At 45.6% G+C, this 112,140-nt stretch carries 106 protein-coding genes (1 of these 106 cut by a window edge); 62 read left to right on the forward strand and 44 right to left on the reverse strand.

Going from position 1 to position 112,140, the window contains the following annotated elements; genetic code table 11:
- Positions 1-350, reverse strand: partial view of a hypothetical protein gene (locus tag R7E00_RS10520; RefSeq protein WP_005379193.1) — the 5' portion only. It extends 49 nt beyond the left edge of the window; 350 of the gene's 399 nt are visible here — the first part of the coding sequence; the start codon lies at positions 348-350; the stop codon falls past the left edge of the window.
- A gap of 148 nt (positions 351-498) precedes the next feature.
- A complete protein-coding gene (locus R7E00_RS10525) occupies positions 499-936 on the reverse strand; it encodes a DUF2383 domain-containing protein (protein WP_005379194.1) in 438 nt (145 codons plus the stop codon).
- 360 nt (positions 937-1,296) lie between these two features.
- Here R7E00_RS10525 and R7E00_RS10530 point away from each other — a divergent pair, with 360 nt between their 5' ends.
- The 4 genes from R7E00_RS10530 to R7E00_RS10545 are packed head-to-tail and all read left to right on the forward strand — an operon-like array spanning position 1,297 to position 3,538.
- A complete protein-coding gene (locus tag R7E00_RS10530; protein WP_005379196.1) occupies positions 1,297-1,545 on the forward strand; it encodes a hypothetical protein in 249 nt (82 codons plus the stop codon).
- A 48-nt stretch (positions 1,546-1,593) separates the two neighbouring features.
- Positions 1,594-2,106, forward strand: coding sequence for a hypothetical protein (locus R7E00_RS10535; protein WP_136976610.1), 513 nt, complete (start codon positions 1,594-1,596; stop codon positions 2,104-2,106).
- Complete coding sequence (locus tag R7E00_RS10540) at positions 2,096-2,422, forward strand: hypothetical protein (RefSeq protein WP_136976611.1); 327 nt, start codon at positions 2,096-2,098, stop codon at positions 2,420-2,422. The genes R7E00_RS10535 and R7E00_RS10540 overlap by 11 nt, the downstream gene beginning before the upstream one ends.
- 45 nt (positions 2,423-2,467) lie before the next feature.
- Positions 2,468-3,538 carry an AI-2E family transporter gene (locus R7E00_RS10545; protein WP_005379202.1) on the forward strand — a complete coding sequence of 357 codons (1,071 nt, stop codon included), beginning with the start codon at positions 2,468-2,470 and terminating at the stop codon, positions 3,536-3,538.
- An 18-nt stretch (positions 3,539-3,556) separates the two neighbouring features.
- Here the strand turns inward: R7E00_RS10545 and R7E00_RS10550 are convergent, their stop codons facing one another.
- Positions 3,557-6,004 carry an EAL domain-containing protein gene (locus R7E00_RS10550; RefSeq protein ID WP_136976612.1) on the reverse strand — a complete coding sequence of 816 codons (2,448 nt, stop codon included), beginning with the start codon at positions 6,002-6,004 and terminating at the stop codon, positions 3,557-3,559.
- A gap of 195 nt (positions 6,005-6,199) precedes the next feature.
- Entirely contained in the window at positions 6,200-7,105 is a 906-nt protein-coding gene (locus R7E00_RS10555) for a DMT family transporter (RefSeq protein WP_005379208.1), read from the reverse strand.
- 168 nt (positions 7,106-7,273) lie between these two features.
- Here R7E00_RS10555 and rmuC point away from each other — a divergent pair, with 168 nt between their 5' ends.
- The 7 genes from rmuC (at position 7,274) to tatC (ending at position 13,462) form a co-directional block, all read left to right on the forward strand.
- Positions 7,274-8,806, forward strand: coding sequence for a DNA recombination protein RmuC (rmuC, locus tag R7E00_RS10560; protein WP_136976613.1), 1,533 nt, complete (start codon positions 7,274-7,276; stop codon positions 8,804-8,806).
- A 77-nt stretch (positions 8,807-8,883) separates the two neighbouring features.
- The gene (gene ubiE / locus R7E00_RS10565; RefSeq protein WP_005379210.1) at positions 8,884-9,663 is read left to right on the forward strand and encodes a bifunctional demethylmenaquinone methyltransferase/2-methoxy-6-polyprenyl-1,4-benzoquinol methylase UbiE; all 780 of its coding nucleotides are present in this window, start codon (positions 8,884-8,886) and stop codon (positions 9,661-9,663) included.
- 11 nt (positions 9,664-9,674) lie between these two features.
- Entirely contained in the window at positions 9,675-10,310 is a 636-nt protein-coding gene (locus R7E00_RS10570; RefSeq protein WP_005379213.1) for an SCP2 domain-containing protein, read from the forward strand.
- Positions 10,307-11,941: a ubiquinone biosynthesis regulatory protein kinase UbiB gene (gene ubiB, locus R7E00_RS10575; RefSeq protein ID WP_262606309.1), complete on the forward strand. Its 1,635-nt coding sequence runs from the start codon at positions 10,307-10,309 to the stop codon at positions 11,939-11,941. Before R7E00_RS10570 ends, ubiB begins: the two co-directional genes overlap by 4 nt.
- Positions 11,942-11,993: 52 nt before the next feature.
- Complete coding sequence (gene tatA, locus R7E00_RS10580; RefSeq protein ID WP_005382958.1) at positions 11,994-12,239, forward strand: Sec-independent protein translocase subunit TatA; 246 nt, start codon at positions 11,994-11,996, stop codon at positions 12,237-12,239.
- A 3-nt stretch (positions 12,240-12,242) separates the two neighbouring features.
- Positions 12,243-12,641, forward strand: coding sequence for a Sec-independent protein translocase protein TatB (gene tatB, locus R7E00_RS10585; protein WP_005382959.1), 399 nt, complete (start codon positions 12,243-12,245; stop codon positions 12,639-12,641).
- Between the two features lie 68 nt (positions 12,642-12,709).
- Positions 12,710-13,462, forward strand: a complete 753-nt coding sequence (tatC, locus tag R7E00_RS10590; protein ID WP_005379234.1) for a twin-arginine translocase subunit TatC — start codon at positions 12,710-12,712, stop codon at positions 13,460-13,462.
- Positions 13,463-13,921: 459 nt separating this feature from the next.
- Here the strand turns inward: tatC and R7E00_RS10595 are convergent, their stop codons facing one another.
- Entirely contained in the window at positions 13,922-14,683 is a 762-nt protein-coding gene (locus R7E00_RS10595) for a TatD family hydrolase (protein WP_262606308.1), read from the reverse strand.
- Between the two features lie 184 nt (positions 14,684-14,867).
- Between R7E00_RS10595 and hemB the strand changes: the two genes are divergently transcribed.
- The 3 genes from hemB (at position 14,868) to polA (ending at position 19,897) form a co-directional block, all read left to right on the forward strand.
- A complete protein-coding gene (gene hemB, locus R7E00_RS10600) occupies positions 14,868-15,929 on the forward strand; it encodes a porphobilinogen synthase (protein WP_031777176.1) in 1,062 nt (353 codons plus the stop codon).
- A 127-nt stretch (positions 15,930-16,056) separates the two neighbouring features.
- Complete coding sequence (locus tag R7E00_RS10605; RefSeq protein ID WP_005379245.1) at positions 16,057-16,491, forward strand: GNAT family N-acetyltransferase; 435 nt, start codon at positions 16,057-16,059, stop codon at positions 16,489-16,491.
- A gap of 619 nt (positions 16,492-17,110) precedes the next feature.
- Positions 17,111-19,897, forward strand: a complete 2,787-nt coding sequence (polA, locus tag R7E00_RS10610; protein WP_005379246.1) for a DNA polymerase I — start codon at positions 17,111-17,113, stop codon at positions 19,895-19,897.
- Positions 19,898-20,644: 747 nt separating this feature from the next.
- Here the strand turns inward: polA and yihA are convergent.
- A complete protein-coding gene (yihA, locus tag R7E00_RS10615) occupies positions 20,645-21,304 on the reverse strand; it encodes a ribosome biogenesis GTP-binding protein YihA/YsxC (protein ID WP_017635019.1) in 660 nt (219 codons plus the stop codon).
- A gap of 159 nt (positions 21,305-21,463) precedes the next feature.
- On the opposite strand from yihA, the gene R7E00_RS10620 reads away from it, so the two are divergent.
- From R7E00_RS10620 to hemN, 5 genes are all read left to right on the forward strand, one after another.
- Positions 21,464-22,081 (forward strand): c-type cytochrome, encoded by a 618-nt coding sequence (locus R7E00_RS10620; RefSeq protein ID WP_005379248.1) that lies wholly within the window; start codon positions 21,464-21,466, stop codon positions 22,079-22,081.
- A gap of 837 nt (positions 22,082-22,918) precedes the next feature.
- A complete protein-coding gene (locus R7E00_RS10625; protein WP_005379250.1) occupies positions 22,919-23,557 on the forward strand; it encodes a class I SAM-dependent methyltransferase in 639 nt (212 codons plus the stop codon).
- Entirely contained in the window at positions 23,557-24,099 is a 543-nt protein-coding gene (gene yihI / locus R7E00_RS10630; protein ID WP_025768295.1) for a Der GTPase-activating protein YihI, read from the forward strand. The genes R7E00_RS10625 and yihI overlap by 1 nt, the downstream gene beginning before the upstream one ends.
- A 7-nt stretch (positions 24,100-24,106) precedes the next feature.
- A complete protein-coding gene (locus R7E00_RS10635; RefSeq protein WP_005379254.1) occupies positions 24,107-24,595 on the forward strand; it encodes a DUF2489 domain-containing protein in 489 nt (162 codons plus the stop codon).
- 184 nt (positions 24,596-24,779) lie between these two features.
- Entirely contained in the window at positions 24,780-26,171 is a 1,392-nt protein-coding gene (gene hemN / locus R7E00_RS10640; RefSeq protein WP_025768296.1) for an oxygen-independent coproporphyrinogen III oxidase, read from the forward strand.
- Positions 26,172-26,240: 69 nt separating this feature from the next.
- Here hemN and add read toward each other — a convergent pair whose 3' ends face one another.
- From add to glnA, 6 genes are all read right to left on the reverse strand, one after another.
- A complete protein-coding gene (add, locus tag R7E00_RS10645) occupies positions 26,241-27,245 on the reverse strand; it encodes an adenosine deaminase (protein WP_005382965.1) in 1,005 nt (334 codons plus the stop codon).
- A gap of 146 nt (positions 27,246-27,391) precedes the next feature.
- A complete protein-coding gene (locus R7E00_RS10650) occupies positions 27,392-29,938 on the reverse strand; it encodes an EAL domain-containing protein (RefSeq protein ID WP_054579550.1) in 2,547 nt (848 codons plus the stop codon).
- Between the two features lie 102 nt (positions 29,939-30,040).
- Positions 30,041-31,444, reverse strand: a complete 1,404-nt coding sequence (gene glnG, locus R7E00_RS10655; RefSeq protein ID WP_005379267.1) for a nitrogen regulation protein NR(I) — start codon at positions 31,442-31,444, stop codon at positions 30,041-30,043.
- Between the two features lie 57 nt (positions 31,445-31,501).
- Entirely contained in the window at positions 31,502-32,548 is a 1,047-nt protein-coding gene (glnL, locus tag R7E00_RS10660) for a nitrogen regulation protein NR(II) (RefSeq protein ID WP_017821940.1), read from the reverse strand.
- Between the two features lie 132 nt (positions 32,549-32,680).
- Entirely contained in the window at positions 32,681-33,262 is a 582-nt protein-coding gene (locus tag R7E00_RS10665) for a DUF4124 domain-containing protein (protein WP_042522597.1), read from the reverse strand.
- A gap of 195 nt (positions 33,263-33,457) precedes the next feature.
- Complete coding sequence (glnA, locus tag R7E00_RS10670; protein WP_005379275.1) at positions 33,458-34,867, reverse strand: glutamate--ammonia ligase; 1,410 nt, start codon at positions 34,865-34,867, stop codon at positions 33,458-33,460.
- Positions 34,868-35,397: 530 nt separating this feature from the next.
- Here glnA and typA point away from each other — a divergent pair.
- Positions 35,398-37,227 carry a translational GTPase TypA gene (gene typA, locus R7E00_RS10675; RefSeq protein WP_005379276.1) on the forward strand — a complete coding sequence of 610 codons (1,830 nt, stop codon included), beginning with the start codon at positions 35,398-35,400 and terminating at the stop codon, positions 37,225-37,227.
- A gap of 72 nt (positions 37,228-37,299) precedes the next feature.
- Positions 37,300-37,842, forward strand: a complete 543-nt coding sequence (locus tag R7E00_RS10680; protein WP_262606307.1) for an AAA family ATPase — start codon at positions 37,300-37,302, stop codon at positions 37,840-37,842.
- A gap of 31 nt (positions 37,843-37,873) precedes the next feature.
- Here the strand turns inward: R7E00_RS10680 and R7E00_RS10685 are convergent, their stop codons facing one another.
- A complete protein-coding gene (locus tag R7E00_RS10685; protein WP_005382972.1) occupies positions 37,874-38,515 on the reverse strand; it encodes a DUF2959 domain-containing protein in 642 nt (213 codons plus the stop codon).
- A gap of 34 nt (positions 38,516-38,549) precedes the next feature.
- On the opposite strand from R7E00_RS10685, the gene R7E00_RS10690 reads away from it, so the two are divergent.
- The 3 genes from R7E00_RS10690 to R7E00_RS10700 all read left to right on the forward strand — a co-directional run bounded on the left by R7E00_RS10690 (position 38,550) and on the right by R7E00_RS10700 (position 40,924).
- Positions 38,550-39,494, forward strand: coding sequence for a virulence factor BrkB family protein (locus R7E00_RS10690; protein WP_005379281.1), 945 nt, complete (start codon positions 38,550-38,552; stop codon positions 39,492-39,494).
- On the forward strand, positions 39,466-39,900 hold the full coding sequence (gene dtd / locus R7E00_RS10695) for a D-aminoacyl-tRNA deacylase (protein WP_005379282.1): 435 nt from the start codon (positions 39,466-39,468) through the stop codon (positions 39,898-39,900). The genes R7E00_RS10690 and dtd overlap by 29 nt, the downstream gene beginning before the upstream one ends.
- Positions 39,901-40,006: 106 nt before the next feature.
- On the forward strand, positions 40,007-40,924 hold the full coding sequence (locus R7E00_RS10700; RefSeq protein WP_005379283.1) for a bifunctional GNAT family N-acetyltransferase/hotdog fold thioesterase: 918 nt from the start codon (positions 40,007-40,009) through the stop codon (positions 40,922-40,924).
- Here R7E00_RS10700 and R7E00_RS10705 read toward each other — a convergent pair.
- The 4 genes from R7E00_RS10705 to hslR all read right to left on the reverse strand — a co-directional run bounded on the left by R7E00_RS10705 (position 40,910) and on the right by hslR (position 46,479).
- A complete protein-coding gene (locus R7E00_RS10705) occupies positions 40,910-43,030 on the reverse strand; it encodes an AsmA family protein (protein WP_262606306.1) in 2,121 nt (706 codons plus the stop codon). The two genes, R7E00_RS10700 and R7E00_RS10705, sit on opposite strands and share 15 nt — an antisense overlap.
- 190 nt (positions 43,031-43,220) lie before the next feature.
- The gene (gene pckA / locus R7E00_RS10710) at positions 43,221-44,849 is read right to left on the reverse strand and encodes a phosphoenolpyruvate carboxykinase (ATP) (protein WP_005379288.1); all 1,629 of its coding nucleotides are present in this window, start codon (positions 44,847-44,849) and stop codon (positions 43,221-43,223) included.
- A 336-nt stretch (positions 44,850-45,185) separates the two neighbouring features.
- On the reverse strand, positions 45,186-46,061 hold the full coding sequence (gene hslO, locus R7E00_RS10715) for an Hsp33 family molecular chaperone HslO (RefSeq protein ID WP_031780788.1): 876 nt from the start codon (positions 46,059-46,061) through the stop codon (positions 45,186-45,188).
- Between the two features lie 31 nt (positions 46,062-46,092).
- Positions 46,093-46,479 (reverse strand): ribosome-associated heat shock protein Hsp15, encoded by a 387-nt coding sequence (gene hslR / locus R7E00_RS10720; protein ID WP_005379292.1) that lies wholly within the window; start codon positions 46,477-46,479, stop codon positions 46,093-46,095.
- A gap of 253 nt (positions 46,480-46,732) precedes the next feature.
- On the opposite strand from hslR, the gene gspC reads away from it, so the two are divergent.
- The 12 genes from gspC to R7E00_RS10780 are packed head-to-tail and all read left to right on the forward strand — an operon-like array spanning position 46,733 to position 58,041.
- Complete coding sequence (gspC, locus tag R7E00_RS10725) at positions 46,733-47,659, forward strand: type II secretion system protein GspC (RefSeq protein ID WP_005379294.1); 927 nt, start codon at positions 46,733-46,735, stop codon at positions 47,657-47,659.
- Positions 47,660-47,695: 36 nt separating this feature from the next.
- Positions 47,696-49,714: a type II secretion system secretin GspD gene (gene gspD / locus R7E00_RS10730; protein WP_005379295.1), complete on the forward strand. Its 2,019-nt coding sequence runs from the start codon at positions 47,696-47,698 to the stop codon at positions 49,712-49,714.
- Positions 49,714-51,216, forward strand: a complete 1,503-nt coding sequence (gene gspE / locus R7E00_RS10735; protein WP_005379296.1) for a type II secretion system ATPase GspE — start codon at positions 49,714-49,716, stop codon at positions 51,214-51,216. The genes gspD and gspE overlap by 1 nt, the downstream gene beginning before the upstream one ends.
- On the forward strand, positions 51,216-52,433 hold the full coding sequence (gspF, locus tag R7E00_RS10740) for a type II secretion system inner membrane protein GspF (RefSeq protein WP_005382993.1): 1,218 nt from the start codon (positions 51,216-51,218) through the stop codon (positions 52,431-52,433). The genes gspE and gspF overlap by 1 nt, the downstream gene beginning before the upstream one ends.
- 59 nt (positions 52,434-52,492) lie before the next feature.
- On the forward strand, positions 52,493-52,936 hold the full coding sequence (gspG, locus tag R7E00_RS10745) for a type II secretion system major pseudopilin GspG (protein ID WP_005379298.1): 444 nt from the start codon (positions 52,493-52,495) through the stop codon (positions 52,934-52,936).
- A gap of 29 nt (positions 52,937-52,965) precedes the next feature.
- Positions 52,966-53,565 (forward strand): prepilin-type N-terminal cleavage/methylation domain-containing protein, encoded by a 600-nt coding sequence (locus R7E00_RS10750; protein WP_017635010.1) that lies wholly within the window; start codon positions 52,966-52,968, stop codon positions 53,563-53,565.
- Entirely contained in the window at positions 53,552-53,941 is a 390-nt protein-coding gene (gene gspI / locus R7E00_RS10755; protein ID WP_017635009.1) for a type II secretion system minor pseudopilin GspI, read from the forward strand. Before R7E00_RS10750 ends, gspI begins: the two co-directional genes overlap by 14 nt.
- The gene (gene gspJ, locus R7E00_RS10760) at positions 53,928-54,605 is read left to right on the forward strand and encodes a type II secretion system minor pseudopilin GspJ (RefSeq protein WP_005382998.1); all 678 of its coding nucleotides are present in this window, start codon (positions 53,928-53,930) and stop codon (positions 54,603-54,605) included. The genes gspI and gspJ overlap by 14 nt, the downstream gene beginning before the upstream one ends.
- On the forward strand, positions 54,598-55,608 hold the full coding sequence (gene gspK, locus R7E00_RS10765) for a type II secretion system minor pseudopilin GspK (RefSeq protein WP_005379302.1): 1,011 nt from the start codon (positions 54,598-54,600) through the stop codon (positions 55,606-55,608). The genes gspJ and gspK overlap by 8 nt, the downstream gene beginning before the upstream one ends.
- Positions 55,577-56,779, forward strand: coding sequence for a type II secretion system protein GspL (gene gspL / locus R7E00_RS10770; RefSeq protein ID WP_033905912.1), 1,203 nt, complete (start codon positions 55,577-55,579; stop codon positions 56,777-56,779). Before gspK ends, gspL begins: the two co-directional genes overlap by 32 nt.
- Positions 56,780-56,786: 7 nt before the next feature.
- A complete protein-coding gene (locus R7E00_RS10775; protein WP_005383002.1) occupies positions 56,787-57,278 on the forward strand; it encodes a type II secretion system protein M in 492 nt (163 codons plus the stop codon).
- Position 57,279: 1 nt separating this feature from the next.
- Positions 57,280-58,041, forward strand: coding sequence for a type II secretion system protein N (locus tag R7E00_RS10780; RefSeq protein ID WP_033905913.1), 762 nt, complete (start codon positions 57,280-57,282; stop codon positions 58,039-58,041).
- A 302-nt stretch (positions 58,042-58,343) separates the two neighbouring features.
- On the opposite strand, the gene cysQ is transcribed toward R7E00_RS10780, so the two are convergent.
- The 4 genes from cysQ to R7E00_RS10800 form a co-directional block, all read right to left on the reverse strand.
- The gene (cysQ, locus tag R7E00_RS10785; protein WP_005379308.1) at positions 58,344-59,171 is read right to left on the reverse strand and encodes a 3'(2'),5'-bisphosphate nucleotidase CysQ; all 828 of its coding nucleotides are present in this window, start codon (positions 59,169-59,171) and stop codon (positions 58,344-58,346) included.
- 44 nt (positions 59,172-59,215) lie between these two features.
- Entirely contained in the window at positions 59,216-59,785 is a 570-nt protein-coding gene (gene nudE / locus R7E00_RS10790; RefSeq protein ID WP_005379309.1) for an ADP compounds hydrolase NudE, read from the reverse strand.
- 176 nt (positions 59,786-59,961) lie between these two features.
- Positions 59,962-60,546: a Fe-S biogenesis protein NfuA gene (nfuA, locus tag R7E00_RS10795; RefSeq protein ID WP_005379313.1), complete on the reverse strand. Its 585-nt coding sequence runs from the start codon at positions 60,544-60,546 to the stop codon at positions 59,962-59,964.
- Positions 60,547-60,643: 97 nt separating this feature from the next.
- A complete protein-coding gene (locus R7E00_RS10800; RefSeq protein WP_054729114.1) occupies positions 60,644-61,369 on the reverse strand; it encodes an amidophosphoribosyltransferase in 726 nt (241 codons plus the stop codon).
- Between the two features lie 84 nt (positions 61,370-61,453).
- Between R7E00_RS10800 and bioH the strand changes: the two genes are divergently transcribed.
- Complete coding sequence (gene bioH, locus R7E00_RS10805; RefSeq protein ID WP_182015998.1) at positions 61,454-62,221, forward strand: pimeloyl-ACP methyl ester esterase BioH; 768 nt, start codon at positions 61,454-61,456, stop codon at positions 62,219-62,221.
- Positions 62,222-62,345: 124 nt separating this feature from the next.
- Entirely contained in the window at positions 62,346-62,810 is a 465-nt protein-coding gene (locus R7E00_RS10810) for a hypothetical protein (RefSeq protein WP_005379316.1), read from the forward strand.
- Between the two features lie 104 nt (positions 62,811-62,914).
- Here the strand turns inward: R7E00_RS10810 and R7E00_RS10815 are convergent, their stop codons facing one another.
- A complete protein-coding gene (locus R7E00_RS10815; protein ID WP_258645030.1) occupies positions 62,915-65,236 on the reverse strand; it encodes a Tex family protein in 2,322 nt (773 codons plus the stop codon).
- 229 nt (positions 65,237-65,465) lie between these two features.
- On the opposite strand from R7E00_RS10815, the gene R7E00_RS10820 reads away from it, so the two are divergent.
- From R7E00_RS10820 to envZ, 5 genes are all read left to right on the forward strand, one after another.
- Positions 65,466-67,346, forward strand: coding sequence for an ATP-dependent zinc protease (locus R7E00_RS10820; protein WP_086013892.1), 1,881 nt, complete (start codon positions 65,466-65,468; stop codon positions 67,344-67,346).
- A 117-nt stretch (positions 67,347-67,463) separates the two neighbouring features.
- The gene (gene greB / locus R7E00_RS10825) at positions 67,464-67,955 is read left to right on the forward strand and encodes a transcription elongation factor GreB (RefSeq protein WP_005379321.1); all 492 of its coding nucleotides are present in this window, start codon (positions 67,464-67,466) and stop codon (positions 67,953-67,955) included.
- A 105-nt stretch (positions 67,956-68,060) separates the two neighbouring features.
- Positions 68,061-68,456 carry a DUF1090 domain-containing protein gene (locus tag R7E00_RS10830; RefSeq protein ID WP_005379332.1) on the forward strand — a complete coding sequence of 132 codons (396 nt, stop codon included), beginning with the start codon at positions 68,061-68,063 and terminating at the stop codon, positions 68,454-68,456.
- A gap of 129 nt (positions 68,457-68,585) precedes the next feature.
- On the forward strand, positions 68,586-69,305 hold the full coding sequence (ompR, locus tag R7E00_RS10835) for a two-component system response regulator OmpR (protein ID WP_005379333.1): 720 nt from the start codon (positions 68,586-68,588) through the stop codon (positions 69,303-69,305).
- A gap of 102 nt (positions 69,306-69,407) precedes the next feature.
- Positions 69,408-70,700: a two-component system sensor histidine kinase EnvZ gene (gene envZ / locus R7E00_RS10840; RefSeq protein ID WP_017820700.1), complete on the forward strand. Its 1,293-nt coding sequence runs from the start codon at positions 69,408-69,410 to the stop codon at positions 70,698-70,700.
- A gap of 71 nt (positions 70,701-70,771) precedes the next feature.
- On the opposite strand, the gene R7E00_RS10845 is transcribed toward envZ, so the two are convergent.
- The 13 genes from R7E00_RS10845 to R7E00_RS10905 form a co-directional block, all read right to left on the reverse strand.
- Positions 70,772-72,160 (reverse strand): uracil-xanthine permease family protein, encoded by a 1,389-nt coding sequence (locus tag R7E00_RS10845; RefSeq protein WP_005379335.1) that lies wholly within the window; start codon positions 72,158-72,160, stop codon positions 70,772-70,774.
- 227 nt (positions 72,161-72,387) lie between these two features.
- Complete coding sequence (recG, locus tag R7E00_RS10850; RefSeq protein ID WP_258671890.1) at positions 72,388-74,469, reverse strand: ATP-dependent DNA helicase RecG; 2,082 nt, start codon at positions 74,467-74,469, stop codon at positions 72,388-72,390.
- Positions 74,470-74,722: 253 nt separating this feature from the next.
- Positions 74,723-75,406: a tRNA (guanosine(18)-2'-O)-methyltransferase TrmH gene (gene trmH, locus R7E00_RS10855; protein ID WP_017635001.1), complete on the reverse strand. Its 684-nt coding sequence runs from the start codon at positions 75,404-75,406 to the stop codon at positions 74,723-74,725.
- 52 nt (positions 75,407-75,458) lie between these two features.
- Complete coding sequence (gene spoT / locus R7E00_RS10860) at positions 75,459-77,579, reverse strand: bifunctional GTP diphosphokinase/guanosine-3',5'-bis pyrophosphate 3'-pyrophosphohydrolase (RefSeq protein ID WP_005379340.1); 2,121 nt, start codon at positions 77,577-77,579, stop codon at positions 75,459-75,461.
- Between the two features lie 39 nt (positions 77,580-77,618).
- Positions 77,619-77,891 carry a DNA-directed RNA polymerase subunit omega gene (rpoZ, locus tag R7E00_RS10865; RefSeq protein WP_005379346.1) on the reverse strand — a complete coding sequence of 91 codons (273 nt, stop codon included), beginning with the start codon at positions 77,889-77,891 and terminating at the stop codon, positions 77,619-77,621.
- Between the two features lie 181 nt (positions 77,892-78,072).
- Entirely contained in the window at positions 78,073-78,696 is a 624-nt protein-coding gene (gene gmk, locus R7E00_RS10870) for a guanylate kinase (protein WP_005379347.1), read from the reverse strand.
- 448 nt (positions 78,697-79,144) lie between these two features.
- Positions 79,145-80,368, reverse strand: a complete 1,224-nt coding sequence (locus R7E00_RS10875; RefSeq protein WP_054579406.1) for a tetratricopeptide repeat protein — start codon at positions 80,366-80,368, stop codon at positions 79,145-79,147.
- A gap of 9 nt (positions 80,369-80,377) precedes the next feature.
- Positions 80,378-81,010 carry an energy transducer TonB gene (locus R7E00_RS10880; RefSeq protein WP_005379353.1) on the reverse strand — a complete coding sequence of 211 codons (633 nt, stop codon included), beginning with the start codon at positions 81,008-81,010 and terminating at the stop codon, positions 80,378-80,380.
- 4 nt (positions 81,011-81,014) lie between these two features.
- Positions 81,015-81,422, reverse strand: coding sequence for an ExbD/TolR family protein (locus R7E00_RS10885; RefSeq protein ID WP_005379359.1), 408 nt, complete (start codon positions 81,420-81,422; stop codon positions 81,015-81,017).
- A gap of 25 nt (positions 81,423-81,447) precedes the next feature.
- A complete protein-coding gene (locus R7E00_RS10890) occupies positions 81,448-81,975 on the reverse strand; it encodes a MotA/TolQ/ExbB proton channel family protein (RefSeq protein WP_005379363.1) in 528 nt (175 codons plus the stop codon).
- A gap of 9 nt (positions 81,976-81,984) precedes the next feature.
- The gene (locus R7E00_RS10895) at positions 81,985-83,346 is read right to left on the reverse strand and encodes a MotA/TolQ/ExbB proton channel family protein (RefSeq protein WP_182038434.1); all 1,362 of its coding nucleotides are present in this window, start codon (positions 83,344-83,346) and stop codon (positions 81,985-81,987) included.
- Between the two features lie 3 nt (positions 83,347-83,349).
- Positions 83,350-84,114 (reverse strand): DUF3450 domain-containing protein, encoded by a 765-nt coding sequence (locus R7E00_RS10900; RefSeq protein WP_064353525.1) that lies wholly within the window; start codon positions 84,112-84,114, stop codon positions 83,350-83,352.
- Between the two features lie 65 nt (positions 84,115-84,179).
- Positions 84,180-86,780: a TonB-dependent receptor plug domain-containing protein gene (locus R7E00_RS10905; RefSeq protein ID WP_017634998.1), complete on the reverse strand. Its 2,601-nt coding sequence runs from the start codon at positions 86,778-86,780 to the stop codon at positions 84,180-84,182.
- Positions 86,781-87,600: 820 nt separating this feature from the next.
- On the opposite strand from R7E00_RS10905, the gene R7E00_RS10910 reads away from it, so the two are divergent.
- From R7E00_RS10910 to R7E00_RS10935, 6 genes are all read left to right on the forward strand, one after another.
- Positions 87,601-88,626, forward strand: a complete 1,026-nt coding sequence (locus R7E00_RS10910) for an ABC transporter permease subunit (RefSeq protein ID WP_005384771.1) — start codon at positions 87,601-87,603, stop codon at positions 88,624-88,626.
- 1 nt (position 88,627) lies between these two features.
- Positions 88,628-89,671 carry an ABC transporter permease gene (locus R7E00_RS10915; RefSeq protein WP_005379369.1) on the forward strand — a complete coding sequence of 348 codons (1,044 nt, stop codon included), beginning with the start codon at positions 88,628-88,630 and terminating at the stop codon, positions 89,669-89,671.
- 37 nt (positions 89,672-89,708) lie between these two features.
- Positions 89,709-91,535, forward strand: a complete 1,827-nt coding sequence (locus R7E00_RS10920) for an extracellular solute-binding protein (RefSeq protein WP_005384774.1) — start codon at positions 89,709-89,711, stop codon at positions 91,533-91,535.
- A 9-nt stretch (positions 91,536-91,544) separates the two neighbouring features.
- Positions 91,545-92,402, forward strand: a complete 858-nt coding sequence (locus R7E00_RS10925) for an ABC transporter ATP-binding protein (protein ID WP_005379371.1) — start codon at positions 91,545-91,547, stop codon at positions 92,400-92,402.
- 35 nt (positions 92,403-92,437) lie between these two features.
- A complete protein-coding gene (locus R7E00_RS10930; RefSeq protein WP_005379372.1) occupies positions 92,438-93,277 on the forward strand; it encodes an ABC transporter ATP-binding protein in 840 nt (279 codons plus the stop codon).
- 168 nt (positions 93,278-93,445) lie between these two features.
- Positions 93,446-93,871, forward strand: a complete 426-nt coding sequence (locus tag R7E00_RS10935) for a phosphate-starvation-inducible protein PsiE (protein ID WP_158173570.1) — start codon at positions 93,446-93,448, stop codon at positions 93,869-93,871.
- 55 nt (positions 93,872-93,926) lie between these two features.
- Here the strand turns inward: R7E00_RS10935 and R7E00_RS10940 are convergent, their stop codons facing one another.
- Positions 93,927-94,793: a YicC/YloC family endoribonuclease gene (locus R7E00_RS10940; protein ID WP_158173571.1), complete on the reverse strand. Its 867-nt coding sequence runs from the start codon at positions 94,791-94,793 to the stop codon at positions 93,927-93,929.
- 184 nt (positions 94,794-94,977) lie between these two features.
- Here R7E00_RS10940 and rph point away from each other — a divergent pair, with 184 nt between their 5' ends.
- Both rph and pyrE read left to right on the forward strand, forming a co-directional pair.
- Positions 94,978-95,694, forward strand: a complete 717-nt coding sequence (gene rph, locus R7E00_RS10945) for a ribonuclease PH (RefSeq protein WP_262606305.1) — start codon at positions 94,978-94,980, stop codon at positions 95,692-95,694.
- Positions 95,695-95,798: 104 nt separating this feature from the next.
- The gene (gene pyrE / locus R7E00_RS10950) at positions 95,799-96,440 is read left to right on the forward strand and encodes an orotate phosphoribosyltransferase (protein ID WP_005379384.1); all 642 of its coding nucleotides are present in this window, start codon (positions 95,799-95,801) and stop codon (positions 96,438-96,440) included.
- An 84-nt stretch (positions 96,441-96,524) separates the two neighbouring features.
- On the opposite strand, the gene R7E00_RS10955 is transcribed toward pyrE, so the two are convergent.
- The 3 genes from R7E00_RS10955 to coaBC all read right to left on the reverse strand — a co-directional run bounded on the left by R7E00_RS10955 (position 96,525) and on the right by coaBC (position 99,443).
- A complete protein-coding gene (locus R7E00_RS10955; RefSeq protein WP_033905948.1) occupies positions 96,525-97,475 on the reverse strand; it encodes a Kdo(2)-lipid IV(A) acyltransferase in 951 nt (316 codons plus the stop codon).
- A gap of 6 nt (positions 97,476-97,481) precedes the next feature.
- Positions 97,482-98,072, reverse strand: a complete 591-nt coding sequence (slmA, locus tag R7E00_RS10960; protein ID WP_005379386.1) for a nucleoid occlusion factor SlmA — start codon at positions 98,070-98,072, stop codon at positions 97,482-97,484.
- 171 nt (positions 98,073-98,243) lie between these two features.
- Positions 98,244-99,443 (reverse strand): bifunctional phosphopantothenoylcysteine decarboxylase/phosphopantothenate--cysteine ligase CoaBC, encoded by a 1,200-nt coding sequence (coaBC, locus tag R7E00_RS10965; RefSeq protein WP_017820705.1) that lies wholly within the window; start codon positions 99,441-99,443, stop codon positions 98,244-98,246.
- Positions 99,444-99,636: 193 nt separating this feature from the next.
- Between coaBC and R7E00_RS10970 the strand changes: the two genes are divergently transcribed.
- The 7 genes from R7E00_RS10970 to R7E00_RS11000 all read left to right on the forward strand — a co-directional run bounded on the left by R7E00_RS10970 (position 99,637) and on the right by R7E00_RS11000 (position 105,294).
- Positions 99,637-101,310, forward strand: a complete 1,674-nt coding sequence (locus tag R7E00_RS10970; protein WP_017820706.1) for a methyl-accepting chemotaxis protein — start codon at positions 99,637-99,639, stop codon at positions 101,308-101,310.
- Between the two features lie 114 nt (positions 101,311-101,424).
- The gene (gene radC / locus R7E00_RS10975; protein WP_017820707.1) at positions 101,425-102,099 is read left to right on the forward strand and encodes a RadC family protein; all 675 of its coding nucleotides are present in this window, start codon (positions 101,425-101,427) and stop codon (positions 102,097-102,099) included.
- Between the two features lie 302 nt (positions 102,100-102,401).
- A complete protein-coding gene (gene rpmB, locus R7E00_RS10980; RefSeq protein WP_005384783.1) occupies positions 102,402-102,638 on the forward strand; it encodes a 50S ribosomal protein L28 in 237 nt (78 codons plus the stop codon).
- Between the two features lie 13 nt (positions 102,639-102,651).
- A complete protein-coding gene (rpmG, locus tag R7E00_RS10985) occupies positions 102,652-102,822 on the forward strand; it encodes a 50S ribosomal protein L33 (RefSeq protein WP_004410866.1) in 171 nt (56 codons plus the stop codon).
- A gap of 275 nt (positions 102,823-103,097) precedes the next feature.
- Positions 103,098-103,574 (forward strand): hypothetical protein, encoded by a 477-nt coding sequence (locus R7E00_RS10990; protein WP_085569736.1) that lies wholly within the window; start codon positions 103,098-103,100, stop codon positions 103,572-103,574.
- 102 nt (positions 103,575-103,676) lie between these two features.
- A complete protein-coding gene (mutM, locus tag R7E00_RS10995) occupies positions 103,677-104,486 on the forward strand; it encodes a bifunctional DNA-formamidopyrimidine glycosylase/DNA-(apurinic or apyrimidinic site) lyase (protein ID WP_053349744.1) in 810 nt (269 codons plus the stop codon).
- A 109-nt stretch (positions 104,487-104,595) separates the two neighbouring features.
- Positions 104,596-105,294, forward strand: coding sequence for a glycosyltransferase family 25 protein (locus R7E00_RS11000; protein WP_017449080.1), 699 nt, complete (start codon positions 104,596-104,598; stop codon positions 105,292-105,294).
- A gap of 24 nt (positions 105,295-105,318) precedes the next feature.
- Here R7E00_RS11000 and R7E00_RS11005 read toward each other — a convergent pair whose 3' ends face one another.
- Genes R7E00_RS11005 through R7E00_RS11025 form a run of 5 tightly spaced genes read right to left on the reverse strand, consistent with a single transcriptional unit; the run spans position 105,319 to position 109,396 of the window.
- Positions 105,319-106,263: a glycosyl transferase family 90 gene (locus R7E00_RS11005; protein ID WP_213961940.1), complete on the reverse strand. Its 945-nt coding sequence runs from the start codon at positions 106,261-106,263 to the stop codon at positions 105,319-105,321.
- The gene (coaD, locus tag R7E00_RS11010; RefSeq protein ID WP_017449082.1) at positions 106,260-106,745 is read right to left on the reverse strand and encodes a pantetheine-phosphate adenylyltransferase; all 486 of its coding nucleotides are present in this window, start codon (positions 106,743-106,745) and stop codon (positions 106,260-106,262) included. Before coaD ends, R7E00_RS11005 begins: the two co-directional genes overlap by 4 nt.
- Positions 106,738-107,541, reverse strand: a complete 804-nt coding sequence (locus R7E00_RS11015) for a glycosyltransferase family 2 protein (RefSeq protein WP_054574192.1) — start codon at positions 107,539-107,541, stop codon at positions 106,738-106,740. The genes coaD and R7E00_RS11015 overlap by 8 nt, the downstream gene beginning before the upstream one ends.
- Positions 107,538-108,305, reverse strand: coding sequence for a glycosyltransferase family 2 protein (locus tag R7E00_RS11020; protein ID WP_054574294.1), 768 nt, complete (start codon positions 108,303-108,305; stop codon positions 107,538-107,540). Before R7E00_RS11020 ends, R7E00_RS11015 begins: the two co-directional genes overlap by 4 nt.
- A gap of 35 nt (positions 108,306-108,340) precedes the next feature.
- Positions 108,341-109,396 carry a glycosyltransferase family 9 protein gene (locus R7E00_RS11025; RefSeq protein WP_054574193.1) on the reverse strand — a complete coding sequence of 352 codons (1,056 nt, stop codon included), beginning with the start codon at positions 109,394-109,396 and terminating at the stop codon, positions 108,341-108,343.
- A gap of 107 nt (positions 109,397-109,503) precedes the next feature.
- On the opposite strand from R7E00_RS11025, the gene R7E00_RS11030 reads away from it, so the two are divergent.
- The 4 genes from R7E00_RS11030 to R7E00_RS11045 all read left to right on the forward strand — a co-directional run.
- Positions 109,504-109,911 carry a diacylglycerol kinase gene (locus R7E00_RS11030; protein ID WP_005395798.1) on the forward strand — a complete coding sequence of 136 codons (408 nt, stop codon included), beginning with the start codon at positions 109,504-109,506 and terminating at the stop codon, positions 109,909-109,911.
- An 11-nt stretch (positions 109,912-109,922) separates the two neighbouring features.
- Positions 109,923-110,633 (forward strand): 3-deoxy-D-manno-octulosonic acid kinase, encoded by a 711-nt coding sequence (locus R7E00_RS11035; RefSeq protein WP_005379425.1) that lies wholly within the window; start codon positions 109,923-109,925, stop codon positions 110,631-110,633.
- 144 nt (positions 110,634-110,777) lie between these two features.
- A complete protein-coding gene (gene rfbB / locus R7E00_RS11040; protein ID WP_017634983.1) occupies positions 110,778-111,842 on the forward strand; it encodes a dTDP-glucose 4,6-dehydratase in 1,065 nt (354 codons plus the stop codon).
- Positions 111,842-112,140, forward strand: a 299-nt coding sequence (locus tag R7E00_RS11045; RefSeq protein ID WP_276464448.1) for a sugar phosphate nucleotidyltransferase, incomplete at its 3' end; no start/stop codon positions are given. The genes rfbB and R7E00_RS11045, both read left to right, overlap by 1 nt.

Consider the following 112,140-nt stretch of genomic DNA (forward strand, 5'->3'; position numbering starts at 1 on the left):
AAAGCAGCTAACCAATAAGAAACAAGTGCGGTTAAGTTGGTGTCGTCAATGGCTCTAAGCAGGGCTTTTAAATCATCTAACAGTAATTTATTCATAAAATGCATTTCTTTGTAATTGCCTAACTCGGCAACGCCGTATTCGGTGGCATTTTCTGCAATGAATTGTTCACCATCTTGATCGAAGAACAGCTTCGCCATCTTTTTGATCATCACTTTTTCTATTTTCACGAATCGATATGCCGCTCTTGCGAGTGTCATATGTGATTGCGGGTTAACGAGAGGCAAACACGTTTGGCGATGGTGTGTCATTTTTACGAGTAGCTCCCTTACTCGATTGTTATCCAATGTCATAGTGACCTCTTTATTTATGACTATTGTCGTGGGACATTTCTCGTGATGGTTATGTTAATGCGCCTGTGGGCTTGTCAGAAATGGCCAAAGCAAGTTGGCCATTTCTTTGATCAATACCGAGCTTTATTGCAAAGGCGACCACCAAGTTTTAGCTAATAAGGCTGATGCTGCTGAGTTTTTCTTTGCAGCTTTTTATATCGCTACGAACTTTCAGCAGAACCGAGTTATCCGCCTGCTCTGGGTGGGAAGTAATCAAATTCTCAATCTCTTTGAGTACCTTGCTTTCGACACCTTCAAGCTGTTCTAAATACATAGACTCTTTGTCAGAGGACACTTCCTTCATCACGTCGCTGTAGACCTCACGCGCCTTGATGGTGTAGGAAACCGGAGTGTCGTCGGCAGATTCTTCATTGTTACTTGCTAGAGAGTAGGGAGTGAGCTCAATGACTGCACGCTCACGTACTCTGAGCAGTTCTACCAACACATTATTCAAAGAAGTGTTGTCGATGTTCTCGATGGCCTTGTTGTAAATTTCATTTCCGCTTTCGATAAGCTCAATGATTGAGGCGATGTTTTCATTTTTCATATGCCACTCCTTATTTACTGGTGATAGGGGTGTTTGAGCGTATGGAATACAAACACGATGTTCATCTTCAATTGCAGGTTGTATGCCAATGAACTTTAAGTCTTATTAATCAGTGACTTAATATCTTGTTTTGCAATAACTTGCTAACAGTCGGTAAGGCGCTAAGAAAAAATTACAAGAATGGCGGGGAAAGCCTGGAAAGAATTACACGTACAGATACGGCTTTTTATCGAAATAAAAATAAAATCAATAAAAAACAATAATTTAAAATTCTGGCATGGATATGGCTTTGTAGGGAGTAAGTGAGGTCAAACATTGTTTCACTTGATTCACTATTCAACTCATTAATGGAGGCTAGTTATGGCTACTACAAAAGAAAGCACAGTAAAACCTCAAGAGCAGTTAGAAGAAGCATATCACTTAGCGGAACAAGCCACGACGGAAGCCGTTGGCGCGATGAAAGACCAAGCCAAAGAGAAGCTGGATGTCGGTGCGCAGCAAGTTCAGCAGGCGACTAAGTCGGCAGAAAATGTAATCAAGGAGCGCCCATTGCTGAGCATAGGCTGCGCCTTCCTTGCTGGTTGGGCGGTTTCGAAGCTGATCAAATAATAGTGGTCACCAAGGATTAAGCCACACAACAGAAAGGCGAGGCTTCACATGAATAACTCAGGGCAAGTTACCAATCAGCAATCAGGCTCGGCGGCTTCAGACAGCGGCCGAGCCCCTGATGGGGCAGAAGAACAGGATATCCAACAAACCATTAATGGTTTGAGCAGCATTCTTGCGCAATTGGACCAACTGACGACATCGCTAAAAGCATGGTCAGGTTCAACGTTGGATTTGTTCCTCTTGGAGATGAAAGTTAACGTGTCCGCAGTGCGTCAGATTTTGCTGTGTACCGTTGTTTTTACCCTATTGTTGGTATTGTTCGTATTCAGTTTGTGCCTTGCCTCTGGGGTGGTGGCTTATCAGTTAACTGCCAACGTGTATGTTGCCGTGGGTGTATTTATCACATCATTAGGCTTGGCATTATTTGCTTTAGCCTGGTGGCAGAAGCGTTTAGTTGGATTTCTTGGATTCAAAAATACGACAGAACAATTACAGGAGGGGTGGGATGCGCTCGCTACAAAAGCTCAATCGAGCCATGCGGATCAAGCGGATGGAAGGTAAAGCGTCTCTAGAGCAATGCTGTTTGTCGATGGAAATGTTCACGTTTACCACCAAGAAGTTTGTGAGAGAAAACCCTTGGACGACATTAGGCATTAGTGCTGTCGTTGCCGTTACCGCTGCAAAAGCAGGTCGATTGTCTCGACTGACTTCTTCTATTTCGTCAATGGGGCTATTGGTTAGCAGCGTGTCTGATATTACCGATTCGCTCACAAAGCCGGTCGCGGCAGCTTCTCTGGATGAGTCAGATGCGGAGCAAAATGGAAATGCAGCAACACAAATAAGCAACGCTGCGACGACAGAGGGCGAACCACTCTAATAGCGGATTTCACCGCAAAATTTTCTTACCGATTCTGAGCTTATTATGACAGCGAAATTGAACATTCCTGCCAACACTGCGATTGGTGCAACGCTTCTCGTCCTGTTACTCGTCCCAGGGCTGTATTTTGCCAAGCCAATATTGTTACCTATTGTGCTTAGCACCTTTATTTCTCTGCTGTGCAGCCCTTTCATTAATTATCTTGAAGACAAAGGTTTACCACGTGCTATTACCGTCGTGTTGACGCTGTCATTCCTCGTTGGCGCCTCAATTATTGGTCTTGCCGCCATGTCGGAGCCCGCCAAGCAATGGTGGTCTGAGCTGCCCAGTATCGTGAAAAATGTGTCGCAAGAAGTGAGTGAAGTGACTAAAGCTTCGGCTGATCACCTTAATACTCCATTGAATATCGCCAACGATATGAGCATGGATGAGGTCGGGAACAACACCGTATTTTCTTTGGTAAAAACGCTCGCGACCACTACGCCGACGATTTTGACACAAGCGATGATCGTGCTGTTTATGGTTTACTTTATGCTCAATCATGGACGAAGCTTATTTCGAAAGTCAGTGTCTTACCTACATGGGTTCGCCAAACAGCGCCAAGCGATTGAGTTGGTCAAAGCGCTACAGAAAGACCTATCTCGATACATTGGCACCATCACTTTAGTGAATGCGGGGCTGGGGTTGAGTGTTGGGGCCGTGTTTTTTGTTCTAGGCCTTGAAGATCCATTTCTATGGGGCGCATTTGCAGGCGTGATGAATTTTGCGCCGTACCTCGGCCCTGTCATATCCATGGTGAGCTTTGGCTTTGTTGCTTATCTTCAGTTGGAGTCGGTCAGTTTTATGCTGACGGTGGTGTCTATCTATTTACTGCTCAATTTGATTGAAAGTCAGTTTGTTACACCAACACTATTGGGGAAAAGGTTTAACTTAAACCCGTTAGTGATTTTTGTTTGGCTTGTTTTTTGGGGCTGGCTTTGGGGCGGAATGGGACTATTGATCGGTGTGCCGTTGCTGGTTTGTATCAATATTTTGGTTGATCGTCTAGAGCTATGCCAATCAACCCAAAATCAAGCAAAACAAATCACCTCCGCGGACGTGGCACCGCGAGAGTGACTTGAGGATCAAGCTGGTTCAACGAAACAGTTTTTCAGCGCTCACTGGCTGACTAAACAAATATCCCTGACCATAAATACAGCCTTTTTCGAATAAATAATCGGCTTGTTCCCGAGTTTCTATCCCTTCCGCGACGACTTTCAACGACAGCGTTTTTCCCATGGCAATAATGGCATTCACAATCGCGTTGCTGTCGCTATTACTTGGGACATCACTGACAAATGAGCGGTCAATTTTCAGTTTGTTGATTGGCAAACCTTTCAAGTAAGACAAAGACGAATAGCCAGTTCCAAAGTCATCCAGAGAAATCTCAATACCCAGTTCTCGTAATTGATTTAACGATGCAATGGCTTGTTGAGGGTCGATCAGTAAAAAGCTCTCTGTGATCTCCAAATCTAACCGTTGGGCAGGGTATCCGGTGTTATCGAGGATAGTACTTAATCGCTGAATGAAATTTGACTGCTGAAGCTGCAACGCAGAAACATTGACGGCGATTTTGCCAAACTCGATGCCTTGGTCCAGCCAAGCATTACCTTGCAAACAAGCTTGTTGTAACACCCACTCACCAATGCTTTGAATCAGCCCTGTTTTTTCTGCAATTGGAATAAAGTCTGCTGGTGGTACAAGGCCAAACTCTGGATGCTGCCAGCGTAATAAAGCTTCCACGCCGACAATCGTATTTTGTTCCAAGTTGTATTGCGGTTGGAACTCTAACCGGAGTTGTTGTTTTTCTATTGCTTGATGCAAAGCGGATTGAATGCGTACATGGGATACGGATTTATCGGTCAAATCCGGTGAGTAAAACGCGTAGCCGTTGCGTCCATTTTTCTTCGCTAAGTACATCGCAGTGTCTGCGTTTTTCAGTAAGGTTTCACTGTCTTGACCGTCTCTTGGGTACAAGGCAATACCAATACTGGTCGAGACACGAAGTGAGTCGTGATTTGCTAAGTCGAATGGTTGCTGGAATACGCTTAGAATATCGCCGACGGTTTCCAGTAAGGCAACATCACTATGGATGTCTGGCAAAATAATCACAAATTCATCGCCGCCAATACGAGCCACATGCGCATTGAGGTGAAGCACATCTTGCAGACGAATCGCTAACTTAGACAGCAATTGGTCACCACAGAAGTGGCCCATGCTATCGTTGATGTGTTTGAAATGGTCGATATCTAAGAATAGGGTGGCAAACGTCTGCTGGTTTTTGTGTCCGGTTTCGATGTGTTGTTCGAGTAAGCTGAGTAAATGGGTGCGATTAGGTAGATTGGTTAATGGATCGTAAAAAGCCATGCGCTGCAGCTTTTCTTCGTGTGCCTTACGCACAGAGATATCTTCAAACACACAAATGTAGTTAATAAGGTGGTTTTTATCGTCCATTACGGCGCTAATGGTCGCTAATTGCGGATAAATGCTGCCATCTTTCTTTCTGTTGATGAATTCGCCTTTCCATTGGCCTTTGTTTTCGAGTTGATGCCACAACTGTTGATAGAAACCTTGATCATGATGGCCTGAGCGCAGAATTCGTGGGTTTTTTCCTATCACCTCTTCAGAGCGGTAACCTGTAATTTGGGTAAAAGCCGTGTTTACATCAATGATGTTGGCATTGCGGTCTGTAATGACCATGCCTTCTTGCGAATTGTTGAAAATTTGGGACGCTAAGGAGAGCTGCGTTTCTACCATTTTTCGGCGGGTGATGTTACGTGTCATCCCCAGAATGCCGATTAAGTTTCCCGCATGATCACGGACAGGAGACTTAATGGTTTCTAGCCAAGTGGGGTTATTGTTTTCATCAATTTGACGGCATTCTTCAACAATATTTTGCGTGCCCGTGGCTACCACCAATTTATCGGCATCAATGAATTTTTCCGCACGTTCATGGCTAAACAGAGCAAAATCGTCTTTTCCAATGATTTCACTGTTGGTTTTTTGCCACGCATTTTCTACGCTTCGGTTGGTCATCGAATAAAGACCATCCATGCCTTTTATCCATACGTGGTCTTCAAGGCAGTCGATAAACTCTTGTAGTGTTGGTGTTGGCTTTATTTCCGCGCTTTGATGTCGCGTTTGTTCTTGCTGACAGTGCAAGTTGATATCAAAGCTGATCCGCCCCGCCATTGCGCTTAGCCATGCCGAAACAACCGTCGATTGATCATTAGGGTGAGTCAATGTCAGTACGGCAAGCAATTCGCCATTAGGTAGCCAAATCGGTCCTATGCTCAAGGTTTGCTCTTCAAAGGGGGTATGGCTAACTGTAAAATCTGTCGGCGTAAAGTGATCGACAACTTGCGTTATCACATCGACGATAGCACGATGATTTTGGGTTGAGGTGGACACCTCAGTCGATAGCCACCGCTGAGTATCGCTCAGAGTATAAAGCTGTCCCTGAGCTTGAGTTACATCACAGCATTGTCGCAGAGCGTGTTGCCAGTCTGCCATCAAAGGCGAAGGAATAGCGAAGCGAAACATAATTAATAACGAGTCCTAAATCGCCCAAAGGTAATTATATTAGAATCTAGCGTAAGCTATTGGGCTTTGTGAGTATCGTATCCAACGCGTAGCTAAATCCTAGCAGCGTAAAGTGCTTTCTATCATTAAAATGTTATCTATATCTCTTTTTTATCCAACTTATTGCATCGTTTTTTTAGGGCTTTTGATAGGTGATTAAGAAGCGTTTACCGCTTTGGTTTTCTTGCCCCATGAGACTTGCTGAATGACTAAGCCACTGATGATCAATACCAGGCCAATCAAGGTTGAAGGATGAATTTCTTCGCCGATGATGGTAGCTAACAACATGAGTGAGATAAATGGAGAAGCAAAGATCAGATTACTGATACGCGCGGTGTTTTGCGTTGATTTGAGTGCGCTCAGCCACAAAACGAAAGTGATCCCCATTTCAAACAGTCCGACATACGTCACCGCTGCCCAGCCTTTAGCTGAGATCATCTGCCAGTCAGCACCTTCATAAAGACTTAAACCAATGGCGAATGGAATAGCGACCAAAAAGCCGAGCAGAACGCCAACCACAGGGTCGGCCTTATTTTTGGTATTTAAAATCCAGTAACCGGCCCACAGCAGTGTTGATAGCAGCGCAAGGCCAACACCCAACGGGCTCTCAAATTCCATGCCTAAAAGATTGCCTTGCGTGGCAATCACTATCACACCGACATAACTAAAACCGCAAGCCAGCCAGTCCTTACCACGGATCTTTTGTCCTAAGAAAACAGCGGCCATTAGCGTTAAGGTGATGGCCCAGCTGTAGTTGATCGCTTGAGCCTGAGATGCGGGCAGCAAGTCATATGCTTTGAACAGAATAACGTAATACGCCAAAGGGTTAATCAACCCAAGCAGTAGGTAATACCAAGGGTTTGAGAAAAATGTAGCGCTTAACTGGCCCAATTTGCCTTGCACACCACAGATTACTGTTAGCGCAATCGCAGAGACGATACTGGCTATGCATAGCATTTGAATCGGCGTAAATTCTGCCAACGTGAGTTTAAATGCGGTTGCAACGGTAGACCAAAGTAATACTGCTGAGAGCCCAAATCCTAGGGCGCGACGCTCGTTCATGATGCCTCTGCGTGATGATGTGCCGCTCGGTTTGGATAATTTGAGCGGAAGAAAGAATATTATAGGAAGGCCTAGTGTATGCGAGGATTTTTCATCCAACAAACTGGACATTTATCCAGTGTCTAAATACCATTGTTATAGATACAAAACACAGGCTAACTCGCTATTATGCAATGGATTCTTGAGTACCAATCTCTCATTCTCTCTTCTCTTTGTGCTGCCACGCTTAGTGGTGTCGCTGCCGGTTGGTGGGTGAAACAGCGTTTTATCACCCAAACTCAGCTTCTCGAGCAACAACTTTTTTCAGAAAAACAGCTTCATCAACAGCAACTTGAACAGGTCAAGCAAAGCCTTGCCGATGCTCAGCAAGAGTTGGATGAGTTAGATGATGAGCGCGATAAAGCCGCGTTTGAAGTGCGTCAAACGCACGGAAAGCTGATGGCAGCTATGGAAAAACTGCGTTACTTCGAGGCCGTAAAGCAAGAGCGCCAGCAATATTTTGATGAGCTTGGTCAAATGCGTGAACACAAATCACGTCTAGAAACGCAGCTGCGTGAACAGCAAGCTCGCCATGAGCAAATTAACCAAGCTAATGCCGAAAAACTGCAAATTTTAGAACAAGCGGAAGCACGCTTGAAACAACAATTTGAGCACTTGGCAAATCAACTGTTTGAAGAAAAAACCGCGAAGGTCGATTTGCAAAACCGTCAGAGTTTAGAAGGCTTGTTGTCACCGCTTAGAGAACAGTTAGAAGGGTTCAAAAAGCACGTTAATGACAGCTTTAGCCAAGAAGCTAAAGAGCGCCATACCTTAGTGCATGAGCTGAAAAACCTGCAACGTTTGAACGAGCAAATGACGCGCGAAGCGGTTAATTTGACCCAAGCGTTGAAAGGGGACAACAAACAGCAAGGTAACTGGGGCGAAGTGGTGCTCGCTAGGGTACTTGCCGAATCTGGCTTGCGTGAAGGGCACGAATATCAGACTCAGGTGAACTTACAAAATGAAGCAGGCAAGCGTTACCAACCTGATGTCATTGTGCATCTCCCACAAAACAAACAAGTGGTTGTGGATTCTAAAATGGCGCTGGTTGCCTATGAGCGCTACTTCAACGCCGAAACTGATGCTGAGCGCGATCAGGCTTTGAATGCGCACTTAGCTGCTCTACGTGCACATATCAAAGGGTTAAGCATGAAGGACTACCACAAACTCAAAGGTATTCAGAGTTTGGACTATGTACTTATGTTTATTCCGGTTGAGCCGGCGTTCCAAGTCGCGATTCAAGCCGATCCGAGCTTGATTAAATACGCGATGGAGCAAAACATCATTTTGGTGAGCCCAACAACGTTGCTGGTGGCACTGCGCACCATTGATAATCTATGGCGCAATGAACGCCAAAATGAAAACGCCAAAATGATTGCGCAGCGTGCGACAAAACTCTACGACAAATTACGATTGTTTGTAGACGACATGGAGGGGCTCGGCGGTGCGCTGGATAAGGCGAATCAAAGCTATCAAGGTGCGATGAACAAGCTTGCCACAGGGCGCGGAAATGTGATTCGCCAAGCCGAAAGCTTTAAACACTTGGGAGTTGAAATTAAACGACCGATTTCTTCCGACCTCGCGCAGTTAGCGCAGAGTGATGCATTTTCAGAAAATGACCCGTTAGTAGAAAGACATCCGGCTGAGGATAAAGTAAACTAATCGCCCGCAGTGCAGTGGGCGATTTTATTTGTCAACAAACGCCCCGTAGAGGAAAGCGCTGCCTAAGAGGAATTAGAATGACGGACACAAGTTTGCAATCCAATACAGCGTTAGAGAATGAAACCACTCACTTTGGTTTCTCTACAGTGGCAAAAGACGAAAAAGTGACTAAGGTTGCCGAAGTATTCCACTCCGTGGCAACAAAATACGACATCATGAATGACCTGATGTCAGGTGGTATTCACCGCCTTTGGAAGCGCTTCACTATCGATTGTAGTGGCGCTCGCCCTGGCCAACGTATTCTTGACCTAGGTGGTGGTACGGGGGATTTGACGGCGAAATTCTCGCGCATTGTTGGCGATGAAGGCCATGTCATCCTTGCCGATATCAATAACTCAATGCTTAACGTTGGTCGCGATAAACTGCGTGATAACGGTATTGTGGGTAACGTGCATTACGTTCAAGCCAACGCAGAAGAACTGCCGTTCCCAGATGATTATTTTGATGTCATCACCATCAGTTTTTGTTTGCGTAATGTGACTGACAAAGACAAAGCGCTTCGTTCAATGTTCCGCGTACTGAAGCCAGGCGGCCGCCTATTGGTGTTGGAATTTTCAAAACCAGTGCTAGAGCCGTTATCTAAAGTATACGATGCATATTCATTCCACTTGTTGCCGAGAATCGGTGAGCTAGTTGCGAATGACTCAGAGAGTTACCGCTACCTAGCGGAGTCAATCCGTATGCATCCAGACCAAGAAACGCTGGAAGGCATGATGCAAGACGCAGGTTTTGAAAACACCAAATACTACAACTTAACTGGTGGTATTGTGGCTTTGCATCGCGGTTATAAATTCTAAGGGTTAACGGCATGCCATTTGAACCACTTATCACCGCTGTGATTGAAACGTCACTGAATACACTGATCAAAGACGACCCTGCATTGGGCCGTCGTTTAGCGCGTCTAAAAGGTCAAGTTATTCAAGTTCACCTGAAAGAGATCAATAAAACACTGACATTCGTTTTTAGTCAGCAAATTGATGTGCTTGGTCATTACGAAGGGCAGCCTAACTGCTATCTATCGCTCAACTTGAGTGTGTTACCAGAGCTGCGCGATCAGGCCAACATCACTCGTCTTATTAAACAAGATAAACTTGAACTCGAAGGCGATATTCAATTGGCGCAGAAATTCTCTCAGTTGATGGTGGATTGCAAACCAGATGTTGAAGAGTGGTTGTCTCGCGTGACTGGCGATGTCGCCGCACATACCTTTGTGCAAGGTTCAAAAAACATCGGCAACTTTCTTGCGTCTCAAGCAGAAAAACACCAGCGTCATCTGGCGCAAGTAGTGACTGAAGAATGGAAACTGGCTCCCGCTCCGTTAGAAGTGGCCTATTTCTGTGACCAAGTTGATGAGGTTCGCAGCCAGGCTTCTCGCATTGAAGCTCGTTTAACGGCTTTGCTGAATAAGCTGGATGCAGATAAGCCCGCATTGGAGAAACCATGACGCCAGCAGAACTAAAGCGCTTATACCACATCGCCAAAGTACAACTGGAATACGGCTTAGATGAGCTGCTTCCCGATCACCAACTGACCAAAGCGCCGCTTTTACTGCGCAAAAGCTTGTTTTGGATTAAGAACAAGCACCCAGAAAAACCACTCGGTGAACGTCTGCGTTTAGCACTGCAAGAGCTGGGGCCGGTTTGGATTAAGTTCGGTCAGATGATGTCGACGCGCCGTGACTTATTTCCTCCGCATATCGCTGATCCCCTAGCTTTACTTCAAGACCAAGTCGCGCCTTTTGATGGCGAGTTGGCAAAAAAGCAGATGGAGCAAGCATTAGGTGGTCCGTTAGAAAAATGGTTTACCGAGTTTGATATCAAACCACTGGCGTCTGCGTCGATTGCTCAGGTACATACTGCGCGCATAAAAGACACTAACCAAGAAGTGGTATTAAAGGTGATCCGCCCAGATATTCGCCCAGTCATTGATTCAGATCTAAAACTGATGCACCGAATGGCGCGTATAGTCGCCGGAGCGATGCCTGAAGCACGTCGTTTAAAACCAGTTGAAGTCGTGCGTGAATACGAGAAAACCCTGCTTGATGAACTCGACTTGCGACGTGAGGCGGCGAATGCCATTCAGTTGCGCCGCAACTTTGAAGGCAGCGAAGAATTATATGTTCCTGAAGTTTTTCCCGACTTCAGTAATGAAACTGTCATGGTTTCTGAGCGAATATATGGCATTCAAGTCTCTGATATTGAAGGCTTGAAAGCAAATGGTACCAATATGAAATTGCTCGCGGAACGCGGTGTGAGTGTGTTCTTCACTCAGGTGTTCCGAGACAGCTTTTTTCATGCCGATATGCATCCGGGTAATGTGTTCGTCAAACCCGAACATCCAGAGAACCCAATGTGGATAGGGCTAGATTGCGGAATCGTTGGTACACTTAATAGCGAAGACAAGCGTTATCTGGCGGAAAACTTCCTGGCGTTTTTCAATCGTGACTACCGCCGAGTGGCGGAGTTACATGTGGATTCAGGGTGGGTGCCTGCGGATACCAATGTCGATGAGTTTGAGTTCGCGATTCGCATTGTGTGTGAGCCTATTTTTGCTAAGCCATTGTGCGAAATCTCCTTTGGTCATGTGTTGTTGAATTTGTTCAACACGGCACGTCGATTCAATATGGAGGTTCAGCCACAACTTGTACTGTTGCAAAAAACGCTGTTGTACGTGGAAGGGCTTGGTAGGCAGCTATATCCTCAACTTGATTTGTGGGAGACCGCAAAACCATTCCTTGAAGAATGGATGATGAATCAAGTTGGGCCGCAAGCTTTGGTGAATGCAATTAAAGATCGTGCACCATTTTGGGCGGAGAAGTTACCGGAACTGCCAGAGCTGCTTTACGATAGCCTGAAACAAGGTAAAGCGATGAACCAACGCATGGATCAGCTTTACCAAGGGTATCGTCAGAGCAAGCGCCAGCAGGCGACAGGAAAGTTTTTATTTGGCGTTGGCGCCACTTTAGTCGTATGCTCGGCAATATTGGTGAACAATGCTTTTGAGCAGCTTTCGTTGGCCAGCGGTATCGCAGGTGTCACATTTTGGCTGCTTAGTTGGCGAGCTTATCGTCAATAGACGTTAAACTCTTGAAATATTTTTGTTTATTTAAAGACCCGAGGTAAAGAGAATGGGTGGTATCAGTGTTTGGCAACTTCTAATCATTGCTGTAATTGTTGTATTGCTATTCGGAACTAAGAAACTACGCGGTATCGGTGGCGATCTGGGTGGTGCCGTTAAGGGCTTCAAAAAAGCGATGAGCGAAGATGAACCTGCGAAAAATGACAAAGACGCAGACTTCGAACCAAAAAGTCTAGAAGAGCAGCAGAAAAAAGAAGCTGCTCCTGAAACGAAAAAAGACAAAGAGCAGGCGTAAAACGTGTTTGATATCGGTTTTTGGGAACTGGTATTAATATCTGTTGTTGGTCTGGTCGTTCTTGGGCCGGAGCGTTTGCCTCATGCTATTCGCAGCGTGTCTCGCTTTATCGGTGCCGCTAAGAGTATGGCAAATAGCGTCAAAGACGAATTGTCACACGAGCTGAAAGTCCAAGAGCTGCAAGAAAACTTGCGCAAAGCAGAACAAATGGGGATGGATGATTTGTCCCCTGAGTTGAAATCTTCAGTCGAAGAATTGAAGAAGGCAGCGCAATCTGTAAATCGTCCTTACGCAAAGAACACCGATTCAGAGGCTGAGCCTGTAAAAACAGAGCCAGCAGCAGAAAAGGTAGAGAAAGCGGAAGAGAGCAAGGTTACAGCGGCAGATAAGAAAGCCGAATAGTCTCATTAGGAGGAGCTACTAGTGATTGGTAGCTCCTTTTTGATCTGGTTTTTAATAAGAGGTTTGCCATGTCTACCGTCGAGCAGACACAACCTTTAATTAGTCATTTGTTGGAGCTTCGCAACCGACTACTGCGCTCAATTTTGGCAGTGTTGGTGGTGTTTGTCGGACTAATTTATTTCTCTAACCACATTTACGAGTTTGTTTCCGCACCTTTAGTAGAGCGTCTACCTGAAGGCGCAACCATGATTGCTACGGATGTGGCTTCACCCTTTTTCACGCCACTGAAGTTGACGTTAATCGCTTCGGTATTTATTGCGGTGCCGTTTATCTTGTATCAAGTGTGGGCATTTGTAGCGCCAGGTTTGTACAAGCATGAACGTCGATTGATCATGCCACTGCTGTTCTCGAGTTCGCTATTGTTCTACTGTGGAGTGGCATTTGCCTACTTCGTGGTATTTCCATTGGTGTTTGGCTTCTTTACCGCCATCTCTCTTGGTGGAGTAGAGTTTGCAACTGATATCTCGAGTTATCTCGACTTTGTGCTGGCGCTATTTATGGCGTTTGGTATCGCATTCGAGGTGCCTGTTGCGATTATTTTGTTGTGTTGGACTGGGGCCACTACACCAGAAGATTTAAGACAGAAACGTCCTTATATTATAGTGGCTGCGTTTGTCGTAGGTATGGTGTTAACGCCACCAGACATGATCTCGCAAACCTTACTCGCTATTCCGATGTGTTTACTGTTTGAAGTCGGTTTGTTCTTCGCGCGTTTTTATACTCGTCGAAGCGAAGAAGTAGAAGCGGAAACCGAAGAATAAGGCTAATCTAGATGTGAAAAGCGGCTCAATTGAGCCGCTTTTTTTTGCGGTTGGTTTTTTCTTGGGCTAATTACTTAACTTTCATGACGTAACCACATTTTGTGCATACGTATACTTCCTTGATGCCCAGCAGCTTTTGAAAAAAACTGCGCGGTACGCGTTGTAAGTAAGCACCATGTGTACACACTTCAACTTTCATATTCATGCTGTTTTACATTTGTGCTAATTAATTGGCGTAAATCAGTATAGAAAAATAATGTGTCGAGTTGTCGACAGTTTTGCAAAGCGGACGAAGTAAAGTGACGATATGAGAAGTAAGTAGAGTTGCTAGTTAATTATTATGTTTATCAATAATTTTGTATGGATTGTTCTACTATTTCAACGGGTTGAATCGTTCATTCAATAGTTTAGGTGATAAAAAAGCGACGTTGATTTCGTCGCCTTTTCAATTCTCGTGAATTAAATATTAAACAGCTTTTTGGCATTCTCAGTCGTTATGGCATCGATGGTTGCGATGTCGACATCACGCAAGTCGGCAACACGTTGTGCAACGAGAGAAGTGTAGGCTGGTTCATTACGTTTACCACGGTGTGGCACAGGCGCTAAATATGGACAGTCGGTTTCTAAAATGACCCACTGCATATCCAAATGTGGAATGACTTTATCCATCCCGCCATTCTTAAAGGTCGATACGCCACCCAAGCCTAAGTGGAAGCCTAGCTCATTGATTGCTTGCGCTTCTTCTAAGCTGCCTCCAAAACAGTGGAATACACCACGCAGACGACCATCTTGCTCTTGTCTTAGCAAAGTGAGTGTTTCTTCAATCGAATCACGAGTGTGGATAACGACTGGTAAGTCCATCTCTTTTGCCCAGTTAAGTTGAGCTACGAACGCCATTTCTTGCTCAGCACGATAGGTTTTATCCCAATACAGGTCGATACCGATTTCGCCCACCGCAATAAACTTGTGTTTCTCAAACCAACCGCGGATGATCTCCAACGTTTGTTCAACATTGCTGTCCACATAACAAGGGTGGAGTCCCATCATTGAGTGGCACACGTCAGGATATGCCGCTTCGGTTTGTAGCATGGGCTCAATAGAGTCCAGATCGATGTTTGGCAACAGGATTTTATTAATGCCTTGCGTTAAGGCGCGTTGTACTACTTCATTGCGGTCGTTATCAAATTCGCTGGCATAGATGTGCGCGTGGGTATCGATCATCGTTACTCTCTGTGCTTCATAGTTGGTTTCGTATTCGAAGTATACTTGAGTGTGAGTGCTGGGTCATTTTCAGTTTTTTTCATTACCTTTTTCCAGATTGTCACTCGCAACATGCATCAAGAGTGATATGATTTTGTTCACCAGATGATTTGATCATCATAACCGTCCAGACAAGGAGAAAATGGTGTCTGTATCAATTCAAGGTCCATTCCCTGCACGCCGTATGCGTCGTTTACGTAAGCACGATTTTAGTCGTCGTTTGATGGCTGAGAACCAACTTTCTGTTAATGATCTGATTTACCCAATGTTCATTCTTATGGGTAAAGATCGTCGTGAGAGCGTGGAGTCCATGCCGGGTGTAGAGCGTTTGTCGATTGATTTAATGCTAGAAGAAGCACAATACCTTGCAAATCTAGGCGTTCCAGCAATCGCGCTTTTCCCTGTCGTAAACCAAGACGCTAAAAGCTTATGTGCTACTGAAGCCTACAACCCAGAAGGTTTGGTTCAGCGAGCAGTACGAGCGCTTAAAGAACACATTCCTCAAATTGGTGTAATCACAGACGTGGCACTCGACCCATTCACGACACATGGCCAAGACGGCATCATCGATGAAGATGGCTACGTAATGAATGATGAAACCACAGAAGTATTGGTTAAGCAGGCTTTGTCTCATGCAGAAGCGGGTGCTGACGTAGTCGCGCCTTCAGACATGATGGATGGCCGAATTGGTAAGATCCGCGAAGCATTAGAAAACGCGGGCTACATTCATACTCAAATCATGGCTTACTCGGCTAAGTACGCATCGAACTACTACGGACCATTCCGTGATGCGGTTGGCTCTTCTTCAAATCTAAAAGGCGGCAACAAGAAAAACTACCAAATGGACCCAGCAAACATTGATGAAGCGATTCACGAAGTGGCGCTAGACATCAACGAAGGTGCGGACATGGTGATGGTTAAACCTGGTATGCCATACTTAGATGTAGTTCGCCGAGTAAAAACTGAACTTCAAGTACCGACATTTGCTTATCAAGTCTCTGGCGAGTACGCGATGCATAAAGCGGCGATCATGAATGGCTGGCTCAAAGAGCGTGAAATTGTGATGGAATCACTATTGTGCTTCAAACGTGCAGGTGCAGATGGCATCTTAACGTACTTTGCGAAAGACGTTGCTGAGTGGTTGGCAGAAGAGAATGCACAAACTGCTCAACACCTAAATCGTACTCCGGAAGCGACAGAAGAGTAATTATCGCTCAGTGAGAAATACCAGACCAACAAGAGTTGTTCGTCTGTATATACCCAAGTAACCTCAGGCGGATTACAACAGTAACAATCCAAGGTGCTTGGGTATTTTTATTTTGGAGAAGAGAACAATGACAATGCTGATTCGTGAAGGCACATTGGAAGAAGCACTTCAAGTTGTGGCGCGTGTTACCGAGTTTTCGAAAGGAGAAACGGTAGACTCCATGACTCAACGTTTAGAAGAGAAAAACAGTTTAATCCTCGTTGCAGAAAAAAATGGCACGATTGTCGGCTTCAAAATAGGTTACGAATTAGAGGATGGTGTTTTCTATAGCTGGTTAGGTGGTGTTGTCCCTGAAGCTCGAAATGAAGGTGTGGCACAGCTGCTTTTGGAAGCTCAAGAGGATTGGGTGGCAGAACAAGGCTACAACACATTAAAAGTGAAATCTCGAAACCAGTTTCCGGCTATGCTTCGCTTGTTATTGAGAAATGGCTATATCATTGAAAAGTTTGAAGAAAAAGTAAATCTTCGAGAATCTCGAGTGCATTTCATTAAAGCAATGTGAAAATAAATGAGATTTTTTCTCATTTAACTGTTGACTACGAAATGAGAATCATTATTATTAAACCTGTCTTAGGTAATGAGGAAAGTTCACAAGGACGTTGAGTGACTTATTAACAGAAGTTAATTAACTGAAAGTTGAGAAGTGATGAAACATTTTTCCGAGAACTTGCACGAATTCTTTTTGACACGACATTGCTCACATTGCTTCCAGTGTAATTTATAGCTTCTTGGTTAAGCTGCTCTATTTACAGAATTTGCTTTACCACTTCTGCTAGGCGACCCCATTCGGGTCGCTTTTTTCTTTTCTACGATTTCTATTTGACGTCACTATTAATATCTTTTCCACATGCGATGATCATTTTAGGATCGTTGATCTTCTCGCCGTTATGCGAATTTATTATTATAAATCAATGATTTGAGTTGGTGTTTTCTTGTGTTTTTTGTTATTGGATAACCAGTGGATAATTTCTATAAACAGAGTTATCCACAGGAGGTGGTGTTTTCGTGAATAAAGTCGGAAAAATTTACGCGACCTAGATCGAGCGAACAAGATAGATTCGGATCAGCAGTCATGGCATCCTAGGCAGATCTCTCAAGTACTGAATTGGATACAGACAATTATGGCAAGTATTCCTGAAAATCCGTTGATCCTTATCGACGGCTCTTCTTACCTATATCGCGCTTTTCACGCCTACCCGGGCACCATGAGCAATGGTGAAATTCCAACTAATGCCGTTTACGGCGTCGTGAACATGTTACGCAGCATGATGCGTCAGTTTGCGTCTGAGCGCATCGCGGTGGTTTTCGATGCAAAGGGAAAAACCTTTCGTGATGATATGTATGCAGAATACAAAGCGAATCGTCCGCCAATGCCGGATGACCTGCGTTGTCAAATTGAACCATTACACAATGTTATTCGTGCAATGGGTTTGCCGCTGATCTGTGTTCCTGGCGTCGAGGCGGATGACGTCATCGGTACGTTAGCATACCAAGCATCACAAAAGGGCATGCCTGTATTGATCAGTACTGGTGATAAAGACATGGCGCAGCTAGTGGATGATAACATTACCTTGATCAACACCATGACGAACGTCGTAATGGATCGTGAAGGTGTGGTTGAAAAGTTTGGCATTCCACCTGAGTTGATCATCGACTACTTAGCACTGATGGGCGATAAAGTAGATAACATTCCTGGTGTACCGGGTGTCGGTGATAAAACCGCGACCGCACTACTGCAAGGTATTGGTGGTCTGACGAAGTTGTATGAAAACCTCGATGATATTGCAGGGCTTGGTTTCCGTGGTTCTAAAACCATGGCGAAAAAGCTCATCGACAACAAAGAAAATGCCATGCTTTCGTATGAGCTCGCGACCATCAAATTGGATGTTGAGCTTGAGGAAACGCCAGAATCATTGCTGAAAGCGGAACCAAATAAAGACGAATTAGTGAAGCTGTATGGCCAACTGACGTTTAAATCTTGGTTGAATGAACTACTTGAAGGCGGTTCTGGATCTGTGGAGGCTGTAGAGCTTGCAGGATCTTCACAAGCTTCTTCTTCTCAAGCCGAGATGGAAACTTCTGCGGTAACAATCGATCGCAGCCAATATGAAACAATTCTGGATAAAGAAACCTTCAATGCTTGGCTAGATAAACTTCAAACGGCTGAGCTGTTTGCATTTGATACGGAGACCGATAACCTAGATTACATGCTAGCGAATCTAGTTGGTTTGTCATTCGCTGTCGATGAAGGTATTGCGGCTTATGTGCCAGTTGCACATGACTATTTAGATGCGCCTGAACAGCTTGATCGTGATTGGGTACTAGAACAGCTGAAGCCAATTCTTGAAGATGCAGCGAAAGCAAAAGTCGGTCAAAACTTAAAGTATGATGCGTCTGTACTCGCTCGTTACGACATTGAGCTAAAAGGTATCAAGCACGACACGATGTTGGAATCGTATATCTACAACAGTGTCGGCGGTAAACACGATATGGACAGCTTGGCGCTTCGCTTCCTACAGCACAGCTGCATTTCTTTTGAGCAAATTGCAGGTAAAGGCAAAAATCAGCTTACGTTTAACCAAATCGAACTGGAACAAGCATCGCCATACGCGGCAGAAGATGCGGATGTGACCCTTCGTCTGCACAATCGCTTGTTTGCTAATATCGAGCAGGATGAAAGCCTGAAGACAGTTTACGAAGAGATTGAAATGCCGTTGGTGCCAGTTCTTTCGCGCATTGAACGCACTGGGGTCTTTATCGATGAAATGAAGCTGAGTGCGCAGTCGGTCGAGATTACCGCTCGCCTTGATGAGCTTGAAAAGAAAGCGTACGAAATTGCAGAGCAAGAGTTTAACATGAACTCGCCAAAGCAATTACAAGCCATCCTATTTGAAAAAATGGGTTTACCGGTTGTGAAGAAAACGCCATCAGGCACACCATCGACGAATGAAGAAGTTCTGCAAGAACTCGCACTAGACTACCCACTACCAAAACTGATTTTGGAATACCGTGGTCTGGCGAAGCTAAAATCAACTTACACCGACAAACTGCCGAAGATGATCAACCCATCAACGGGTCGCGTGCATACTTCTTACCACCAAGCAGTGACCGCAACGGGTCGTCTATCTTCTACTGATCCGAACTTACAGAACATTCCAATTCGTAACGAAGCTGGCCGTCGTATTCGTCAAGCGTTTGTCGCGCCATCAGGGCATAAAATCTTAGCGGTCGACTACTCGCAAATCGAACTTCGCATCATGGCGCACCTTTCTGGTGACCAAGCGTTATTGGATGCATTCCGTGATGGCAAAGATATCCACGCGGCAACCGCAGCAGAAATCATGGGTGTTTCTATTGAAGACGTTTCAAGTGAGCAACGTCGTCGTGCGAAAGCGGTTAATTTCGGTCTTATTTACGGCATGAGTGCGTTTGGTTTGGCGAAGCAATTAGGCATTCCTCGTGGTGAGGCTCAAGCGTACATGGATACATACTTTGAACGTTACCCAGGCGTGATGCAGTACATGGAAGACACACGCAGCACAGCAGCAGATAAAGGGTATGTTGAAACGATTTTTGGTCGACGTTTGCATTTGCCAGAAATCAAATCGCGCAACGGGATGCGTCGTAAAGCTGCTGAACGTGCGGCAATCAACGCACCAATGCAAGGTACGGCAGCGGACATCATTAAGAAAGCGATGCTGTTGGTTGATCAGTGGATTCAGGAAGAAGGCAATGGTCGTGTGAAGTTATTAATGCAAGTACACGATGAATTGGTCTTTGAAGTTGAAGAGTCATCATTGTCCGAAATTGAAAGTAAAGTACAGAAATTGATGGAATCTGCAGCAGAGCTAAAAGTACCGTTGGTTGCAGAAGCAGGTCACGGTGATAACTGGGATCAAGCTCATTAGTCACTTTTAGACCAAAATAACCAATTAATTATGAGCCAGCGCACAAACGCTGGCTTTTTTTTGAGATTAAAAAAGCTAGCGCAAAGTTAACTTTGATGTTGCTTAATAAAAATTTCATGAAAAAAAACTACAAAAATTCTTTGCAATTCTGACCAATTGTTGTACATTAATACTCGTAGGGTACAGAGGTAAGATGTTCTATCTTTCAGACCTTTTGTTTCACGTTATTGGATTAGGCTGATTCAGCCGCCCCAGTCAGTTTTTGACTGGGGCGTTTTTTATTGGGCGAAAGAAAATTATTCTTTTAGATCAGTAGCTTAAAGTAAGCCTTTAAAAACCTTCTTTTTTGACCTTTCTAAGTCACTGCAAAATCTCGATTTTTCCTTCAAATTTATTGCGTTATTCATCCTGTAAATTTACGCCAGTCACACTATTATTTTTTCTTGAAAGAAACTAAGTTACATCTTTTTGAAGCTTTGCTTGGCTTAACTGTCTGAATTGTAATGCTATTGGGTGTTTTGGGAGTGAATGTTTGGTGATAAACAGGAAACAAGAGCGCTTTTTAACCTATTGAAATCGAATCTCAGTTCAGCAATGCTTCGTCACATAACAATAATTACCAATTTTTCTCTCCCGTTATCCCTGCCAGGAAGGCGGGGATTTTTATTGCCTGTTATTTAGTTCAGATAAACAAAAGCCCCACCAAATGGCAGGGCCGTGTCGAAGAAATTTAACAAATATTGTTAATTATTCTTCATCGCTCGCTGGTATCTCTTGTTCGTCTTCTTCTATCAGGTGTGCTAGTGCTGGTGCAAACCAGGTATCCAGTTTTGCACGTAGCTGATCGACACCTAATCCTTTCAGTGAAGAGAACACATCAACAGAAACGTCACCACCGAAAGTTTCTACTTGCTTACGAACTTTCAGTAGAGTTTGTTTGCGTGCACCACTTTTTAGTTTATCTGCTTTGGTTAGCAAAACTTGCACAGGAATGTGGCTATCGATGGCCCAGAAAATCATTTGTTGGTCGAGATCTTTCATTGGATGACGAATGTCCATTAGAACCACTAAGCCTTTTAGGCACTCGCGTTTCTGTAGGTATTCACCCAAAGATTTCTGCCATTTGTTTTTCATCTCTACCGGTACTTGAGCAAAACCGTATCCAGGTAGATCGACAATGTGACAACCTTCTTCTACTTTGAAAAGGTTGATTAATTGCGTACGACCAGGTGTCTTTGATGTCTTGGCTAAGCTTTTTTGATTAGTTAGACGGTTAAGTGCACTCGATTTACCAGCGTTTGAGCGTCCTGCAAACGCAATTTCGACACCTTCGTCTTCCGGCAGGTGACGAATATCGGGTGCGCTGGTGATGAAATGCGTATTTTGGTAATGAATTTTTACGCTCACTGTTAACTCCATCTCGACTTTGTGTAGTCGATTGATTACTTTTTTGTGAAAATGTGTAAAATAACCGTGCTCGGCATAAGGTCGCCTATTGTACCATGAGTGTACGCGGTATGTTCACATTCCGTGGTACTGGAAGCTTGATAATTATAATGGAATGTCATGAAGAAATTAGCGCTAATTTTGAGTCTTTTAGCCAGTTGCTCAGTATGGGCCCAAGGTAATATTGAGGCTGGTAAAGCAAAATCACAAACCTGTGTCGCCTGTCACGGAGCAGATGGCAACAGTGCAATAACAACGTACCCGAAACTCGCAGGCCAACACGCTAAGTATCTTGAGAAGCAGTTAAAAGAACTTAAGCTAGGCATGACAAGTGGTGGTAAACAAGGTCGTTACGATCCTGTAATGAGTGGTATGGCAATGCCACTGAGCGATGAAGATATCGCAGACCTATCTGCTTACTACGCTTCGCTACCAGTTTCAGAAAACTCAACACCTGAAGATGTAGTAGCAAAAGGCAAAACGCTTTATACCGCTGGTGATGCCGAGCGTGGCCTAACCGCATGTATTGCATGTCATGGTCCTCGTGGCAATGGTACTGAGCTTTCAGGTTTCCCGAAAATTTCTGGTCAGCATGCTGACTACATCAAAGCTCAGCTAGAAAAATTCCGTGATGGCGACCGTGGTAATGATATGAATGCCATGATGCGCGACATCGCGAAGAAAATGACAGACGAAGATATCGAAGTGCTGTCTAAATACGTTGGCGGTCTGCACTAATATACCTAAATCGCTCAAGATCCTGCATCTTGAGCTGGTTGGGTAGATGTCCCTACATCGTTCGAGCAACTTGTACAAAAATGCCCTAGTGAATCCACTAGGGCATTTTTGTTCGTGACAGATATCACAGTCGAGTTTGGATGCAAAAGCGATAGTTGGCTCGGCAGTTTGTGAGACATCTGCCATACTTGATGTTGACTTTTTCTTGTTAGTGTTTTTAAGTTTTTGATTAAATGATAATTTTGATTTTTTAGAAAAATAGGCGGATTTTTTTTCAACCCATTACTTGTGAGTATAACGGGATGGCGTAAAGTAGAAGTCGTTCACAGGGGGTGAATGTAAGGATTTAAGACCACGGTTTAGGTCTCCAAGGATGTAGCTCGGATGCTTGGTGATTTAGAAAGGGATTTAGATAGGTAGGGAGCCTATCAGATAAGGATGGTCATCTCGTCTGACGGTTAAGACAGTGAAACGGATCAGGCACAGGAAGTTGCTCAGTAGACAGGAAGTAAACGGATAGCCAAAATTCATCAGGAAGATGAAAAACAACTCTTTTTGGCAGGGAAAGCTCTAAAAACAAAGGGATCATTGGTGCACCAAATGTGTGCAACACAGTTTCGCCAATTGATGGCACTTAGAAAGCGACAGTCTGACTGTCGCTTTTTTTATATCCGTTGACTTGCTCAGTCGTAACTTGAATTGATATTACTGCACTTATTTAGCTTTATAGGTTGTAAACAAAGTTTTTTAACAAAAATTGCTGAAAAAATACTCAACAACACTCCAATCCGAGTTCACTTTCTGGTATGTTTCGCATCCCTGTTTGAGGAAGTCAGCATGCATACCTGTCCTTTATGCCAAAATCAGCGCACTCACCATTATTTTGAAGATAAGCGTCGTGAATATCTTCAATGTGAGCAGTGCAGCTTGGTATTCGTAAATCCAGACCAACGTTTGGATGCGGAAAGCGAAAAAGCTCACTATGATTTGCATGAGAACAACCCCGATGATTTGGGTTACCGACGCTTTTTGTCGCGTATTGCTGACCCGATCACAGAGCGAATTTCTCCACAATCAAATGGTATTGACTTTGGTTGTGGTCCTGGCCCAACGCTCTCCTTGATGCTGGAAGAGGCGGGGCACAACATGGCGTTGTACGATCTCTACTACCACCCTGATACGTCGGTTTTAGAAAAAACGTACGACTTCATGACAGCAACAGAGGTGATAGAGCACCTCTACCACCCAGATTTGGTGTGGAAGCAATGGTTGAATTTAGTTAAGCCAGGGGGCTGGATAGGCCTGATGACGAAAATGGTCATCGACGTGGAGGCTTTCAAATCATGGCATTATAAGAACGATCTCACTCACGTAGTGTTCTTTAGTCGTGACACGTTCCAGTTCCTAGCAGAGCGGGATAAGCTCGAACTCGAATTTATTGGTAATGATGTAATTTTACTGAGGAAACCCCAGTAATGAGCCGTAGTAAAAAATCTAGAAAACCGGGTGCCGCTGGTGCACCTGAGTTTGTTGTAACTCGTAACCGTACAGAATCTGATGTGGAAGGCCGCTTACGCAAGCGTGCTAAAAAGCGTAAAGGTCTGAAAACGGGTAACCGTAACTCAGAAGTTAACGAGCAGAAAAAGCAAGCTGCTGCACAAAATCGCGACCCGCGCTTAGGCAGCAAAAAGAAAATACCTCTGATTGTTGAACCTGCGAAGAAAATGACGAAGCAAGAGCGTCGTTTGTCGGCAGAGCAAGAACTAGAGATGCTAGAAAATGACGCGCAATTGAACGTGTTGCTAGACCGTATTGAAGCGGGTGAAAACCTGGGCACAGGTCTACAGAAATTCGTCGATGAGAAACTCGATCGCATTGAGAAGCTAATGGACCAACTAGGCTTGTTGGAACCTGAAGAAGAGGAAGATTTCACTGCACCTGCTAAGAAAAGCACGCGCAACGATGATGACTTGCTGGCAGATTTCGACGACATTAATTTCGACGACTATAAAGGATAATTAAGCTATGAATGTAACCTTATTAGCTATTGCTGGTGTTGTGATTATCATCGCACTCGCTTCTTATGCAGGTTACCTTCTGCTTCAATTGAAAAAGCAAAAGGAATTGCAGCTGAAGCATCAAAAATTGGCGATAGACAAACGTAACGCCAACATTTTTGAGAATGTGCATACCTTGTGTCAGGCGGGCATTCAAGGCCAGTGCGATTTATCTGAAATCAGTATCCGTGTGTATAACATCATGGATTATGTACAAGGTGAAGACCGCGTTGATTTCGATAAAACGTACCCTGCGATTTCTGAGCTTTACCACATCGTGAAAGATATGGCGCGTGGCGAAGAACGCCAACAACTTGCCAAGAAAGAGCGTATGCAACAGAACTTGACGCGTCATAAAGCGGAAAGCCGCCTCACTGATGCGATTATTGAGGAGCTCAAAGTGTTGCAGAAAAACGTCCAGCCACTGAATAATCAAATCAATATTCAGATGATTTAAGCGCGACCTCCAATAGTCTCCTTATGGCTAATGGGGGTATCGTGATCACGCTAGCACTTCTTTAGTTTTATACTTAAAAAGCCAGTCGGCGTTGCCACGCTTGTCATCGTCGTATGGCAAAATAGCGGCTCTGAATATCGGGTGACGGCTTTCGTTGCCCTAGCATTTAACGGAAAGTACCACCATGTCGAATCAACACACTGAATCGAAACAGCAAATCGTCTGGGATCAAGCGGTATTGGATAAGTACAACTATTCCGGGCCTCGTTATACGTCGTACCCAACGGCGCTGGAGTTTCATGAAGCGTTCACCATTTCTGATTATGATATGGCATGCACTCAATACCCAGAACGCCCATTATCGCTGTACGTACACATTCCGTTCTGTCACAAGCTTTGTTACTACTGTGGATGTAATAAAGTCATTACGCGCCACTCGCACAAAGCGGATGAATACCTCGACGTGCTTGAACACGAAATTCGTCAACGTGCTGCATTACTTGTGGGTCGCACCGTGACGCAATTGCATTTTGGTGGTGGTACACCGACGTTTCTCTCTGAAAAGCAAATCACGCGTGTAATGAGCCTGCTACGCCAAGAGTTTACTTTTAGTAGCGATGCTGAAATCAGTATCGAGGTTGACCCGCGTGAAATCGAGCTGACCATGCTGGATCATCTGCGTAGTGAAGGCTTCAATCGCTTGAGCATCGGTGTGCAGGACTTCAACAAAGAAGTGCAAAAACTGGTGAATCGTGAGCAAGATGAAGAGTTCATCGTTGCGATGGTTGCGCGCGCAAAAGAGTTAGGCTTTCGTTCGACGAACCTAGATTTGATTTACGGTTTACCGAAGCAGACCAAAGAATCTTTTGCCAAGACTCTAGAACAAGTGCTAGAGATGCAGCCGGGCCGTCTATCCGTGTTTAACTACGCGCACATGCCACAGCTATTTGCAGCGCAGCGTAAGATTAAAGACGAAGACCTGCCAAAAGCAGAGGAGAAGATGGCGATTCTGCAAGACACCATCGCGACACTGACTGGTGCTGGCTACCAATTTATCGGTATGGACCACTTTGCTTTGCCGGACGATGAACTTGCTGTTGCCCAGCGCGAAGGTATTTTGCATCGCAATTTCCAAGGCTACACCACACAAGGTGAATGTGACTTGGTTGGCTTTGGTGTTTCTGCAATCTCGATGATCGGCGATGCGTACGCGCAAAACCAGAAAGAGCTGAAGAAATACTACGCTCAAGTCAACGAACTTCGTCACGCTCTATGGAAAGGGGTCTCGCTGGACTCTGATGATTTGCTCCGTCGCGAAGTGATTAAGCAGCTGATTTGTAACTTCAAGTTAGACAAGAAAGCCATTGAGTCTGAGTTTAAAGTGAGGTTTGAACAGTACTTTAAAGAAGATTTGCAGCTACTTCAGACCTTTATTAACGATGAGCTGGTGGAAGTGGATGATAATGAAATTCGTGTGACGCTGCGAGGTCGTTTGTTGATCCGTAATATTTGTATGAGCTTCGATAAATACCTACGAGCAAAGGCACGTCAGCAACAGTTCTCTCGTGTTATTTAATCAGAGATACAGATTCAAGATATAAAAAATGCCAGCAGATGCTGGCATTTTTTTATGTTTTCGCTGGATTTAAGCGCGATCTTTTACTTTTTCTCTCAGTTCCGATTTTTCTGCTTCTGAAAGGAACGCAATCTCAAGGCCATTGATTTGCGCTTGGCGAATCTGGTCTTGGCTCAGGCCAGCGGCTGGTGCCGCTACTTCGTATTCGTATGGCAGTTCGATGCCTTCAACCGCTGGATCGTCAGTGTTCAAACACGCAAGAACGCCATGCTCTAGGAACTGCTTGAGAGGGTGGTTTTCTAGCGTTTCTACCGTACTTGTTTGGTAGTTTGACGTCAGGCAAGATTCAATACCAATGCGGTTTTCTGCTAGGTAATCCATCAGTTTTGGATCGTGAATCGCTTTTACGCCGTGACCGATACGAGTTGCGCCCAGCTCATTGATTGCTTGCCACATGCTCTCTGCACCTGCTGCTTCACCAGCATGGACCGTTACCCCAAGGCCAGCATCGCGTACTTGCTTGAAGTGAGACACAAAGCGATCACCCGGTTGGCCTAGCTCGTCACCCGCAAGGTCAACGGCAACGATGTGATCTTTCTGGCTCAGAATGCCGTCCAGTTCTTGTTGACATGCGTCAGTACCAAATGTACGACTCATGATACCGATCAGGTTGGCTTTCACGCCAAAATCGCGCATACCCGCTTGCACACCGTCCACGACGGCTTCAACAACCCCCGCTACTGGTAGTTTGTGTTTCATCGCCATGTAGTAAGGAGAGAAACGCAGCTCTGCGTAATCGATTTGTGCGTTTAGCGCGTCTTCTACGTTTTCGTACGCGACACGACGACACGCATCTAGATCGCCCAGTACAGCAACACCCCAGTCGAGCTTAGAAAGGAAAGCAACAAGAGAGGGTTCCGCTTCGACAATTTGAACGTGAGGAGTGAGAGACTCAATATCGTACGCTGGTAGGGCAATGCCAAACTTTTGGCCTAGCTCAAGAATCGTTTTAGTACGAATGTTACCGTCGAGGTGACGGTGCAAATCAGTAAGAGGAAGGTTCTTCGTTATCATTTTGTCGATCCGATAGTTATGAACTGGAACAGGGCCCAAACATCATCTGTGACAATACATGGGTAAGATTTGCAGTTAAGTATAAATAACAGTTGGGTAGATTGTCAGTAGAGGATGACTAGGAAATCAACGATTCTCGCTCTTTTCTACTTCATGTTCACCAAATGTGTTGGCCATTCTTCTAGTGGCATAGGGCGGCTGTAGTAGAAGCCTTGCACCTGATTACAGCCTAAAGAGCGCAGTAATTGTGCTTGATTGCTATCCTCGACACCTTCCGCGACGACATTAGTTTTGAGACCTGCTGTGATATTGATGACGGCAGCGACGACTGAACTGTTTAAGTTTTCTTGTGTGAGTTGATTGATGAAGGTGCGATCAATCTTCAAGCAGGTAAACGGCAGAGAGTGGAGGTAACCCAGTGATGAGTAGCCGGTGCCAAAGTCATCTATCGCGATACCAATACCCATTTCACGCAGTTTAGTCATATTTTCTAGTGTGGTCGGTGCGCTATCAATGATACGTGATTCTGTGATCTCTAGTGTGAGGTTACTTGCTGGTAATTTCGTGATATCCAATACGCTTATCACCGTATCAACAAAACTTGGGCAAGATAGTTGATTAACGGAGATATTCACATGCAGTTGGAAGTCCGACGGCCACTGTTTGCTTTCGATCGCTTGGTAAGTGTCGCGACAAGCTTGTAACAGAATCTGTTGGCCGATGGCTTTGATCATGCCGCTTTCTTCCGCGATTGGGATAAAATCTAATGGTGACACCATACCTGAGTCGCTATGCCAACGCGCAAGTGCTTCGGCGCCACACACTGTGCCACTGACGAGATCCACAATCGGTTGGTAATGAGGAATAAACTCTCGGTTTTCAATGCCAGTTTGGATCTTGGTCAGCATTTGCGTACGAAACTTTGAAGCGCTCGCTAGTTCTGGGCTGTAGTGACAAACACCAGTCAGTGAGTCTTGTTTAGCGTAACTTAATGCGATGCTGGCGTTGCGTAACCATAAAGGCATGGTTTCGTTTGGCTGGGTTTGTACAATACCAAGTGAAATCTTCATCACTACATTCTCGCCTTCCACCATAAATGGGGTGGAAAAGAGTTGCTGTAATCGACGCTCGGTTTGTTTAATTTTGGTTTCCGTGTCGACATTTGAGAGAAACACCGCGAACTCATCACCACCAATCCGAGCCAATAATGCGTTGTCACGAAACTGCTGTTTTAGCCTTTCAGCGATGCTGACCAACAACTGGTCGCCGTTGTGATGACCCACACTGTCGTTGATATCTCTAAATTTGTTGATACCAAGTAAAAATAAACTGCCGTGACAAAGATGAGACTGATTTTCACAGATTTCGACCAAACCCTGACGGCTATATAAGCGTGTTAGAGAGTCATAAACTAACTGTTCACGCAATGCTTTGAATGAAGCTCTTAGATTGTTCGCCATTTCATTAAAAGCATGAACCAGTACGGTTGTCTCATACACATAACCAGGCTTTGGCATGCCGCTATCCCAATCCCCATTTGCCAGGTGCTGAGCGGCGGCGGCCGTCGCGTTAATTGGTCTGGTAACTCGGTTGAAAATGATCCAACTGATGGCGATCCCAAATAGGCTTACAATAATGCCAACGAGCCAACTCTCTTGCTGGCTTTTTGGTAACAGGCCGAGAAGCTCGGACTCCGAAATGGAGGTGCCAATAAACCATGTTAAGCCATCTTGGTCTCGATACGGGGTTAGCCGACTGAAAATACGTTGTCCATCATGTTCAAATGAAAAAGTATAAGGTTGCTTGGTGTTGTTGAGATCGAAAGACCGGACGCGGCTCGCACTGATTTTGATGATCGGGTCTGCGTTTTCAGCGGCAAGCAAACGCTGCCCTTTATCCGAAAATTTTGTGCCCCATGAGATGACGCTTCCCGGGCCTGAGTGAGCGATTAAACGATGATCTGGGTCCATGATGTAGACCGACGCTTTAGTGTTGTATTTTAACTCGCGCAGGAATTCGTTGAATGTATTGATACGAATGTCTGTCACCAAAACACCAGCAAATTGGTCGTGTTTGTACACCGGCGTCATGGCTGATAGCGTAATATCCTGGCGTTCATCAGCGTTGGTATAAATTTCAGACCAAGTGGCGTTTTGGCTCTCTGCAACGGGCTTATACCATGGGCGAGTGCGAGGATCGTATTGGGAGATAACCGTTCGAATGTTGTTACTCACATGGTTGGTTCCATAAATAACCAGATCACCATCGGTGTGGCGATCTTGCACCATTAAGGTGTAATCGTCGGAAAGTTCGCGGCGAAAGCCTGCAAAGTCGCCGTTTTCTGAACCAAATGCGATTACATCCAACTGCGGTATCGATTGGTAAAGATTTTTGAATGCACTTAGCAGGTAGTTTTGAATGTCTGAGGTATCGTGAGGGCGATAAAGGTTGTGATAGCTGACGTTGTGCGCGAGAGCCATAACCGCAGTAAAAGGCTTACGTAGATAGCTATTGAGGTGGTCGTGGACACTTTCGGTTAACACGGAAAGTTGCTTGTCACTGATATCCGTGACCACTTCTTCGTAACTTTGTTTTTGGACGTAGACAATGACACCGATCGCCAGTAAGAAGATCATGACAAATGGAATCAGAACAGCAGTACGCAGTGTAATTTGAGTCGTAGCAGTAGACATCGCCTAATCACATAGATGGTGGTGCGCCACAATTGTACTGATGTTTTTATTAATATCGAGTGACAAACGACGCTCGTTGTTAACGCACCACGTAAGTGATTGTCAGTACAATTCTTTTAATTTTCTGGTGAGTGTATTTCGCCCCCAGCCTAATACTTTAGCGGCATCTTGCTTATGACCTTTAGTGTGCTCTAAGGCTGCTTCTAATAAAATGCGTTCAAATTCTGGTAAAGCGTAAGAAAGTAGTTCTTTATCTCCTGCTGCGAGTGAATGCCGTGCCCAATCCGCCAATTGTTCTTGCCAACTACCATGTGCAGAGTCTGAAATGGATTTTTTCTCTTCTAGTAGTTCGCTTGGCAAGTCATTTGGTAACACCTCGCTACCACTGGCCATAACGGTTAACCAACGGCAAATATTCTCTAATTGACGCACGTTGCCAGGCCAATCAAGGCGGTTAAGAATCTCTACAGTCGACGGGTGGAGAGTTTTTGTTTCCACACCAAGCTCATCAGCCGCACGGATGAGAAAATGCTGTGTAAGCTTTTCAATGTCTTGCTTACGCTCACGCAGTGCCGGGATCTGAACGCGAATCACGTTTAAGCGATGAAATAGGTCCTCACGAAAGTCACCTTCGTGCACCAGCTTTTCTAAGTTCTGGTGTGTTGCCGCGACAATTCGTACATCGACACTGATCGGAGAGTGACCGCCCACTCGATAAAACTGCCCGTCAGCTAGAACGCGTAGTAAACGAGTTTGAATGTCCAATGGCATGTCGCCGATTTCGTCTAAAAATAGAGTGCCGCCATTGGCTTGTTCGAATCGTCCTTGACGAACATTGTTTGCCCCCGTAAACGCGCCTTTTTCGTGGCCAAACAGTTCTGATTCAATCAAGTCTTTGGGAATCGCCGCCATATTGAGCGCAATGAAAGGTTTGTTAGCACGTGGACTGTGACGGTGCAGTGCATGAGCAACGAGTTCTTTACCCGTGCCCGATTCACCGTTAATCAAGACTGAAATAGAGGAGCGAGAAAGACGACCAATGGCGCGAAACACCTCTTGCATCGCTGGTGCTTCACCGATAATTTCAGGCGTTTCTGCTGGAATGTCTTCTGGAGAGAGCTGCTCGCGTTTGTTTTCGTGGCTGTGTGCAATGGCTCGTTCAACCAGAGTTAAAGTTTCATCAATATCAAAAGGTTTTGGTAAATATTCAAAAGCACCTTTTTGGTACGCATTCACTGCCGCATCTAAATCTGAATGCGCGGTCATGATAATCACGGGAAGGTCTGGGTAATCGCGCTGTACTTGCTTTAGTAGCTCCAACCCATCAATACCTGGCATGCGAATGTCTGATACTAGAACATCCGGCACTTCGCGTTCGAGCGCCATTAACACGCTTTCTCCATCGGCATAGGTTTCACATTTGATGTTGGCAGAGGAGAGCGTTTTCTCCATTACCCAGCGAATTGAACTGTCGTCATCAACGACCCAAACATATCCTTTACTCATGTAGTAATCCTTGCAGCAAACCGAAAAACTGACGCGACTTGAAGTCCATTAGCGCACTCAGATCGGCAGATAAATAGTAAATGTTGTGTGACCAGGCCAGCTTTCTACGTCTATTTTTCCATTGTGCTGGTCGATCAAATTTTGCGAAATAGATAGCCCTAATCCAGTTCCTCCCTCGCGGCCACTGACCATGGGATAGAACAGCGTGTCTTGTAGTTCCGGTGGAATACCTGGGCCGTTGTCTGTGATTTCGACACGAGCAGCGAGTTTACAGCGTTTGCCGTGAATATTGGCTTGATGCACCGTTCTGGTGCGAATGGTTATTTTCCCGTGTTCTTGATGGCTAAGAATTTGTGCGGCGTTGCTGACGATATTAAGCATTGCCTGCTCGATTTGGTCTGTATCCATCAAAATCTCTGGCAAGCTTGGGTCATAATCTCGTTCAATGATGATTGAGCGTTGTGACTCTAATTCAACCAGTTGGCGAACCTTTTCAAGAATTTGGTGCAGATTCTCTTGTGTCTTCTTACCTGGCTTTTGCGGTCCTAGTAATCGATCCACGAGCGCCCTTAAACGGTCTGCTTGCTCAATGATGATGTGTGTATATTCGGTGAGAGAGGGCTCTGGCAGCATTTTTTCTAGCAATTGCGCCGCACCGCGTAAGCCGCCAAGCGGATTTTTAATCTCATGTGCAAGCCCTCGGACTAACAGCTTCGCTGCTTGTTGTTGGGCGTGTTGGTTCAGTTCTTGAGAGAGTCGGCGCTGCTGATCAATTTTGCGCATCTCGACCAGAAGCATTAACTGCTTTTGCCAAGTGATAGGGCTAACCGTCACCTCTAGCATTAAAGGGCGGCCATCAACAACGAAAGTGACGTCACTGTCGGTGATGCTTTGGCCACTTTGCAACGGTTGAGTGAGCAGCGCGAGATCCAGCGACGCATGCTGAATCAATTGAGAAAGTGATTGTTCAATAATTCGTTTGGCGCTTTGAGAAAACAGCAATTCGGCAGCCGGATTGGCATAACGGATGGCCAATCCATCATCAAGAATCAGCGTTGCTGTCACCATATTGTTGAGAATGGCACTAGGAAGACTGGTATCCACATTACGTCCTTGTTTTGCTTTAAGATTGTGCGATGCACAATAATGGTGCAATTGAACGTTAAGTATGGCGAATAAATCTTAGAAGAAAAAGTGAAAAGCATCGCTGTGATGTGATTTTTTTCACCAGATATTCTATTTTGCCCCTTTTACGGTCGGCTTAACACTTGCTCTATGTAAATGCACCGTTATAGGGCTAGTAGATGCAATAAGCTTGCCGCTTCTTTTCGCGTGCACAGCAAGTGTGTGAGTGCCTCGGTCAATATTGTTTAACTGCCACACTATATGGTTTTGTGGTGCACCATAAGGTTTTCCATCGAGTAACAATTGCAATTGCTCACCGATACCAAGCTTGCGATTGGTTTCTAATTGAATATTGATGATGCCTCGATTGCTGCGGATGGTCTCGTTGTGCTTGGGAGTCAGCATCGAGAGTTGTAATGGGAGAGGCTGATCGGTTGTTTTCTCTGGCTTGTTTTGTGATGCAGTAGATGGCGTAGTCTGAGGTGCGAGCGATTCAGTACTTTCTACCTCAGGAGCTGGTGCGCTGGCTTCAAGGTTTGGCAGTGCGATCGCTTTTGCTCCTTTGTTTGGCGTATCACTAAAGTGAACCACGCCATTTTCATCTACCCACGTATACGCGACCTGCGCGAAGGCGATAGAGGCGATTAACAATCCGCTGAGTGCACACAGTGATGGAATAAGCTGAACTTTCATTGCTCACCTTCTCTTGTTCGATGATTTCACGTTTCAATGGCTTAGCTCTTTGACCTGTAAGGAAAAATTCTAAGTGTATTTTTATTATCCTCTCATGTTAAACGTCGAAGCTTGACTGGCGAATACAAAAAAGGCCCGCCTGCGAGGCGAGCCTAATATTTTATTGCTGTGTTTACATTTTACACAGTGTCGACCTTACACAGAGTAGTAAAGTTCGAACTCAACAGGGTGAGTTGTCATGTTCACACGCTCTACGTCCTGAGACTTAAGGTCGATGTATGAATCGATGAAGTCGTCAGAGAATACGCCGCCCGCTGTTAAGAACTCACGATCAGCATCTAGCTCTGCTAGCGCGTCTTTTAGTGAGTATGCAACAGTTGGGATTTCTGCTGCTTCTTCAGCTGGAAGATCGTAAAGGTCTTTATCCATCGCTTCGCCTGGGTGGATCTTATTCTTGATACCGTCAAGACCAGCCATAAGCATTGCTGCGAAACATAGGTATGGGTTCGCCGCTGGGTCACCGAAACGAACTTCGATACGACGTGCTTTCGGGCTTGGTACCACTGGGATACGGATTGAAGCAGAGCGGTTACGCGCTGAGTAAGCTAGCATTACTGGTGCTTCGAAGCCTGGTACAAGACGTTTGTACGAGTTGGTTGATGGGTTAGCGAATGCGTTGATTGCACGAGCGTGTTTGATGATACCACCGATGTAGTAAAGCGCCATTTCAGATAGACCGCCGTACTTGTCACCAGCAAATAGGTTTACGCCATCTTTTGCTAGAGACTGGTGAACGTGCATACCGCTGCCGTTGTCGCCAACAAGTGGTTTAGGCATAAACGTCGCTGTTTTACCAAACGCGTGAGCAACGTTGTGTACAACGTACTTGTAGATTTGGATTTCGTCAGCTTTGGTTGTTAGCGTGTTGAAACGAGTTGCGATTTCGTTTTGACCCGCCGTTGCCACTTCGTGGTGGTGCGCTTCAACAACAAGACCCATTTCTTCCATTACTAGACACATAGCAGAACGGATGTCTTGAGATGAATCTACTGGAGCTACTGGGAAGTAACCACCTTTAACGCCTGGACGGTGACCTTTGTTACCTTCTTCGTAGTCAGAACCTGTGTTCCATGCCGCTTCTACGTCGTCGATTTTGAAGAAAGAGCCTGACATGTCTGTCGAGAACTTCACGTCATCAAATAGGAAGAATTCTGGCTCAGGACCGATAAGTACAGTATCTGCAACACCAGTAGAACGCATGAAGTCTTCAGCGCGTTTTGCGATAGAGCGTGGGTCACGGTCGTAGCCTTGCATTGTTGCAGGCTCTAAGATGTCACAACGGATATTTAGTGTTGCGTCTTCCGTGAATGGGTCAAGCACAGCAGAAGATGCGTCAGGCATCATTACCATGTCTGATTCGTTGATACCTTTCCAGCCAGCAACTGATGAACCATCGAACATTTTACCTTCTTCGAAGAAGTCTGCGTCGATTTGGTGAGCAGGGATCGAAATGTGCTGCTCTTTACCTTTTGTATCAGTGAAGCGTAGGTCAACAAACTTAACTTCGTTTTCTTGGATCAGCGATAGAACGTTTTCTACTGACATCTTGGATAACCTCCAGTGTTAATAAGCGGTAAAAGCTCGATTTATGAATTATTCATGAAACCTGGCATTGATTAATCAATTTGACTTTTCATTAATCGATGCTGTTTTAACTAAAGCCAAAACCGTGCCAAAAAAAATATTCCATTAATTTCAAGCAATTGTGTTTTTGAATGCTAGTTTGGTGCAGTTGCTTGCACCAAAATGATCTTTGATTGCACTATTATGGTGCTAAAAATCATTGTTGCACCATAATGTGACAGGTACATTGCGTATTCAGCCCAGTTTTTGAGCAAGAGTCAATTTGAATTATGCATCGATTAGAATAAAGTTGCGTTTAATCAATTCGTTCTGAGGAAGAAAATGGGCATTAAGCGTAAAAATCGCAGAAATGCTCGGGAGTAGATCACATATTTCTAGGCTTTTTGCTAAAATCTGGTACATTATGGCCGTTTTTTTAATCAGCAAATGTCGCCAGAGAGCACCCGTTCTCAGCGTGGGGGCATTTCATCTATCTAAGTGAATCAATATCCATGGCTACTCCACAGATTGATAAATTAAGAAATATCGCGATCATCGCGCACGTTGACCACGGTAAAACCACGTTGGTTGACAAGCTGCTACAACAATCAGGCACGCTTGAGTCTCGCGGTGAAGCTGAAGAGCGAGTCATGGACTCGAACGACATCGAGAAAGAGCGCGGTATTACCATTCTTGCTAAAAACACAGCAATCGACTGGAACGATTACCGTATCAACATCGTAGATACTCCGGGACACGCGGACTTCGGTGGTGAAGTTGAGCGTATCATGTCGATGGTAGACTCTGTACTACTTATCGTTGACGCAGTTGATGGTCCAATGCCTCAAACGCGTTTCGTAACACAAAAAGCGTTTGCTCACGGTCTAAAACCAATCGTTGTAATCAACAAGATTGACCGCCCTGGCGCACGTCCTGATTGGGTTATGGACCAAGTGTTCGACCTGTTCGACAACCTAGGTGCAACTGATGACCAGCTAGACTTTAAAGTAGTTTACGCATCAGCACTTAACGGTTGGGCTTCTCTAGAAGAAGGCGAAACTGGCGAGAACATGGAACCACTATTCCAAACTATCGTTGATGTTGTTGACGCGCCAAATGTTGACCTTGATGGTCCACTACAGATGCAAGTTTCTCAGCTAGACTACAGCTCTTACGTTGGTGTTATCGGCGTGGCTCGCGTAACTCGTGGTAGCGTTAAACCAAACCAGCAGGTAACCATTATTGGTGCTGATGGTAAAACTCGCAACGGTAAAGTGGGTACAGTAATGGGCTACCTTGGCCTAGAGCGTCACGAAGTTGAACAAGCTAACGCGGGTGATATCATCGCAATCACTGGTCTTGGCGAGCTGAAAATTTCTGACACTATCTGTGCACAAAACGCAGTAGAAGCATTACCACCATTGTCTGTTGATGAACCAACAGTAACAATGACGTTCCAAGTAAACACGTCTCCATTCGCGGGTAAAGAAGGTAAGTTCGTAACGTCACGTAACATCCTTGAGCGTCTTGAGAAGGAACTGGTACACAACGTTGCACTACGCGTTGAGCAAACAGACGATCCAGATAAATTCCGCGTATCAGGTCGTGGTGAACTTCACCTTTCTATCCTGATCGAAAACATGCGTCGTGAAGGCTTCGAGCTTGCGGTATCTCGTCCAGAAGTAATCATCAAAGAAGAAGATGGTCAGTTGATGGAACCGTTCGAAACGGTAACTATCGACGTAATGGAAGAGCACCAAGGCGGCATCATGGAGAACATTGGCCTACGTAAAGGTGAGCTGAAAGACATGTCTCCAGACGGTAAAGGTCGTGTGCGTATGGACTTCGTTATGCCATCACGTGGTCTGATCGGTTTCCAAACGGAATTCATGACACTGACTTCAGGTTCAGGTCTTCTTTACCATACGTTTGATCACTACGGCCCTCACAAAGGCGGTAACATCGGTCAACGTGTAAACGGTGTACTAATCGCGAACGCGATGGGTAAAGCGCTAACTAACGCACTGTTCAACCTTCAAGAGCGTGGTCGTCTATTTATCGGTCACGGTGTTGAAGTTTACGAAGGTATGGTTATCGGTATTCACAGCCGTGACAACGACCTAACGGTAAACGCACTGAAAGGTAAGCAGCTAACCAACGTTCGTGCATCAGGTACCGATGACGCACAGGTTCTTACTCCGCCAATCAAGATGACTCTTGAGCAAGCACTAGAATTCATCGATGACGACGAGCTAGTAGAAGTAACGCCTGAAAGCATCCGTATCCGTAAGAAGTTCCTAACGGAAAGCGACCGTAAGCGTGCTTCTCGTGGCGCGAAATAATTTTCGTTAAGCGATTCAATTAAGAAGAAGCCTCGAGTTATGCTCGGGGCTTTTTGTTTTCTGGAGTTGAATATGAACCCGATTATTATCACCGGTGGGCCTGGTGCGGGAAAAACAACACTGCTGAATGCGCTAGACGCGTGTGGTTACGCCACGTTTCCTGAAGGGTCTCGCGACTTGATTGAGCAGCAAAGCCAGTTAGAAAATGGTATTTTGCCGTGGACGAATTTACCTGAGTTTGCCAAGTTATGCCTTGGGTTGATGGACAAACAAAAGAGTGATGCGCGTTGTCATGATGTTGCGTTTGTTGATCGCGCCATCCCCGACATCATTGCATACCTACAAGTGGGCGGCTGTAAGGTTGACCAAGCTTTCTTAACCGAAAGCGCTGGGTACCATAGTCAGGTGTTTACTTGTCGACCAGAAGCATCCATTTACGTACAAGATGAAGTGCGTCCGCACAGCTTTGAAGAAGCATTGGAGACTCATCAGTCGTTAGTGAGTGTCTATACTGAGTTGGGTTATGAAGTGGTAGAAGTGCCATGGGGAACTGTGCCAGAGAGGGTAGGCTTTGTTCGAAGAGTCATCGGTTTACTCGGTAAGGTCGCCGACTAAAACCTCCTCGCTAGGAGGAGGTCTGAATCATTTACTTTTGATTGAGCTTTTGTAGGAATTTATCGGACTCTGCAATCGCTTCGTTCATTTGTTTGATCGCAAACTGAATGTCCTTCTCTAAGCTAGAGAACTCACCTTGCAAAGAACCAATCGCACTGGCGTTAAGGTTGTGTTTTAAGTACAACGTGTTGTCACGCAGCGTGTCCAGTACCGGTGTCATCTTTTTCTCTGCACGCTTCATAGCGCTAAGCATGGTTTTGTACGAGGCTTTGGTTTCACGTAGTTTTTGCTCGCTTGAACGACGCAGTTTCGCACTCGAGTACAGCTCTAGCTCATCTTGCCACTCATCAAACAGTGCGCCGGATACGTCTTCAATCGCAGCAATACGGTCACGTACGTCTTGAGCCGCTTTTTCGCTATCTTCGTATTTGTCATTGATGTTGTTGTAGACATTTTCTAGCTCACCACCATCAAAGTTGGTGATCGCAGACAAGGCTTCAAGTGCACTGGTGAATTCTTCTTGTGCATCTTGTTGAGATTCTTTGGCATCTTCGACGCGGTCGACCATAATATCTCGTTTATGATACCCAACCTGCTCCATTGCTGAGTAATAAGCAGATTGACACCCTGTTAAAGTGAAAATTGATAGTACAATTGCTAATAAATAAGGCATTCTTATGTCCTCGGCGCTAATTATGGGATGAACTATGAACCAGTTATCAGAGAGTTACAAGGCGAGATTAATCAATCTACTGCCAAGTTGCGTCGCGTTTTTTAAGTATCTTCTTAAGCGATTAACGCATGACCGTGTGAATGTGAACGCGGGCTATCTTGCCTACATTACCTTGTTATCCATCGTGCCAATGCTGACGGTATTGTTATCAATATTGTCGAAATTTCCCGTTTTTGCGAACGTTGGTGAGGTGCTGCAAGGCTACATTATTGAGAATTTTGTGCCAGCTTCTGGAGAAGCTGTACATACGGCATTACAGGAATTTGTGGCGAATACGGGCAAAATGAGCGCGGTTGGCGGTGGGTTTTTATTCATCGCAGCGGTCATGCTGATTTCCAACATTGATAAGAACTTAAACTACATTTGGCGAGTTAAAGACAAGCGCCGTTTAGTCTTTTCATTCTCTATGTATTGGATGGTACTCACGTTAGGGCCGATCATGGTCGGTGCGAGTATTGCGGCGACGTCGTACGTGACTTCGCTGCAAATTTTAGAGAATGAGACATTATCTGGTGCGTTTAATCTATTTCTGCGTTGGCTACCGTTGTTGCTGTCCTTTTTTGCTTTTCTTGGCTTGTATATTCTAGTGCCGAATAAAAAAGTACACCTCGCTCATGGTGCCATGGGGGCAGCAGTCGCCGCGATACTGTTCGAGTTGAGTAAAAAAGGCTTTGCACTCTACATCACTCAGTTTCCGTCTTATCAGCTCATCTACGGCGCGTTAGCGGCGATTCCTATCTTATTTGTTTGGGTGTATTTATGCTGGATGATCGTGTTATTGGGGGCGGAAGTTACGGCTGCGCTTGGTGAGCGAGAGCACTGGAGTGAAGATTTAGACATGATACACTCGACCGCTGAATCTCAGTTAACAGATGAAGGAAGCGAGAGTAGTGATAGCGCTAATTCAACGAGTCAGTGAAGCAGCCGTCCGTGTGGATGGTGAAGTCGTAGGAGAAATTGATCGTGGTCTGCTGGTCTTATTGGGCGTAGAGAAGGACGACGATGAAGCTAAAGCAAAGCGTTTAATGGAGCGTGTTACAACCTACCGTGTGTTCGAAGATGACGAAGGCAAGATGAACCTAAACGTTAAACAGGTGGAAGGTAAAGTGCTGGTGGTTTCTCAATTTACGCTGCCTGCGGATACAAAAAAAGGCACGCGAGCTGGCTTTTCTCGCGGTGCGCATCCTGTTGATGCAGAGCGCTTGTATGATTACTTTTCTGACTTGTGTGAAGAAGTCTTACCCACACAGCGTGGCCGCTTCGCTGCCGATATGAAAGTGTCTTTGGTGAATGACGGTCCAGTGACGTTTTGGTTGCAGGTCTAATCTGGTAACACAGGCGCCATAGTCTAAGCTTTAACTCCAAGCTCATGGAATTGGCTTGGAGTAATTTTTCCGACACTGATTAGTGTTGTGCTTTCAAAGGATTGATATGTTCAAACTCATTACTCCCAAAACCGATAATCAGATAAACAAGTATTATCAGTTTCGCTGGCAACTGCTTCGTGAGCCATGGCGTATGCCGATCGGCTCTGAGCGCGATGAATACGACGAAATGAGCCATCACCGCATGATTGTTGATGGTCGAGGTCGTCCTATGGCGATTGGCCGTTTATACATTACGCCGGACAATGATGGCCAGATCCGCTATATGGCGGTTAAAAATAATCGCCGTAGCAAAGGGATGGGTTCGCTGGTTTTGGTTGCACTAGAGTCGTTAGCGCGCCAAGAAGGAGCGAAACGCTTGGTGTGTAATGCCCGTGAAGATGCTATCGCCTTTTATGAAAAAAATGGCTTTGAGCGTCGAGGCGAGCTAACCGATGAGCGTGGCCCTGTGCGCCATCAGCAAATGGTGAAGCAACTGGATCCGATGGCCAATGTGTTACGTCGCCCTGAATGGTGTACTGAGCTTCAACAGCGCTGGGAGCAACAAATCCCAATTAGCGACAAAATGGGGATCAAAATTAACCAGTACACGGGTTACCAGTTTGAATGCTGTGCGCAGCTTAATCCCAACCTTAATCCCCATAACACCATGTTCGCCGGGTCAGCTTTTACCTTAGCAACCCTGACAGGGTGGGGGATGACGTGGCTGCTGCTTAAAGAGCGTGGGTTGCACGGTGATATTGTGTTGGCCGACAGCTCGATTCGTTATCGTCAACCAGTCGAACAAAACCCCGTGGCAAGTACTTCGTTGGATGGGATCAGTGGTGACCTAGACCGATTGGAGTCGGGACGCAAAGCACGCATCGTTATTCACGTAGTGATTTATAGTGGTGACACGCCAGCTGTTGATTTTGTCGGTACCTATATGCTGATACCGAACTACTCGCAGTTACTCAGTTGCTGATGGGGTAAGCGCCGACTGATCTGCTGGGCGCTTATCTGTTTCACCTTCTTGCTCTGTCGGTGAGAGGGTTTGTTCTTCTGCTGCGGAATGCGTGTTGGGTACTTCATCTTCTTCGATAACTTCTTCGTAAAGCTCTTCCTCTTGAATCTCCAAGTTGATGTTATCAATCACGATTGGTTGCTCGATGGAAGGTTCATTTTTCTGTGGAGTCTCAATATCAGTAGGCTCGGCCAGTTTTGTTGCGCTCACGCACTCATTACGGTGGGTTTCACCACTTAGTAGATCGCCTTCAATGTTTCCGCACGACTCTTCCAATTGATAAGTAATGCCACTTAGCGGGTTATTGGCCATATCAAATGTTCCCCAAACCTTACCACTTATGGCTTTTCCTGAGATTGTGACCGGCTTTATGGCTACTTCCCCTCGTTGCGCGCTTAAACTCAGTGGACTTAAGGTAATGGCTTTGAGCGAATGATCCGCTTGGGACTTCAAGCGGGTATCTCGGAGATTGGCTTCCACTTCACCCGATAAGCTGTAGGCCAGCATGTTGCGATCACCTGATAACCCTTGTAGATCGAGGCTGAGATCGGAAAAACCATCAATAGCCAGTGTGTCGGGTAAAAAATAATCGTGGAAGAGCGATAAGGGAATACCATCAGCATTGACGTTGAGCGCCCAAGGTTGGCTCGGGGTACTCAAATCTATTTGTCCGATGCCTTCTACGTAGCCTTGCTCGAGTGGCGCAAAAAGGCGAGTCAACTGCCAAAAGCCATCTTTGCTTTGCATGGCAAGTGCTGCGTGAGACGTGAGTACTTGGTCATAGCTGGCGTTGACAACGCTGACTTCCAATTCGCCTTGCCAAAGGCCCCAACGTTGAGCCGACTGTTTAATATCAAGCTGTTGCCCTTCGATATTTAAACCGGAAAGTTGCCAATAAGGTTCGTGAGATAGATGGATAATTTGGCTGCGCTCAATTTCGAGTCGTTCGATTGCAACATGCTCTAACTCGCTGGTGGCGGCGTGCCACCAATTTAGGTTGTCTTCTGGCTGTGTTGCCCACTTGAGGCCTTGAATAGAGGCTTCTTTGAGCTTCCATTGTGTTGGCGTGAACAATCCAGAAACTTGCACTCGACCTTGCTGCCAATCTAAGCTGAGCTCGTTGAGCTGGATTGTTCCTGGCTCGATAGCGGCACTCAAACGTGGCTCTATTGCGGTTTGCTGTTGGAATCGAACGCTATCCGCCTGCAATGACACTTGAGCTTTTGTCTTCCAGAGAGACAGTGGCAGTGTGGCGTTTTCCACAGAAAGATCCAAGTTCTGCCAGTGCCAGTCACCCCATTCAATATCGGCGTTAAGCAAATCTAAGCTATTAATATGATTAATGCTAAATGGTAGATCGTGCCAAGGTTTTGCAAGCAGTGATTGGCGCTGCGTATTACTCAGTTTCAGCTTGTTGATGGTCACATTTACTAAAGACCAACCTTGAGGATACTGCTCCCCTTGCCCAGATATTTGACTGTTACGCCAGTTAAAAGAGGTGCCATAAAGCGTACTGTCTTGCGATTTGTAGTCTATATCGACTAAGACTTGATTAAAGGCTTCGCCATTCCAATAGAGTTGGTCAGCTGCAAGTTGAACTTCGCCATATGGTATTAATTGACCATTCCATTGTGGTGATTGAATTTGAAGGTCAATGCCATTGGCAGAGAACTGCTCGTCGGCGTAATCAATATTTTTGAGCGCGATTTGATGGAATAAAACGTTGTCTAAAGGCGGGAGCTTTGGTGCGCCATACTGCAAGCTCATACTATCAATCAATAAACTATCAACGATCCATTTACCATCGCGATAAACATCGGGATTCATCCATAAATCGACTTGCTCGATGTAAGACGCATCGTCTCCGCTGGTGTTCACGCGTTGTAAAGTTAGGTGATAGGGAAAGTCATAACGCACGCTTCCGGCCCGGAAGGGAAGAGAAAAGGTGTTTGACAGCAAGCGCCAGGTTGCGTCCGCGTAAGATGTTGTTAGCAGCGCAATCGTAGCGGCCGGAATGGCAACTAAGATAACCAGTAACAGAAGTAGAACTCGACGCGCTGTTTTCATCTTTGCTAGAACCTACGTGTGTTATTAAATAAAACTAGATAGGCTTTAGCTTGTATCAATATTCTGTGGTATTCAATAAAAAGCCCCTCAAAAGAGGGGCTTGAAGCAATTTTTGTAACTTGGCCTACGTAAAGGTGATAAGTTAATGCCAACTTTTCACTGAGTTTACGCGACGTCGCTGTTACTCGATTTAATCAATCTGAGGACCAGCCGCAACCAGAGATTTACCTTCAGCGTTGTCTGTGTACTTATCAAAGTTATTGATAAAGCGCGCTGCTAAATCTTTCGCTTTGCTTTCCCACTGAAGTGGGTCAACGTACGTGTCGCGAGGGTCTAGAATGCTTGGATCCACACCTGGTAGTGACGTTGGTACTTCAAGGTTGAAGATTGGAATGTGCTTAGTTGGTGCTTCTTCAATCGAACCATCAAGAATGGCATCAATAATTCCGCGTGTATCTTGAATAGAGATACGTTTGCCAGTGCCGTTCCAACCAGTATTCACTAGGTAAGCCTCAGCGCCCGCTGCTTCCATGCGTTTTACCAGTACTTCCGCGTATTTTGTTGGGTGGAGCGTTAGGAACGCCGCGCCGAAACAAGCAGAGAAAGTTGGTGTTGGCTCAGTAATACCGCGCTCTGTTCCCGCTAGTTTGGCGGTAAAGCCTGATAGGAAGTGGTACTTAGTTTGCTCAGGTGTCAATTTAGATACTGGAGGCAGTACGCCAAATGCGTCGGCTGATAGGAAGATCACTTTATTCGCGTGACCGCCTTTTGATACTGGCTTAACGATATTATCGATATGGTAGATAGGGTAAGAAACACGTGTGTTTTCTGTTTTCGAACCATCATCAAAGTCGATAGAGCCATCGCCACGTACTGTTACGTTTTCTAGCAGTGCATCACGACGAATTGCGTTGTAGATGTCCGGCTCCGCTTCTTTCGAAAGTTTGATGGTTTTTGCGTAACAACCACCTTCGAAGTTGAAGACACCGTCATCATCCCAGCCGTGCTCATCATCACCAATTAGCGCACGTTTAGGATCAGTCGACAGGGTCGTTTTACCCGTACCAGATAGACCGAAGAATACCGCTACATCGCCATCTTTGCCCATGTTAGCGCTACAGTGCATTGATGCGATGTCTTTTAGTGGAAGGAAGTAGTTCATCATGGCGAACATACCTTTCTTCATTTCACCGCCGTACCAAGTACCACCGATAAGTTGCATGCGCTCAGTTAGGTTAAATACGGTGAAGTTTTCTGAGTTCAGGCCTTGCTCTTCCCATTTTGGATTAGTGCATTTTGCGCCATTCATTACTACGAAGTCTGGTTCAAATGTCGCTAACTCTTCTTCCGTCGGGCGAATAAACATGTTTTTAACGAAGTGCGCTTGCCATGCGACTTCTGTGATAACACGAATGCTCAAACGTGTATCTGGGTTTGCACCACAGTAACCGTCAACAACAAACAAGCGTTTGTTAGAAAGCTGGTTTGTGACCAGTTCTTTTAGCTCGTCCCACACTTCAGGAGTGATTGGCTTGTTATCATTTTTCACTTGATCAGACGTCCACCACATATGTTCTTCTGTCGTAGCGTCTTTGACGATGTATTTATCTTTTGGTGAGCGACCAGTAAAGATGCCAGTGTCAACGGCAACCGCACCTAGTTCAGTAACCACGCCGCGCTCATAACCGGTTAGGTCTTCACGCGTTTCTTCCTCAAACAACATTTCGTAGCTTGGGTTGCGAATAACCTCTTTTACGTTATGCAGTCCGTGCTTGGTTAGATCAAGTGTTGCAGCCTTAGTATGTTCCATAACGGTCATAGGTGCTCCTTATAAGGATTTTGTAGGGATTTTGTAAGAATGTTTTAATTTTAATCTGCTCACCATGCTAGCAACGGGGCGGGGAGAAAACAGGGAGATAGCTCAAAATTTACCCATGATTTCAATAAGGTTTTAGGTAACCCGTCACATATTGGTGGGAATAGTCTATCGTGCACGCAATCCTTTGCGCTAGGGCAAAATCATTATTAATTGTTTAAAATTAAGCAGTTGTTTTATTACGCTTGAGGCTAGTTATTACGAGGGGTTGATCACAAAAAGGCCAGCATTAAGCTGGCCTTTTGTAGGGTAAATTACGTGCTTGATAAGCTATGTAAATTAATGCAGGGTTTTCTTGTCCGTAGAAGCTTGTGCATACAGTTCAGTGACTTCAGATTCGTCGAACGTATAAGTTGTGCCACAGTAATCACAATGTAAAGAAACTGATCCAACTTCTGCCAAAATGTCATAAATTTCAGCTTTCTCAACGGTGATGATTGCTGCACCGCTACGCTCACGAGAACAGCCACAATGGAACTCGACAGGTTGCGGCTCGTACAGACGTACTTTGTCTTGGTTATATAGTCGATACAATAACTCGTTCGCTTCTAAACCAAACAATTCTTCATCTTTTACTGTGTCAGTGAGCTGCTCTAGATGTTCGAAATCATCTGGAGAGCCAGTGCCGTCAGGGATCACTTGAATCAACATACCTGCTGCGTGTGCTTTGCCTTCATGCTCACCAGTGCGGATCCATAGGCGCGTTTTTAACTGCTCTGAGTTTGCAAAGTAGCCTTCTAGCACTTCTGCTAAAGTGTCACCTTCTAATCCAACGACGCCTTGGTAACGCTCGCCGTTTTTCGGTTCGATGGTGATCACAAGGTAGCCCTTACCCATTAGATCGTGAATGTTTGCGTCATCGGCAATATCGCCTTCCCAGCGAGCTACGCCACGAACACGTTGGTTATGGTCACCGTTGATAACGGCAAGAGACACAGGACCGTCGCCTTGTAGCTGGATGGTGATCGAACCTTCGAACTTAAGAGTGGCAGTTAAAAGAGTAGTTGAAACGAGTAGCTCACCCAGCAGTTTCTCTATTGCTGCCGGATATTCCTTGCTGGAGATAACACGTTGGTACGCTTCATCCAATTGTACCAACTCGCCACGTACTGAAAGATCTTCGAATAGGTAGCGGTTTAAAACATTATTTGCCATGGAGTGCTTTCCTCGTTGGTAATTCCGGCTTTTATTGGTGTTTGAACTTAATGATGTCTCGGCGCTGCTTTTTATCTGGGCGGCGTTCCGGACTTGGGTTGTGGGCATTAAGCTTACGTTGAGTCGCGTGTTCCTCACGTTTCGCGATACTCTCATTGGTTTCGCGATATAAGGTTTGTGCGATGGGAGCGCCTCGGCGTTGATCTGAGATTTGTTCGATGATCACGATTTTTTCTTCGTTGCCTTGACGAAGTCTGACTTCAGCGCCCACTTCAACGATTTTACTCGGCTTGCTTCGTTGGCCATTATAGTGGACTTTACCGCCATCGACCATGTTACGCGCGATGGAGCGGGTTTTGTAAAATCTTGCGGCCCATAGCCATTTATCTAGCCTAACGGCTTCATTTAGGGAACTCATAGAACACTACGCTATCTAATCACTGCCCGAATACAGCAATGAGTGATGGATTATTCACCTACAGATGGAGTCAAGGCGTATTTTTTTCAAGGGAGTTGGCAAAAACTGCATAAGAAAAAGGTATGAAAGACAACTTGTGATATAGTTCACTGCTCTTTGTTGAGTAATAATTTTATTGCAAATTTAGCAATTTAAAGTCGATAGCTATCGTTATAGCTTAAATGACGGACGTTAGAATAAAGGAATCCATTCAGTGAAACGTTTAGAGCTAAGTGCAGGATTATCAAGCAGACCGCTACTGGCTCAGATCAAGTCCAATCATTATACCATTCAAGCCAAACTTAGCTTGTTGCTTACCTGTCTGTTTATTGCGATAACCGGATGGATACTTGGCAAAATTGTGTGGTTAGCCATACCTCAATCGTCGGAAGTGCCGCAATGGCGTCCATCGGCGAGTAGCGTTGCTGCGAGCAATAAAGGCGACGCGATAGATTTTAATGCCCTTCAGAATGCCAACCTATTCGGTAAATACACTGAGCAAAAAGCGGCGGTTGTAGAACAGCCTATTGTTAAAGACGCCCCTAAGACGCGCCTTAACCTTACGCTGGTCGGTGCGGTTGCAAGTAGTGATGCCAACACCAGCCTTGCTGTTATTGCTAACCGAGGTAAGCAAGCTACGTACGGTTTGGGTGAAGAAATCGAAGGGACACGTGCGACACTAAAAGCGGTATTGGTGGATCGCGTCATCATTGATAACCAAGGTCGAGACGAGACCTTAATGATGGAAGGTATAGAATATAAGAAGCTATCTGAATCGCCGCAGGTAGCTAGGGCGCAAGCTCAGCGAGCAGAAGCAGCGACGTCTGACGTTGGAGAGAAATTAGAGCAAATCCGCGAGGAAATTGCGAAAGATCCACAAAGCGTTTTTAAATACATCACCATTTCACCCGTCAAAAAAGACGGAGACATTGTTGGTTATCGAGTATCACCTGGTCGTGATGCCGCATTATTTAATGATGTAGGACTACAACCTGGCGATATTGCGGTTCAACTGAACGGGATCGATTTAAGTGACCCGTCTTCTTCAGTACAACTGATGCAAGTGATGAGCGATCCGCAAGAATTAAATTTAACTGTTGAGCGAGACGGCCAACAGTACGATATCTATATCCAATTGTAAGACTTAGGCAACCGGCGTAAGTTCAGGGAGACATACGTGAAACATTGGTTCAGCAAAAGTGCTTGGCTACTAGCAGGAAGTTTACTCTGCGTACCAGGTGCAATGGCAAACGAATTTAGTGCGAGCTTTAAAGGCACTGATATTCAAGAATTCATCAACATAGTGGGTCGTAACCTCGAAAAGACCATCATTGTTGATCCTTCAGTACGCGGTAAAATCGATGTCCGCAGCTATGACGTTCTTAACGAAGAGCAATACTACAGCTTTTTCCTTAATGTCCTTGAAGTATACGGTTACGCAGTCGTAGAAATGGACAATGGGGTACTTAAGGTTATCAAAGCAAAAGACTCAAAAACCTCAGCAATCCCTGTGTTAGGTGATGGCAGCGCGCAAGGCGATAGTGTTATCACTCGAGTTGTCGCGGTGCGTAATGTGTCGGTTCGAGAGTTGTCTCCTCTACTTCGTCAACTGATTGATAATGCCGGTGCCGGTAACGTGGTTCATTATGATCCAGCGAATATTATCTTGATTACTGGTCGTGCGGCAGTAGTGAATCGCTTAGCAGAGATCATCAAGCGTGTTGACCAAGCCGGTGATAAAGAAATTGAATTGGTGGAGCTGCGTAATGCATCTGCTGCTGAAATGGTACGCATTGTCGAAGCACTGAATAAAAGTGCGAATCAGAAAAGCACGCCAGAGTTCCTTGAACCTAAAATTGTGGCCGATGAACGTACTAACGCGATTTTAATTTCTGGTGATCCAAAAGTAAGAGCCCGCTTGAAACGTTTGATTCGTCAACTTGATGTTGAAATGGCGACAAAAGGTAACAACCGAGTTGTGTACCTGAAAAATGCGAAAGCTGAAGACTTGGTGGATGTATTGAAAGGTGTTTCCGATAACCTGCAAGCTGAAAAGCAAGCCGGTCAGAAAACATCAGGTGCATCGCGTGGTGAGGTCGTCATTGCTGCTCACGCTGCAACTAACTCGTTAGTTTTAACAGCGCCGCCAGATATTATGATGGCATTACAAGACGTCATTTCTCAACTCGATATTCGTCGTGCTCAGGTTCTTATTGAAGCGTTAATTGTCGAAATGTCTGAAGGTGATGGTATTAACCTAGGTGTTCAGTGGGGTTCGTTAGAAACGGGTGCTGTAATTCAGTACGGTAACTCAGGAGCCCCGATTGGTCAGGTGATGGTTGGTCTAGAAGAAGCAAAAGATCAAACCCGAACTGAATACTATACCAACTCTAATGGCGAACGAACGCCATATGATGTTACTGAATCAGGTGACTACTCTACGCTAGCGTCAGCACTTAGCGGAGTAAATGGTGCGGCAATGAGTATTGTCATGGGTGACTGGACAGCGCTAATTAGTGCTGTTGCTTCTGACTCCAACTCAAACATTCTATCTTCTCCGAGTATTACCGTAATGGATAATGGCGAAGCATCATTTATTGTGGGTGAAGAGGTTCCGGTTATTACGGGCTCTACGGCTGGCTCAAACAACGACAACCCATTCCAAACGGTTGACCGTAAAGAAGTCGGTATCAAACTCAAAGTAGTGCCACAAATTAACGAAGGTGACTCTGTACAGTTAAACATTGAACAAGAAGTTTCCAACGTATTAGGCGCAAACGGTGCGGTTGACGTTCGCTTTGCTAAACGACAGTTAAACACCTCTGTCATGATCCAAGATGGTCAGATGTTGGTTCTTGGTGGTTTGGTCGATGAACGCGCACTTGAAAGTGAGTCTAAAGTGCCGCTATTGGGTGACATTCCGGTACTTGGCCATCTGTTCAAGTCAACTAGCACGCAAACAGAAAAACGTAACTTGATGGTGTTCATCAAGCCGACGATTATTCGCGATGGTGTGACGGCCGACGGTATTACGCAGCGTAAATACAACTTTATTCGCGCAGAACAGCTTTACAAAGCGGATCAAGGTTTGAAGTTGATGGCTGACGAGAAGATCCCGGTTATGCCTGCCTTTGGCCAGGAGCGTCAGCACCCAACAGAGATTCAAGCGTTTATTGATCAAATGGAAAACAACTAATGGTTGATATGTTAGACACAGCGCCAAGTATGCGTCGTCTGCCATTCAGTTTTGCCAACCGCTTTAAACTGGTGCTGGAGACAGAGCATCCTGAGCGTCCACCTATTCTTTACTATGTCGAGCCGCTTAACCCTGCGGCTCTGGTTGAAGTCCGTCGTGTATTAAAGAAAAGCTTCGTACCGCAACCTATCGATAAAGAAGCCTTTGATAAAAAGCTGACTGAAGCATATCAACGCGACTCGTCTGAAGCGCGTCAGTTGATGGAAGATATTGGTGCTGATAGCGATGATTTCTTCTCTTTGGCTGAAGAACTGCCGCATGATGAAGACTTATTAGAATCGGAAGACGATGCGCCAATCATCAAATTGATCAACGCCATGTTGGGCGAAGCGATCAAAGAAGGTGCGTCGGATATTCATATTGAGACGTTCGAGAAAACCCTTTCGATTCGTTTCCGTGTCGATGGCGTATTGCGTGAAGTTCTGACCCCAAGTCGTAAGCTAGCGCCTTTGCTGGTTTCTCGTGTGAAGGTTATGGCTAAACTAGATATCGCAGAAAAGCGTGTGCCTCAAGATGGCCGTATTTCGTTGCGTATCGGTGGTCGTGCGGTGGACGTGCGTGTATCGACGATGCCGTCCTCTCATGGGGAGCGCGTGGTAATGCGTCTGTTGGATAAAAACGCGACTCGTCTTGATTTACATAGTTTGGGCATGACCCCTTCAGTGCATGACAACTTCCGTCACTTGATTGGCCGCCCTCACGGTATCATCTTGGTGACGGGCCCGACAGGTTCTGGTAAATCCACCACCTTGTACGCTGGCTTGCAAGAGATCAATAGCAACGAACGCAACATTCTAACGGTTGAAGACCCGATCGAATTTGATATTGATGGCATCGGTCAAACTCAGGTGAACCCAAAGGTCGACATGACGTTTGCGCGCGGCTTGCGTGCCATTCTGCGTCAGGACCCGGATGTGGTGATGGTCGGTGAGATCCGTGACTTAGAAACCGCACAAATTGCAGTGCAAGCGTCCTTAACGGGTCACTTGGTAATGTCTACTCTCCACACCAACACCGCAGTGGGTGCGATTACGCGTCTACGTGATATGGGTATTGAGCCATTCCTTATTTCTTCTTCGTTATTAGGGGTGCTAGCGCAGCGCTTAGTTCGAACGCTTTGTCCAAGCTGTAAAGAGCCGTATGAAGCCGATGCTGAACAGAAGAAACTGTTTGGTATGGAAGCGCATGAACCACTAGAGCTACACCGTGCTAAAGGCTGCGAAGCGTGTAACCAAAAAGGTTACCGAGGTCGAACAGGTATCCACGAGCTCATTATGGTCGATGAGCAAGTGCAAGAATTGATTCACCGAGAGTCTGGTGAGCAAGAAATTGAGAGAGCCGTTCGCGCCCATACGCCAAGTATTCGCAGTGATGGTCTAAGCAAAGTACGTCGTGGTATTACGTCACTTGAAGAAGTGATGCGAGTGACGAAGGAAACCTAATGGCGGCATTTGAGTACAAAGCGCTAGATGCAAAAGGCAAGCATAAAAAAGGCACGATAGAAGGGGACAACGCCCGACAAGTGCGCCAGCGACTCAAAGAGCAAGGGATGATCCCGATTGAAGTGGTGGAGACGAAAGCTAAATCGGCTAAGTCTTCAGGCTCAGTCAGCTTTAAGCGCGGCATCTCAACATCTGAGCTGGCACTAATCACACGTCAATTGTCCACGTTAGTCCAATCAGGCATGCCTCTGGAAGAATGTTTGCGCGCGGTCTCTGAGCAGGCTGAAAAGCCGAGAATTCGTTCTATGCTGGCTGCGGTTCGCTCGAAAGTAACCGAGGGTTATCCGCTCGCCGACAGTTTTGCTGATTACCCACACGTGTTTGATGAACTGTACCGCTCTATGGTTGCGGCGGGCGAAAAATCAGGTCACCTCGATACCGTATTAGAGCGTTTGGCAGACTATGTCGAAAACCGCCAAAAGATGCGATCTAAATTGCTTCAAGCCATGATTTATCCTGTAGTTTTGGTGGTATTCGCGGTTGTCATCGTTTCGTTCTTATTGGCGACAGTGGTTCCTAAAATCATTGAACCCATCATTCAGATGGGCCAAGAGTTACCTCAATCGACGCAATTTTTACTGGCAGCCAGTGAGTTTGTGCAAGATTGGGGGCTGATTATTTTCGTTGTGCTGGTGGCGCTTTTCTATGGCCTCAAACTGGCGTTGCAAAAGCCAGACTTTCGCTTAGCTTGGGACAGAAAAATCTTGAGCTTACCGCTAATAGGTAAGATCTCTCGAGGTTTGAATACCGCACGATTCGCACGAACACTTTCGATCTGTACTTCCAGTGCGATTCCAATTCTCGAGGGTATGCGCGTTGCGGTAGATGTTATGTCTAACCGTTATGTGAAGCAGCAAGTCTTGCTTGCAGCGGATAACGTCCGAGAGGGCGCTAGTTTGCGTAAGGCGTTGGACCAAACTCGCTTGTTTCCACCAATGATGCTACACATGATCGCCAGTGGTGAGCAAAGTGGTGAATTAGAGAGCATGTTGACGCGGGCAGCCGATAACCAAGATCAAAACTTTGAATCAACAGTCAATATTGCTCTGGGTGTGTTTACTCCTGCGCTGATTGCATTAATGGCTGGATTAGTGTTGTTCATTGTGATGGCGACCTTGATGCCAATGCTAGAAATGAATAACTTGATGAGCGGATAATTTCGAATTAAGACGTGTCTACTAACGGCATGGCTTTAATCTAACTTTCGGAGAAAAAAATGAAGTTTAAGCGTAGTAAACAACAGGGTTTTACACTTTTAGAAGTGATGGTTGTTGTAGTTATCCTGGGTATTTTGGCAAGTTTTGTTGTTCCAAACCTATTGGGTAACAAAGAGAAGGCAGACCAACAAAAAGCGATTACGGACATTGTCGCGTTGGAAAATGCCTTAGATATGTACAAGTTGGACAACAGCGTTTACCCAACAACGGACCAAGGTCTAGAAGCATTGGTTAGCAAGCCATCTAACCCAGAGCCACGCAACTACCGTGATGGTGGTTACATCAAACGTCTTCCTAATGACCCTTGGGGCAACCAGTACCAATACTTAAGCCCAGGTGATAACGGTACAATCGATATCTTCACTCTAGGCGCAGATGGCCAAGAGGGTGGAGAAGGTCCAGCTGCAGATATTGGCAACTGGAACATGCAAGACTTCCAATAATTGAGCCTAAGCCAGCACTAATGAAACAAATGCGAAAACATAACGGTTTTACATTGATAGAAATTCTATTGGTGCTGGTTTTGCTATCTCTTACGGCTGTGGCCGTGATCTCGACGTTACCGACTAGCCAAAAAGATCTTTCCAAACAGTATGCTCAAAGCTTTTTTCAGCGTTTACAGCTGCTCAATGAAGAAGCGGTGCTGAGCGGTAAAGATTTTGGCGTTCGAGTGGATGATGCCAAATCGACCTACGCTCTACTGAGTTTAACCTCAGAAGGTTGGCAGCCTCTGAAATTAAAGCAGATTCCGAGCAAAACCAAGCTAGAAGAAGATATTACGCTACAACTCGAACTCGGCGGTGGTGCTTGGGATAATGATGAGCGCTTATTCAAACCAGGTTCTCTTTTTGATGAAGACATGTTCGCAGAAGAAGAGGACGAAAAGAAAATTGAGCCACCGCAAGTGTTTATCTTTTCCAGCGCCGAAGTCACGCCATTTACCCTATCTTTTTTTCCGCAAAATGGTGATGCCTTTAATGACGGTTGGCGAGTCATTGGCAAAGAAAGTGGACAAATTTTGTTATTAGCTCCGGGCGAAGAAGTGAAAGAGGATGAGAATGCGCAATTTTAAGCAAGCTCGCCCCAATTTGAGTCATCGCCGGACGAGAGGCATGACCTTACTGGAAGTATTGGTCGCACTGGCCATTTTCGCCACCGCTGCCATCAGTGTCATTCGCTCTGTGAGCCAGCATATTAATACAATCAGTTATCTAGAAGAAAAAATGTTTGCAGCCATGGTTGTGGATAATCAGATGGCAAATGTGATGTTGAATACCGGAGAACTCAAAGCGAAAAACGGCACAGAAGAGCTGGCAGGACGCACTTGGTTCTGGAAAGTCACGCCAGTCGCCACGACGCAGCCATTGCTGAAAGCATTTGATGTAAGCGTCTCGGTAGAGAAAAGCGCGAGCCCTGTAGTAACGGTACGAAGCTATGTGGCGCAATAATCATCCCCGCGCAAACACGCGCCAAAGGGTAAAAGGTTTTACACTTATTGAAGTGTTGGTATCGATTGCCATCTTTGCCAGTTTAAGTGTCGCAGCGTACCAAGTGGTATCGCAAGTACAGCGTAGCAATGCGCTATCACAAGAACGAACCCAACGCTTAAACGAAATTCAGCGTGCCATGGTGATGATGGATAACGATTTTCGTCAAATGGCGATGCGTCAAACACGTACTAATGGTGAAGAGCCTGCTAGCCGGCTAATTTTTTGGTCCGATTACCTGTTGGACTCCGATACTAAAGGGCTGATGTTTGCCCGTTTAGGTTGGCACAACCCTCAGCAGCAGTTCCCTCGTGGAGAAGTAACCAAGGTTGGCTATCGCTTAAAAGAAGAAACACTGCAGCGAGTATGGTGGCGCTACCCTGATACGCCGGTTGGGCAACAAGGCACTGTTACTCCATTGCTAACGCAGGTCGAGTCATTTGATATGCGTTTCTATGATGGTAAGCAATGGAAAAAAGAGTGGGCTGAAGAAAAAGCGCTGCCGAAAGCGGTTTCTGTTGTTCTCACTCTCAAAGACTATGGAGAAATTGTCCGCACTTATCTCACTCCTGATGGCACATTGAGTCAGAAAGAGGAAAGTTCAGGAGACAGCAATAATGGTTAACCGTCAGCGCGGTGTTGCTTTGATTATAGTGTTGATGTTGCTGGCGATTATGGCGACGGTTGCTGCCAGTATGTCAGAACGTTTGTTCTTGCAGTTTCAGCGAGGTGCTAATCAAATCAATTACCAGCAAGCGTATTGGTACAGCCTTGGCGTCGAGGCGCTAGCAAAAGTGGGTATCGAGCAAAGTTATAAAGACACCGACACGATTAATATGAGTCAACCGTGGGCGATAAAAGAGCAAGTCTATCCGTTAGATTATGGTCAAGCGGCGGGACGAATTAGAGACAAGCAAGCGTGCTTTAATCTAAATGTATTGAGTCGTGTGCAACCAACGGGTCAGCAAATTACAAGACCATATTTAGTGAATGTATTGCAGCGCCTATTAGAAGAGTTGGATGTCGAGCCATATCAAGCAGAAATCATTGCAGACTCTACTTGGGAATACATTGATGCTGATGACTCTGTCCGTTCGACTACTGGGGTTGAAGACAGCACATATGAAGCGATGAAACCTTCCTATTTGGCATCAAATGGTTGGATGGCAGATGCTTCCGAGTTACGGGCTGTCTATCAGGTGAGTGGTGAAATTTTCCAAAAATTGGAGCCGTTGGTCTGTGCATTGCCAAGTGATGACTGGCGTTTAAACGTGAATACGATTGATGTTGAGCAAGCTCCGATTTTGGTGGCAATGTTCTCACCAAACTTAAGCAGTAGTGATGCGATTCAGCTAATTGAAAAACGCCCATTTGATGGGTGGGATAGCATTGATGAATTTTTAGCAGAGTCAGAAATGGCTGGCTTAAGTGAAGATGTAAAGAAAAACGCCAAAGGCTATTTGGGTGTAGATAGCGCCTTTTTTGAATTGGATGCACAAGTGTTGGTGGATGAATCACGTGTACGTATCCGAAGCCTTTTGCAAAGTACAAATAGAGAAACGGTGACCGTAGTTCGCCGTCGTTTTGGAGGGATCAGTGAGCGAGTTTCTGACCGTTCGGCTGAGTAGCGAACAACAAAGTACCATTCCTTGGGTGGTGTGGTCGACAGATCAACAGGAAGTGATTGCTAGCGGTGAAATCGCCGGGTGGGAACACTTAGATGAATTGGTCTCATATGCTGGTCAGCGCCAAGTTGTGGCGCTGTTGGCGAGTAATGATGTGGTCCTGACGCAAGTGGATATACCACCTGGTGCAACACGCCAATTCGAGGCGATGTTACCGTACTTAGTGGAAGACGAAGTTGCTCAGGACGTTGATGGCCTGCACTTTAGCGTGTTGGGTAAACAAGCGGATAAAGCGCAGATTTGCGCAGTTGAACGTGCTTGGATTCAGACTGTACTGCAACGTTTCTCAAGCCAAGGTATCGCCATTAAACGCATTTTACCCGATGTGCTTGCGTTACCGGTTCGTGGAGATCACAGCAGTGCTGCAATGATTGGCGAGCAATGGCTAATTCGTCACTCTGCGACAGAGGGCGCGGTTGTCGACGCTTCTTGGTTAGACCTTTACCTCTCTTCTTATCTACAAAATCATGAAGGTTGGAAGCTCGATTGCTTTAGCTCGGTCCCGGAATCTGCGTTACCTGAAATATGGGATCCGCAACCAGAAGAAATGACGATGGCTTTACTGGCGAAGGGGGTGACAGAAAGCAAAGTCAATTTGCTGACTGGGAGCTTCAAGCCGAAATCTTCTTGGGGTAAATACTGGAAGCTCTGGCAAAAAGCCACCATTGCTGCGGGGGTGCTTATCGTTGTCATGGTTGCGCAGCAGTTGCTCGTGGTCCATAAGTACGAAGCACAAGCTCAAGCGTATCGTGAGGAGAGTGAGCGTATTTTCCGCCAAGTGTTCCCAAATAAACGACGCATTCCTACCGTTAGTTACCTCAAACGACAAATGGATGATGAAGAGCGCCGCTTATCTGGTGGAAGTGGTCAGCAGGCAATGTTGTCATGGTTGGCGGCATTACCCGCGACGCTTGGTCAGGTCAGCGACTTGGAGATCACTAGCTTTAAATACGACGGACAACGTGGCGAAGTACGTATTCAGGCTCGTAGTTCAGACTTCCAACCTTTTGAGCAGGCTCGTGTGAAATTGGCAGAGAAGTTTAATGTTGAGCAAGGTCAGTTGAACCGTAGCGATAACGTTGTGGTTGGCAGCTTTGTTTTGAAGCGTTTGTGAGGTGATGATGAAAAATTTAATTTCTCAAGCTCAGGTTTGGTGGAGCAGCATCTCGCAGCGTGAGCAGCGTTTGGTCATGGGATGTGGCGCTATTGCCGTTATCGGTATTATTTATTGGGGTTTATTACAGCCAATGAGTCAACGTGCGGAGCTAGCTCAGTCACGTATTCAAAGTGAAAAGCAGTTGCTAGCTTGGGTACAAGATAAAGCGGATGGCATCACTGCACTGCGAAAAAGCAGCGGTGTGAGCTACTCTAGTCAACCGTTGAATCAGTTGGTTTCTTCTTCAGCTCGTCGTTATAAAGTTGAGTTGATTCGAGTACAACCTCGTAATGAGAGCGTTCAAGTGTGGATCAAACCACTCGCGTTTAATCAACTAGTGGATTGGTTACGTTACTTGAAAGAGCAACAGGGTATTGAAGTCGAATTTTTAGATATCGACCGAACAGAGCAAGCGGGCATGATCGATGTAAACCGCCTTCAGTTTAAGCGAGGTTAAGGTGAAGCGAGCAGTACTTTACGTTGTTATCTTTATCGTCTTTTTTTCAGTCAGTCTTTTAATGGGATTACCAGTCTCTTGGGTGTTACAACAAGCACCAACAGTGAGAGGCCTGGACATTCAAGGAGCCAACGGTTCGGTATGGCAAGGTCAAGCTTCTAGTATTCGTTGGCAGCGTCAGAACCTTGGAGAAGTTAATTGGGATTTCCAATGGTCGAGTTTACTGACAGGTAAAGCGGAGTTTGCTGTGCGCTTTGGTCGTGGTAGTGAAATGGACGTTCGTGGGCGCGGTTTTGTCGGCTATAGCTTAAGTGATGGCCCTTATGCCAAAAACTTAGTTGCCTCGATTCCAGCGGTAAAAGTTGTTGAGCAAGCGCGCCTCCCTGTGCCTGTTGGTGTTGATGGGCAGCTTGAGCTGAATATTCGTCATGCGACTTATGCTGTGCCTTGGTGTAAGAACGGTGAAGGCACTTTAGTATGGAATGCCAGTGGTATTCAAAGCCCCGTTGGCAGCTTAGATCTCGGTCCTGTGATTGCCGATATAAACTGTCAGGATAGTGTATTGACGGCAACTGGTGAGCAGAGCAGCAAACAAGTCTCTGCGGCGTTTTCCGCTGAACTGATGCCTAATCAACGGTACTCAACCAAAGCGTGGTTCAAACCTGGTGCAGAGTTCCCATCCAGCATGGGGGAGCAACTGAAATGGCTGGGTAAGCCGAATGCTCAAGGTCAATATGAGTTTAATTACCAAGGGCGCTTCTAACCTATCGTGACAAAATCCAATATCTTAAAAGAGCTGCTATTGTGCAGCTCTTTTTGCTTTTGGATCATCGTAAGCTAAAACCTCTATTCGCTGTACATTCGATCTTGATTGGGAATGAGTGAAAGTTTAAAGCCATGATTTTTAATCGATTTGTTTCTTTTGTTCAGCTTTGCAAGCAATTGGAACATAGTAGGCCAAATACTCCAAGTGCTGTACAGAAGGTCAAAAAGAAAAGGCCACGAAGATATTCGTGGCCTTTCTATTGCTAGAATTTTGTGCTCTAAATTTTACCGATAGGGCGCTTAATCTTTGCGTTGTAAAATCTCATTCCAAGGTAAATCCGCATCACCAAGAACAATAAAGTTCGGGTTTTCTAGTGTTTCCCGCTCGTTATATGACAGCGGTTCTAATTGCGTGCTGAGAATACGCCCGCCAGCTTCTTCAACAATGCATTGTGTCGCAGCGGTGTCCCACTCACCTGTTGGACCTAGTCGGAGATAGCAATCTACCGCCCCTTCCGCGACGAGGCATGCTTTCAATGCCGCAGAACCGAGCGGTATTAAGTCGTAATTCCAGGCGCTGCTCATACGGTTAGTAATACGATTGATGTCTTGGCGACGACTAATAGCAATTGCGATGCTTTGCTCTGGCTGTTCGTGTTTGTGTGTATGGATTTTGACGCTGTCCGACATGTCGGGAATTTTCCAGGCGCCTTTGCCATTATAAGCGTAGTAAGTCACGCCAGATACAGGACCGTAAACGACGCCCATGGTTGGTCGATTGTTGTCGACCAACGCGATAATAGTGGCAAAGTCACCACTGCGAGCGATGAATTCTTGAGTACCATCAAGAGGGTCGACTAACCAATAACGTTCCCACTGAGCGCGTTGCTCTAAGCTTATGTCTGCGTCTTCTTCTGACAACACGGGAATGTCAGGCGTCAGATCACTCAAGCGTTCAGTGATGAACTTGTGAGCTGCAATATCCGCACTTGTTACGGGAGTTTCGTCACTTTTGGTGTAGGCCTCGTATTGTTTCTTTTCATATATTTCGAGGATCATTTGCCCAGCACTGCGGGCAATCTCGATGACTTGAGGAAGTAGGTGAGATAGATCTTTTGTCATTGGCATAAGTGATAGTCCTTACTCACAGTGTTATTCGGTTCTAATGACCGTTATTGGTTATGCTTGTGAGTGGTGTTTGGTAAGTGTTTCAGTGCCAACATTAGCGCTGTGATGCTTCGTGCTTCACAGAAATCCATGTGAGTTAATAACTCTTCGGCTTGCGCAAGTGGCCAACGCACAATTTCCAGTGGTTCAGGCTCATCGCCTTCTTGCTTCTCTGGATAAAGCGCCTGTCCTAAAAATAGAGTCATTTTGCTCGAAAAGTAAGATGGCGCGAGGATAACTTGTTTCAACGGGGTTAACTGATTACAGCCAAAGCCGATTTCTTCTTTTAACTCACGATCCGCAGCTTGGTGTGGTGTTTCTCCTGGGTCAATCAGCCCTTTTGGGAAACCTAGCTCGTAACGTTCAGTTCCAGCGGCGTATTCACGCACCAGTAATAAATCGCCTTGTTCTGTTACAGGAACCACCATTACAGCATCTCGTCCACTTGGCTTCATACGCTCATAAGTACGATGCTCACCATTGGAAAAACGAAGGTCGAGCGCTTCCACAGCAAACAGTTTGGATTTTGCAACCGTCTGGCATGAGAGTATCTCTGGTGGGGTTCGTTTCGGCATGACGCTGGCTCCTTGGTGTCGTTGGCGTTTACGAGATGCGTAAGATTCTTAATATATGAGAACTCCGCCTGAGTTTCTAGCGGATTTTACGAGTCGAGCTAAGCATCTCAGCATCACCTCAGTATCGATACAAAAATGGGAGACCGAAGCCTCCCATTTTCTGACAGTGTTTACTCTTAGTAGTAAGAGTGATCACCACGGTCATGTTCTGTAGCATCACGAACTGCGGTTAGTTCACCAATGAACTGGTTTAGCAGCTCTTTCTCGATGCCTTCTTTTAGTGTTACGTCAACCATAGAACAGCCATTACAACCGCCACCAAATGCAACAATCGCAACACCGTCTTCAGTGATCTCAACCAAGTTTACGTGACCACCGTGGCCAGCAAGTTGTGGGTTCACTTGAGTTTGGATAACGTACTCAACGCGCTCAACCAGTGGTGCGTCGTCCGCAACTTTACGCATTTTAGCGTTAGGTGCTTTTAGCGTTAGCTGAGAGCCCATTTTATCGGTAACAAAATCGATTTCAGCGTCTTCAAGGAATGGAAGGCTCAGCTCATCCACGTAAGCTGAAAAACCGCTGTAAGAGAGTTCAGTGTCGGTCGATTCTACTGCTTCTGGTGGGCAGTAAGACACGCCACACTCAGCGTTTTGTGTACCTGGGTTCACAACGAAAATACGAATGTTAGTACCTTCAGGTTGTTGACCTAAAAGGTTAGCGAAATGCGTTTGCGCAGTTTCTGTAATAGTAATATTTGACACGACGAATACCCGAGTAAATTTGTAGGTTACTGCTGCTATTCTACTCTTGTTGACGTATGGGTCTAGTCTTTTTGATGCTAAGGCATGGCGAAGCGATCTAGAGAGAACGAGGAGCAGGTGTTCTGCAGATGCAGTAAATATCGATGCTTTCTACGCCAACTTCAAGTAGTAAATGACATAATTGTCGGACGGTACTGCCTGTGGTGACTACATCATCGACGATGGCAACATGGGAAGAGTGAGGGCGCTTATTGAGAATAAACGCGCCTTTTAAGTTTTGTTCACGGCTTGTTTTGGTATTACCACGCTGTGATTGGGCGAGCTTTACTCGACGAAAGACCTTCGCATCAAAATTAGTCTGCAATTGCTTGGCGAGGTGTCGGGCTAAAACATCACTTTGATTAAAACCCCGGCGCAGGTAACGCTGCCAGTGCAATGGCACACTGGTAATGATTGGAGCTGGCGTGGTGATGCGCTGTGCCAGTTGCTCGGTTAATGCTTTTACATGCCAAGACTCTCCGTGATCTTTAAAGCGTTGTACTTCCCGTGAAAGGGGAAAGTCGTAATCGCCTAACGTGTATAGCCTTTGCCATGGCGGTGGCTTTGAAAGACATTCACCACAAATACTATCCGTACTCATTTCTTCTTTCTGTAATGATAAACCGCAGCGTTGACATCGTTTTACCGGAGTTAGGTATTTTAAACAGTGCTCGCACCAGCGCAGAGTATTTGTGTGGCTTGGTGTTTGAATAGGGAACCGACACAGGCCGCATTGACTGCTCAATACGCGATGCATGATGTTTTGCCAGTGATGAGATAACATAGCGTTTATTCATGGTGATATTTTACTCAGCCTAACGCTTGGCTGAAGCCGTAGGGAATAAAATAAGTGGGAGAGATTGAGAGCATGAGCACGAAATTACACTGGCAGTCATTTGGTCAAGGACCAGATTTGGTGTTGCTTCATGGATGGGGCATGAATGGTGCGGTATGGCAGCAGACGGTCGAGTCTCTTCAACCTTATTTCCGAGTGCATGTGGTCGACCTCCCGGGGTACGGACACAGTGCTGAAACTCACGCTGAAGACTTAGCCAAAATTGCTGACCTTGTTCTGCAAGACGCGCCAGAAAAAGCGGTCTGGCTTGGCTGGTCATTAGGTGGCTTGGTGGCAACCCACATTGCACTTAATGCTCCGCAGCGTGTGAGCAAGTTAATCACGGTTGCCAGCTCACCTAAATTTGCCGCAGAAAAACCGTGGCGCGGCATTCAACCGAATGTACTGAGTGCGTTCACCTCTCAGTTGCTAGAAGATTTCTCACTGACCATTGAGCGCTTTATGGCGTTGCAAGCGATGGGCAGCCCATCAGCGCGTAAAGACGTTAAACAGCTCAAGCAAGCGGTACTATCGCGCCCTCAGCCAAACCCTGAATCGCTGTTGGTTGGGCTAAACATCCTTGCTGATGTGGATCTGCGCGATGCGTTGACGTCTCTTTCTGTTCCAATGTTGCGTCTTTATGGCCGTTTAGATGGGTTGGTGCCAATTAAAGTAGCTAATGATTTAAGTGAACAGTTGCCTCATACCCAACAGTTTGTTTTTAATCAGTCCTCTCATGCGCCTTTTATCACCGAACATGACGAATTTTGTGTTCAAATCCGAGAGTTTGCTCACGATTGAGCAAGTACGAGCGGAAATACCTCAAGTTGTTTAAAAAGTGGTCGATATAAAGTCTGGTGAGGTTTTATTAGCCAATAAAGCTAAGCCATATTGACGAGTTGGGCGACTCTGAGGAGGGTTCGCAATGATTGTGTCACCGACCAACGTAAGTGTGCCACTGATCGCCCCATCCGTGAATGTGCAGACGGAACAAGCAGCTCGCGACAATAAAGTCCGAGAGCCTGTAACGCCAACGGTCGCATTGGCCAAAACCAATGCAGAGCGAAAAGTAAAAGGTGACGACAAGCGCCGACGTCAGTCTTCTTGGGATCCTTCAGAGCATCCTGATTATGATATGGAAACGGAAGTCGACACGCGTTATCAAGAAGAGCCGGAAGATACACTAGAACGGCTTTTTAGTTTGCTTGCGCTCAAATCGTATAGTGAAGACCAGGGGAAAGGCTACGCGATCCGCTTTCGCTTACCAAAGCGCATTTTGGATGCTGCGATCAATGAAGGATTAATGGAAAAGCGCAGGAAGGTGATCAAGTTTCATTATGGTCATGCAGTCGCTCCCCATACCCCGTCAGAAGTGATAGCAGTATTATGACGACTCAATATCCTACTCAAACAAAAACGCTCCAAGCAGGTTGACTGATTGGAGCGTTTTCTTTTTAGTTATGAAAGCTCGTTAGCGGTGAAGCCTAGGTAAGGTTACTTTTTCGCTTTAGCAAACGCTGCAGCAAACGCACCGCCCATCGCGCTGTTCGATGACGAATCATCACGGCGAGGCTGACGACGCTGCGGTTGGTCATTACGACGTGGCGCTGCTGATGAGCGTTGGCTGCGGTTGTCTTGACCCGGTTCGTCGTTCATACGCATCGATAGACCAATACGCTTACGCTGCACGTCAACTTCCATCACTTTCACTTTGACGATGTCGCCCGCTTTCACCACTTCACGTGGGTCAGACACGTAACGATCTGTCAGTGCAGAGATGTGTACGAGACCATCTTGGTGAACGCCAATATCAACGAAGGCACCGAAGTTGGCTACGTTTGATACCACACCTTCTAGAATCATGCCCGGTTCCAAGTCAGATACCGAGTTTACACCTTCTGCAAAGGTCGCCGTTTTGAATTCTGGACGTGGGTCACGACCCGGCTTGTCTAACTCTTTGATGATGTCTGTAATGGTTGGAACGCCGAAGTTATCGTCGGTGTAATCGACCGCATGCAGACCTTTAAGGAAGCTTGAATCACCAATCAGTGCTTTGATGTCTTTGTTGTTCTTCTCAGAAATTGCTTTGACCACCGGGTACGCTTCTGGGTGAACCGCAGACGCATCAAGTGGGTTCTTACCATCCATGACTCGTAGGAAGCCCGCACACTGCTCGAACGCCTTAGGACCTAAACGAGGTACTTTCTTCAAGGTTGTACGTGCTTCAAAGCGACCGTTTTCATCGCGGAAGTCGACAATGTTCTGCGCGATGGTGCTTGATAAGCCTGCTACGCGTGTTAATAGTGCGGCAGAAGCGGTGTTCACATCAACACCAACCGCATTTACACAGTCTTCCACAATCGCATCTAGGCGTTTTGCCAACATAGATTGGCTTACATCGTGCTGGTATTGACCCACACCAATAGATTTCGGATCAATTTTCACGAGTTCAGCCAATGGATCTTGCAAACGACGTGCAATCGACACTGCACCACGCAGTGATACGTCCATATTCGGGAACTCTTTTGCTGCAAGCTCAGACGCTGAGTAAACCGAAGCCCCCGCTTCACTTACTATGATCTTCTGAACTTTCAGGTTGCCACGTTTGATGACGTCTGCGACAAAGCTGTCGGTTTCACGTGAAGCCGTACCGTTACCAATCGCAATCAAATCCACGTTGTACTTACGCACCAACTGCTCAACGATTTGTGCTGACTTGTCGTATTGTTTTTGTGGTGGGTGAGGGTAGATGGTTTCGGTTGCAAGCACTTTACCTGTTGAGTCGACAACCGCGATTTTTGAACCTGTACGCAGACCCGGATCGAGACCAAGTGTTGCACGAGGGCCAGCCGGTGCTGCCATCAACAAGTCTTTTAGGTTAGTGGCGAATACTTCAATCGCTTCGATTTCAGCGCGCTCTTTCATTGCGCCCATTAGCTCGGTTTCCATGTGCATCGATACTTTGATGCGCCATGCCCAGCTGATCACTTGCTTACACCAGGTATCCGCAGGTGCGCTGCTTAGCGTTACGCCATAATGGTCGGCGATAATCGTTTCGCAGTAAGACTGACGAGCGCCTTCTTCCTGTTCTGGATCAGCGTTCATCGCCAATGTCAGGAAGCCTTCGTTACGGCCACGCAACATCGCCAGTGCTCGGTGCGATGGCACTTTGCTTAGGGGCTCGTTGTGGTTGAAGTAATCTTTAAACTTCTCGCCTTCTTGCTCTTTGCCTTCAACGACTCGTGAGACCAGTTCCGCATTGCGATTTAAGTGGTTGCGAATTTTTTCCAGTAAGTTTGCGTCTTCTGCGATGCGCTCCATGATGATCGCGCGAGCGCCATCCAATGCAGCTTTGGTGTCTGCGATGCCTTTGTCTGCATCAAGGTATTTGCTTGCTTCGCTTTCTGGCTCGGTTTGTGGGTGATTCCAAAGCTGATCTGCGAGCGGCTCAAGACCAGCCTCAATCGCGATCTGACCTTTCGTACGACGCTTGGGTTTGTAAGGTAGGTATAAGTCTTCAAGACGAGTTTTGCTGTCTGCCTGCGCGATCTCTTGTTCTAGCTCTGGCGTCAGTTTGCCTTGCTCTTGGATTGATTTGAGGATGGTTTGACGGCGATCATCCATTTCACGAAGGTAAGACAGACGGCTGTCCAAAGTACGAAGCTGGGTATCATCAAGGCCCCCCGTCACCTCTTTGCGGTAACGTGCAATAAAAGGGACAGTGTTGCCATCATCAATTAGGGTGACAGCGGCGTTGACTTGCTCTGGGCGAACATTCAGTTCTTGAGCAATCATGCGACAGATAGCTTGGCTCATCCGTGTTTTCTCTTTTAATTCGGTTTTGGTTGTATAGAACATTGGGGTCGTTCGAAGAATTTGCAATGTTTTAAATTAACGAGGCAAAAATTTACCGGGCGCTGGTGGACATCAGTCAGATTTATGTCAAAACTGTAATTAAATTGAGAACTTATATCCGCAGTTATCGACTAACCTAATTCCACGGTTGTTGATATCACTAAATGTACCTCGGCTTATACGGATAATCATGATGAAAAAAATGTCTTTGGCGTTAGCGCTTACGAGTGCCTTACTTGTCGCCCCGCTTAGTTGGGCGCAGTCTATCTCAGGAACCACACAAGCTCCCGTTTATCAGCTCGATAACAAATTGGTACTAGGGCGTGTGGAGAGCGTCTACTACAGTGACATTCCGGAACTAAAAGCGGTGCCATTTATTGGCAAGATTGATACTGGTGCAGATACGACATCGATGCATGCGGAGAATATCCATGTCAGTAGCTCACACCCAGATTACCAAGATTTGAAAGATAACGAGTTACTTTGGGCGATTGTCGATGACTTAGGTGGTACGAAGGCAAAGTGGGACGCCGACAGCTTTAAGCCATATCAAGTAAAGGTTAGCTTTACGGTTCCTCACCCTTATACAGGGAAGGAAATACAGATTACCGATGATCTGGAAAGAGTGAGCGCGATTCGCAGTCGAACAAGCAAAAAGCCCATCCTACGCCCGACAATAAAAATGCCGATGACAATCGCTGGTCACACCGTTGATACGGAAGTGAACCTGACCAAGCGTACGCAATTCTCTTCTCCTATCTTGATTGGTAAAACCTATCTCGATGATAACGCATGGGTCTTCGCTGGTTACGATTACCTTCAAGAACAGCCACGCGCAAAAATGATTGGCAAAAAAGAGACGGTTGAAGTCGAAGGTGTGCCATATAAGATCAGCATCTCAACTTCTAGCCGTTATACCAACGTCCATGCACTGGACATCAAGGTAGACAAAAAGCATAACGAAGTCTCTTTTATGTTAGAGGGCGAGAATGGCAAGCGTCATCCAATGACATTACCCTTGGTACGAATGCTGAAAACGACCAAAAGCGAGCGCCCTTTAGTCTATTTACCCGTCAAAGTCGGCGAAAATGAAACTCAACGTTGGTTGGTGTATCTGCGTGATCGCAGTAAGTTCAGTTCGCAAATTCGCTTAGGTCGGGACGTCGCGAGTCAGCACTTTGTTATTGATACGGACAGAGAAAATCTACTGGGTGGCGTAGAAAAAACGTTCAAAAGCGCACTCAAATCAAAACCTCTTGTCGTTTCACCAGAAGAACAGGTCACCATTGATGGTTATACCGTCCCTGCTTACCCCACTTTTACTGTGAAAACGCCATTACTGCGTGTAAATGGGTTTGAAGTAACAGAAAAAGGTAAGGATGAATCCGTCACGTTTTATTTAATGAACGATGAGGGGAAAGAAGAAAAAATCACCAAACCAGTGTTGAAAAAGCTCAAGGTTGGCAGCGCGGTTCGCCCTGTTGTCGAAGGAGACTTTCTTCTCGGTAGAAAAGACACATCAATGAAGTTTGCGCTCGATGTGCTTGATGAGGGTGACACTCAACCCTTTTTCGTCTTTGGTCATGACATAGCCAAGGGTGGTGTGTTGCTGAACACTCGCGCAGACCATCTACTAGATGCAAGGCCACTTTTCAAAGCTGGCCATATCGAAGTGGCTGAAGTTGAGGGGATGTCTTTCCCTGTGAAGTTAGACACGGGTGCAGATGTAAGCTCAATCAATGCTAAGAACATCAAGCAGTTTAAGAAAGACGGCAAAGACATGGTGAGCTTTACCTATGAGAACGATCTTGGCATGAAACAGGCGTTTACCAAGCCTGTTGTTGATGTCATGCGTATTAAAGCGAAGAAAGGCGAGAAAGCGAACGTACGCCCTGTGGTTGAAATGCATGTTAAGCTTGGCGAATTAGAGAAGAAGATCCGAGTCAACTTACAGGACCGAGGTCGCTTCCATTACAGCATGATTTTAGGTAAAAACTTCCTAAAACATGGCGCGGTTGTTTCGAGTGATACGAATTACATCGTGACGCAAAAACCGGATTACGAAAAGTAACACTCTGGCCGCCTTATCACCTTGATACCCAAAGCCTGAACAACATTGGATCTTTGGGTATATCATCTCCTTAATGCTGCCAAAGAGCAGCATTTTTTAGTTGAGATAGGAGTTAATTTGAAAACTAAGCTGATTACACGAGAAGGTTACAACAAACTCAAACAAGAGCATGATTACCTTTGGAATGAAAAGCGCCCGGAAATCACCAAGATCGTCACTTGGGCGGCGAGCCTGGGCGATCGCTCAGAAAATGCGGATTACACCTTCAATAAACGTTTACTCCGTCAGATCGACCGTCGTGTCCGCTTCCTTCGTAAATTCCTGCCAGAAGTCACGATCGTTGACTATTCTCCGCAACAAGAAGGCAAAGTCTTTTTTGGTGCATGGGTGGAAATAGAAAATGAGGCAGGAGAAGTGAAAAAGTTTCGTATTGTCGGGCCTGAAGAGATTTATGGCGATGCGAAAGACTACATCTCTATCGATTCACCTATGGCGCGAGCGATGTTGAAAAAACAAGTGGATGAAGAGTTCACGGTACGCACCCCAGAAGGTGAAAAAGAGTGGTTCATCAACTCAATTGAATATACTCAACCGGCCTCGGAAGACTGAGGCTTTATCACCGATTCAAGTCTCATGAAGTTCACTAGGAGTGACTTGGGTCTCAATGTCAGAATATTTGGTATAAAGGCATGGTGCCTTTCTCGGAGAAGTAAAATGAACAAAGCAGTCATGTGTAGTGCTGCACTAACAATAGGTTTCTCACTTTCAGTTTTTGCTCAAGATGAAGTGAAAGGCTGTGACGCTAAAGAGTTAGCGGTAGAGCAGCAGCTTGAGTATGCAAAAGCGCAAGGTAATGAGCATCGCATTAAAGGCTTGGAGCAAGCACTTTCCGCTATCCAGAATGAATGCTCGGAAGGTGAGCTGCGCCAAGAGCTGCAAACAGAAGTGGAAGAAAAGACTAAAGAAGTTGAGGAGCGAGAGGAAGAATTAGTCGAAGCTCAGCATTCAGGGAAAGCAGACAAAATTGAGAAAAAACGTCACAAGCTGGCTGAGGCACAGCAAGAGCTGCTTGAGGCCAAACGTGAACTGGAATGGAATTATGGTCAATAGTAGGTGCTGAAAATACCTGCTAGAGAGAGAATAAAGCGCTTAAGATAAAAAGAGTAACAATTTGCTTGAGCACGTTAGGAAAAACAGTGATACATTTTCGACAATAGACGCTTCTGAAAGGATGTTTCAATGCAAGAAAATCATAAAATTTTAGTGGTTGATGACGATGCTCGTTTACGTGCTCTATTGGAGCGTTACCTTTCTGAGCAAGGTTTTCAGGTACGAAGTGTCGCCAATGGCGAACAGATGGATCGCCTACTAACGCGCGAAAACTTTCACTTAATGGTGCTGGACCTAATGTTGCCAGGTGAAGACGGTTTGTCAATTTGTCGTCGTCTACGCCACGCGAACAATATGTTGCCAATCTTAATGCTCACCGCGAAAGGTGATGAAGTGGACCGCATCGTGGGTCTTGAGGTAGGGGCGGATGATTATTTGCCAAAACCGTTTAACCCACGCGAATTGTTGGCTCGCATCAAGGCAGTATTACGCCGCCAAACTGTAGAGTTGCCGGGTGCACCAAGCACGGAAGAAAAAGTGGTGGAGTTCGGGGAGTTCCGACTCAATCTAGGCACTCGCGAGATGTTCCGCGGTGACGAGGCAATGCCACTCACCTCTGGAGAGTTTGCTGTCCTAAAGGCGCTCGTGATGAATGCGCGTGAGCCAATGTCACGAGACAAATTGATGAACATGGCGCGTGGCCGTGAATATTCTGCAATGGAACGTTCTATTGACGTACAAATCTCACGTTTACGTCGCATGTTAGAAGACGATCCGAGCAAGCCGCGCTACATTCAAACCGTATGGGGCCTAGGTTATGTTTTCGTCCCAGACGGCAAAGAGGTGTAACCTCTTCACTCCATAGCCAGCACTTGGCTATAGCAACTTCAGCCTTCATTACCTTCCCTTTGAAGGCTGAAATTTCGCGATTAGGACCACTAGGAACGTTCCATGCGCATCCGAAGTTCACTGACACAATCTATTCTGCTGTTCATCTCTTTGCTTCTCGCGAGCCAAGTTTTCTCTTACTACGCCGTTTTTAACTACGCGTTGATGCCGAGTTTGCAGCAGTTCAATAAAATTCTCGCCCATGAGCTCAATTTGGTGCTTGATGATGAAGGACCTTTAAAGTCTGATGCACCGTTAAGGCGTCAATTGTTAGAAAGATTAGGGGTGACGGTTCATAGTCTCGATAGCGATAAGGCGATTGAATTTCATCACGCAATGTCGATTGATTTGATGTCTGAAGAAATGAGCCAAGAGCTGGGTTCGCCCACAGAAGTGCGCTTATTGCTTGGCGATGAAAGTTACATTTTGTGGATGCACATCGAAAAGTTGCCGAACTCCATCATTCGTATTCCGTTATCTGAGCTGCAAGAAGAAGATTTTGCCCCGCTGTTTCGTAACAGCTTGATTATGGCGCTGCTGATCATTGCAGGTGGTTGGTTGTTTATTCGTTTGCAAAACCGTCCACTTTTGGCTTTAGAGAGAGCCGCGAAAGACGTCGGTCGAGGTGAGATCCCGCCCCCCTTAGCAGAGAAAGGCGCATCGGAGATTCGCTCTGTAACTCGAGCCTTTAATCAAATGTCGAAAGGTATTCAAGAGCTAGAAGAAGACCGAGCCTTATTAATGGCAGGGATTAGCCATGACTTACGAACACCTCTGACGCGTATTCGCCTAGCAACAGAAATGATGTCTCCTGAGGACAGCTATCTTGCGGAGGGGATCATTAGCGATACGGAAGAATGTAATGAGATCATCAGTCAGTTTATGGATTATCTCAAACCGGTGAACCAAGAATCGTTTGAAGCGGTTGATATCAGTACGATTGCCAGTGACGTCGCCAGTTCTGAAGGTGGCTATGAGGTTGAAATTGAAACAGATCTTAATCTTAACTTGCCGCCAGCCAAAGGAAGCGCGATTGCGATTAAGCGGGCGATCAGTAACTTAGTTGTGAATGCGCTACGTTATGGCAATGGCTGGGTCAAAATCAGCACTGGTGTGACAGCAGATAAGCAGCTAGTGTGGATTTCAGTAGAGGACAATGGACCGGGTATCGAGCATTCTCAAATCGCGAGGTTATTTGAACCCTTTACGCGTGGTGACACCGCTCGCGGTAGTGAAGGCACTGGGCTAGGGTTGGCGATTGTGAAGCGTATAATCAGCCAACATTCAGGCTCTGTGGTGATGCGTAATCGCAGTGAAGGCGGTTTAATCGCTCAAATCAGCTTTCCTACCAAGTAAGTCGATGGCCTGCACCCTTTAAACAAAAAGCCCAACCTAAATAGGTTGGGCTTTTCTTATTCTCAATAATCTTAAGACTCTTTCACTTCCTGAGGAAGTTCATCTTCGTCTTCCAGTTTCTCTGGCAGAAGTAGATTTAAAATGATCGCTGTGATGCCACCTGCTGCAACACCAGTTGAGAAAATACTCTTAATAAATTCTGGCATAAATTGCAGGATCTCTGGTTTTTGTGCGATACCAAGTCCCATTGAGAAGGATAAGGCCATGATCAGAATTGCGCGGCGATCGAGCTCAACACGAGAGATAATACGCACACCAGCGGCAGCAATCGTACCAAACATGACAATCGTTGCGCCGCCAAGTACTGGCTCAGGAATCAGCTGAACAAAGCTAGCGACGCCAGGAAACAAGCCAAGAATCACTAACATGCCAGAAATAAAGTAACCCACGTAGCGGCTCGCGACTCCTGTTAGCATGATGATGCCGTTATTCTGGCTAAACGTTGAGTTCGGGAAGCTGTTGAAAACGGCTGCGATTGCAGAGTTTAAGCCGTCTGCTAACACACCGCCCTTAATGCGTTTCATGTACACTGGGCCTTTTACTGGCTCACCAGACACTTCAGATGTTGCGGTAATATCACCGATGGCTTCTAGTGCGGTAATAAAGAAAATCAGTACCAGCGGAATGAACAGAGACCAGTCAAACGATAAGCCATATTGCATTGGTACGGGCAGTGCTACGATCTCGGTTGCGCCTAGCTGAGAAGTATCTACCATCCCCATAAAATACGCCATGATGTAGCCCACTAGCATCGCAATCACGATTGAAGCCACACGGATGTATGGGTTTTTCGAGCGGTTTAAAATCACAATTAATCCAAGTACCGTCCCAGCCAGAGCAAGTTTGTCTAAGCTGCCGAAGGTTCCTTCATTTAATGCTGCGTAGCCACCGCCCATTGATACTAAGCCGACTTGAATCAGTGTGAGACCGATAAGAGTGACGACGATGCCTGAAACAAGCGGAGTGATGATTCGGCGGGCATGCTCCAACACGCGAGATAGAAAAATTTCTGCAAATGATGCGACTAAAATCGTACCAAAAATGGCAGCCATCATGGTACTGATGTCTGCTCCACCGGCTTTCAGCGATAGGCCTGCACCAATAATAGGACCTAAAAAGTTAAAGCTGGTGCCTTGAACAGAGAGCAAACCAGAGCCAATTGGGCCAACGGTGCGAATTTGAATAAACGAAGACACGCCTGACGCAAACAAAGACATGCTGATGATGGTATTCGTTTGGTCTGCTGGTACACCCAAAGACTGACAGATGATCAGTGACGGAGTGATAACCGCGACGAACATCGCCAATAAGTGCTGAAGTGCGGCAAAAATGGTTTGAGGCAAAGGTGGTCGATCGTTGAGTTGATAGACCAGTTCCGAAGATCGGTTTGAAGTTGTCATTGTTTGTCTCGCTAGTCGCAATATTTCCCTAGTTCTCGCTGAATGGGAGAGCAGGGTGGAGTTGACGTCGTTACCTGTGATTGCTGTTAATCAGAGTCAACTCAGGTTGGTGGAGTGTGATCTAACACACTTAAAAATTTGTGCGCGATTATAGAGAGATTTACTCAAAAAGCAAACGTTTGCTTTTGGCGTGTTAAAAAACGAGCCATTTGGCTCGCTTTCAATCATTACGCTTTGGAGTAAATATCCCGCTCACCCAACCAGCGATCGATAATCGCTGTTGCGTTAGTCGGGTAATTGTCATGAATATGACGCGCAATACGCTGAACTTCGGGAATCAGGCGTTGATCTCGAACTAAGTCTGCGATTTTGAAATCAGCAAGACCTGTCTGCTTTGTACCCAATAGTTCTCCAGGGCCGCGAATTTCTAGGTCTTTCTGCGCAATGACGAAGCCATCGTTACTTTCACGTAGTACTCCGAGACGTTTTTGCGCGGTTTTTGACAGCGGAGAGTGGTACAGCAGCACACAATGGCTAGCAACGGAACCTCGGCCCACGCGACCTCTTAACTGGTGTAATTGTGCCAAACCAAGACGTTCAGGGTTTTCTATGATCATCAAGCTAGAGTTTGGCACATCCACACCAACTTCAATCACTGTCGTTGCGACCAGCAAATGCAGTTTATTGTCTTTGAAATCTTGCATCACCGCTTGTTTCTCTGCAGGCTTCATTCGTCCGTGTACTAGACCAATTTTTACGTCCGGCAGTTTACGTTGAAGCTCTTCTGCGGTATCTGCCGCGGCTTGCGCTTCTAATACTTCCGACTCATCAATCAGGGTACACACCCAATATGCCTGCTTGCCTTCGTTTAAGCAGGCATTTCGGACACGTTCGACGATATCATTGCGTTTGGTATCTGGAATCGCGACAGTCTGGATTGGTGTTCGACCTGGCGGTAACTCATCAATCACCGACGTTTCTAAGTCAGCATAAGCAGTCATGGCTAACGTTCGCGGAATCGGCGTTGCTGTCATGATGAGCTGATGTGGATAAGCGCCTTGTTTTGCACCTTTCTCACGCAGCTCTAAACGTTGGTGGACACCGAAGCGGTGCTGTTCATCAATGATGACCAAAGCAAGGTGATGAAATTCAACGTGCTCTTGGAATAGCGCGTGAGTACCCACTACCATTTGCGCTTCACCACTGGCAATACGAGCCAGCTCGGCTTCCTTTGCCTTACCTTTGAGTTTGCCCGCTAACCAACCGACTTGAATGCCCATGGTTTCAAACCAGTTTGCGAAGTTGATAGCGTGTTGCTCGGCCAATAGTTCGGTTGGCGCCATGAGTGCCACCTGATGGCCATGCTCAATGGCTCTAACAGCGGCCAAAGCGGCAACCAACGTTTTCCCCGAACCAACATCGCCTTGCACTAATCGCATCATTGGGTGCGGTTTTTCTAGATCGGCTTCAATCTCTTGTACTACTCGGGTTTGAGCGTTTGTAGGAGAGAAAGGCAGTTGGGCTAAAAGCTGCGTTTTTAGTTTATTACAAGGACCGAGAGGTAGCGCTGAATCCTTCTGACCTTTGCTACGCACCGCCAGCATCGATAAGTTTTGTGCGAGCAATTCTTCCATGATCAAGCGGATTTGGGCAGGATGTTTGCCTTCGTCAAACTCATCTAAATTAATGGTTGGTGGTGGGCGATGAATGGTGTGCAGTGCTTGCGACATCGTGATTTGATGGTCATACAACCCCGCTGGAAGTAATTCCTGCACTGCGGTTTTATCAAGCAGGGCTAAAGCTTGTTCGGTAAGGTTGCGTAATGTGATTTGGCGTAAACCATCGGTGGTGGGATAAACAGGGGTTAAGCTCTGTTCTACATCGGGCTTTTGCTCGCTGACGTAAAACTTGTAGTCAGGATGAACAATTTCCAAACCCATGCCACCGCGCTTAATTTCACCGTAAGCATGTACTAACTTACCTTGCGTGAAATTGTTCTTCATGGCTGCGGTAAAGTTGAAAAAGCGCAGCGTGATAGTGCCATTACCGTCGCTGATTTTTACCGTTAGCATTTTGCGCTTACCGAAGATGGTGTCGACTGCCATGACCTTACCTTGCACTGCCGCCCAAAGGCCAGCATGCAGTTTGGCAATAGGGTAAATACGAGTACGATCTTCGTAGCGTAACGGAAGGTGAAACAGCAAATCTTGAACGCTATGTAAGCCAACTTTGGCGAGTTTTTCTGCGACTTTCGCGCCAACTCCAGAAAGGGAGGTTAATGGGACGGCAGATAACATTTGGGCGGACATAGAGGGCTCAAGAAAATGGTTAACATAGCAGTATGTTAACCATGGAGCTGTGTTTTTGTACAGGAAAAAATAGTCATGCTTTAGTTAGTGTCATGATTTGACTGATAACCTATCATTCCGAGGAGCTTTAGCGACATCAGGATTCTATTTCCAACAAGTATGTCGCTGAAGTTAACACTATCAGCATCTGTATATTTGAGAATTAGATCCTGAACCACGCTCCTTCGCCGCCGTTCAGGATGACGAAAGTCTGTTACTTGCTTTGCATCTCTTGCCACCACGCGTCATCGGCGATGATTTGACCTTCTTCATCTAGTGGTGGGTAAACGAGCCCTTTTCGTTTCGCGACCTTTGCCAGCACTGGGTGACCACGTTCAAAGAGAATACGGTTGATTGTCTCTTTAGGCAGAGCGCTTTCTTCTCGGTCGTACATGCCTGCGGCTTCACGTTGACGTTGCGCTTCATACAAAATTACGGCACTGGCAACCGATACGTTTAGTGACTGCACCATGCCCACCATTGGGATAATAATGTCTTGATCGGCAAGCTGTTTGGCTTGCTCCGAAGCGCCAACTTTTTCACTGCCTAAAATGATTGCCGTTGGTCTGGTGTAGTCGATCTCGCGAAAATCGACGGCGGTGTCCGAAAGATTGGTCACCAAAACCTGCATACCTTGCGCTTTGAGTTCGGTAATCGCAGTTTCAATCGAATCGTGAGTATCCACTTCAACCCAGTTACGCGCGCCAGCTGAGGTATGGCTCAGCGTACGCATTTTGTCTGGCCAAATTGCGTGAACTTTGTGTAAGCCTGTCGCGTCAGCGGTGCGGATCACAGCAGAGACGTTGTTTGGCTTATGTACTTCTTCGAGACAAAGTGTCAGATCAGTTTGGCGAGTTTTTAGGACTTGGTGAATACGGTTGTAACGTTCTAGGTTCATATTTATTGAGGTATAAAAAATCGCCACCTAACAGAGTAGGTGGCGATAGAGGTTAGTTCTTTCTGCGTCTGACTCGGGTTGCTTGAGGCATTGCCTTAATCTTACGCATGATACCAGCAAGGTGGACACGATCTTTCGTCGTCAACAGCACAGTCACAGTGTATAGACGACCATCACGTTCTTCCGTTGAAAGGCCATGAATGTTTGATCCTGTTTTCGAGATCACGTTGGTAAGTTCTGCAAGAGCACCTTGGTTGTTAAGCATGTCGACTTTAAGTTCAGCAATGAACTCTTTATCGTAGTCTTCAGACCAAGCGACAGCCATATAACGGTCTGGCTCTTTCTGATAACCACGAACGTTCGGACATGTTTCTCGGTGAACAACCAAACCACGACCAGGCGATACGTGAGCAATAATGTGATCATCTGGGATAGGATGACAACAATTTGCAAACGTCAGCAATAAGCCTTCTGCGCCACGAATCGGAAGCTTCTTCTTCGAGTCCGTTGGGATTGAACTTGTTGTCGTGAGCTCTTCGGTGTCACCGAGGAGACGACGTGCGATCACAATGCTCATCAACTCACCCAATCCAATAGCAGCCAATAAATCATCGATGCTTTCTAGGCGAAGATCATTCAAGACTTCTTGGATATTTTCTGGATAAATTGAATCAATCGAGTGACGGCCAAGTGCGTGATTAAGTAGGCGACGACCTAAAGTAATCGACTCTTCACGACGCATCGTTTTCAGTACTTGTCGAATCTTAGTGCGGGCACGAGAAGTCACGACATAGTTCAGCCATGCCGCATTCGGACGCGCACCAGGGGCACTGATAATTTCCACTGTCTGACCGTTTTTCAATGCCTTACTCAATGGGTAAGGGTTACGATCAACACGAGCACCAACACAAGAGTTGCCTACATCGGTATGTACGGCATAGGCAAAGTCGACAGCCGTTGCGCCTAAAGGTAATTCAACGATACGACCTTTTGGTGTGAAGACGTAAATCTCATCTGGGAAAAGATCGGATTTTACGTTTTCAATGAATTCGAATGAGTTACCCGCGCTTTGTTGTAGCTCTAACAGGCTTTGCATCCAACGCTGAGCTTTTACTTGCGCAGTGGTGCCAGACTTGTCGCCTTTGTCTTTGTAAGACCAGTGTGCCGCGACACCTTTGTCCGCCATTTGATCCATATCTTCAGTACGGATCTGAACTTCAACAGGTACGCCGTGTGGACCAACCATGGAAGTGTGTAGCGATTGATAGCCGTTCGCCTTTGGTACCGCAATGTAATCTTTCATGCGACCAGGACGTGGCTTATACAAGCTGTGTACTTGGCCTAAAACGCGATAACAAGTATCAGCGGTATCAACAACGACTCGGAACGCATAGATATCCATGATGGTGTGAAAGCGCTGTTCTTTGGTTTTCATCTTGTTGTAGATAGAGAACAGGTTTTTCTCACGACCAACGACGCGAGCATTCAAGCCGAAATCTTGCAGACGGCCTTCTATTTCGCTGTGAATGCGTTGGATCATCTCTTTACGATTACCACGTGCGGCTTTAACCACTTCTTTCAGTACGCGGTAGCGGTTGGGATATAGCGCCTCAAAGCCCAACTCTTCGAGTTCGGTTTTGATATTGTGAATACCAAGACGATGAGCGAGGGGCGCGTAAATTTCTAACGTTTCACGAGCAATACGACGCTTTTTATCTGGTCGAAGCGCGCCAAGCGTACGCATGTTGTGCGTGCGGTCAGCCAGTTTGATCAGAATGACGCGGATATCTTGCACCATGGCCAGAACCATCTTACGAAAGTTCTCAGCCTGAGCCTCTTTCCTATCGCGGAATTTGAGTTTGTCCAGTTTAGATACACCATCAACCAATTCTGCGACAGTGTTGCCGAATTTCTCTTCGAGATCTTCTTTAGTTACATCACAGTCTTCAATGACGTCATGCAGCAAAGCAGCTTGGAGGGTTTCGATATCAAGGCGCATTTCGGCCAAGATACGAGCCACAGCGACAGGGTGGATGATGTATGGTTCACCGCTAGAGCGGGTTTGCCCTTCATGGGCATCTCTCGCTACCACATAAGATTGACGCAGAGCCTCAATCTGAGGCTCTGTTAGGTATTCTTGGGCAACGTCTTTGAGGCTATCGAATAGATACAAATTATAGGCCCGGGAGGTTGTTGAATTCTAAAGTCAGAATTAACGGTTGTGAGCGATGCTGCTTACTGCCGCTAGCTCTGCCGCTTCTTGCTCTTGCTGTTCTTGACGTTCACGAGCGTCTAGAACTTCTTTAGTAATTAAACCTTCTTCGATTTCGCGTAGAGCGATAACCGTTGGCTTATCGTTCTCTTCTGGCACTAGTGCATCTTTACCGCCAGTTTGCATTTGACGAGCGCGGCGAGCCGCAATCAGTACTAGGTCGAAACGGTTGCCAACTTTTTCAACAGCGTCTTGAACAGTTACGCGTGCCATGAGGACTCCAAATAGTTAACTAAAATTTTAGAATGACGAGAAAGTATACAACCTAACTACTTTATTTACTAGCAATTAGACAAGCCACCGTTTGTGGACTTTCTCAGGTAGTTTATTGTGTTTTTCGCACTGGGCAAAAAACGGGAAATTCTTTATGTTTTACAGCGTGACTTTTTTGAAGTTACTCTGCTAACAACGCGTCAAGCATACCTTTATATTTAGCAGCTTGCTTTTCTTCCTTCAATCTTTCAGCACGCAAGATAGCTTTAAAATCCATCAAAGCGGTATCAAAATCGTCGTTTACGATCACGTAGTCGTACTCGTTGTAATGAGAGATTTCCGACTTGGCTTCAGCCATACGCTTTGCGATCACTTCATCGCTATCTTGACCACGAGTGTTCAAGCGACGCTCTAACTCACCGTTTGATGGTGGCAGGATGAAGATGCTTTTGGCTTCTGGCATTTGTTCACGGATTTGGCGTGCGCCTTGCCAGTCGATATCTAGAAAAACGTCGATACCTTTATTTAGTGTTTCTTCAATCCATACACGAGATGTGCCGTAATAATTACCAAACACTTCTGCGTATTCTAGGAAGTCACCTTTAGCGATCAGGGCTTCAAACTCATCTTTCGCTACAAAATGGTAGTGGACACCATTTTCTTCACCAGGTCGCATGTTGCGCGTGGTGTGAGACACAGACACTTTCATTGCGTAGGTTGGGTTGCGTTCCAACATCGCTGAGATCAAGCTAGATTTACCTGCGCCGCTAGGTGCAGATACGATATAGAGAGTACCTTTGCCCATTGTACTGTTCCACTTTTGATTGGATTGATTGAGTGCCGAAGGAAAGTTCGACATTCTTATAACGATAGCACTGGCATTGAGAAATCAACCACCAAAGGGGTGGATATTGGTGATAATCCCGCCAGAAAAATGGAGGCGAAGAGTATCATGATCTCTATTTTGTTACCAGTTGATCTTTCTGTCTGTGATCGTCCCAGATGAAATAGTTACTTACGCCAGAGTGTTCCTAAACAGCGAAGAAGGAGCGTGGTACAGGACTTACCATCCGCGCACTCTGTTATTAAAACCATTTCTACAACCGTTTAGTGTGCTGATTTTAGGTTTAGAGTCCCGATTTGGCTTGCGTGAGTGACTCTGGTTAAAAATAGGGGTTAATAAAGATAAAACGGAAAAAAGGGGAAGCTTTCACTTCCCCAGGCGTGCGACTGACTCACACTTAATCTTCGAATTATCCTTGAGACTCTAGGAAATTTATCCAAGGGCTAACGGTTGACCTGAATTTTGGCGATTGAGCAGCGCCTTTCATCGCCTGCAAGGCCTTTTGTGGTTGCTTAAGCTCGAAATAGGCCATCCCGCGAATGTATTCAAGTTCTGCCTTTTGCTCTTTAGAGGCACTGGATGCCGCGCTTTCTACAAAACGAGTTGCTTCAGAATACTGCTTGTCTTGTATCATTAAGCGAGCAATCTGAATTTGCGTTTTAGCAGAAGGAGCGAGGTTATATGACTTTTTATAAGCGAGAATTGATTTATCTAGCTCTTTAGCTTGCTGCCAGAAACTGGCTAGGCGGTCATAGTTTTCCTTCGTCTTTTCAATGTTTCCAGCTGCCATTTCCTTTTCAAGAGTTTTGGCTGCTTTATATGGAATACCTTGATAAGCCAAGAAGTTTACAAAGCGTAAATATTCCTTCTCTCCTTCTAGTTTCCCCATTTTGTAAACCATTTCTAGGGTGGCTAGAGAGTTGCGCTCTTGACCTAGCTCCATGTAGACACCAGAAAGTTGCATCCAGTAACGCTTTTTCTGAGGGTACTTTGAAGTCAGAGTTTTGAGTACACTGGCAACGCTTTTCAGCTGGCCTAACTCGTAGTGAGATGCAACGAGAATTAAGTACCAAGACTCACTTGGGCTCTTGCTCATCGCGATGGCTTTTTTGGTTGGCGGGATTGCATTTCTGTAATCTTCCAACTGAACATAGGCGCTCGCTAACGTGATATAAGCATGAGCTTGAGGCTTCTCTTTGGTTGTTTCTGCAACCTTGAACCATTCCTTCATCGTTTTTACAGATAACGTATACTTTTCTTCAGCTAGGTAAAGCTGAGCCAAGCTGTAGCGAACTTGTTGAGCAACAGGAACGGGAAGTGCGTCGAGCTGTAATGCTTCGGCAAAGTATTTTGCTGCTTGCACATAATTGTCTTGTAGCGAATACAAAAAGCCAGTCTGCTGAAGTAAAACTGCTCGGTCGTATTTTTTCGAACTTGTGCTTTCTAAAGCGCTTGCTAGTTTTTCTTTCGCTGCTGAATATTTTTCAGTTGCGATCAACTCTTGCACTTTGTTAACGGTTCGAAATGTCCGATCTGATAACTGAGGAGCTTCTTTTGCCATCGTAGGAGCGGCCATTGCCACTCCTACGAAGAGAATTAAAGAAGCCACTTTGCTTTTCCATAAACTTTTCATCGTGACTCCTTAATTGGTTGAGAACTCTATTTCTTGCGATAGGCGCGAGCTAACAGGTTTCCCGTCAACCAATTTTGGTTTAAATGTCCATTTAGAGACTGTTTTTCTTGCCGCTCGACCGAGGCCTAAGCGTCGTGGTTGCTCTTTAAGAACTTTGATGTCCTCTACGGCACCACGTGCGTTGACAGTAAACTCTAATAAGACGACCCCTTTTTCTATTCCTGCTTTCGCAGCTTTCCTAGGCATTTGAGGTTGGAATGTCGCTAGAGGTGTTGGACCTCCGCTACCCGCGAGTTGCGCACCTCCACCCTGGCTATAATGTCCAAGCACCGAACCACCTGTAACATTTACGGGTAGGTCAAGCTTTGGCATATCCATTGGGGTCTGCTCCATCACCGGTTTTACTGTCGCTGTCACTTTCATTTCTGGCGGCGGCGGCGGACGCTTAGGCGGTGGTGGCTTTGGAAGTTCGCGTTTTTTCTCCTGTATTTTTTCGTCTGGTTTAATGCGAATAAACTCGACCATACGCAGGTCATCATTCGACACTAACTCGTGGCGCTCTTTGTTTACTAGCTTGTCCATCCCCCAGAACAACCCGAGGGAGACAATGAGCGCCAGTGCAATTGAGGCCAGATACCGCATAAGCTTAATCCTTATTGGTTGCGGCAATGGAGATGCTTTCTACACCTGCCATTTTGATCTGGTCCATAACCTTCACGACTACGCCAGCATTTGCTTCAGTGTCGGCTTGGATAACTACTGCGCCATCAGGGCTTTCTGCACGAAGACGTTCAATATTCGCGCGAACCGCGTCCACTTCGATGCGGCGTTTATCAACCCAAACATCACCCGCCGCACCAACTGCGACCATGATGTTACCTTTTTTCACGGTTTGCGCAGAGCTTGCCGTCGGGCGGTTTACTTCTAGACCAGCTTCTTTTACGAACGATGTTGTTACGATAAAGAAGATCAACATGATGAATACGATGTCGAGCATCGGTGTCATATCGATAGCGGTTTCATCACTGCTATCACTGCTATAGCGTCTTTTCATGACCTATACCTCTAATTCCATTTACTCAGGCAATATGCTTTAGCTTATCTTCCAGCTTTTGCGTTGTGACTTTGGCTAAATGATCAAGACGTGAACTAAAGAACAGTCCTGATAGAGAAGCCACCATCCCGGCTAACGTTGGGATTGTTGCCTTTGAGATCCCCGAGGCCATTGCTCGAGGGCTTCCTGTTCCTGTTACCGCTAAGATGTCGAATACTTGGATCATGCCAACAACGGTGCCGAGCAAACCCAGTAAGGGACAAAGCGCAATCAACACTTTCACGATTGGCAGGCCCTTTTTATTCTCAATGTCCTGACGAGAAACAATTTCTTGTCGGATCATCTTAGCGTTCCAGCTCTGGTGCTCTGATCGCCCCTGCCATGAGCCAACGGCTTTTTTCATGGCTTTTGGAGCGACGGCAGCAAAATAGAACCAACGTTCTAACAATACTGCCCAAAGCATAAAGCTGAGGATGAAGATGGCGACGAGTACATCGCCACCCATTCCCAAGAAGCGCCTAATTGATTCAAGTTCTCCAACTAACCACCACATAACGCCTCCTTAGCTTTCGGCTTTATGTAGTTTTTCCTGATAGCGAGCGATGAAGCCTGCACTCTGTTCTTCAAGAGTTTGAACCAAACGACGACCTTTACTGTGTACGATGGTGTACAGGAACAGTAGAGGAATTGCGACAACCAGACCAAGCATCGTAGTAACAAGTGCTTCAGAGATACCGCCAGCCATTAGCTTAGGATCACCTGTACCAAATAGTGTGATTGCTTGGAACGTACCGATCATACCCATTACCGTACCCAGTAGACCTAGAAGTGGTGCTACAGAAGCGAACAGTTTGATTGAGCTAATAAAGCGTTCAATGCTCGGTGCGTTACGTAGGATGATTTCGTCCAGTTTCGCTTCAAGATCTTCAAGGTTGTCACCTTTGTGTTCTTGGTAAGCTTGGATAACTTCACCCAGAGGGTTACCAGGAATCACGGTTTCTGATTTCGCTTGCTTACGCATTTTACCGCCAATCACTTGAAGGCGTAGGAAGCAAACTAGAGCAATGATAGCGCCAACTGCACCCATACCAAGGATGACGTAACCTACAATGCCACCTTGATCAATACGTTCTTGAACGGTAGGGCTTTGTACAAGTAGAGACAGAATTACACCACGGGATGGGTCAATAAACAGTGGCTCATAGCTGTTTGACGCTGACTCAAAGCCCGCAACATGACGTGTAATATTGGTGCGAGGTTGTCGAGAGAGTTCTTCGAACTTACCTGTTTGAGGTACATAAGTAACGTACTTACCATCGGCAATCGCGTTAAATTCACCGACAAGAGTAACATCGCGAACCGCTTCTTTACCTTCGCCATAAACAACCGTTGCTTGGGTTGTTGCTGTCTCGCCTGAGGCAACCACTTGTTGAAGAATGGTATGCCAGAATGCTTCTAGCTCTTGTGTTGATGGCAGTTCTTTGCTTTCAGCCAGTTTCGTTAGTAGAGCGTCACGCTCTGGGAACTGAACAGCGTTTTGAGAGGCTGCAAATAAGCCCTTAAACTCTCCCGCATACTGGCGGACCACACCAAACATTTCGCCCAAAGTACCAGAGCGAACACGTAGGGTTTCTGTTAGTTCAGTTAGCTGCTTATCGTTTTCATCAAATGTTGCTTTAAGTTGATCGCCCAGTGCTTGCTGCGCAGCTAACTCTTCGCGAGCTTGTTGCAATAATACCGCTTGCTTATCGCGATTGTTCTTGAACTCAGCTTCACGGGCTTTGTTCTCTTTCGACTCAACGATGCTTTCTGATTTTACGTTTTTAAGTAGTTCAGATAAGTTTTTAGGCGCTTCTGCTTGTACGCCAGAAACCATAAATAAGCTCGCTAGTAGGCCAGCGGCTAGAGTTTTGAATCCTTTCATCTCTTATTCCTCCCCAGCATATACAGGCAATTTGATTAGCGCTGGTGGCGCTTGCTTCTTCGCGATACGAAGGCCTTGCTGTACCGCTATGCGGTAGCTTTCCGGTAATGTTTCCCATTGACGTGTTTGTTGGTTCCACATACCTGTCTCACCACCGTCTGGAGATTGGAATAAAAGCGCCGTGCGACCAATACGTAGGAAGTCGTAAGTCACGGTTTCCCCATTTCTATCTAGGCTAGCTTTGTAAGATTCAATTGAGCGAGAGAAGCCTTCTTCAATTTGGTAGGCTTCCATCACTTTACGGAATTTCTCAGAAGTCGTTACGTCGGCGCGATCCATGAGACGACGCAGTTCTTGGACACGTTTATTACGTTCTTTTTTCTGGAAAGGCAGATCGAGAGTCACAAACTCATCGAGTGCATCGATCATTTTAAGTGTTAGTGGCACTACTTCTGTTGCCGTTTGATCGATCTGAGCAATTTGGTTATTTAATGAGTCCAATTCACCTTGCTGTGATTGAACCATACGGTTAATTTGCTCGTTGTAGACTTTCATGCTGTCGATTTGACGTAGTAAGCCTTTGTATTCTGCCAACATGCCTTCAGTACTTTCGGCATAATTGTCGATTTTTTGTTGCGAAGCTTCTGAAGATTGATTTGCTTTTGCTTGTGTGGAAACGACAGCACCAGAGCTGGCCGCTATAGAGCTACTACTGATAGTAAGCAATGCTGCAGCTATGGCACTGAGACCAAATTCCTTGAATTTCATGGTTGCATCCTTGTCAGTGTTTTAGTCAGTCGAAAAGGGCGCGGAAAACCCGCGCCAAATATTTTTTAGAAGTCGTATGATGCCTCGACGTATAGCTGACGTCCGATTGGATCGTCATACCCAGTTGCATAGAATGGAGAGGTATCGCTTAGAGGATCTGCAGGCGGTACTTTGTCAAACATGTTGATAGCACCAAGAGTTACACGACCACTCTCGTTGAATTGGTAAGAAGCCGTTAGGTTCCACGTTGTCATACTAGCGATTTCTGCTTTGTAACCCGCTTTTTTAGCAGAATCACAGTCATCAAAGTAGTAACGGTTTGCGTAGCTTGAACACATACGGTCGCGGTATTTACCAAATAGGTTGATAGCGACATCTTCATATGCCCAGCCAAGATTTAACGTTGCGGTGTATTCAGGCATGAAATCTCTTTCATCCGTTACAGGCTCGCTGTCGTTTTCTTGATATTCAGCAATCAAGATCTTCGTTACAGCAACACGCGTGTTAAATGAACCGAACTCATTAGTGTCGTATGCGTATTTGATCGCTAGGTCAATACCAGAACGCTCTTCATACGACTGGTTCACTGGACCATAGGATACCGACTTGATGGTGCCATCTGGGTTACGAACGACTTCAGTACCTGGGTATTTACCTGGATCGTTAATTACGTCTTGGTAAGTTGGTGCTGTTACGACGTCTTCCATCTTGATGTGGTACCAGTCAACAGTTACACCAAGATCATCCACAGGCTCCCACGCTAGGCCCAAGTTAATGTTTGTACTTGTTTCTTCTTTCAGCTCAGAGTTAGGGCCATTAAGCGTATCGAAGTACTGAGTATCACACTCTGGGTACTTATCTTTATCTTGTGGGCCGCTACCACCAGCGTTGGCACAAAGCACAGGGTCAAAACCAGAACCAAAGCCTCGAGTTTGATCACCAAATAGTCGCTTCAAGTCTGGAGCTCGGAAGCCTAGACCGTAGCTACCACGTAGCAATAGGGTGTCAGTAGGACGGTATGCTAGGGCTACTTTAGGAGTGAATGCGCCGCCAGTTGCCGAGTCGTCGAAGTAGTGGTCGTAACGACCAGCGACAGTCATTTCTAAATCTTCAATGATAGGAATAAGAGCTTCAACACCAAGACCAATCTGATCGCGGTCACCGCCGCCTGATGTTCCACCTAGACCAGAGAAACCACCAGCTGCTGTTGTAGCATCAATCGTCTCATTGTAGTCAGTACGGTTCCATTCACCATAAACAGCAAAGCCAGACATACCTGCAGGAAGTTCAACCAAATCACCAGCCAGTGAGCCGTTAACAGAGTAAAGCTTTGAGTAAGCTTCTTTGCTTGAAGTGCCGCTGTATTTGTCTACAACGTCTTGTGAGATAGGCCCTAGAAGATCGACATCACCATTTTGTACAGCTTGGTCGAGAGTTAGAAAGATTGCTGGGTTGCTTGTTTCAACGCTTTGCTCAGAGTAACCAGCGGATAGGTCCCAATCATACGTATCAGCAAGCAGGCCGTTCAAGCCTAAGGTTAAGCCAAAAGAATCGGCTTCAGTGTTACTTTCGCGTGGTCCAAATTCGACCATACGGCGAGTGTATTCGCCTTCGCCGCGGAAGTGAGTGGCATCAACTTCAACGCTGTAAGGGTTAGGTTCGAATTCAGATTCTGTAGACTTGTAGCCAAAACGGGCTTCTGCCATGGCAGTGACATTGTCGTTAATGTCCATTTCACCACGTAAAAGTAGGTCTACTTGTTTGTTTTCTGGTTTTAATGTTCGGTATGCAGAGCGGTTAACACCACACTTTCCATCCGCTCGTTCAATCGCGGCATCACCAACGACTTCTTTACATGAAGAACCAGCATCAGCTGGTGTTAGAAGTGTTCCGTTGGCGCCTTCAAAGTTTGCACCGTAGCTAGAGTAGCCACTTAGCTGAGAACGGCTAGAACCGTCATCGCCAGCCCAATCATCTCGGTCAGATTGCTTTAGCATTTCGTTGCCCGCAAATTGGCCAACGAAGAGAATACGTTTGTCGTCAAAGTTTTTGCCAGCTACAACGTCTAAACGACCATTTTGGTAACCACCATCCGTCGCGTCACCCGCGCGTACTTTTACAGAAACGCCATCAAAGTCTTTCTTTAAAATGAAGTTTACGACACCACCGATTGCGTCGGAGCCGTAGATAGCAGAACCTGAGTCGGTCATTACTTCAACACGCTCAATAGCGGCGACAGGGATTTGGCCGATATCTTGGAAGTTAGATGTACCATCTTGTGCTAGCGGGTATTGAGGAAGACGACGGCCATCAATAAGAATCAATGTGCGTGACGCGCCAAGGCCACGTAAGTTGACTGACTGCGCTGCTGGTGTAAACGAGAAAGAGTCTGTTTGAGCCATTACACCACCTGTGTTTTGGGTCAAACTGTTCAATACGTCTTGCGCGCTGTTAAAGCCTTTAGACTCAATGTCTTTACTATTAATAACAGTAACTGGTGAAGGACCTTCCATATCCGTCGTGGAGATACGCGAACCAGTAACTTTCATCTTTTGAAGTTTTTCAACTTGCTGCTCTTCTGCCAGTGCTGTTGCTGGGGCTGCAACTGCTGCTGTCCCCAAAGCAAGGCTTATCGCAACAGATAAAGCGGTTGTGTTTTTATACATCCTTGTTGCTCCGATTATTATTATTTCCTATGTCTGGCCGCATAGCGGCCAAATGTGACGTTAATATTTCGTTAACGTTCGGCCAATGTATAACCGAGATGAAAAAAGGAAGTCAAACCAGTGGTAAACGGGGATGCTTAAATGTAAAAAAGATGTGAATAACTGGGCTTTGTTAAAAAGGCGGAATAAAAAACCGAATAAAGTTTATGAATCGATATTAAATTTCAATAAAACACCGTATTTTGTGTTTCTTATAAACTTTAATGACTTATCTTGCCTATGGTTTTTTAGTGGGTAATTGAATCTGGAAAAAGATATTTTCCCAGTGAATTGTTCTGAGATGAGTTTTATATCGAATCCATACTTTGTTAGCTCGAACTTATTAGGTGGTATCAAAATATGATACCCATTGCGGTTAAAGGGCTCACTCGTATTTTTAGGTCAAATATAACCTTGGATTATGTGTCTATTTATGTGTGTAGGGTGCGTTTTTATGTAGGTTTTTGGCTCTAAACAGCCTAGATTGATATTCTGTATGAATTATTTTTGTGGTTTTTTATAATTTTTTACAAAAACATTTCTGTTTTTCGACATCGAAGGAAGTTTGTCATGTTTTGGTTTCAAACACTTGAAGCTGATGTGGATTCAAGATAAATATGACGCTGAAATTATTGCAGTAGTAGAAAAGTCTAGCTCTTGAGGCGCAGGGAGTGTGCTTCAACAGTTTTAGTTACTACGAGATAAATATGCACCATTTTGGGCGGAAAATATCCTCTTTCACTCCGTTTGAACTGGACAGTAGACAAGGAGCAAGTTGTATATGCTGTCGTACTTTTTACGCCGTTTGGCGTTGGTTATCCCAACGTTTCTCGGGATAACTATTCTCATCTTTGCTATCACTCGTTTCGTGCCTGGCGGACCTGTTGAACGCATGTTGTCACAAATGCAGTCTCAGGGGGACGGCGCCGCATCAATGACGTCTGCGGGTGGTAATACGGCCCTTTCTGACGATCAAATCGCGGAGCTGAATGCGTTTTATGGCCTGGATAAACCTGTAACGGAAGCGTACGTCGAGTGGTTAAGTCGTTTGGTAATGCTAGATCTTGGCGAGTCGACGCGTTACTACGAGCCTGTCTCGGATATGATCGCAGAGCGTTTGCCAGTGTCGTTGTTTTATGGCGGCATGACCTTCTTTATTAGTTATTTTATCTCGATTCCTCTTGGTTACTATAAGGCGCTCAAGCACGGTTCTGTGTTTGATTCCGCCTCTTCAGTACTCATTTTCGTAGGCTACGCGCTACCAGGTTATGTGGTGGGTGTATTGCTGATCACGTTATTTAGTTATCACTTGGAATGGTTTCCGATGGGAGGCTTTGTCGGCGATGACTTCGACGATTACGAAACCTTCTTTGAACGCGCTAAAGACATTATGTGGCATGCGGTGTTGCCTTTGATCTGTTACCTCATTGGTGATTTTGCCACGCTGACGATGACAATGAAAAATAACCTGATGGAAAACCTTTCCTCAGATTACATCCGCACCGCAATTGCGAAAGGATTACCTTTCAAAAAAGCAGTTCGTAAGCACGCGTTGCGTAACAGCTTAATTCCGATCGCGAGTCACTTTGGTAACTCTTTGTTGTTCTTCATGACCGGTGCCTTCCTGATTGAAGTTATCTTCAATATTGATGGCATTGGCTTATTGGGTTACGAATCAATCATGGAGCGTGATTACCCTGTTGTTATGGGTATTGTCGCCATTAATGCGTTGTTACTGCTCATTGGTAACATCATTTCAGATATTTGTGTTGCTTTAGTCGACCCACGTGTGAAGTTTGGAGCGTAACATGATTAAAGTTAGTCCATTAACTCAAAAGAAAATTCGTCACTTTAAAGAGATCAAACGAGGCTATTGGTCGTTTGTTGCTCTTTCTATCATGTTGATCCTTTCTCTATTCGCCGAACTTTTGATCAACAGTAAAGCGCTAGTCGTCAAGTACGATGGTAGCTACTATTTTCCTGTTGTCAGTGACGTACGTTTAGGTAGCGAATTCGGCCAAGAGTCATCCAGTGAAGCCGATTATCGTGTACTGCAAAAAGCGTTTGAGGCTGAAGGGGGAGACAACTTTGTTATTTTGCCGCTTGTGCCGTGGAACCCATACGAACAAGATTTTAGTGGTGATTTCCCGCCAACAGCGCCTAGTGCCGAAAATAAGCATTATTTAGGTACAGATGTGATAGGTCGCGATATTTTGGCGCGACTCGTCTACGGATTCAGAACGGCGATGGGATTTGCGTTGCTTACGATGGCCATTTCCTACGCGATCGGTACTGCAGTCGGTTGTGCTATGGGTTTTTGGGGCGGTAAATTTGACTTGTTTGTACAGCGACTTATCGAAATCTGGTCAATGGTCCCGTTTTTGTACGTCATTATGATTCTTGTCTCAATCGTTCAGCCGACGTTCGCTCTCTTTGTCGCTATTAACGTGCTTTTCACTTGGATGGGGATGACATGGTACATGCGGACCATGACCTATAAAGAAGCGGCACGAGAATATGTAATGGCGGCTCGTGCTTTAGGGGCATCGACCGGACGTATCTTGTTTAATCACATCTTGCCAAATACGATGGTGATGATTGTAACCCTAGCGCCTTTCACTATTGCAGCTAACATCACAGCACTGACTGCTCTCGATTACCTAGGATTAGGCTTGATGCCACCAACGCCAAGTTGGGGTGAACTACTGCAACAAGGTAAGTCAAACTTAGATTCGCCATGGATTGTTGCGTCAGTAGTGACTTCTATTGTTCTGGTTCTGGTAATGGTGACCTTTATTGGTGAAGCCATTCGAGCGGCTTTCGACCCGAAAAAATTCACACGCTATGTTTAAGCGAGCATTGTGAGCAAAACATAAAAAGGGAAGTTTTATGAAGAAATTATTTTTAGCGTCCACGCTGAGCGCCCTGAGTTTTGGTGCAATGTCAGCAACGCTTCCGACTGACTTAAACTGGCAAACAAACTGGGATGAGCCTCAATATGGTTCGCCAGAAGCGAAACGTGGAGGGACTTATCGCACCTTTATGTCAAGTTTCCCACAGACGTTACGTAGTGTTGGTCCAGACGCTAATGCAGGGCTACGTTCTTTTATCTTAGATGAAACACCAGGCTTGGTGGTCCGCCACCCAGATACTTTAGAGTTCATACCTGAGCTTGCTAACGAGTGGGCGTTAGCAGGTGACAACAAAACGGTCTATTTCAAACTCAACCCTGAAGCCAAATGGTCGGACGGCAAACCTGTGACTGCCGACGATTTCGTGTTCATGCTGAAGTTTTATCGTTCCAAAGACATCTTGGAACCTTGGTACAACGATTACTACAACAAAACGATTGCGGATGTTATCAAGTACGACACTCATACGTTTGCTGTTAAGGCGGCGAAAGAGTTTAATCCGGAAGAATTGCTGTTACGAATGGGGGCTCTGCGCCCACGTCCCGCACATTTTTATGCTAACCCTTCAAAAGATGAAAATGGTGACGGTATACATGACAACTTTGTCCGCTACTACAATTTTAAAAGTGAACCAACGACCAGTGCATACTACCTAGATGACATTAAAAAAGGTAAAAGTGTGACCTTCAAACATGTCGGTGAAGACTGGTGGGGTTACAGCAATAAGTATTATCAACATCGCTATAATGTCGACAAAATCCGCATCACAGTGATTCGCGACAGTGATATCGCGATGAAGCACTTTGAGAAAGGGAAGCTGGACGCATTTGGTCTTGTTTTACCAAGCTTATGGCATGATAAATCGAATACGGAACCTTACCAGAAGGGATACATTCAAAAGTTCTGGGGTTACAACCAATTCCCAGTTGGGGCTGGTGGTGTATGGATGAACACCGCGATGCCTTTGCTGGATGATTTAAACATTCGCAAGGGCATTACTTACGCGATTGACTTTGATGGCATGATAGAGAATGTCATGCGTGGCGACTACTCCCGTAAACCGAACCCGACCGGTTATGGTCATGGTAAATACACCCTACCAGATGCTAAGGCACCGAAGTTTGATCCCGCAAAAGCGGCCGAGGCATTCGAAGCCGCAGGCTTTAACAAAATTGGTTCTGATGGTATTCGTGTCAATGATAAAGGTGAGCGCTTAAGCTTCGAGCTGACCTACGGAACACCTGTTCATACTCCTCGTATTGCCTTTTTGCGTGAGCAAGCCAAGCTAGCAGGGCTGGATATTGAGCTCAAGTTAGTTGATGGCTCATCCATGTTCAAATACGTACGTGAGAAAAAGCACGATTTGGCTTTCTTAGATATGGGTACGTCTGAGATCCCAACGTATTGGGAGTACTTCCATTCAGTCAATGCGAACAAGCCGCAAACTAACTCTTTCACAAACTACAGCACGCCAGAACTGGATGAAAAGATCATCGAGTATCGTTTTGGCATGGATATGGATAAAAAGATCCAGCTAGGTCATGAGATTCAGCGTGACATCATTGATGCTCACGTTATCGTCCCAGGCTACATGGTTCCTTATGTCCGCTATGGTCACTGGCGCTGGTTAAAGTTTCCAGATAAGCCAATGAATCGCATGACAGAGGCGCTGTTCAGTGGTTCAATCATAGGCGATGGCACTTACTGGATTGATAGTGATATCAAAAAAGAAACGAAACAAGCGATGAAATCAGGCAAAGCTTTTGAACCTGTTGTTGTCGTAGATGACACTTATAAGCTGTAAGGATTGGTTATGGAAAACGATGTAATCCTAAGTGTTAAAGATCTCGAAGTTGAATTTACCACCGATGATGGGCCAGTGAAGGTTCTGCATGGTGTGAACTTTGATGTGAGAGCTGGACGTACACTCGGCCTGGTGGGAGAGTCAGGTAGTGGCAAGAGCGTAACCTCAATGTCGATCATGGGGCTATTACCTAAGCCATATGGCAACATTATCAAAGGTGAAGTGAATTATCGCGGCACCAACCTAGTTGATTTGCCTGCGGAAGAGATGTACGCCATGCGTGGCGATCGCATTTCGATCATCTTCCAAGACCCGATGACTGCGCTCAACCCAGTGCACACCATTGGTCGTCAAATATGTGAAGTGCTTGAGCTCCATCGACCTGAGCTCGACAAAAAGGAGCGGGAGGCGTACTCGATTGAAATGCTGGCAAAAGTAAAAATTCCAATGCCAGAGAAGCGATTGAATGAGTATCCCCATAACCTATCTGGTGGTATGCGCCAGCGTGTCATGATCGCGATGGCATTGGCCTGTAAGCCGGATATTCTGATTTGTGATGAACCGACTACAGCGTTGGATGTTACGGTTCAGGCGTCTATCCTTGAACTGATGAACGAGCTTCAGGAAGAAACGGGCATGGCGATGATCTTCATCACTCACGATCTCGGGGTTGTGGCAGAAGTGTGTGATGATGTTGCCGTGATGTATGGCGGACGTATTGTCGAAAAAGCAGAAATTTTTGAGTTGTTTGATAACCCACAGCACCCATATACAGAGCGTTTGATGGGGTTGATGCCGAGCTTAGATAATGAGCCAAAGCAGATGATCGATATCAAGCCTATTGATGCCAGTATGTTTGCCAGTTAACTGAGCAAAGTGAACCAGTCATAAAAGAGGATGTTATGGCAAAAGAAGTATTAAGAATTGAAAATCTTAAGCAGCACTTTGTTTCTGGTAAAGGGCTGTTCAAGAAAGGCTACACCATCAAAGCGGTAGACGGAGTTTCACTGTCTGTTTCTGAAGGTGAAACACTGGGGCTAGTTGGTGAGTCAGGTTGTGGTAAAAGCACCCTTGGTCGCACGATCTTAAAGTTATACGAGCCAACAGAAGGTAAGATTTTCTTTGAAGGTAAAGACATCACTAAATTGTCTGTGAAAGAGATGCGATCGCTGCGTAAAGACATGCAAATCGTCTTTCAAGACCCAATGGAGTCACTCAATCAGCGTCATACCATCGGTATGATTCTGGAAGAACCGTTTGTTATTCATAAAATTGGCACGCCAACAGAGCGTAAACAATGGGTAAAAGAGCTTTTAATCAAAGTGGGATTACCAGAAACGGCAGTAAACCGTTATCCACATGAATTTTCAGGCGGACAACGGCAGCGTATCGGTATTGCTCGCGCGATTGCATTGAAGCCTAAACTGCTGATTTGTGATGAATCGGTATCTGCGTTAGATGTGTCGGTACAGGCGCAAATCTTGAACCTATTGCTACAACTGCAACAAGAAATGAATTTGGCGATCATATTTATCTCTCATGATCTCTCTGTGGTGAAACATGTCTCTGACAAAGTTGCCGTGATGTATTTTGGTAAAGTGGTAGAAGCAGGCAGTGCTAAAGAAATTTATGCAAACCCGCAAAACGAATACACCAAAAAACTCCTATCTGCGATTCCGATCACTCACCCTAAATATCGGAAGAAAAAGCGCGTAGCTGAAAAAAAGCAGCAAGTGGCGTAAGTGATGCCACAGGTCCTATAACACCAAAGCGCTCCGCCAAATAAGCGGAGCGTTTTTATAAGCAAATGCCAGGACTTGGAGTCGATTTGCACTGATGTTTATTCTGATTGATTGAAGATCGTTGCATGCTAAACTCAAGGCCTATTTTCTTTGTTTGGATAATGGACCATGCCGTCGAATTTACCAAAATCCTTTAGTCGACCTTTCCTGAAAATCTTCCATATTTTGGAGGCGGTGTTATTAGTCTCTATTACCTTGGCGACGTTGTACGCCATGATGCAAGAGTTTGTGCACGTATTTGTAGAGAAGCGTGTCTTACTCACAGATATTCTTTTGATGTTTATCTATCTGGAAGTGCTCGCCATGGTGCAGCAGTTCGTGATGAACGGTAAAATTCCGGTACGCTATCCTATCTATATCGCGATGATGGCAATCGCCCGCTATATCACACTCGGAATGAAAGAGCTGGATGCAGTTTTGGTTGTGTGGTTATCTCTGGCTGCGTTTATTTTGGCTGCGGCTACTTTGCTGATCAGAATTGGGCACCATTATTGGCCCTACGTTGATAACAGAACTTCGGAAAAAGACGAATAAAAGAAAGCCCCGTATTAGCGGGGCTTTTTTGTTTCAATACTCGATGACTTTTAGATCATTCAATGTTTTGGATCTGCTCACGCATCTGTTCAATTAGAACTTTCAGTTCAACGCCCGATGCGGTGATGTCGGTGCTGATGGATTTCGACGCTAGCGTGTTCGATTCACGGTTGAACTCTTGCATCATGAAATCTAGACGACGACCGACTGCGCCACCTTTCTTCAGGATGTTTGTTGTTTCTTTTACGTGAGAGTCAAGACGGTCTAGCTCTTCTGCTACGTCTGATTTCTGTGCCAGAAGGATAAGCTCTTGCTCGATACGAGATGGATCCAGTTCCACTTTAGCGTCTTCGAACTTCGAGAATAGTCGTTCACGTTGCCATTCTAAAATTTCTGGCATGCGCGCACGCACTTTTACGACTTCTGCAGAAATGGCGTTCAAACGCTGTTCAATCAGCACCTTCATGTTCTCGCCTTCACGAGCGCGCGCTTCAATAAATTCATCCATTGCGCCATCAAATGCTTCTAGTAGCACTTTATTTACCGCATCCATGTCTTGCTCTGGCGTTTCCATTACCCCCGGCCATTGCATGACTTGAAATGGATTGATTCGGCTCAGTTCACCAGTCATGTGCATGACTTGTTCAGCGGCTTTAATTACCTGGCTAGCAAGCGCTTCATTGATGCTAAGCTCACCTTTTGCGGCAGGGTTTGCTTCAAAACGCAGATTACATTCTACTTTGCCTCGCGCTAAGCGCTTACGAAAGCGCTCACGTAAAACGGGCTCTAACCCGCGAAATTGTTCTGGCATGCGGAAGTATGTTTCTAAATAACGCTGGTTCACGCTGCGGATTTCCCATACCGCAGAGCCCCAATCGCCTTTTACTTCTTTGCGTGCATACGCTGTCATACTGTAAATCATCGAATTTTCCTGTCTTCATTTTTTGAAAATTACTTCAAGAGTGTATCATGCTGCGTCGATAGGTGCGCGGGATGTATGGATTGTTTATGTTGTGCCAGCGGCGTAACCTATGAATCCGGAATCGATTCCGTTATAATCTTCGCCCAACCAAATCGTCTTCTCCTCATATTTAAGGTAGATGCCCATGCGTCCAAACGATCGCAAGGCGGATCAAGTTCGCCCTATCAAAATTACTCGTAACTACACAGCTTACGCTGAAGGGTCAGTGCTAGTTGAGTTCGGTAACACCAAAGTGTTGTGTAATGCGACCGTCGAAGAATCTGTGCCACGTTGGCTAAAAGGTCAAGGTAAAGGCTGGGTTACAGCTGAATACGGCATGCTACCTCGAGCAACACATTCTCGTACTCGTCGTGAAGCGGCAAGTGGCAAACAAGGCGGCCGTACGATGGAAATTCAGCGTCTTATCGCGCGAAGCCTACGTGCTGTTGTCGATCTAAAAGTCATGGGTGAGTTCATGATCACCGTTGACTGTGACGTTATCCAAGCAGACGGTGGCACTCGCACTGCATCTATCAGCGGCGCAAGTGTTGCAATGGCCGATGCGTTCCAACACCTAGTAGATAGCGGCAAGCTAAAAGCAAACCCAATGAAAGGCCACGTAGCGGCAGTTTCTGTCGGCTTACTAGGCGACGAAGTATTGTGTGATCTTGAATACGTTGAAGATTCAGCGGCAGACACAGACATGAACGTAGTAATGACCGAAGAAGGCAAGATGATTGAAATTCAGGGCACCGCAGAAGGTGAACCGTTCAGTCACGAACAGCTGATGGCATTGCTCGAGTCGGCGAAAGTCGGCATTACGGAAATTGTCGCAGCGCAGAAGGCGGCGTTAGCCAATTGATTTAGATAGCTCCCATTATGGGGGCTATTTTTTTATCTCGACAATAGAGAAATGAATGATTGTCGAGAAGAGACACAAGAAACCAAGGACATAGAGAGAAAATAATGAAAGCATACCAGCGTGAATTTATTGAGTTTGCACTTGAGAAAGAAGTTCTTAAGTTTGGTGAGTTTACTTTGAAATCTGGCCGTAAAAGCCCGTACTTCTTTAACGCTGGTCTTTTCAATACTGGTCGTGACCTAGCGCGTCTTGGTCGTTTTTACGCAGCCGCGCTCGCTGATTCTGGCATTGAGTTTGATGTACTGTTTGGCCCGGCGTACAAAGGTATCCCAATCGCGACGACAACAGCAGTCGCGCTGGCGGATCACCACGATATCGACACGCCTTACTGCTTCAACCGTAAAGAAGCGAAAGATCACGGCGAAGGCGGTAACCTTGTAGGCTCTGCGCTTGAAGGTCGAATCATGCTAGTGGATGACGTAATCACAGCAGGTACTGCGATTCGTGAATCGATGGAAATCATTCAAGCAAATGGCGCAGACCTTGCTGGTGTGTTGGTTGCGATTGACCGCCAAGAAAAAGGCAAAGGTGAGTTGTCTGCGATCCAAGAAGTGGAGCGTGATTTTGGTTGTGCAATCATCTCGATCGTTAGCCTGACTGACCTTGTGACTTTCCTTGAAGAGAAAGGCACAGACAAAGAGCATCTAGAAGCAGTCAAAGCGTACCGCGCAGAATACGGCATTTAATTCGTTACTTTTTCTGAAAAAGTAAAAAGGGCAGATGGATATTCATCTGTCCTTTTTTGTTTTTGGATTTATCGCCTTGACCACTTACTTATAGCGAATGCCTTTCTCGACATGCTCATCTTGCATGGTTTTATAGCGTTTATGGAGCCACATCCATTGCTCTGGAGCGCGTAGAATGACTTCTTCCACATACTTGTTCATATAAGCGGCAGCGGCGACTTCGTCTTTTTGTGGATAATCGGCTTCAATGCACTTATCGGCGATGATGTCGTATTTTCCTTCGTCATTGCGAAATCCTGAGCCTGGGATGATCGCACATTTTGAGGTATACGCCAGAATGCTCGTGCCTGTTGTCGTACACGCATCGTCTACGGCAAAGAAGGGCACAAATACTGATTTTTTGCGACCGTAATCGTGATCCGGTAAATAGAACAGACGCTCACCGCTGCGTAAAACACGAATCATCTTTTTTACATCTTTACGATCAATCAGTTTATTGCCGTTATGTGTCCGTCCCCAATACTGGATAAAGTTATAAGCAGGATTATTATGCGGACGAAACGCGCCGTACCCGGCCACGCCTAACACGGCGAAAGCACGCGCAGTGATCTCTAGATTTAGAGCATGGACACAACAAAGTAGGACGCCTTTACCTTCTTTGGCTTTTTCACGCAGTGCGCCGAGATCTTTCTCGACGATCAGGTTTTTAAAGCGCCAAGTCGGCCAGAACCAAGTGATTCCGGTTTCTATCAGTGCCATACCGGTATTTTTGAAGTTCTCTTCAACAATATGTTGAATCTCTTCAGGTGTTTTGTCTGGAAAGGCCAATTCTAAGTTACGCTGAGCAACGTGGACACGCTTTTTACCGTAGCGCATGCCAAGTTTACCGAGTGAACGACCTAATGAAAGCAGCAGCCGATAAGGAAGAATATTGACGAGGATGGCCAACAGACCAAAACCAAGCCATACGCCCCAGTTACGAGGGTGAAGAAGTGAAAGAGAAAACTCGGGCTGCGTGTATTTGTCTTTACTCATAGTCTTTTACTTTATTTGTGCACTCAAAAGCGCCCAGTACTCGTCAAAGTTTGCAGTCGGCTGGTATTTAAAGTCGCTACGCACAAAGCGGTTTAGGCTCCCCTCAACTTGTCCCAGAATTTGCGCGGCTAGGATGCGCTCTTCGACAGGGAAAGACTTCCCTTCACGAATCTTACGTTCACGCAGGATTTGGCGCAATTGTGTTTCTATACGCTCAAAGAGTTGATTGATGCGTTCACGTAGACGTTCATTTTCAAACATTAGAGCATGACCCGACAAAATGCGTGTCAGACCTGGGTTACGTTCAGAGAACGCCAAAATAAGGTGCATCACCATACGAATACGCTCTAGTGTATCTTTTTCGTCGTCTAGAATACGGTTGATACGTGTCATCAAGGCTTCTTCAATGAACTCAATCAACCCTTCGAACATGCGCGCTTTACTTGGGAAATGACGATACAGCGCGGCTTCTGAAACGCCGACTTGCTTGGCCAGTTTTGCCGTAGTAATGCGTGAAGCGCCATCTGTTGATTCAAGCATTTCTGCCAATGCTTGTAAGATTTCTTCACGACGGTTGGATTTTTTACTGCCGGCCATTAGTTACTTCCTTTCAAAATACAAAGTTGAGCGGAGGGGATTATAAGACGCTATTTCGCCTCAAACTAGACCACTAAGGGTGGAATGGGAGATTTAACACCCTTAGTTGTCATTTTTGTACCAAATTTATGCCAGCTTTTGTAAAAAATTGGCAGGGTTTTCAAACGTTAGTTACATCAATTGATGCATTTTTTCGAGAATTTTAAAGCTCAATGCTTCTTTTGATTCTAAAGCGAGCGCAAGTTCACCTTCAGGCCAGTAAAGGGTAATTGCGTTGTCGTTGCTGTTAAATCCTTGCCCTGCAACCGAAACGTCGTTTGCACAGATCATATCGAGGTTTTTCTTTGTTAACTTGCCTCGAGCATAGGTCTCTACATCATTGGTTTCAGCCGCAAAACCGACGGTAAACGGACGCTTCTCCGTCATTGCTGCCACAGATGCAACAATATCAGGATTTTTAACCATATTAATGACCATTTCGTCGTTGTCTTCTGTCTTTTTCAACTTTTGAGACGCGATCGTTTGTGGGCGGTAGTCGGCAACGGCAGCGCAGCTAATAAAGGCATCATGCTGGTTTGCATGTGTCATAACGGCTTCGTGCATCTCTTGTGCACTGGAAACATTTATGCGTTCAACACCTACGGGCGTATTTAAACTGACAGGACCGCTCACGAGGGTGACTTTTGCTCCCATCTGCGCTGCGGCGCTCGCCAATGCATAGCCCATTTTCCCGGAGCTATGGTTCGTAATGTAACGCACTGGATCAATCGCTTCGCGAGTTGGTCCGGCGGTAATGAGTATCGACTTACCTTCTAGCAATTTTGGTTGAAAGAACTGTTCACATAGATGTACTAGCTGCATTGGTTCCAGCATTCGACCTGGTCCTACATCACCACAGGCTTGCTCTCCTGCCGCAGGGCCCCAGATGTGCATACCACGACGCGCTAACGTAGCGATGTTCTCTTGGGTTGCGATATTGCGATACATCTGTTGATTCATCGCAGGAGAAACGGCAACAGGGGAATCCGTCGCGAGCACGAGCGTAGTAAGTAAATCGTTCCCCATGCCTGCGGACATGCGCGCGATTAAGTCCGCGGTCGCGGGCGCTAATAGCACTAAATCTGCCCATTTGGCCAATTCAATATGGCCCATAGAGGCTTCCGCTGCTGGGTCTAGTAAACTGTCCGAGACAGGACGGCCCGAAACGGCTTGCATGGTTAAAGGGGTAATGAACTCTTTTGCGGCTTTCGTCATTACAACTTGAACTTGCGCTCCTCTCTCTATGAGGCGACGGGTTAGCTCCGCACATTTATACGCGGCAATACCGCCACTGATGCCGAGTAGAATTTTCTTTCCTGCTAGTGTTTGCATGTGAGATCTCCAATTTGATGACCGGATTTTAACACAATTCAAAGTCTGACCGCCCGAGCATATATAACGAGAAGATAATTCACATCAAACTCCAGAGTATTAATCTGACCGAGGAAGGGAAAATTCTCGCCTACCTCACAGACAAGTTGCGCGGAGTTTGCAAGTCTGAAAAGAAAAAGAGGTAGTGGAAACCATGGTGTTGAAAAGCCGAAACAAATTGCTGCTGATAACCCTAATTCCGCTGCTGTTGATCACTACGTTGATCTCAGTGGTGTATTACATCAACAGCAGTAAAAGTTTGGAAGCGGAGTTAGCAAGAGACAGGCAAGAGCTCATCGAAACGAAAAAGAAAGAGTTACAAGCCTATATGATGATGGGCGTGACGGCGATAAAACCTTTATACGACGCGGATGTAAATGGAAGTAATAAAGAGGCAGCAAAAGAAATTCTGAAAGCCATGCGCTTTGAAAGCGATGGTTACTTTTTTGCCTACGACTCTCAAGGTGTGAATACGTTGCACGCCATCAAACCTGCATTAGAGGGTAAAAACCTTTACGACTTAAAAGATGAAAATGGGGTCGCAGTTATTGCGGGCTTGATTGACGCTTCTCAAAAAGGGGATGGGTTCCTCTATTTCTCGTGGCACAAACCGACCATTGACGCACAAGCGCCTAAGTTGGGCTATGCAGAATATCTATCGAAATGGGACTGGGTTTTAGGTACTGGCGTTTATATTGATGACATCGACCAGCAAGTTGCGATGCACAGAGAGTTAAAGACTCAAGAGCTAAAAGAGCATACATTATCTGCCGTGTTGATTTCCGTTATTGGATTGATCATTACCAGTGTTCTCACCAGTATCGTGGTGTCTAAAGGCATTCAGCCATTACAACATGTCGCGGCTTCATTAAAAGATGTTGCCGCAGGCGGCGGTGACTTAACGGCTCGTTTAAAAGTCGAAAGTCAGGATGAAGTCGGTGAAGTGGCGGCCGCGTTTAATGAGTTTATGGATAAGCTGCACCCACTGATGCAGGACATTCATCGCTCTGCGACGACAGTACAGACCGTTTCTCAAAGCCTGAACACTCAGACCAGCCAAGCGAGCGGTCAAATGCAGGATCACTGTTTAGAGACGGACAAAGTCGTGACGGCAGTGACGCAAATGAGCATGACTGCCAAAGAAGTAGCCAGCAATACTAATGCGACCGCGCAGGCAATTGACGATGCCAACAGTCAAGTCACCGCCGCTCAGCATGAGGTCGAGCAAGCAATAGAAGGCATTACCGAACTCGTGACGGAGATAGACAGCACGTCAGATGCAATTTCTGAGTTGAGTTTACAGACCGAAAAAATAACCAAAGTGCTGGATGTGATTGGCGAGATAGCCGAGCAAACGAATTTGTTGGCCCTAAATGCGGCGATTGAAGCGGCTAGAGCCGGTGAGCAAGGTCGAGGGTTTGCCGTCGTTGCGGATGAAGTGCGCTCGTTAGCCAGTCGTACGCAAAATAGTACTCATGAAATTGGCGACATGCTCAAGCAGCTACAAAATGGTGTATCAAGAGCGGTCAGTACGATGTCGGTGAGCCAAAAACGAGGTGTCAAAACGGCGGAAGAATCTGCGCTCATTCAGCAATCTCTTTCTGGTGTTCATCATTCTATCGGAACAATTCGAGATATGGGTATTCAAACCGCGTCTGCCGCAGAAGAACAAAGCGCGGTTGCAGAAGACATCAACCAAAACTTAGTGGCTATTCAACAGATCGTGAACAACATTAATGAGACGTTGCAGCATGCCGAGTCAATCAGCACGCAGCTATCACAGTCTGGAACAGAAATTCACGGCTTGGTTGGCAACTTTAAACTCTGATGAACTGTTAAGTTGCATGGAAAACACTGATAGTACGAAGAAAGCGAAAGTCATACTCGACTTTCGCTTTTTGTTTTGTGGAATAGGGACACTTTCCATATAAAGAGACATCAGATGATACTGAAAGCTTTGCCAAATGAGTCCATGCCCAGAGAGAAGCTACTGCAACGAGGGCCGCAAGCTTTGACCGATGCTGAGCTACTGGCCATCTTCTTGCGCACAGGCACCCGCGGAATGAACGTGATTGAGCTTGCAGACTTCCTTATTCAAGACTTTGGTTCGCTCAGACAACTATTTTCAGCATCAGAAGAAGAGTTTTGTCGTCACAAAGGATTAGGGCAAGCCAAGTATGTTCAACTGCAAGCTGTACTAGAAATGACACAACGTTACTTGGCGGAGACGCTAAAGCGTGGTGATGCCTTAACCAGCCCCGACCAAACTAAGTTATATCTGTCTTCTATTTTGAGGGATCGGCAAAGAGAGGCTTTTTATATTCTTTTTCTCGATAACCAGCACCGAGTGATAAAAGATGAAATTTTATTTGAAGGAACGTTGGATGCAGCGTCGGTGTATCCGAGAGAAGTTGTTAAGCGTGCTCTGCATCATAACGCGGCGGCTTTGATTTTGGCGCACAATCATCCTTCAGGGGTTGCTGAGCCGAGCCAAGCTGACAGAAGGATTACAAGGCGTCTCATCGACGCATTAGCATTGGTGGATATTCGTATTTTGGACCATTTCGTCATCGGAGATGGGGAAAGTGTCTCTTTTGCTGAAAGAGGCTGGATATAACTGTGCGTTTTTTAGGTTGTTAGTTGCTAAAAATCTGCTATCATCCACGCCACTAAATTTTTAACTGAATTCAGCTTGGACTGCTAAAAAAATCTGCTGTCTAAAAAAAGATCACGAAAACCTGTAAAAAGGATCTGTTCGGGTCTTGAGCAATGCATATCAAGTTAGTATAATGCGCGACCTTTGATAGCCTTGTATGGATTTTCCATAGCGGTTCTTAACCTCTAACTTCTTTTCGAGAGATAGAGAGGTTCGGCCACCAAGGTTGATATCGAGCTGAAACGATTTTGGAGAAGACATTCATGTCACGAGTATGCCAAGTAACTGGTAAGCGTCCAGTAACGGGTAACAACCGTTCACACGCACGAAATGCTACTAAGCGTCGTTTTCTGCCGAACCTACAAACTCATCGTTTCTGGGTAGAGAGCGAAAAACGTTTTGTTAAACTACGTCTATCTGCTAAAGGTATGCGCATCATCGACAAGAAAGGTATTGATACTGTTCTTGCAGACATGCGTGCACGTGGCGAAAACGTTTAAGAGGAAATAAGCAATGGCAAAGAAAGGCGTTCGTGAGAAAATCCGTCTAGTATCTTCTGCAGGTACAGGCCACTTCTACACAACTGATAAGAACAAGCGTAACATGCCAGGCAAATTTGAGATCAAAAAGTTTGATCCAGTAGTTCGCCAGCACGTTATGTACAAAGAAGCAAAAATCAAATAATTGGTTTCAGTCTCTTTGATGAATTGAAAAACCCAACTTTCGAGTTGGGTTTTTTATTACCTGAATAAAAATGCTGAAGAAAAGTGTTCAGTACGTCATCGGATTATAAAGTACTGCTAACGTCATTTTATTGGTCCGACTCTATACTCGAATTTTTAATTTATCGTCCTATACCGCTTGGTCACCGCTTCTCTACATACTTGCACACCATTGTTCTAGTCAACCTCAATACTCTTTGGTAATTTACTCATAACTATAAGAGAGTAGAGATGGTTATGCGTGTGAGTCCGGCTCGTCGCCGCCGATGGAACAATATTCTTATTCTGGGCATTATCGCGTTTATAGTGATCTTAAATGCGCCGATGTGGATCAAAACTTACCTATTAACAGCCCAAGCAGACCCTTACCCAAATGTACTTCGCTCCGACTATACGGTGGAGTCTTTGTACTATAGTGGCTGGGAGTTCGAGCTGCATGATGGACGGTGGCAATCCAACATCAAAGTTGATGCACCGATCAGTGAACTTGTATCACGCTGGCAATCATTGGAAGGGACCGAGCTTACCTCAGAACAGTACGACCATTTAAAACCTAACCTAGCGGTACCTGAAACGGTAGAAGTCTGGTATCAGGCTCTCGAAGAGCCGCAGCGGGTGACTTTCTTTCGTTTACCTGATTTTTGGCTATTTAAAACCTGGCAAGACAAATGGGTCGCTATCTCCGTTGATGAAAACTACCTTATGCCAGAGTAAAGCCTTTTTGCGTCTATACCCCTAATAAGCTTCCCTATTTATCGTTTTTCTTTTCGATTATGCTAGCAGCGAGAACTATTAGCCGGTGAATTGGAGAATCTAATGCCTGAGTTGCCAGAAGTTGAAGTCAGCCGTATGGGGATTAGCCCCCACATGGTTGGACAAACGATCCAGTCGTTTACTTTTCGAACGCCTAAATTGCGCTGGGATATTCCTACAGAGCTTAAAAAATTGGAAGGGCAGGTGATCCGTGCGATTAGCCGTCGTGCGAAATACTTACTGATCGAGACAAACACAGGTACAGCCATTGTTCACTTGGGCATGTCTGGGTCTTTACGTGTCCTAGATGCTGACTTTCCGCCAGCAAAGCACGATCATGTGGATCTCAAACTAAGCAGTGGAAAAATACTGCGTTATAACGATCCGCGTCGTTTTGGGGCATGGCTGTGGTGTGCTCCTGGCGAGTCACATGCTGTGCTAGCAAACATGGGGCCTGAGCCTTTAACTGAAGAGTTCAATGCGGAATATGTAGCGGAGAAAGCTAAAAATAAGCGTGTCGCCGTCAAGCAGTTCATCATGGACAACAAAGTCGTGGTTGGTGTCGGAAATATCTACGCGAATGAGTCGTTGTTTAAATCTCGAATTCACCCTTCAAGGCCCGCAGGTAAGTTGACTTCTCAAGAGTGGGGGTTACTTGTTGAAAATATCAAAATGACACTTGAGATTGCCATTACGCAAGGTGGGACTACGCTGAAAGATTTTGCGCAAGCCGATGGAAAGCCGGGTTACTTTGCACAAGAGTTATTGGTTTACGGAAAAGCAGGAGAGCCATGCCCAGAGTGCGGCGAACGACTTCAAGAGCTAAAGATTGGCCAACGTAATACCTTCTTTTGTAGTGAGTGTCAGAAGTAATAGGCTTGCAGAGTTATTGATAGCTTTCGCTCAACAATGAGTATCCTTGCTAATAATTATTGGGGTAGATACTATACTGAGCTGCACTAAATCAGCTGAGGGTTTAACGGTGGAACTAAGCAGTAATACACCATTGAAAGTGTTTGTTATTACAACTGGAAATGAAGAGCGAGTAAATCGCATTCAAAATTACCTAAAGGGTATCGATTTTGAATTTGTTTACTCAGATTCTTATGATGATCTTCTTAAGCTAGAGAAAGAGTATGAAAGTTACTCTCATAAGTTTCGCCAAAAAGCGATCATGGCTGGAGAGATTGGTTGCTTTAAGACACACTCTCAAGCATGGGAATTGATTGTTGCGTCAGGAACGCCTGCGATTGTTATTGAAGACAATATTGAGTTCATCGGTGAAGCATCAAGGTTACTTGCTGATGACGTACTAGCTTATATCCAAAGTTGTGGCTTAGTGAACTTTACTAACTTCTGCTACATTTTAGACCCAGAAAAACCTTTTAAAATATCAGATGTAAAAGAAAAGAAGCCATTTCCAACCGTGTGCTATGGCATTACACCATTAAGAGCTAGAGATCTATTAAGCAGCATGAAAAAAACGGCTTATGCTGTGCCAATTGACAAGTGGTTATCGATTCCAAAATTAAGTGGTTGTTATGGTTACATCAGCCCAATAGTGGTAGCGAAAAGAGAAGATAACCTGACTAGCATTGCTAATAAACGTAAGGGGAAAAAGACTTTTAATCCCCTTAATATGATTCAGCGTGTTATCAATAAAGTTAAGTACAATTACTAGTTGTTTCAGGGTTACCTAATAGATTTAGGTAACCCTTCTTGTTTCTGCAAGATTAAAATACTTCTCTGCGACTAATAGGGAAATCAACCTTTCTCTTTTAGTATCTTTAAATTGCTCAACCCATTGGTGAGCATTCTGTATAATTTCTTCTGCCTTGTCAGGGTGTTCCAAGTAGTAGTCCATTTTTTCATCTAGGTCAGAAAAATCATCTTTGACTTGAACAAAGTGCACACCCGCTTTTAATTTCCCTTCCATAAACCATGTTTCGTAGCGCAGTTTAGGGGTAAAGCACAAAGAATTGGAGGACATGATCCACTTAAGATTAGTTGCGACGTCCATTCCCTCCAAGCTTAGAATGAATTTGTACTCAAGTTGTTCTGAGATACTCATTGAAGGGGTCACGTAGCTCAGTTGTTCTGGATCTTTATCCTGCGTATCCACTCGACCGATGTTGCAGCGAGGATTATGGAAATGACAAGAAAGTAGTTTTCTTCGATTTGGTCGAAATCCCGTCCCACGCCATACAATCATGTCTTTTTTAGTTTGGTACGGCTTGTCTTTATCCACAAAAAAGTAGTGTCTAACGGCGTTTAGCTTTAGTAGGACCGAGTTAGTGTTCTCTCCTTCAATAGGTCGACTTTTTAAAAAACTCGGCTCGTTTGGTACATCAATGACATCGCCATTGACATATTTGAAGACGGCCTTTTTAGGGAAGCATTTAATAACCTTCAACAGATCATAGTAATAAGCGCTGCCGCCGGTTTTTTTAAAGTCTTTTACTTTCGTAAGATCTGGAGGAGTCAGTTCGAAGCTCGTGGTATGTTTATTGTAGTAATTAACTCGTTCACGCAAGTACTCTTCATCATAGCTTGGAGCACGTACTAACAGTTTTTTTGCGGAATAACGAAACAAAAAAGAAGGTAAATAAGCGAGTATTCCGTTAGATAAGTAATACTTTAACTTTTTCATGCTGAACGTAGTTTTTCTAAGATGGCTGTGTTTACAGGATTCGGAACGAATTGGGCGACATTTCCGCCATGAATCGCTACTTCTCTTACTATTGTTGAGGACAAGAACGCGAACTCTTCAGAAGGGGTAAGAAAAATACTTTCTAGTCCGGGTAGTAACTTACGGTACATGCTCGTCAAACCAAACTCGTACTCAAAGTCCATTGTTGTGCGAAGCCCTCTGATTAGGATCGAGGCTTGTTGTTCTTTGGCGAAATCCACAAGTAAACCACTAAAGCCGACAACGTTGACATTGCTTAAGTGTTGACAGCATTGGTGGACCAGGTCTACACGCTCATCCAACGAGAACATGGTGTTTTTCGAAGGGCTAGCTGCAACTCCAATTGTTACTGAGTCGAACATTTTTGCTGTACGTTCGATTAAATCTAGATGGCCATTAGTAATTGGATCAAAAGTTCCAGGATAGATCACTTTTTTATTCATAGCTGCAATCCTCTGAAATAAACTGATCAACACCATTCTCACAGCGTTTAAGCTTGTTTTTAATGGTGTTTTCTAAAATCTCGTCATTTTGTCCGAGTGACGCACGAGAGTTTTCTACGTGGTACAAGTGGTAGCCTACACCTGCGAATTTTAGGTAAAGACGTGACTTACCCGCATTCAACATGCGATGAACAAACTCGCTGTCTTCGCGTCCCCATCCAACAAAATCTTGGTTGAAGCCATTCACCTCGATGACATCTTGTCGCCAAAACGCCATGTTGCAACCGCGAGTGGCTTTATCGTTATTGCGCTCGTAAGAGAACCATTTCGATAGCAAAGCGTTGGTGATGCAGTTTTTACGATTGCGAATGCCTTTGCTGAAAATGGAAGGCACTAAGCCGTTTTCCATGATGGCCTTGCTGCAGCTTTCATCCGTTAACACACGTCCACCCTGCACAAACCAATTTGGCTTTGCGACTTGCTTATGTGATTCAATAAACGTTTGAGACAACACCATGTCGCCATCAATCATGATGAGGTAGTCACCTGATGCTTTTGCGATCGCACGGTTGCGGCTCATTGAAAGTTGAAAGCCATTATCTTCGTGCCAGCTATGAATAAGTGGTACTGGAAAGCCGTCACGCAGTTGGTCGATCATTGCTTTGGTGTCTTCTCGAGAGCCATCATCTGCAACAATTACTTCGTCAGGCAAAACGGTTTGACGTTTCACGCTTTCTAACACCGCTTTTAATGCTTCTTTCCAGTTGTAAGTGGTGATAATTAAAGTCGTTTTCATGATTTTTTTGCCTGTTCACGTAAGTAGAGATCGATATATTTTACAAAAGTAGAGTGCATGCTTAGCCAAGCTAGAATGAAGCCATGCTTGCCATCAAGGAAACCTCGTTTGAGCACATACATCTTCAAAAAGCTCGCAAGAGCGTGAACGATAGCGGTCGTTAAACCTGCTTTCTTTTTACCTTCACGTTCATCCGTCCAGGCCTTGAGGTAACCAGTGGTTTTATTGATGTAATGATGAAGGTGCTCGTAAGTGTAGTGATGCAGTCGACCATCCAACTTTTCAGTTTGATAGTTTTTCTCATCAACTTTTTCATGAACGAGCGAATCATTATATTGCGTATATTCGGTGCGATATAAGCGCACAATCCAGTCTGGAGACCAACCAGAATGGTAGATGAACTTACCAAACGCTGAGCTTAGTCGATTAAGTTTGTATAAAACGTTCGGCTTATTGGCTGATACCGCGTGTAAGATACTTTCTTTTAGCTCTGGAGTGACTTGTTCGTCCGCATCAAGCCACAAAACGTAGTCTGCCGTAACGTATTGCTGCGCCAGTTGGCGCTGTTTACCGAATCCTGGCCAATATAGGTTGGTGTAAAACTTATCTGTGTATTGTCGGGCGATTTCTTCAGTGCGATCAGTGCTGCCCGAGTCTAGAAGGACAATCTCATCGACCCAATCTTTTACTGTGTCTAGACAAGCTTGTAAGTGCTTCTCTTCATTTTTTACAATTAAGGCAACGGCTAAGGTTGGTTTGGACAAGGTCATTTCCTTCTTAACAAATCAAGACAGTAAGTTTACTGGTATTGAGGATACAAATCTTCTAAGACTTGATCGAACATGCTCATTACTTGAGTGTTGGTAATGCGGTTCATTGCCGTTTCATCTTTAGCGCGAGTTCGCCAGCTTAACTCGTGACTATTTTTGCCTGTTTCCGCAAAGATTGTTTCTTCATAAACCGAGACAACGTATTTTAGGTAGCGGTAAGGTCCCACTCGCAGCGGGTTATGGTGTGCATAGAGCCCGATGATTGGCGTTTTCATGGCATTTGCCATGTGTGCTGGTCCGGTATCGGGGGCGATGACCATTTCAACCTTATCTATTAACGCAAGCATTTGCAGAATTGAGCTTTGTCCAACTAAATTTAGACACGGTTCTTCCAAGCGAGATTGAATGGCCTCTGCCAGGTCCAATTCTACCTGAGCAGGGCTGCCTGCCAGAATCACGTTCCAGCCTTTTGCTCTGGCGTGATGAATCACATCCACATAACCTTCCGCGTTCCAGTTTTTATAAGCTTTGCTCGCACCAGGCACAATCAACAGGTTAGGTTTACTACGAGAAATATGAGACTCTGCCCAAGCTTGGTCGCGGTCTGAATAAGAAAGTACCCAGTCTAGTTCTGCCTTTGGTACCCCAATTTGATGGGCAAAGGCCATTAAGCCATCTGCGACATGCAGAGATTGCGGGGAAGGCACTTTGACATTGGTAAATAGTGTTTGAAAGTCCTGGCTTCTATCAAAAGAGAAACCAAGTTTGTATTTTGCTTTAATGCCCAACGTTGCGACACTCGCTCGAATCGCGTACTGCATATGCAATAGCGCATCAAACTCTCTGCCTTTCAGCTGTCGCCAAAGCGATTTGTAGCCATCAAGTCCCGCTTTTTTATCAAAAACAATCACTTCTACACCATCGATGGCGGCTAATAACTGGGCTTCAAGTTTACCCGTTATCCAAGTAATCTGGGTCGAAGGCCAGTATTTCTGAATAGCTTGAATGGTGGCGATAGTATTGCAAACGTCTCCGATAGCTGACAAACGCAAGACGCATAGTGACGATGGGGCAGAAGTGAACATAATTATTGTCTGATTCGATGAATAGAGGCAGGTAAATTATGCAGACATCCCCAATAAATGTAAAATACACGGCTCGAATATAGCTAAGTACTGATAAGTGTTCTGCAATGTCAAAGACAACACCACATCAATCGCAAGAATCTGGCAAGCCGGGTAACACCGGGCTAAAGCGCATCGTTAAAGCGACGGGTTATTCGATCCAAGGATTAAAAGCGGCTTTTAAGCATGAAGCTGCCATTCGACAAGAGTTGGCTCTTTTGAGTATTGCTGTGATTTTGGCTTGGCTAGTGGATGTCGGCATGGTTGAGCGTATCTTAATGATCGGGGTCGTGGTATTAGTCTTGATTGTAGAGCTTGTAAACTCAGCGATTGAGGCGGTAGTGGATCGTATCGGTATTGAACGGCATGAACTCAGTGGTCGAGCTAAAGATATAGGCTCTGCTGCCGTTATGGTTGCTTTGGCGTTTGCTGCATTTACTTGGTTGTATATATTAGCCAGCCGGTATTTAGGCTAGAGGGTGAGCGTATGACTCAACAGTATAAAAACAACAACCAAGTGATCTGGTTTGATGACGAGATCATTACAGACCCTAGCCAACCGATATTTGATGCGGAATACTGGCAGTCCTCCGACAAGGTGGTTGGCAGTGCGACGGGGCGAGGCACGACATGGTTTATCCAACTAGAGAACATGCAAGCGGCACTACGTCATTACCGTCGTGGCGGTTTGTTTGGGAAGTTAGTTAACGATCATTATTGGTTCTCTGGCTGGGATAACACCCGTTGTGCGCAAGAGTTTCAGCTTTTGTTGGCGCTAATTGAGGCTGGGGTACACGTTCCTCGTCCTATTGCAGCAAGAGCCGTAAAGTCAGGACTCTTCTATCAAGCTGATTTATTAAGTGAGCGAATCCCAAACGCCAGAGATCTGGTTAGTATCTTGCAAGAACAGTCTTTATCGGTAGAAATGTATCAGAAAATAGGGCAAGAAATTGCCAAGATGCATCAGGTTGGCGTTAACCATACCGATTTGAATATCCACAATATCTTGATCGACGACAAAGATAAGGTATGGATTATCGATTTTGATAAGTGTCGTTTTGAAACTTCTGGTGACTGGAAGCATCAAAATCTAAATAGACTTCTGCGTTCATTTAATAAAGAGCGTTTAAAGCGACAGATTATTTGGCAAGAGTCCGATTTTGAACATTTTCAGGACGGTTATGCTTCTCAATCTTAATTGAGTTTTTTATCATTTTATATTGATTGCTCTAAGTAAGCCTTCTTGAGTCTCACGATGCTCGAGTGAGTCTATAAACTACAATAATCATAAAGTATTCATGTGTATCTGATGGCACAAAAATTAACGTAGGTAACATTTGTAATGAAAATATTAGTAACCGGTGGAGCAGGCTTCATTGGGTCAGCTGTTGTCCGACATATCATTCGTGACACCCAAGATACCGTCATCAATTTAGATAAACTGACCTACGCAGGGAATCTAGAATCACTGGTTGATGTCTCAGAGAGTGAACGTTACTACTTTGAGCAAGTAGATATTTGTGACCGAGCTGAACTAGATCGCGTGTTTTCAGAGCATCAACCCGATATGGTTATGCATTTAGCGGCTGAGTCTCATGTCGATCGCTCTATTGATGGTCCTGCTGCTTTTATTGAGACCAACGTGATGGGCACTTACCATCTGCTCGAAGCGGCCCGTCAATATTGGTCGGGCTTAGATGAAGCGCGCCAATCGGCATTCCGTTTTCATCATATTTCTACGGATGAAGTGTATGGCGATCTAGAGGGAACGGATGATTTGTTCACCGAAACCACCTCATACGCGCCGAGCAGCCCATATTCTGCATCTAAAGCTTCGAGCGATCACCTAGTTCGCGCTTGGCAGCGTACTTATGGTTTACCGACACTTGTCACCAATTGCTCCAACAACTATGGTCCGTACCACTTCCCAGAGAAGTTGATCCCTCTGATGATTTTAAATGCCCTCGATGGCAAGCCGTTGCCTGTGTACGGTGATGGTATGCAAATCCGAGATTGGCTGTTTGTGGAAGACCATGCCCGCGCGCTTTACAAAGTAGTCAACGAAGGTGAAGTCGGTGAAACCTATAACATCGGTGGCCATAACGAAAAAGCAAACATCGAAGTAGTGAAAACCATTTGTGCTTTGCTTGAAGAGCTGCGACCAGACAAGCCGGCAGGTGTTGAGTCTTATGAATCTTTGATCACTTATGTCAAAGATCGCCCCGGTCATGATGTGCGCTACGCAATTGATGCGACCAAGATTGCTCAAGAGCTTAACTGGACGCCGGAAGAAACCTTTGAAAGCGGCATTCGTAAAACCGTGGAATGGTACCTAAACAACCCGCAATGGTGGCAACGCGTGCTTGATGGTTCATACAGTTTAGAGCGATTAGGAGCGGGCGAATAATGAAAGGCATTATTTTAGCAGGTGGCTCGGGCACTCGCCTTTACCCTATTACACGCGGTGTCTCTAAGCAGTTACTGCCGGTTTATGACAAACCAATGATTTACTACCCGTTGTCAGTACTGATGCTTGCGGGCATTCGTGAAATCTTGATCATCACCACGCCAGAAGACCAGGAAGGATTTCAGCGCCTATTGGGTGATGGCTCAGAGTTTGGCATTGAGTTGCAATACGCGATTCAACCAAGTCCAGACGGCTTAGCTCAAGCCTTCATCATTGGTGAAGAATTCATTGGCGATGA

Origin of the sequence: Vibrio sp. Vb1755, from assembly GCF_033338635.1 — a bacterium.
GTDB lineage: Bacteria > Pseudomonadota > Gammaproteobacteria > Enterobacterales > Vibrionaceae > Vibrio > Vibrio alginolyticus.

Excerpts from the sequence above, each read along its gene's own strand:
- R7E00_RS10620 (WP_005379248.1), top strand. The coding sequence starts at position 21,464 with ATGAAGAAATTAGCGCTAATTTTGAGTCTTTTAGCCAGTTGCTCAGTA.
- tatC (WP_005379234.1), top strand. The coding sequence starts at position 12,710 with ATGTCTACCGTCGAGCAGACACAACCTTTAATTAGTCATTTGTTGGAG.
- R7E00_RS11035 (WP_005379425.1), top strand. The coding sequence starts at position 109,923 with ATGACTCAACAGTATAAAAACAACAACCAAGTGATCTGGTTTGATGAC.
- R7E00_RS10900 (WP_064353525.1), bottom strand. The coding sequence starts at position 84,114 with ATGAAATTCAAGGAATTTGGTCTCAGTGCCATAGCTGCAGCATTGCTT.
- R7E00_RS10930 (WP_005379372.1), top strand. The coding sequence starts at position 92,438 with ATGGCAAAAGAAGTATTAAGAATTGAAAATCTTAAGCAGCACTTTGTT.
- envZ (WP_017820700.1), top strand. The coding sequence starts at position 69,408 with ATGCGCATCCGAAGTTCACTGACACAATCTATTCTGCTGTTCATCTCT.
- nudE (WP_005379309.1), bottom strand. The coding sequence starts at position 59,785 with ATGCCGAAACGAACCCCACCAGAGATACTCTCATGCCAGACGGTTGCA.
- gmk (WP_005379347.1), bottom strand. The coding sequence starts at position 78,696 with ATGGGCAAAGGTACTCTCTATATCGTATCTGCACCTAGCGGCGCAGGT.
- R7E00_RS10830 (WP_005379332.1), top strand. The coding sequence starts at position 68,061 with ATGAACAAAGCAGTCATGTGTAGTGCTGCACTAACAATAGGTTTCTCA.
- R7E00_RS10535 (WP_136976610.1), top strand. The coding sequence starts at position 1,594 with ATGAATAACTCAGGGCAAGTTACCAATCAGCAATCAGGCTCGGCGGCT.
- R7E00_RS10775 (WP_005383002.1), top strand. The coding sequence starts at position 56,787 with ATGAAAAATTTAATTTCTCAAGCTCAGGTTTGGTGGAGCAGCATCTCG.
- rfbB (WP_017634983.1), top strand. The coding sequence starts at position 110,778 with ATGAAAATATTAGTAACCGGTGGAGCAGGCTTCATTGGGTCAGCTGTT.
- R7E00_RS10525 (WP_005379194.1), bottom strand. The coding sequence starts at position 936 with ATGAAAAATGAAAACATCGCCTCAATCATTGAGCTTATCGAAAGCGGA.
- R7E00_RS10970 (WP_017820706.1), top strand. The coding sequence starts at position 99,637 with ATGGTGTTGAAAAGCCGAAACAAATTGCTGCTGATAACCCTAATTCCG.
- cysQ (WP_005379308.1), bottom strand. The coding sequence starts at position 59,171 with ATGCCAATGACAAAAGATCTATCTCACCTACTTCCTCAAGTCATCGAG.
- trmH (WP_017635001.1), bottom strand. The coding sequence starts at position 75,406 with ATGAACCTAGAACGTTACAACCGTATTCACCAAGTCCTAAAAACTCGC.
- tatA (WP_005382958.1), top strand. The coding sequence starts at position 11,994 with ATGGGTGGTATCAGTGTTTGGCAACTTCTAATCATTGCTGTAATTGTT.
- R7E00_RS10880 (WP_005379353.1), bottom strand. The coding sequence starts at position 81,010 with ATGCGGTATCTGGCCTCAATTGCACTGGCGCTCATTGTCTCCCTCGGG.
- R7E00_RS10750 (WP_017635010.1), top strand. The coding sequence starts at position 52,966 with ATGCGAAAACATAACGGTTTTACATTGATAGAAATTCTATTGGTGCTG.
- gspI (WP_017635009.1), top strand. The coding sequence starts at position 53,552 with ATGCGCAATTTTAAGCAAGCTCGCCCCAATTTGAGTCATCGCCGGACG.
- R7E00_RS10635 (WP_005379254.1), top strand. The coding sequence starts at position 24,107 with ATGAATGTAACCTTATTAGCTATTGCTGGTGTTGTGATTATCATCGCA.
- gspJ (WP_005382998.1), top strand. The coding sequence starts at position 53,928 with ATGTGGCGCAATAATCATCCCCGCGCAAACACGCGCCAAAGGGTAAAA.
- R7E00_RS10680 (WP_262606307.1), top strand. The coding sequence starts at position 37,300 with ATGAACCCGATTATTATCACCGGTGGGCCTGGTGCGGGAAAAACAACA.
- mutM (WP_053349744.1), top strand. The coding sequence starts at position 103,677 with ATGCCTGAGTTGCCAGAAGTTGAAGTCAGCCGTATGGGGATTAGCCCC.
- R7E00_RS10540 (WP_136976611.1), top strand. The coding sequence starts at position 2,096 with ATGGAAGGTAAAGCGTCTCTAGAGCAATGCTGTTTGTCGATGGAAATG.
- gspG (WP_005379298.1), top strand. The coding sequence starts at position 52,493 with ATGAAGTTTAAGCGTAGTAAACAACAGGGTTTTACACTTTTAGAAGTG.
- rmuC (WP_136976613.1), top strand. The coding sequence starts at position 7,274 with ATGCAATGGATTCTTGAGTACCAATCTCTCATTCTCTCTTCTCTTTGT.
- rpmG (WP_004410866.1), top strand. The coding sequence starts at position 102,652 with ATGGCAAAGAAAGGCGTTCGTGAGAAAATCCGTCTAGTATCTTCTGCA.
- R7E00_RS10550 (WP_136976612.1), bottom strand. The coding sequence starts at position 6,004 with ATGTTTCGCTTCGCTATTCCTTCGCCTTTGATGGCAGACTGGCAACAC.
- R7E00_RS10955 (WP_033905948.1), bottom strand. The coding sequence starts at position 97,475 with ATGAGTAAAGACAAATACACGCAGCCCGAGTTTTCTCTTTCACTTCTT.
- R7E00_RS10570 (WP_005379213.1), top strand. The coding sequence starts at position 9,675 with ATGCCATTTGAACCACTTATCACCGCTGTGATTGAAACGTCACTGAAT.
- gspE (WP_005379296.1), top strand. The coding sequence starts at position 49,714 with ATGGTTGATATGTTAGACACAGCGCCAAGTATGCGTCGTCTGCCATTC.
- pyrE (WP_005379384.1), top strand. The coding sequence starts at position 95,799 with ATGAAAGCATACCAGCGTGAATTTATTGAGTTTGCACTTGAGAAAGAA.
- R7E00_RS10685 (WP_005382972.1), bottom strand. The coding sequence starts at position 38,515 with ATGCCTTATTTATTAGCAATTGTACTATCAATTTTCACTTTAACAGGG.
- R7E00_RS10925 (WP_005379371.1), top strand. The coding sequence starts at position 91,545 with ATGGAAAACGATGTAATCCTAAGTGTTAAAGATCTCGAAGTTGAATTT.
- coaD (WP_017449082.1), bottom strand. The coding sequence starts at position 106,745 with ATGAATAAAAAAGTGATCTATCCTGGAACTTTTGATCCAATTACTAAT.
- slmA (WP_005379386.1), bottom strand. The coding sequence starts at position 98,072 with ATGGCCGGCAGTAAAAAATCCAACCGTCGTGAAGAAATCTTACAAGCA.
- pckA (WP_005379288.1), bottom strand. The coding sequence starts at position 44,849 with ATGACCGTTATGGAACATACTAAGGCTGCAACACTTGATCTAACCAAG.
- R7E00_RS10815 (WP_258645030.1), bottom strand. The coding sequence starts at position 65,236 with ATGAGCCAAGCTATCTGTCGCATGATTGCTCAAGAACTGAATGTTCGC.
- R7E00_RS10920 (WP_005384774.1), top strand. The coding sequence starts at position 89,709 with ATGAAGAAATTATTTTTAGCGTCCACGCTGAGCGCCCTGAGTTTTGGT.
- R7E00_RS10690 (WP_005379281.1), top strand. The coding sequence starts at position 38,550 with ATGAACCAGTTATCAGAGAGTTACAAGGCGAGATTAATCAATCTACTG.
- coaBC (WP_017820705.1), bottom strand. The coding sequence starts at position 99,443 with ATGCAAACACTAGCAGGAAAGAAAATTCTACTCGGCATCAGTGGCGGT.
- R7E00_RS10845 (WP_005379335.1), bottom strand. The coding sequence starts at position 72,160 with ATGACAACTTCAAACCGATCTTCGGAACTGGTCTATCAACTCAACGAT.
- rph (WP_262606305.1), top strand. The coding sequence starts at position 94,978 with ATGCGTCCAAACGATCGCAAGGCGGATCAAGTTCGCCCTATCAAAATT.
- R7E00_RS10605 (WP_005379245.1), top strand. The coding sequence starts at position 16,057 with ATGACAATGCTGATTCGTGAAGGCACATTGGAAGAAGCACTTCAAGTT.
- R7E00_RS10595 (WP_262606308.1), bottom strand. The coding sequence starts at position 14,683 with ATGATCGATACCCACGCGCACATCTATGCCAGCGAATTTGATAACGAC.
- glnG (WP_005379267.1), bottom strand. The coding sequence starts at position 31,444 with ATGAGTAAAGGATATGTTTGGGTCGTTGATGACGACAGTTCAATTCGC.
- R7E00_RS10915 (WP_005379369.1), top strand. The coding sequence starts at position 88,628 with ATGATTAAAGTTAGTCCATTAACTCAAAAGAAAATTCGTCACTTTAAA.
- ubiE (WP_005379210.1), top strand. The coding sequence starts at position 8,884 with ATGACGGACACAAGTTTGCAATCCAATACAGCGTTAGAGAATGAAACC.
- glnA (WP_005379275.1), bottom strand. The coding sequence starts at position 34,867 with ATGTCAGTAGAAAACGTTCTATCGCTGATCCAAGAAAACGAAGTTAAG.
- R7E00_RS10990 (WP_085569736.1), top strand. The coding sequence starts at position 103,098 with ATGCGTGTGAGTCCGGCTCGTCGCCGCCGATGGAACAATATTCTTATT.
- ompR (WP_005379333.1), top strand. The coding sequence starts at position 68,586 with ATGCAAGAAAATCATAAAATTTTAGTGGTTGATGACGATGCTCGTTTA.
- typA (WP_005379276.1), top strand. The coding sequence starts at position 35,398 with ATGGCTACTCCACAGATTGATAAATTAAGAAATATCGCGATCATCGCG.
- R7E00_RS10700 (WP_005379283.1), top strand. The coding sequence starts at position 40,007 with ATGTTCAAACTCATTACTCCCAAAACCGATAATCAGATAAACAAGTAT.
- R7E00_RS10875 (WP_054579406.1), bottom strand. The coding sequence starts at position 80,368 with ATGAAAAGTTTATGGAAAAGCAAAGTGGCTTCTTTAATTCTCTTCGTA.
- R7E00_RS11015 (WP_054574192.1), bottom strand. The coding sequence starts at position 107,541 with ATGAAAACGACTTTAATTATCACCACTTACAACTGGAAAGAAGCATTA.
- R7E00_RS10935 (WP_158173570.1), top strand. The coding sequence starts at position 93,446 with ATGCCGTCGAATTTACCAAAATCCTTTAGTCGACCTTTCCTGAAAATC.
- R7E00_RS10905 (WP_017634998.1), bottom strand. The coding sequence starts at position 86,780 with ATGTATAAAAACACAACCGCTTTATCTGTTGCGATAAGCCTTGCTTTG.
- R7E00_RS10705 (WP_262606306.1), bottom strand. The coding sequence starts at position 43,030 with ATGAAAACAGCGCGTCGAGTTCTACTTCTGTTACTGGTTATCTTAGTT.
- R7E00_RS10885 (WP_005379359.1), bottom strand. The coding sequence starts at position 81,422 with ATGAAAAGACGCTATAGCAGTGATAGCAGTGATGAAACCGCTATCGAT.
- R7E00_RS11025 (WP_054574193.1), bottom strand. The coding sequence starts at position 109,396 with ATGTTCACTTCTGCCCCATCGTCACTATGCGTCTTGCGTTTGTCAGCT.
- R7E00_RS10555 (WP_005379208.1), bottom strand. The coding sequence starts at position 7,105 with ATGAACGAGCGTCGCGCCCTAGGATTTGGGCTCTCAGCAGTATTACTT.
- R7E00_RS10530 (WP_005379196.1), top strand. The coding sequence starts at position 1,297 with ATGGCTACTACAAAAGAAAGCACAGTAAAACCTCAAGAGCAGTTAGAA.
- hslO (WP_031780788.1), bottom strand. The coding sequence starts at position 46,061 with ATGGCAAATAATGTTTTAAACCGCTACCTATTCGAAGATCTTTCAGTA.
- R7E00_RS11030 (WP_005395798.1), top strand. The coding sequence starts at position 109,504 with ATGTCAAAGACAACACCACATCAATCGCAAGAATCTGGCAAGCCGGGT.
- R7E00_RS10910 (WP_005384771.1), top strand. The coding sequence starts at position 87,601 with ATGCTGTCGTACTTTTTACGCCGTTTGGCGTTGGTTATCCCAACGTTT.
- hemN (WP_025768296.1), top strand. The coding sequence starts at position 24,780 with ATGTCGAATCAACACACTGAATCGAAACAGCAAATCGTCTGGGATCAA.
- hslR (WP_005379292.1), bottom strand. The coding sequence starts at position 46,479 with ATGAGTTCCCTAAATGAAGCCGTTAGGCTAGATAAATGGCTATGGGCC.
- ubiB (WP_262606309.1), top strand. The coding sequence starts at position 10,307 with ATGACGCCAGCAGAACTAAAGCGCTTATACCACATCGCCAAAGTACAA.
- R7E00_RS11005 (WP_213961940.1), bottom strand. The coding sequence starts at position 106,263 with ATGAAAAAGTTAAAGTATTACTTATCTAACGGAATACTCGCTTATTTA.
- bioH (WP_182015998.1), top strand. The coding sequence starts at position 61,454 with ATGAGCACGAAATTACACTGGCAGTCATTTGGTCAAGGACCAGATTTG.
- R7E00_RS10650 (WP_054579550.1), bottom strand. The coding sequence starts at position 29,938 with ATGTCTACTGCTACGACTCAAATTACACTGCGTACTGCTGTTCTGATT.
- radC (WP_017820707.1), top strand. The coding sequence starts at position 101,425 with ATGATACTGAAAGCTTTGCCAAATGAGTCCATGCCCAGAGAGAAGCTA.
- R7E00_RS10810 (WP_005379316.1), top strand. The coding sequence starts at position 62,346 with ATGATTGTGTCACCGACCAACGTAAGTGTGCCACTGATCGCCCCATCC.
- yihI (WP_025768295.1), top strand. The coding sequence starts at position 23,557 with ATGAGCCGTAGTAAAAAATCTAGAAAACCGGGTGCCGCTGGTGCACCT.
- polA (WP_005379246.1), top strand. The coding sequence starts at position 17,111 with ATGGCAAGTATTCCTGAAAATCCGTTGATCCTTATCGACGGCTCTTCT.
- R7E00_RS10895 (WP_182038434.1), bottom strand. The coding sequence starts at position 83,346 with ATGAAAGGATTCAAAACTCTAGCCGCTGGCCTACTAGCGAGCTTATTT.
- recG (WP_258671890.1), bottom strand. The coding sequence starts at position 74,469 with ATGTCCGCCCAAATGTTATCTGCCGTCCCATTAACCTCCCTTTCTGGA.
- rpmB (WP_005384783.1), top strand. The coding sequence starts at position 102,402 with ATGTCACGAGTATGCCAAGTAACTGGTAAGCGTCCAGTAACGGGTAAC.
- R7E00_RS10940 (WP_158173571.1), bottom strand. The coding sequence starts at position 94,793 with ATGATTTACAGTATGACAGCGTATGCACGCAAAGAAGTAAAAGGCGAT.
- R7E00_RS10890 (WP_005379363.1), bottom strand. The coding sequence starts at position 81,975 with ATGTGGTGGTTAGTTGGAGAACTTGAATCAATTAGGCGCTTCTTGGGA.
- R7E00_RS10800 (WP_054729114.1), bottom strand. The coding sequence starts at position 61,369 with ATGTTATCTCATCACTGGCAAAACATCATGCATCGCGTATTGAGCAGT.
- R7E00_RS10545 (WP_005379202.1), top strand. The coding sequence starts at position 2,468 with ATGACAGCGAAATTGAACATTCCTGCCAACACTGCGATTGGTGCAACG.
- gspK (WP_005379302.1), top strand. The coding sequence starts at position 54,598 with ATGGTTAACCGTCAGCGCGGTGTTGCTTTGATTATAGTGTTGATGTTG.
- rpoZ (WP_005379346.1), bottom strand. The coding sequence starts at position 77,891 with ATGGCACGCGTAACTGTTCAAGACGCTGTTGAAAAAGTTGGCAACCGT.
- add (WP_005382965.1), bottom strand. The coding sequence starts at position 27,245 with ATGATAACGAAGAACCTTCCTCTTACTGATTTGCACCGTCACCTCGAC.
- R7E00_RS10820 (WP_086013892.1), top strand. The coding sequence starts at position 65,466 with ATGATGAAAAAAATGTCTTTGGCGTTAGCGCTTACGAGTGCCTTACTT.
- R7E00_RS10665 (WP_042522597.1), bottom strand. The coding sequence starts at position 33,262 with ATGAAAGTTCAGCTTATTCCATCACTGTGTGCACTCAGCGGATTGTTA.
- gspF (WP_005382993.1), top strand. The coding sequence starts at position 51,216 with ATGGCGGCATTTGAGTACAAAGCGCTAGATGCAAAAGGCAAGCATAAA.
- R7E00_RS10625 (WP_005379250.1), top strand. The coding sequence starts at position 22,919 with ATGCATACCTGTCCTTTATGCCAAAATCAGCGCACTCACCATTATTTT.